Origin of the sequence: Bradyrhizobium cenepequi (assembly GCF_020329485.1) — a bacterium.
In the GTDB taxonomy this organism is placed as follows: Bacteria; Pseudomonadota; Alphaproteobacteria; order Rhizobiales; family Xanthobacteraceae; genus Bradyrhizobium; species Bradyrhizobium cenepequi.
In genome coordinates this window covers 56722-137857 of record NZ_JAGKJI010000018.1, presented here as the reverse complement: position 1 = coordinate 137857, position 81136 = coordinate 56722, and the positions used below count along the sequence as shown (strand labels likewise).

Annotated in this window: 72 protein-coding genes, 1 tRNA gene and 4 pseudogenes (1 of these 77 cut by a window edge); 38 read left to right on the top strand and 39 right to left on the bottom strand. The window is 62.8% G+C overall.

What is annotated here, in order from left to right:
• Together J6497_RS20260 and putA are read right to left on the bottom strand one after the other, a co-directional pair.
• Window positions 1-220 (bottom strand): annotated as a pseudogene (locus J6497_RS20260) (hypothetical protein); the annotation flags it as partial.
• Between the two features lie 83 nt (window positions 221-303).
• Complete coding sequence (putA, locus tag J6497_RS20255; protein ID WP_225706036.1) at window positions 304-3309, bottom strand: bifunctional proline dehydrogenase/L-glutamate gamma-semialdehyde dehydrogenase PutA; 3006 nt, start codon at window positions 3307-3309, stop codon at window positions 304-306.
• Between the two features lie 204 nt (window positions 3310-3513).
• Here putA and J6497_RS20250 point away from each other — a divergent pair, with 204 nt between their 5' ends.
• On the top strand, window positions 3514-4164 hold the full coding sequence (locus tag J6497_RS20250; RefSeq protein ID WP_376708241.1) for a hypothetical protein: 651 nt from the start codon (window positions 3514-3516) through the stop codon (window positions 4162-4164).
• Between the two features lie 117 nt (window positions 4165-4281).
• Here the strand turns inward: J6497_RS20250 and J6497_RS20245 are convergent, their stop codons facing one another.
• Window positions 4282-4482 carry a cold-shock protein gene (locus J6497_RS20245; protein WP_130583670.1) on the bottom strand — a complete coding sequence of 67 codons (201 nt, stop codon included), beginning with the start codon at window positions 4480-4482 and terminating at the stop codon, window positions 4282-4284.
• 283 nt (window positions 4483-4765) lie between these two features.
• The gene (locus J6497_RS20240; RefSeq protein WP_225706042.1) at window positions 4766-6502 is read right to left on the bottom strand and encodes an adenylate/guanylate cyclase domain-containing protein; all 1737 of its coding nucleotides are present in this window, start codon (window positions 6500-6502) and stop codon (window positions 4766-4768) included.
• Window positions 6503-7018: 516 nt separating this feature from the next.
• On the opposite strand from J6497_RS20240, the gene J6497_RS20235 reads away from it, so the two are divergent.
• Entirely contained in the window at window positions 7019-8572 is a 1554-nt protein-coding gene (locus J6497_RS20235; RefSeq protein ID WP_225706041.1) for a glycosyltransferase family 39 protein, read from the top strand.
• Between the two features lie 117 nt (window positions 8573-8689).
• Here the strand turns inward: J6497_RS20235 and J6497_RS20230 are convergent, their stop codons facing one another.
• Both J6497_RS20230 and J6497_RS20225 read right to left on the bottom strand, forming a co-directional pair.
• Window positions 8690-9721, bottom strand: coding sequence for a YcjF family protein (locus tag J6497_RS20230; RefSeq protein WP_225706035.1), 1032 nt, complete (start codon window positions 9719-9721; stop codon window positions 8690-8692).
• Window positions 9718-11181, bottom strand: coding sequence for a YcjX family GTP-binding protein (locus J6497_RS20225; RefSeq protein ID WP_225706034.1), 1464 nt, complete (start codon window positions 11179-11181; stop codon window positions 9718-9720). The genes J6497_RS20230 and J6497_RS20225 overlap by 4 nt, the downstream gene beginning before the upstream one ends.
• Window positions 11182-11392: 211 nt before the next feature.
• Between J6497_RS20225 and trhA the strand changes: the two genes are divergently transcribed.
• The 13 genes and pseudogenes from trhA to J6497_RS20160 all read left to right on the top strand — a co-directional run bounded on the left by trhA (window position 11393) and on the right by J6497_RS20160 (window position 22559).
• Window positions 11393-12088, top strand: a complete 696-nt coding sequence (trhA, locus tag J6497_RS20220) for a PAQR family membrane homeostasis protein TrhA (RefSeq protein WP_225706033.1) — start codon at window positions 11393-11395, stop codon at window positions 12086-12088.
• A gap of 31 nt (window positions 12089-12119) precedes the next feature.
• Complete coding sequence (locus J6497_RS20215; protein ID WP_225706032.1) at window positions 12120-12914, top strand: SDR family oxidoreductase; 795 nt, start codon at window positions 12120-12122, stop codon at window positions 12912-12914.
• Between the two features lie 385 nt (window positions 12915-13299).
• Window positions 13300-14253 carry an alpha/beta fold hydrolase gene (locus J6497_RS20210; RefSeq protein ID WP_225706031.1) on the top strand — a complete coding sequence of 318 codons (954 nt, stop codon included), beginning with the start codon at window positions 13300-13302 and terminating at the stop codon, window positions 14251-14253.
• Window positions 14254-14271: 18 nt separating this feature from the next.
• Window positions 14272-14355, top strand: a pseudogene (locus J6497_RS20205) (winged helix-turn-helix transcriptional regulator); the annotation flags it as partial.
• 84 nt (window positions 14356-14439) lie between these two features.
• Window positions 14440-15390: an oxygenase MpaB family protein gene (locus tag J6497_RS20200; RefSeq protein WP_225706030.1), complete on the top strand. Its 951-nt coding sequence runs from the start codon at window positions 14440-14442 to the stop codon at window positions 15388-15390.
• Between the two features lie 116 nt (window positions 15391-15506).
• Window positions 15507-16376 carry a GNAT family N-acetyltransferase gene (locus J6497_RS20195; protein WP_225706029.1) on the top strand — a complete coding sequence of 290 codons (870 nt, stop codon included), beginning with the start codon at window positions 15507-15509 and terminating at the stop codon, window positions 16374-16376.
• A gap of 141 nt (window positions 16377-16517) precedes the next feature.
• Window positions 16518-17819, top strand: coding sequence for an ABC transporter substrate-binding protein (locus J6497_RS20190; protein WP_225706028.1), 1302 nt, complete (start codon window positions 16518-16520; stop codon window positions 17817-17819).
• Between the two features lie 54 nt (window positions 17820-17873).
• Window positions 17874-18773, top strand: coding sequence for a branched-chain amino acid ABC transporter permease (locus J6497_RS20185; protein ID WP_225706027.1), 900 nt, complete (start codon window positions 17874-17876; stop codon window positions 18771-18773).
• Complete coding sequence (locus J6497_RS20180; protein WP_225706026.1) at window positions 18773-19729, top strand: branched-chain amino acid ABC transporter permease; 957 nt, start codon at window positions 18773-18775, stop codon at window positions 19727-19729. The genes J6497_RS20185 and J6497_RS20180 overlap by 1 nt, the downstream gene beginning before the upstream one ends.
• A complete protein-coding gene (locus J6497_RS20175; RefSeq protein ID WP_225706025.1) occupies window positions 19729-20472 on the top strand; it encodes an ABC transporter ATP-binding protein in 744 nt (247 codons plus the stop codon). The genes J6497_RS20180 and J6497_RS20175 overlap by 1 nt, the downstream gene beginning before the upstream one ends.
• On the top strand, window positions 20469-21140 hold the full coding sequence (locus J6497_RS20170; RefSeq protein ID WP_225706024.1) for an ABC transporter ATP-binding protein: 672 nt from the start codon (window positions 20469-20471) through the stop codon (window positions 21138-21140). Before J6497_RS20175 ends, J6497_RS20170 begins: the two co-directional genes overlap by 4 nt.
• An 87-nt stretch (window positions 21141-21227) precedes the next feature.
• A complete protein-coding gene (locus tag J6497_RS20165) occupies window positions 21228-22190 on the top strand; it encodes a dihydrodipicolinate synthase family protein (protein ID WP_225706023.1) in 963 nt (320 codons plus the stop codon).
• Window positions 22191-22223: 33 nt separating this feature from the next.
• Entirely contained in the window at window positions 22224-22559 is a 336-nt protein-coding gene (locus tag J6497_RS20160; RefSeq protein WP_225706022.1) for a hypothetical protein, read from the top strand.
• 85 nt (window positions 22560-22644) lie between these two features.
• On the opposite strand, the gene J6497_RS20155 is transcribed toward J6497_RS20160, so the two are convergent.
• From J6497_RS20155 to J6497_RS20110, 10 genes are all read right to left on the bottom strand, one after another.
• Window positions 22645-22821, bottom strand: coding sequence for a hypothetical protein (locus J6497_RS20155; RefSeq protein WP_225706021.1), 177 nt, complete (start codon window positions 22819-22821; stop codon window positions 22645-22647).
• A gap of 183 nt (window positions 22822-23004) precedes the next feature.
• Window positions 23005-23556, bottom strand: a complete 552-nt coding sequence (locus J6497_RS20150) for a GrpB family protein (protein WP_225706020.1) — start codon at window positions 23554-23556, stop codon at window positions 23005-23007.
• A 233-nt stretch (window positions 23557-23789) separates the two neighbouring features.
• A complete protein-coding gene (locus J6497_RS20145) occupies window positions 23790-24824 on the bottom strand; it encodes a D-alanine--D-alanine ligase family protein (RefSeq protein WP_225706019.1) in 1035 nt (344 codons plus the stop codon).
• A complete protein-coding gene (locus J6497_RS20140) occupies window positions 24821-25804 on the bottom strand; it encodes a putative zinc-binding metallopeptidase (RefSeq protein ID WP_225706018.1) in 984 nt (327 codons plus the stop codon). Before J6497_RS20140 ends, J6497_RS20145 begins: the two co-directional genes overlap by 4 nt.
• Window positions 25805-26174: 370 nt before the next feature.
• The gene (gene mdlC / locus J6497_RS20135; protein ID WP_225706017.1) at window positions 26175-27800 is read right to left on the bottom strand and encodes a benzoylformate decarboxylase; all 1626 of its coding nucleotides are present in this window, start codon (window positions 27798-27800) and stop codon (window positions 26175-26177) included.
• Between the two features lie 149 nt (window positions 27801-27949).
• Window positions 27950-28804 (bottom strand): HTD2 family dehydratase, encoded by an 855-nt coding sequence (locus J6497_RS20130; RefSeq protein ID WP_225706016.1) that lies wholly within the window; start codon window positions 28802-28804, stop codon window positions 27950-27952.
• Window positions 28801-29928: a CaiB/BaiF CoA transferase family protein gene (locus J6497_RS20125; protein ID WP_225706015.1), complete on the bottom strand. Its 1128-nt coding sequence runs from the start codon at window positions 29926-29928 to the stop codon at window positions 28801-28803. Before J6497_RS20125 ends, J6497_RS20130 begins: the two co-directional genes overlap by 4 nt.
• A gap of 10 nt (window positions 29929-29938) precedes the next feature.
• Window positions 29939-31105, bottom strand: coding sequence for an acyl-CoA dehydrogenase family protein (locus J6497_RS20120; RefSeq protein ID WP_225706014.1), 1167 nt, complete (start codon window positions 31103-31105; stop codon window positions 29939-29941).
• A gap of 416 nt (window positions 31106-31521) precedes the next feature.
• Window positions 31522-32796 carry a cytochrome P450 gene (locus tag J6497_RS20115; RefSeq protein ID WP_225706013.1) on the bottom strand — a complete coding sequence of 425 codons (1275 nt, stop codon included), beginning with the start codon at window positions 32794-32796 and terminating at the stop codon, window positions 31522-31524.
• A gap of 20 nt (window positions 32797-32816) precedes the next feature.
• Window positions 32817-34088 (bottom strand): cytochrome P450, encoded by a 1272-nt coding sequence (locus J6497_RS20110; RefSeq protein WP_225706012.1) that lies wholly within the window; start codon window positions 34086-34088, stop codon window positions 32817-32819.
• A 483-nt stretch (window positions 34089-34571) separates the two neighbouring features.
• On the opposite strand from J6497_RS20110, the gene J6497_RS20105 reads away from it, so the two are divergent.
• The 5 genes from J6497_RS20105 (at window position 34572) to cysN (ending at window position 40268) form a co-directional block, all read left to right on the top strand.
• Entirely contained in the window at window positions 34572-35744 is a 1173-nt protein-coding gene (locus tag J6497_RS20105) for an isovaleryl-CoA dehydrogenase (RefSeq protein ID WP_225706011.1), read from the top strand.
• Between the two features lie 93 nt (window positions 35745-35837).
• Window positions 35838-36344 carry a hypothetical protein gene (locus J6497_RS20100; protein WP_225706010.1) on the top strand — a complete coding sequence of 169 codons (507 nt, stop codon included), beginning with the start codon at window positions 35838-35840 and terminating at the stop codon, window positions 36342-36344.
• 5 nt (window positions 36345-36349) lie between these two features.
• The gene (locus J6497_RS20095) at window positions 36350-37273 is read left to right on the top strand and encodes a hypothetical protein (protein WP_225706009.1); all 924 of its coding nucleotides are present in this window, start codon (window positions 36350-36352) and stop codon (window positions 37271-37273) included.
• Window positions 37274-37449: 176 nt separating this feature from the next.
• Window positions 37450-38376, top strand: a complete 927-nt coding sequence (gene cysD / locus J6497_RS20090) for a sulfate adenylyltransferase subunit CysD (RefSeq protein WP_225706040.1) — start codon at window positions 37450-37452, stop codon at window positions 38374-38376.
• Window positions 38376-40268 carry a sulfate adenylyltransferase subunit CysN gene (cysN, locus tag J6497_RS20085; protein WP_376708240.1) on the top strand — a complete coding sequence of 631 codons (1893 nt, stop codon included), beginning with the start codon at window positions 38376-38378 and terminating at the stop codon, window positions 40266-40268. Before cysD ends, cysN begins: the two co-directional genes overlap by 1 nt.
• A 141-nt stretch (window positions 40269-40409) precedes the next feature.
• Here the strand turns inward: cysN and J6497_RS20080 are convergent, their stop codons facing one another.
• Complete coding sequence (locus tag J6497_RS20080; RefSeq protein WP_225706008.1) at window positions 40410-41219, bottom strand: DUF2927 domain-containing protein; 810 nt, start codon at window positions 41217-41219, stop codon at window positions 40410-40412.
• Window positions 41220-41298: 79 nt separating this feature from the next.
• Entirely contained in the window at window positions 41299-41871 is a 573-nt protein-coding gene (locus J6497_RS20075; protein WP_225706007.1) for a L,D-transpeptidase, read from the bottom strand.
• A gap of 243 nt (window positions 41872-42114) precedes the next feature.
• On the opposite strand from J6497_RS20075, the gene J6497_RS20070 reads away from it, so the two are divergent.
• A complete protein-coding gene (locus J6497_RS20070; RefSeq protein WP_225706006.1) occupies window positions 42115-43662 on the top strand; it encodes an acetolactate synthase large subunit in 1548 nt (515 codons plus the stop codon).
• 22 nt (window positions 43663-43684) lie between these two features.
• Here J6497_RS20070 and J6497_RS20065 read toward each other — a convergent pair whose 3' ends face one another.
• Together J6497_RS20065 and J6497_RS20060 are read right to left on the bottom strand one after the other, a co-directional pair.
• On the bottom strand, window positions 43685-44731 hold the full coding sequence (locus tag J6497_RS20065) for an HWE histidine kinase domain-containing protein (protein WP_225706005.1): 1047 nt from the start codon (window positions 44729-44731) through the stop codon (window positions 43685-43687).
• Window positions 44732-44915: 184 nt separating this feature from the next.
• Complete coding sequence (locus J6497_RS20060) at window positions 44916-45257, bottom strand: hypothetical protein (protein ID WP_225706004.1); 342 nt, start codon at window positions 45255-45257, stop codon at window positions 44916-44918.
• A gap of 207 nt (window positions 45258-45464) precedes the next feature.
• Here J6497_RS20060 and J6497_RS20055 point away from each other — a divergent pair, with 207 nt between their 5' ends.
• A complete protein-coding gene (locus J6497_RS20055) occupies window positions 45465-45605 on the top strand; it encodes a hypothetical protein (protein ID WP_225706003.1) in 141 nt (46 codons plus the stop codon).
• A 216-nt stretch (window positions 45606-45821) separates the two neighbouring features.
• Here the strand turns inward: J6497_RS20055 and J6497_RS20050 are convergent, their stop codons facing one another.
• The 3 genes from J6497_RS20050 to J6497_RS20040 all read right to left on the bottom strand — a co-directional run bounded on the left by J6497_RS20050 (window position 45822) and on the right by J6497_RS20040 (window position 49229).
• Window positions 45822-46979: a tyrosine-type recombinase/integrase gene (locus J6497_RS20050; protein ID WP_225706002.1), complete on the bottom strand. Its 1158-nt coding sequence runs from the start codon at window positions 46977-46979 to the stop codon at window positions 45822-45824.
• A 304-nt stretch (window positions 46980-47283) separates the two neighbouring features.
• Window positions 47284-48111 carry a hypothetical protein gene (locus J6497_RS20045; RefSeq protein ID WP_225706001.1) on the bottom strand — a complete coding sequence of 276 codons (828 nt, stop codon included), beginning with the start codon at window positions 48109-48111 and terminating at the stop codon, window positions 47284-47286.
• Window positions 48112-48686: 575 nt separating this feature from the next.
• A complete protein-coding gene (locus J6497_RS20040; RefSeq protein ID WP_225706000.1) occupies window positions 48687-49229 on the bottom strand; it encodes a recombinase family protein in 543 nt (180 codons plus the stop codon).
• A gap of 200 nt (window positions 49230-49429) precedes the next feature.
• Between J6497_RS20040 and J6497_RS20035 the strand changes: the two genes are divergently transcribed.
• The 3 genes from J6497_RS20035 to J6497_RS20025 are packed head-to-tail and all read left to right on the top strand — an operon-like array spanning window position 49430 to window position 51696.
• The gene (locus tag J6497_RS20035) at window positions 49430-50218 is read left to right on the top strand and encodes a TIGR04255 family protein (protein ID WP_225705999.1); all 789 of its coding nucleotides are present in this window, start codon (window positions 49430-49432) and stop codon (window positions 50216-50218) included.
• Window positions 50215-50859: a hypothetical protein gene (locus J6497_RS20030; RefSeq protein WP_225705998.1), complete on the top strand. Its 645-nt coding sequence runs from the start codon at window positions 50215-50217 to the stop codon at window positions 50857-50859. Before J6497_RS20035 ends, J6497_RS20030 begins: the two co-directional genes overlap by 4 nt.
• A gap of 6 nt (window positions 50860-50865) precedes the next feature.
• Entirely contained in the window at window positions 50866-51696 is an 831-nt protein-coding gene (locus tag J6497_RS20025; protein WP_225705997.1) for a hypothetical protein, read from the top strand.
• Window positions 51697-51880: 184 nt separating this feature from the next.
• Here the strand turns inward: J6497_RS20025 and J6497_RS20020 are convergent, their stop codons facing one another.
• From J6497_RS20020 to J6497_RS20005, 4 genes and pseudogenes are all read right to left on the bottom strand, one after another.
• Window positions 51881-52336, bottom strand: coding sequence for a MaoC family dehydratase (locus J6497_RS20020; RefSeq protein ID WP_225706038.1), 456 nt, complete (start codon window positions 52334-52336; stop codon window positions 51881-51883).
• A pseudogene (locus tag J6497_RS20015) lies at window positions 52327-52641 on the bottom strand (EamA family transporter); the annotation flags it as partial. The pseudogene J6497_RS20015 and the gene J6497_RS20020, both read right to left, overlap by 10 nt.
• Window positions 52642-52677: 36 nt before the next feature.
• On the bottom strand, window positions 52678-52989 hold the full coding sequence (locus tag J6497_RS20010) for an EthD domain-containing protein (protein ID WP_225705995.1): 312 nt from the start codon (window positions 52987-52989) through the stop codon (window positions 52678-52680).
• A gap of 340 nt (window positions 52990-53329) precedes the next feature.
• Complete coding sequence (locus tag J6497_RS20005; RefSeq protein WP_225705994.1) at window positions 53330-53608, bottom strand: pyridoxal-phosphate dependent enzyme; 279 nt, start codon at window positions 53606-53608, stop codon at window positions 53330-53332.
• A gap of 214 nt (window positions 53609-53822) precedes the next feature.
• Between J6497_RS20005 and J6497_RS20000 the strand changes: the two genes are divergently transcribed.
• Window positions 53823-54518 (top strand): winged helix-turn-helix transcriptional regulator, encoded by a 696-nt coding sequence (locus tag J6497_RS20000; protein ID WP_225705993.1) that lies wholly within the window; start codon window positions 53823-53825, stop codon window positions 54516-54518.
• Window positions 54519-55249: 731 nt separating this feature from the next.
• Here the strand turns inward: J6497_RS20000 and J6497_RS19995 are convergent.
• The 3 genes from J6497_RS19995 to J6497_RS19985 all read right to left on the bottom strand — a co-directional run bounded on the left by J6497_RS19995 (window position 55250) and on the right by J6497_RS19985 (window position 57461).
• Window positions 55250-55324: transfer RNA gene (locus tag J6497_RS19995), tRNA-Val, on the bottom strand.
• Between the two features lie 117 nt (window positions 55325-55441).
• Window positions 55442-56737, bottom strand: coding sequence for a coiled-coil domain-containing protein (locus tag J6497_RS19990; protein WP_225705992.1), 1296 nt, complete (start codon window positions 56735-56737; stop codon window positions 55442-55444).
• A gap of 118 nt (window positions 56738-56855) precedes the next feature.
• Window positions 56856-57461, bottom strand: coding sequence for a DUF1134 domain-containing protein (locus J6497_RS19985; protein WP_225705991.1), 606 nt, complete (start codon window positions 57459-57461; stop codon window positions 56856-56858).
• A gap of 93 nt (window positions 57462-57554) precedes the next feature.
• Here J6497_RS19985 and J6497_RS19980 point away from each other — a divergent pair, with 93 nt between their 5' ends.
• Complete coding sequence (locus J6497_RS19980; RefSeq protein WP_225705990.1) at window positions 57555-58079, top strand: YHS domain-containing (seleno)protein; 525 nt, start codon at window positions 57555-57557, stop codon at window positions 58077-58079.
• A gap of 75 nt (window positions 58080-58154) precedes the next feature.
• On the opposite strand, the gene cysQ is transcribed toward J6497_RS19980, so the two are convergent.
• Window positions 58155-58979, bottom strand: a complete 825-nt coding sequence (cysQ, locus tag J6497_RS19975) for a 3'(2'),5'-bisphosphate nucleotidase CysQ (protein ID WP_225705989.1) — start codon at window positions 58977-58979, stop codon at window positions 58155-58157.
• 238 nt (window positions 58980-59217) lie between these two features.
• On the opposite strand from cysQ, the gene chpT reads away from it, so the two are divergent.
• The 7 genes from chpT to J6497_RS40975 all read left to right on the top strand — a co-directional run bounded on the left by chpT (window position 59218) and on the right by J6497_RS40975 (window position 66793).
• Window positions 59218-59862: a histidine phosphotransferase ChpT gene (gene chpT, locus J6497_RS19970; protein WP_225705988.1), complete on the top strand. Its 645-nt coding sequence runs from the start codon at window positions 59218-59220 to the stop codon at window positions 59860-59862.
• A gap of 287 nt (window positions 59863-60149) precedes the next feature.
• Complete coding sequence (locus tag J6497_RS19965) at window positions 60150-62894, top strand: hybrid sensor histidine kinase/response regulator (RefSeq protein WP_225705987.1); 2745 nt, start codon at window positions 60150-60152, stop codon at window positions 62892-62894.
• Window positions 62895-62926: 32 nt separating this feature from the next.
• Window positions 62927-63397: a chemotaxis protein CheW gene (locus J6497_RS19960; RefSeq protein ID WP_027578765.1), complete on the top strand. Its 471-nt coding sequence runs from the start codon at window positions 62927-62929 to the stop codon at window positions 63395-63397.
• Window positions 63398-63475: 78 nt separating this feature from the next.
• Complete coding sequence (locus J6497_RS19955) at window positions 63476-63841, top strand: response regulator (protein WP_027578766.1); 366 nt, start codon at window positions 63476-63478, stop codon at window positions 63839-63841.
• An 85-nt stretch (window positions 63842-63926) separates the two neighbouring features.
• Complete coding sequence (locus tag J6497_RS19950) at window positions 63927-65090, top strand: protein-glutamate methylesterase/protein-glutamine glutaminase (RefSeq protein WP_225705986.1); 1164 nt, start codon at window positions 63927-63929, stop codon at window positions 65088-65090.
• A complete protein-coding gene (locus tag J6497_RS19945; RefSeq protein ID WP_225705985.1) occupies window positions 65087-65959 on the top strand; it encodes a CheR family methyltransferase in 873 nt (290 codons plus the stop codon). Before J6497_RS19950 ends, J6497_RS19945 begins: the two co-directional genes overlap by 4 nt.
• 24 nt (window positions 65960-65983) lie before the next feature.
• Window positions 65984-66793 (top strand): dioxygenase family protein, encoded by an 810-nt coding sequence (locus J6497_RS40975; protein ID WP_225705984.1) that lies wholly within the window; start codon window positions 65984-65986, stop codon window positions 66791-66793.
• Window positions 66794-66824: 31 nt separating this feature from the next.
• On the opposite strand, the gene J6497_RS19935 is transcribed toward J6497_RS40975, so the two are convergent.
• The 3 genes from J6497_RS19935 to ctrA all read right to left on the bottom strand — a co-directional run bounded on the left by J6497_RS19935 (window position 66825) and on the right by ctrA (window position 68782).
• Complete coding sequence (locus tag J6497_RS19935; protein ID WP_225705983.1) at window positions 66825-67409, bottom strand: DUF4126 domain-containing protein; 585 nt, start codon at window positions 67407-67409, stop codon at window positions 66825-66827.
• 130 nt (window positions 67410-67539) lie between these two features.
• Entirely contained in the window at window positions 67540-67797 is a 258-nt protein-coding gene (locus J6497_RS19930) for a GlsB/YeaQ/YmgE family stress response membrane protein (RefSeq protein WP_225705982.1), read from the bottom strand.
• Window positions 67798-68080: 283 nt separating this feature from the next.
• Window positions 68081-68782: a response regulator transcription factor CtrA gene (gene ctrA, locus J6497_RS19925; protein ID WP_016848562.1), complete on the bottom strand. Its 702-nt coding sequence runs from the start codon at window positions 68780-68782 to the stop codon at window positions 68081-68083.
• 369 nt (window positions 68783-69151) lie between these two features.
• Between ctrA and fliI the strand changes: the two genes are divergently transcribed.
• The 4 genes from fliI to J6497_RS19905 all read left to right on the top strand — a co-directional run bounded on the left by fliI (window position 69152) and on the right by J6497_RS19905 (window position 72650).
• Window positions 69152-70477 (top strand): flagellar protein export ATPase FliI, encoded by a 1326-nt coding sequence (gene fliI / locus J6497_RS19920; protein WP_225705981.1) that lies wholly within the window; start codon window positions 69152-69154, stop codon window positions 70475-70477.
• A 108-nt stretch (window positions 70478-70585) separates the two neighbouring features.
• Entirely contained in the window at window positions 70586-71002 is a 417-nt protein-coding gene (gene fliJ, locus J6497_RS19915) for a flagellar export protein FliJ (RefSeq protein ID WP_225705980.1), read from the top strand.
• A gap of 180 nt (window positions 71003-71182) precedes the next feature.
• Window positions 71183-71728: a sigma-70 family RNA polymerase sigma factor gene (locus J6497_RS19910; RefSeq protein WP_225705979.1), complete on the top strand. Its 546-nt coding sequence runs from the start codon at window positions 71183-71185 to the stop codon at window positions 71726-71728.
• A 37-nt stretch (window positions 71729-71765) separates the two neighbouring features.
• Window positions 71766-72650: an anti-sigma factor gene (locus tag J6497_RS19905; protein ID WP_225705978.1), complete on the top strand. Its 885-nt coding sequence runs from the start codon at window positions 71766-71768 to the stop codon at window positions 72648-72650.
• Between the two features lie 133 nt (window positions 72651-72783).
• On the opposite strand, the gene J6497_RS19900 is transcribed toward J6497_RS19905, so the two are convergent.
• The 5 genes and pseudogenes from J6497_RS19900 to J6497_RS19880 all read right to left on the bottom strand — a co-directional run.
• Complete coding sequence (locus J6497_RS19900; RefSeq protein WP_225705977.1) at window positions 72784-72978, bottom strand: hypothetical protein; 195 nt, start codon at window positions 72976-72978, stop codon at window positions 72784-72786.
• 309 nt (window positions 72979-73287) lie between these two features.
• On the bottom strand, window positions 73288-75414 hold the full coding sequence (flhA, locus tag J6497_RS19895) for a flagellar biosynthesis protein FlhA (protein WP_225705976.1): 2127 nt from the start codon (window positions 75412-75414) through the stop codon (window positions 73288-73290).
• Between the two features lie 1289 nt (window positions 75415-76703).
• A pseudogene (locus J6497_RS19890) lies at window positions 76704-77009 on the bottom strand (MFS transporter); the annotation flags it as partial.
• A 6-nt stretch (window positions 77010-77015) separates the two neighbouring features.
• A complete protein-coding gene (locus J6497_RS19885; protein ID WP_225705975.1) occupies window positions 77016-80252 on the bottom strand; it encodes an efflux RND transporter permease subunit in 3237 nt (1078 codons plus the stop codon).
• 3 nt (window positions 80253-80255) lie between these two features.
• Window positions 80256-81136 carry the 3' portion of an efflux RND transporter periplasmic adaptor subunit gene (locus J6497_RS19880; protein ID WP_225705974.1) on the bottom strand. 304 nt of this gene lie beyond the right edge of the window, so 881 of the gene's 1185 nt are visible here — the last part of the coding sequence; its start codon lies beyond the right edge, outside the window — the gene reads right to left on this strand; it ends in the stop codon at window positions 80256-80258.

Here is an 81136-nt window from a genome sequence, read left to right as displayed (position 1 = left end):
CACGCGGCACCGATCCGAGCTTCTCCCCCGCCCGGCTGCGGACCTTCTCAATTAACCCCAGCAGCCCCGCATGATCGCCGCCCTCCAGCTTGTGACGCGACATCCGATCCCGATCCGGGCTGTGCAGCGTCACCAGCCACGTCTTCTGACTGAGTTCGATCGCAACGAAAATTGTGCCATTATGGCCGGTGGTGGGCGTGTCTACGGTCGATGCTTGCATCTGACTCTCCGAGGGTTCGAGTGTGGAAACCCAAACCTATCGGAAAGGCCACGCTCACCGCCCCATGGAATCTACAAGACTGGTTACTCCCCGCCCGCGAGCAGTGCCGCATTGCCGCCGGCGGCCGCCGTGTTCACCGTCACCGTCTGCTCGGTGGCAAACCGCGTCAGATAGTGCGGGCCGCCGGCCTTGGGGCCGGTCCCGGAGAGGCCGCAGCCGCCGAACGGCTGCACGCCGACGACGGCGCCGATCATGTTGCGGTTGACATAGATGTTGCCGACCGCGAGGCGCGCGATGATGTCATCGACGGCGTCGTCAATGCGCGAGTGGATGCCGAGCGTCAGCCCGTAGCCTGTCGCCTCGATCGCGCGCAGCACGTCGCCGAGATTTTCCGCACGGCAGCGCACCACGTGCAGGATCGGGCCGAACACCTCCTCGGTGAGCTGGCTCGCGCTCGCAAGTTCGAAGATATGCGGCGCGACGAAATTGCCTTCTGGCGCAGCGCCGGCGAAATGCACCCGCGCCTCCCGCTTCATCCGCGCGATGTGCGCGTCGAGCCGCTGCTTGGCCTCGGCATCGATCACTGGCCCGACATGGGTTGAGGGATCGCTGGGATCGCCGAGTTTCAATTCACGCGCGGCGCCCGCAATCATTTCGATCGTGCGGTCCGCGACGTCGTCCTGGACGAACAGCAGTCGCAGCGCCGAGCAGCGCTGTCCGGCGGAGCGGAATGCCGAGGTCACGACGTCGTCGGCGACTTGCTCGGGGAGCGCGGTGGCATCGACGATCATCGCATTGATGCCGCCGGTCTCGGCGATCAGCGGCACGATCGGACCGTCCTTGGCGGCGAGCGTCCGGTTGATCGATCGCGCCACCTCGGTCGAGCCGGTGAAGACGACGCCGGCAATGTCGGGATGCGCCACCAGCGCCGCACCGATCCGGCCATCGCCTTGCACGAGTTGCAGGGCGGAAGCAGGCACGCCCGCCTCGTGCAGCAGTGCGACTGCTTTGGCTGCGATCAACGGCGTCTGCTCGGCCGGTTTTGCCGCCACCGAATTGCCGGCCATCAGCGCAGCCGTCACCTGGCCGAGGAAGATCGCCAACGGAAAATTCCACGGCGAGATCGCGACGAAGACGCCGCGGCCGCGCAAGACGAGCGTGTTGCTCTCGCCGGTCGGTCCCGGCATCGCCTCGCCCTCGCCGAACAGCTTACGGCCCTGCGCGGCGTAATACCGACAGAAATCGGTGGCTTCGCGCACCTCGGAGAGCGCGTCATCCAGCGTCTTGCCGCCTTCACGCTGCAACAGCGCGATGAAGTGCGCGGCGCGCTGCTGCAACAGCTCCGCGGCGCGTTCGAGGATTTTCGCGCGTGTCTCTGCCGGCGTGCGGCTCCAGCGGCCAAAACCGTTGCGCGCCGTAGCGACCGCGGCATTGGCTTGTTCCGGCGTGGCCTCGCGGCTCGCCGCCGTTGGCACTGTTTCGGCAGTAATTGCCGCCAAAAGCGCGTTCAGTGCGGTGCGGTCGCCGAATTCGATGCCGCGCGAATTCTGCCGCTCCGGCCGATAAAGATCCGGTGGCAGCGGGATGTTCGGATGCCGCGCGTGCTCGGCCGTGCCGATGATGTCGGCCGGCCGGCGCAGCAACGTCTCCGCGGGTACGGCTTCGTCGGCTGCGAGCGCGACGAAGGATGAATTGGCGCCGTTCTCGAGCAGGCGCCGCACCAGATAGGCGAGCAAATCGCGGTGGCTGCCGACCGGCGCATAGGTGCGATGGGCGATGTCGGGACGGTCCTTGGCAAGCTGCGCATAGAGCGCCTCGCCCATACCATGCAGGCGCTGGAATTCGAACGTGCTGCCGTCGCCCGCCAGCTCCAGAATGGTGGCGACGGTGAGCGCGTTGTGGGTCGCGAACTGCGGAAACAGGCGCGGCCGCAGCGCCAACAGCTTTTGCGCGCAAGCAATGTAGTTCAAATCCGTCATCGCCTTGCGGGTGAAGACGGGATAGTCGTCGAGCCCGCGCTCCTGCGCGCGCTTGATCTCGGTGTCCCAATAGGCGCCCTTGACCAGCCGCACCATCATCCGGCGGTTCAGGCGTTGCGCAAGCTGGTCGACATAGTCGATCACCTCGCCGGCGCGCTTCTGATAGGCCTGGATGGCGAGGCCGAAACCGTCCCAGCCGGCAAGCGCATCGTCGGCAAAGGCGGCGGCGATCACGTCGAGCGACAATTCCAGCCGGTCGGCTTCCTCGGCATCGACCGTGAAGTTCAGGTTGAACGCCTTGGCCTGCCGCGCGAGTTCGAACAGCCGCGGCACCAGCTCGCGCATCACGCGGCCGTGGCTCACCGCTTCGAAGCGCGGATGCAGCGCGGAGAGCTTGACGGAGATACCGGGTCGGTCGGGCAGGGGACGGTTACCCGCCGTGCGCCCGATCGCCTCGATCGCACGCGCATAGGAATTGAAGTAGCGCTCGGCATCGCCGGCGGTGCGCGCGCCTTCGCCGAGCATGTCGAAGGAATAGCGCGGCCGCGAGGCCGACTGCGACTGCGCCCGCGACAGCGCCGCCTCGATGGTTTCGCCGAGCACGAAGTGGCTTCCCATCAGCCGCATCGCCTGCCGCGTGGCGGCGCGCACCGCCGGCGCGCCGAGCCGCTTGGTCAATCGCCCGATCGTGCCCTGCGGCGTCTCGCCGGGCTGGATCACCCGCGCGGACATGCCGAGCGCCCAGGCCGAGGCGTTGACCAGGAATGCGGCCGATTTGGTCTCGTGATGGACGAAATCGCCCTGCGCCAGCTTGTCCTCGATGAACTGATCGGCCGTGCGTGCATCCGGTACGCGCAGCAGCGCCTCCGCCAGCACCATCAGCGCCAGGCCCTCCTTGGTCGAGAGCGCGAATTCCCGCAGCATGTCCTCGATGCCGCCGAGCGGATCGTCATTGGTGCGGATCGCCTCGATCAGCCGCGTTGCGGCGGCGTCGATCCGCGCGTCCTGCTCCGCGCCAAGCCACGCATCCGACCGCAGCCGCGACGCGATCGCGACATCATCAGGCGCATAGGCCGCGCCGAAAGGTGGAATCGTGTGTTGGACCGCCATGGCGTTTCCTCAAACCCAAGCCAAACCTATTCCTCCAACAAGCCGATTCGATAAGAAACGGCGAATTAATCTCACAAAATCAGAAAGATAATTCGAAAATCATCAAAGTCATCATGAGTGATGTGATCCACAGGTTCCCCTGCGGCACCTTGGCATGGTCAGGCCCGCACGTTAATTCTGCCGTCTCGTCGGGGTGCAGGGTTCATGGGCGATAACGATCGATCGGTGCAAAACGGCCGCAGGCGCGCAATGTTTGCCGGCATCTGTGCTGGCCTGACAATGCTCGGAAGCTCGGCCCCCGCTGCCGAGATGAGCGCGGCGGTCGAGGCGCTCTACACATCGGTGTCGATCTATCCGCCGTCGGCGAACGCGATGACGGTCTGCTACGGCTTCGTTTGCCGCCGCCGCGAGATCCTGGATTTCGGCGCCGCAGACCGCGCCGCGCTGACGCAGATCATGAATGCGGGCCGCGCCTCCGCCGCCGCCGAGCGTGCTGCCGTGCAGAAGGCCGTGATGTGGTTTGACCGCCGCATGGGCCCGATCATCGGTACCGACAAGCGGGTGGCGAAGGCCGATTTCCGCTATTTCGACGACAAGCACAATTATGATTGCTGGGACACGACCCGCAACACCACGAGCCTGCTCCTGGTGCTGCAGCAATGGAATCTGCTGAAGCATCACACGGTCGGCGATCCGCACTATCGCGGCAACACGCTGGTGCTGCAGACGCCGCACAATACCGCGGTGCTGGTCGAACGTGCCACCAAGGTGGAATGGGCCGTCGATCTCTGGCCGCGCGGCTATCTGCAGCCGCCAGACGTCATGCCCGTCGCCAAATGGGTGACGGAAGACTGAAAGTGGCCGACGCGCGGATGCGCGCGCTCAGCTCCTTGTGAACGCTCCCCTCTCGCGTAATCTGTCTGGACGTCACTCCCGGACGCATCCCCGAGAGTGCGACCTTTGCCGAATATGCTAGACCTTCAAATTCTCCGCCGATGTCCGGCCGCGGTTGGCGATCTCGTCGTACTCGACCGACTGTCCCTCATTGAGCGTTGTCAGGCCAGCCTTCTGGACCGCTGAGATATGAACAAATATATCCTTGCCGCCCGATGCGGGCTGGATAAACCCATAGCCCTTGGTCGGGTTGAACCACTTCACAGTACCTTTAGCCATTCACGTCGTCTCCGGCGGAAATCAAATAATTAAACGAACCCGCCGGTCCCCGCACACCCCGGCACGTTCGCAAGGCGCAGGATAACGCAGATCGCGGCGCGCTTGGTAGCGCAAAGCTCACGCGCGATTTTGTCGGAAACACGCCGTTTCGCGGCGGTTTTGCGCCCCTTTTTCCTATTTGCCGCTCATTTCCGTGGAAAAGACCGGCCAATCGTGGCAAGTCCCGGGCATCTGTGCGGCCGGGGCTTTGCTGTGGGTGTTCGCGATCGGCGCGATTAACTGATCAGGCCGCAACCACCCGATCGCCGTTGACCAGCGCAGCCAGCGTGCGCGTGTCGTCGACCGTGCGCACGGTCATCGGCTCGTTGCGGCCGCGGATCGCGACTTCCTGTTCGGGAAGCGCATCGGCTGCGATCCCCGCGGTGATGCGCACCTCCTCGGAGAAGATGGCCTCGCAGCCGAGCAGCTTGGTCATGTCCTGCAATCGTGCCGCGACATTGACGGCGTCGCCGAGTGCGGTGAACACCATGTGGCCGCGATAGCCGATGTCGCCGACGATCACCTCGCCGCCGTGGATGCCGATGCCGAAGCGGATCGGCTCGGGCAGGTCATGACTCAGGAATTGGTTCAGTTCCTCGATGTTGTTTCGGATCTGCGCCGCCGCGCGCAGCGCCTGCCGACAGGCCTGCTGCCGGCTGCTCGCGAGGCCAAACAGCGCCAGCATGCCGTCGCCGACGAACTGGTTGGGTTGGCCGCCGTTTTCGATCACCGCCTGCGACACTGCGCCGAGGAAACGGTTAACGATGAAGACGGTGTCGAACGGCAGCCGAGTCTCCGCAAGCTGCGTCGAGCCGCGCATGTCGACGAACAGGCTGACGAGATAGCGCTCCTGCCCGATCCGCGTCGGGTTCGATGCATGCACATTGGCCGACATCGTATGCGGGCTGAACAGCGGGAAGAAGGAGAGGTCGGCGGTTGGCTTGAGCTGGCAGGCGAGCCGGATCGAGGGATCGGTCGATCCGACCCGGCCGAGCACGAAGGCCTCGCGCGGCGACGGCTCGGGCAGCACGCTGCAGTCGCCGATGATGCGGATGCGGCAGGTCGAGCAGCGCGCGCGGCCGCCGCAGACCGAGGCATGCGGCACGTTGTGGCGCAGGCTAGCCTCCAGCACGCTCAATCCCCTGGGCACGCGAATGGTGCGGCCATTGCCATAGGACAGGCTGATCATGCCGCCGCGCCGCTCGAGAATGGCGCGTGCGCCGCGTGCGAGCAGCACCAGGCCAAGCAGGCCGACGTAGCCGAGCGTCATGCCGCCGGTGATGCGGTCGAGCATGTCAGCCTGCTGCAGCGTGCCGACGTGTTGCGCGGACAGGTTGTCGTGTCGCCATGCCGGATCCTCGCTGTCGGCGATCACGGTGCGTCCGCCCTGGTAGAGGCCGAGCAGCGCCAGCGTCGGGATCAGCACGGCGGCCGCGAGCAGGAACGGCGCCGCGCGCTTGAAGAAGCTGCGCAGCCTGAGCCAGAAATAAAGCCCGATGCAGCCGTGCACCCACGCGATGATGAGCACCGCGAGCATCGGCCACAGCCTTTGTTTCGCGCTGATGAAGAACAGATAGAGTTCCTGCGGATAGAGCTTCTCGTGCCCGTACAGCGTCTGGCCGAGCCGTACGCCGACGATATGGGCGATGATCAGGAACGGGATGCTCAAGCCCAGCACCAGTTGCAGCGGCTCGATCGCCTTCCAGCCGAACTGGCGGCGCTGGTACAGCGCCCATATGCCGAGCCCGGAATGTATCAGGCACGCGCCGTAGAAGATGAAAGCGATGGGTGGAAATTGCCAGAAGGCGATGTGCCAGTCGACGCCCCAGGCCAGCGCCTCCAGCGAGATGTTGCCGAGCGCGTGATTGAGGAAATGGCTGACCAGATAGGCGAACAGGATGGTGCCGCAGGCGAGCCGAACCTGCCGCAAGCCGATGCCGCGGAAAAATTCTCTTAATTGCTCGCGAGCGGAGGAGGCCATGTGATCGGTAGATACTATCGTCAAATCTGGTGCCTTATTCCCTGCTGACTACCGTCGCCGTCCTGGCCTCGGACGCCATTTTAGACATCACCATTATAGACATAACGTATAATGCTTCCGCACTCTCAAGTCCGCCTCTCCCCTTGTGGGAGAGGCCGGATTGCATCGACAGATGCAATCCGGGTGAGGGGTTCCGGTCTATCGAGGAAGGTCCGCTCGCAGATAGACCTGAACCCCTCACCCGGATTCCACGCGTGCCGCGTGAAATCCGACCTCTCCCTTGGGAGAGGTGGGAGTTCGCGGCTCCAGCCTCGTCCACACCACACACCACTGTCATCGGTCCGGCTTTCACCGGAACAACATCTATCATTCTTTTCCCGCGACACGTTGACACTCCGTTGGGAGTCTAGGAAAAGCGCGGCCGTGACGAAGATCCCGCTTAAAACCCGCCGCGCAACCGCGGACGACTATCCTGCCGCGCCGCCATGGCCCGTCGTGATCGCCCTGATCGCGGCGATGACGGTTCTGCGCCTGGTCTATGCGGCCGTGCTCGACCTGCGCACGGACGAGGCCTATTACTGGACCTGGTCGAAGGAGAACGCGCTGTCCTTCCTCGATCATCCCCCCATGATCGCCTGGTTCATCCGCTTCGGCACCGCGATCTTCGGTGATACCAATCTCGGCGCGCGCTTTGCCGGCATCTTGGCGATGCTGGCAACTCAGTTGCTGCTCGCAGACATCGTCCGGCGCGTCACCCATGATTTCAGGGCGATCGTGCTGGCGCTGCTGCTGCCCGAGGCCGCGCTCTATTACGGCTTGTTGATGGCGAAGATCGCACCCGACACCGCGATGACTCCATTTGCAGTCGCGATGCTGTGGTCGCTGGTGCGGCTGACCGAAAGCCGCAACGGGCGCTGGTGGCTCGCCGCCGGGCTGTTCGGTGGGCTTGCGCTATTGTCGAAATTCACCGTGATCATGCTGCTGCCGGCGGTGGTGGCGTTCATGCTGGTGCCGGCCTGGCGGTGGCGCTGGCTCTCCAGCCCCTATCCCTATCTTGCCGTCGTGATCGCGATCCTCGTGTTCTCGCCGGTCTTGATCTGGAATTATCAGCACGACTGGGCCTCGTTCCGTTTCCAGGCGGTGCGCGCCACCGCCGACCATCCGTTCTCGCTCCGCACTTTGGGTGAGTTTTTCGCCCTGCAACTCGGCCTGGTCGGATTCGTGGTGCTGCCGGTGGTGCTGTCGGGCGTGACGCTCACCGCATGGCGCGGCTACCGTACCCGCGAGCCGGTCGCGATCCTGCTCTCGACCGCGGTGATCGTGCCGTTCTGCTATTTCCTGTGGAAGTCGCTGACGCTTCGGGTCGGCGACACCTGGCCGATGTTCCTGTGGCCGGCTGGCTTTGCCGCCACCGCCATCAACATCGCCCTGCTGCCGCGAGAAGGTTTTCCGAAATGGATGATCCGCTCCACCATCTCCTGGGCGCGGATCGCGGTGATCTCCGGCATGGCCTTCGTCGTCTGCGTGTTCGTTTATTACGTCGCGACACCCTTCAATTTCATCGGTCGCACCGATCCGATCGGCGGCGAAGCCGGCTACCGCGAGCTCGTCGCGCGGGTCGAGGATCAATTGCAGAAGCAGGGCGCGAGCTGGATCGCGACCACTGACTATCGCACCTATGCGATGCTGCGCTGGTTCTTCAACGGCCGCGTGCCCGTGGTCCAGCTCAACGAGCGCGGGCGCTTCCAGGGCTTCCGCGATCCCGGCATGGACCGCATCAGGGATCACACCGGCATCTACGTCGTACGCGAGCTCGACAACCAGATGCCATTCCTGGACGCCGCAGGTGTTGTGCGCCAGCCGCTCGAACGCGTCGAGCGCGTCTGGCGCGGCATGGTGATGGACAGCTTTTCGCTGGAAAAGCTGACCGGCTGGACCCCCGAACTCTCGCCGCCACCGGATTCGCCGCTATTTCGCTGGCGCGTGCTGGCGATGTTGATCGTGCCGGACGCGACGACCTGCACCTTCTCCCCTTGTGGGAGAAGGTGGCAGCCGAAGGCTGCCGGATGAGGGGTTCTCTCCGCGAGCGCAGATGCGTGTGGAGAGAACCCCTCACCCAAGCGAGTTCGTTGCCGGCAGCGGAGCAGCCCTCTCCCTCAAGGGGAGAGGGCGAATCAACGAGCTGCCTCACTCCTCCTTGTCGCGCTTGCGTAGCAAGTCCTTTGCCAAGTCGGCCAGCGCCGGCCTTGGCAATGCAGTGAACGGGAGCGGCCGGGTCACCTCGATGGCGGCCAGGCCGAGGCGGGCGGTGAGGAGGCCGTTGAGGACGCCTTCGCCGAGGCGCTGCGAGAGCTTGGCGGCGATGCCGTGGCCGAGCACCTGCTGGATCAGGCTGTCGCTGGCGGCCATGCCGCCGGTGATCGCGAGATGCGCGACCACTTGGCGCATCAGGCTGAACATGCCGAGCGCGCCGGGCCGGCCGCCATAGAGATATGCCAATTGCCGGATCATGCGCAGCACTGCCACGAACACGAACAGCACGTCGATCGCCGCGCGCGGGCTCACTGCGGTGACGACCGAGACCCGCTGCGCCGCTGACGACACCAGGCGGCGCGCCTCTTCGTCAAGCGGCGACATCAATTCGCGCTCGGCGAGCTTGATCATGTCAGCGCCGTCGATGATGTCGTCGGCATGGCCTTGCAGCGTGGCGCGGGCGCGCGCGAGCTGCGGGTTCTCGTGCGCGAGCTTGAGCAGGTCGTCCAGGATCGCGCGGCTCGCCGCGCGGTCGTCGCTGAGCAGCACTTCGGCGGCGCGCAAATGCAGTTTCTCGATCGTCGCCAGCCGCGCCAATCCGAAGGCCTCGCGGCCGATGACAACGAGCAGCGCGACCGTTGCAACCGCGGCCAATGCGAGGCCGACGAAACCGAGCCCTTCGTTGCGCGCAAACAGATCCTCGATCAGGTTGATGACGCCGAGGCCTGCGCCGAGCAGCATCAATCCGCCGGCGGCGGCCCAGAACAGCGTGCCCCAGCGGAAGCCGCGGCGCGCCGCAACCTGCGGGACATCGACCGGTACCGGCAATAGCGCCGGATCGGGCTCCGGCGTGATCTGGATGGTGCCGCGCGCGGGGCGGCCCTTCTCGTCCGCGTCGATCACGATCACGGAGGGGTCGTCGAGCTTGAAGGTCGCCGGCCGCCGGTGGGGCGTTTTCTCGCTCATTGCAGTCGGTCTCCGATCAGGAACTGGAGCGCGCGGTCAAGGCGGATATGGGGCAGGGCGGGTTCCGCGCCACCCTCCCGCACCAGCTTCGGCGGCCGAAACCGCAGGAAGCGGTAATCGGCCTTGTCGGCCGTCGCACTGGACAGGCCACGGAAGGTGCCCCTGAACAGCTCCTCGGGGTCAACAGGCAGGTCGCCCGGAAAGGTCGCCACCTCAGTCTCGCCGTCGAAGGTCTCACCATCAGCGGTTTCGCCGGGCGCCGGCGTGCCGAGGATCGACGGCAGCTTTTCGCGGCCGCGCGCCACCTGCGCTTCGCGGGTGGCGCGCACCGCGGCGAGCGCCACCACGTCGATCGCGGCGCCGGCATATTCAGCGCGCTCGGCGGCCTTCGCCACCGTGCGCCGCAGGATCGCTTCCAGCCGGTCATGGCTCTGGTGATGCAGATGGTCCGCCTTCGTCGCCGCGAACAGGATGCGGTCGATCCGCGGCCGGAACAGCGCACTCAGGATCGTGCTGCGGCCGATACGGAAGCAATCCAGGATGCCGGCGAGCGCGGCTTCGAGATCGTGCAGCGCCTCGGGCCCGGCATTGAAGGCAGCGAGCGCATCGACCAGCACGATCTGGCGGTCGAGCCGCGCAAAATGATCGCGGAAGAACGGGCGGACCACGACGTCCTTGTAGGCCTCATAGCGCCGCCGCATCATCGCCCACAGCGAGCCGTCCGGTGCGGTGCCGTCGATGGGAATTTCGAGCGGCGCAAAGGTCAGCGCCGGCGAGCCGGCGAGGTTGCCCGGCATCAGGAAGCGGCCGGGCGGCAACAGGCTCATGGCAAAGCGTTCGTCACGGCAGGCACGCAAATATTCGGTGAAGAGCCTTGCTGCCTTCAGCGCGGCCTGCTCATCCTCGCGATCTTCGGGATCTAGCGTCTTCAGGTGCTCATGCCACGGTGCCGCAAGTTCGGTCCGAAGCGGCTCGCGCGAAAGTGCAAGGCTCTCAGCCGACCATTGCTCGAAACTCCTGCCCAGCAGCGGCAGGTCGAGCAGCCACTCGCCGGGATAGTCGACAATGTCGAGGGTGAGCGTGCGGTCCGCGCCATTTTGCCGCTGGTAGTCGATGACGAGGCGAAGCTCGCTGATGTCGGTGGTCGAGTTCGGCCAGCGCCGTTCCTCGACGAGGGTGCGGACATGGTTCTCGTAGTCGAACCGCGGCACCGCATCGTCCGGTTGCGGCTCCAGATGCGCCCGGGCGATCCGGCCCGAGGCATAGGCCTCGAACACCGGAAAGCGGCCACCGCGGGTCAGTCCATGGATCAGCGCGGTGATGAAGACCGTCTTGCCGGCGCGCGATAGCCCGGTGACGCCGAGCCGCACGGTCGGGTTGAAGAAACCGTCGCCATAATCCCAGAGCGCCCGCGCCGACAGGCGCGCTTCCTCGACGATATCGGTGAGACTGAGGGCCATGCAGGCGGTAACGCAACCCGGCGGGAGGGCAATTCACGGAACAACTTATCGGCAAAATGGCAATTGATGGATCAAAATCAAGCACTTCGTCCGCCGCCCGCGGCGGCTCCGTTCATCGCCGGTTCAAAAAACAGCCACGAGGATAGGGTAGTGGATTGGTATTCTCTCCACGCCGACACCCTCGCCCCTGACGGATCTGCGCCGACTGGCCATGACGGTATTTCGACTGAAGCAGCTCGCCTCCAATTCGATCCACGCGGCCGGCGCCGTGATTTGGAACTACGACCGCGCCGAACTGATCGCCGACGGCATCGTCCATGTCGTCGGCATCTGCTTCGGCCTGATCGCCGCCACCGTGCTGATCGTACTGACCGCTGTCTACGCGACGCCGCGCGATGTCGCGGTGGTCTCGGTCTATGTCGCGGGTCTGCTCGCCATGCTGGTGCTGTCGGCGACGTATAATCTTTGGCCGGTATCGCGCGCCAAATGGGTGCTGCGTCGCTTCGACCATTCGGCGATCTATGTGCTGATCGCGGCGACCTATACGCCCTTCATCATGGAATTGAGGGAGAGCTATTTTGCCATCGCGCTCCTGGTCGGAGTCTGGTGTGTGGCGATCGTCGGCGTCGTGCTGAAACTGACGCTGCCCGGCCGCTTCGACCGCCTGTCGGTCGGGCTCTATCTCGCCATGGGCTGGAGCGGCCTGATGCTCTATGATGCCGTGGTGAAAGCGCTGCCGGCGATGGCGCTGTGGTTCGTGGCCGCGGGAGGCGTATTGTACACCCTCGGCGTGGTATTCCACGCTTGGCAGCGACTGCGCTTCCAGAACGCCATCTGGCACTGTTTTGTCTTGCTTGGCGCGGCCTGCCATTATACGGCGATCCTCGACCTCGTGCTCGCGAGCTGAGGACGCTGACAAATACAAATCGGGAGGGGCCATGCAGGTGGCAGAAAAGGTCGTGGTCGTCACCGGTGGCGGCAATGGCATCGGCAAGGCGTTGTGCGAAGTGTTCCATCGCGCGGGCGCCGCAAAAGTGGTGGTCGTCGACCTCGACCATGCGGCCGCCGAGAAGGTCGCGGCCTCCGTGGGCGGCGCGGCGTTCAAATGCGATGTCGGGCAGGAGAAGAACGTCCTGCATGTGATCGAGGCCACCGAGCGGCTGTTCGGCCCGATCGCGCTGTTCTGCTCCAATGCCGGCATCGGCGGCGGCTTCGATCCGCTCTCCGTGAATGCCGGCGGCACCTCCGATGAGCCCTGGGCGCGCAGCTGGGCGATCCATGTGATGGCCCACGTCTATGCCGCGCGGCATCTGGTGCCGCGCATGAAGGCGCGCGGCGGCGGCTATTTCCTCAACACCATTTCCGCGGCCGGGCTGTTGTCACAGGTCGGCAGCCCCGCTTATTCCACCACCAAGCATGCCGCGGTCGGCTTTGCCGAGAACCTCGCGATCTCCCATCGCGCCGACGGCATCAAGGTCTCGATCCTCTGTCCGCAGGGCGTCGACACCAACATGCTGCGCTCGATCCCGAAGGGCCCGCAATCCGGCGACGGCGATCTCACGCCCGAGCAGGTCGCCGAGGATGCATTGCGCGGCATCGAGCAGGAAGCCTTCCTGATCCTGCCGCACCCGCAGGTGCTCGGCTACATGCGCAAGAAGACCGAGAACTATGACCGCTGGATCGGCGGCATGGCCAAGATCCAGGCCAAGATGCGCGAAGAATACGGGAAATAGGCGCCGGTGGCGCAACTCATACTCTCGCGCAGCGTTTGCTCCTCGAATGAGGGGGAACAATCGACAGGGCGATAAGCTGCGCTCTCGCCACAAACAACACGCGTCGTCCCCGGCGAAAGCGGGGACCCATAACCACAGGGAGTTGTTGTGGCGCGAGCAAGCAGTTGCAGCGGAGCTCACTACTAACGCCTGTGGTTATGGGTCCCGGGTCAAGCCCGGGACGACAGCGAGAGAGCCGCACGCTGCACACTATCCCCTCACGCAAGAGGACCGTCCGCGTGGCGCCTCGTTACAGATGTAGCCGTGTTCGGTCATCCGCGCCTTTCCATCCGCACGAGCTTGAGCAAAAGTAACAACTGGAAACGGAAAACCCTGCGAGGACGCCATGGATCTCACCACAGTGCGGAACGGATCGATCAACCTGACCGTCGCCGTCGCCGGGCGCGGTCCGCTGATCGTCTGCGTTCACGGCTTTCCCGAGCTTTGGTACTCGTGGCGTCACCAGATCGGTCATTTCTCGAAGCGCGGTTACGCGGTGGCGGCGCTTGATGTCCGTGGCTATGGGCAGAGCTCAAAGCCGCAGGAGATTGCCGCCTACACCATCCGCAATCTGGCATCCGACGTCGCCGCCGTGATCGATCAATTGGGCGACGGCAAGGCGATCCTGTTCGGTCACGATTGGGGCGCCCCGATCGTTTGGAACACGGCGCTGCTCTACCCGAACAAGGTGACGGCTGTCGCCGGTTTGAGTGTCCCGTACATCCCCAGACGACCTGTCGCTTTTCTTGATGCCATCAAAGCCGCCTACAAGGATCGCTTCTTCTATCAAATCTATTTCCAGGACGAAGGCGTAGCGGAGAAAGAGCTTGAGGCCGACATCCCCGTCGCTTTGCGAAAGCTCTATTTCGCCATCTCAGGCGGCGCGCCGCTCAACAAGTGGCTCGAACACAAGCCTGTCGATGCGAAATTGCTCGATGGGATGATCGATCCGCAGCCGTTTCCGGACTGGATGAGCGAGAACGACTTGCAGGTCTATGTCGACGCATTTCGCACCGGCGGCTTCCGCGGGCCGCTCAATCGCTACCGCGCGCAGAATATCGATTTTCAGGAGCTGGAGGAGTTTGCCGGAAAGCCGGTGACGCAACCCTCGTATTTTGTGGCCGGCGAGCGCGACGCGGTTCGCGCCTTCGTGCCCGGCATGGATCTCTATGCGAACCCCGCCATCGGCTGCACCGACTTTCGCGGGTCGGTCATCCTTCCAGGCATCGGGCACTGGGTGCAGCAGGAAGCGCCAGCCGAGACCAACGCGGCGCTGGAGCGCTTCCTGGCGGAGCTTTGAAGATGCCCTGAGGACGGACCGCCGCGCTTCAACGACATCAAGCGCCACGTCGCCGGCATCTCGCAGCAGATGCTGACCCGGACGCTCAAGACGCTTGGACGCATTAAGTTGGCTTCGGCCTGCTGACTTGCGATAGACTATGCAGTGCGCTGCAATAGCTGTCATTCCCACTTGGAAAGGTACGCATTGGTCTCCGCAAGCGAATTGGAGGCTGCTCTGGATTTCGTGCGGGTTCAGGCTGCCGGATCTGCCGAGGGAATTTTTGGTCCAGCCTCGATGACCTGGAGGATCGACAGGGAAGCCGTCATCTTTTTGGGCGCCGGTCGCGCCTTGCTCCTTCAGTTGGCGCATCCGTGGGTCGCCGCCGCCGTGGCCGAGCATTCCCGGACTTTTGCAGACCCAATCGGTCGTTTTCATCGAACCTTTGACGTCGTGTTCACAATGGTGTTCGGCTCGCTGGACAACGCTCTTGCTGCTGCCCGACATCTGCACCGTCGCCATGCCACGATCGTCGGCCACTTGCCCGAAGCCATCGGTCCGTTCGCGAGTGGCTCGCCCTATTGCGCCAATGAGGTCGCAGCGTTGCGCTGGGTTCACGCGACTCTCGTCGAGACCGCTCTCATGGTGCATGACATGATCCTGCCTCCGCTCTCGGCCGAGGAGCGCGAGCGGTATTGGGCCGAAAGCCAGCTGTTTGGGGCGTTGTTCGGGCTCAAGCCGACTGACTTGTCGGCCGATTGGGAGTCATTTGTGGCCTACAACGAGGCCATGATGCAATCGGGCACATTGTCGGTCACGGACACCGCACGCGAGGTGGCGGGACAGATCTTCGCCGGCGGACGACCATGGTTGCGCATACCGCGATGGTATCAAGCCCTGAGCACCGAGCTGCTGCCCGACCGCCTTCGCACGTGCTTCGGACTTGCATTCGACGAACGGGACAGGAACGCCGCAGAACGTGCGCTTGCACGTATACGACGCCTGTACTCCGCAATGCCCGCCCGGCTTCGCTACGTCGGTCCCTACCACGAAGCTCAGGCTCGACTACAGGGAAGACCGCGGCCCGGCTGGGCAACCCGCTGTCTTAACAGGGCCTGGATCGGACGGCCCCAGCTGGGTGACCGCTGGAACATTTGAAACTCCCACGCTTATCCTGCTCAGCAGAATCCTACGCAAGCTGGCGGATCCTGGGCGCCACCGCCGCGGCGTTTCTTCATTTGCCGGGGACCACTCGCTCGTGGTGATATCGGTTCATGAGTCCATCGGCACGATCGCCCTCCACAGAGAACCTGCGCATCCGCACGATGCGGCCGGACGAAATCTCGATAGCCGTGAACTGGGCGGCGGCCGAAGGCTGGAATCCGGGTCTCGCCGACGCCGCCTGCTTTGCCGCGCCCGACCCGGAAGGCTTCTTCATCGGCGAGCTCGACGGCGCTCCGGTCGCAACCGTCTCCTGCGTCAATTACGATGAGAGCTTCGCCTTCCTCGGCTTCTACATCGTCCGGAAAGACTTGCGCGGTCGTGGCTATGGTCTGCGCATGTGGAATACGGCCATCGCGCATGCTGGCCGACGTGTGATCGGGCTCGACGGGGTGGTGGCGCAGCAGGAAAACTACAGGAAGTCCGGGTTCGAGCTCGCTTATGCCAACATCCGTTATGGCGGCACCGCCGCGGCACCGGACGCGCCGCAGGCCAATGTCGTCGCGCTCACCGACGTCCCGTTGGCGACGGTGGAGGCGTATGACGCGACGGTGTTTCCGGCCAGGCGCACCGCGTTCCTGCGCGCCTGGATCGACTCGCCCGGGCATGTCGGTTGCGCGCTCGTGCGCGACGGCGGGCTTGCCGGCTGGGGCGTGATCCGTCCGTGCCGGAGGGGCCGCAAGATCGGCCCGCTGGTCGCCGACGACCGCGCCAGCGTCGAGATGGTTCTCTCGGCTTTGCTGGCCCGCGTGGGCGGCGGCGAGATCTTCCTTGATGTTCCAAGCGTCAACTGCGACGCCGTGGCGTTGGCGCAAGACTTGGGGCTTGCGTCAGTGTTCGAGACCGCGCGCATGTATACCGGCACTGTTCCGCCATTGCGGCTGGAGCGGGTATTCGGCGTCACCACTTTTGAGTTGGGGTAGCGCCCTCGCGAACGAACGTGACGTCGCGCTCTCAGGCGATCAGTAAATGCTGGCAAAGGACGCAAATTATAGTAGCGTTACGGCAAGAAAAAACGGCCACCAGGCCAGATACAAATAGTGAAAAAACAGGGAGGGCCTCCAATGCAATATTTCAAGACCGCACTTGCGGCGGCCGCAGCAACTGCAATTTTTGCAGGCGCCGCTCTTGCGCAGAGTAAACCTCAGGAGATCAAGATCGGTATTGCGACATTCCTGTCGGGACCGGCTTCCGTTTTCGGCGTGCCGGCAAGGGCCGCGGCGGAGATGATCGCGGAGGATCTCAACAAGAAGGGCGGTATCGGTGGCGTTCCGGTCAAGCTCTCCTTCATCGACGAAGGTGCCGGCGGCGAGGCCCTGGTTTCAAACTACCGCCGCATGGTCCAGGACGAGAAGGTTGACGCGACGTTCGCTGCAATCTCTTCCGGTAGCTGCAATCAGCTTGTTCCGGTTGCCGAAGACCTCAAGGTCATGAACTTCATGTGGGATTGCGGCGCCGCTTCCATTCTCGAGACGAAGAAGTACCGCTACAATTTCCGCACTCAGGCCAACGGCACGCCGGAGATGCTGGCGGTGCTCATCTATCTCCTCAAGACGAAGCCCGACTTCAAGACGATTGCGGTCGTCAATCAGGACTACGCGTGGGGTCGCGAAAGCTGGGAGATATTCTCCACTGCGTTGAAGGCGATGAAACCTGACGTCCAGGTCGTTGCAGAGCTGTTTCCGAAGTTCGGTGCCCCTGACTATTCCACCGAGGTGTCTCGTTTGCTGGCACTCCGACCTGACGTCGTGCTCACGACCGCCTGGGGCGGCGACCTCGACACTCTGGTGCGCCAGGCGGGTCAACGTGGCTTGCTGCAGCAATCGACATTCGTGCTGGGTATCGGAGAATCGTCAATCCAGCGATTGGGCAAGGATCTGCCGGAGGGCCTGATCGTCGGTGCGCGGGGAGACCACTGGTTCCTGCATCCGGAAAAGAAGAATGATCGGGCCTTCAAAGCCTTCAACGAAGAGTTCAAGGCGAAGACGGGCGCATGGCCGATCTATCCGGTCTATCATATGGCGCAAGCATTCAAGGCGCTGCAAACGGCTTATGACAAAGCCATCAAGGCGAATGGCGGCAATTGGCCCACGCGGGAGCAAGTCGTGGATGCGACGGCCGGCACAGAGTTCGCAACCGGCTTCGGCCGGCCGGTCAAGCTGAGGCCCGAGGACAATCAGGGTCTGGAAGCCCAGCTTGTCGGCGTCACTAAATCCTTTCCGGGCTACGACTTCAAACTCCTCGACAACATGATGATCTTCGACCCGAAGGTGATCACCAACCCGGCGGGCGTGCGGTCGGTCGAGTGGCTCAAGACGCTCAAGCCGGAGTTCGCCAAAATGGACGTGCCGACCTTCAAACAATAGCGCTCCGTTACCGCCCTCCGGCTGTCCGGGGGACGGGCTTCCCTGAAGGTCGCCATGAACTCGACTCTCGCGATACTGGCCGTCCTCGACGGGATCAGCTACGCCGCCCTGGTGTTTTTGGTTTCCGTCGGGCTCAGCCTGATCTTCGGCGTGCTTCGCGTCGTGAACGTGGCGCACGGCTCCCTGTATGCCTTTGGCGCCTATCTTGCCGCGACATTCAGCATCAAGGTTGCGCCGGTGTCGCCGTGGCTCACCTATCCCGCGCTGCTGGCCGCGTCGATCGTGATCGGCGTAGTTTGCGGCGGCTTCATTGAACGCTTTCTGCTGCGGCCGCTGTACGGACGGGACGATGTCCTTCAGCTCTTGATCACGTTTGCAGCCTTCATGATCATGGACAATCTGCAGCGTCTGATCTGGGGCGTGCAGCCGATCTTCGCAGCCGAGCCTTTGAAGCTGCTGCCGAACGTGACCGTGTTCGGCGTGAACTACACGTCCTACCAGGTCATCCTGCTGCCGGTCGTGGCGCTCGCGACGCTGTTCGGCCTCCGCTACTTCCTGCGTCGCACCCTTGCCGGGGCTGTGATCCTGGCCGTTACGGAGGATCGTGAGGCCTCCACGTCCATCGGTATCGACGCTAGGCGCGTCTATTTCGCCACGTTCATCATCGGAGCGAGTTTGGCGGCACTCGGCGGCGCGCTTGCCTCGCCGACGACGTCACTCGTACCCGGGATGGGCGCCGACATGATCGTGCTCTCCTTCGCCGTGGCGGCAACTGCCGGCCTGGGGCAGATTGAAGGCGCCGCACTCACCGCCCTTATGATCGGTCTGACGCGCGCCTTTATCATCTACCTCCAGCCGGAGTTCGAAGTTCTCGTACCCTATCTGCTGATGGTGCTGGTGCTTCTGGTGCGTCCGTTCGGACTGTTCGGCGCTGTCCATGTGAGAAAAATCTGATGACGACCCGCATCAAGCCGATCACGGCGGTCGCCGTCATCTTCTTTCTGGTCAGCGCGATCGCGCCGCTGTTCGTGTCGAGCTGGGCTACGCTGTTCGCGCTGATCCTGGCCAAGGGCGTCGTCGTGCTCGGCATCGTCCTGCTGCTGCAGGCGGGGCAGGTATCGTTCGGACATGCGATGTTCTTCGCCGCCGGCGCCTACACGGCGGCCTTCTGGGGCAAATACATCGGTAGTGGCGACATCCTGCTCTATGTCGTGCTCGCAGGCGCCTCGTCCACCGTTTTCGGCCTGATCGTCGGCCTGTTCGTGGTCCGCTACCGCCAGATCTTCTTCGGAATGCTCAACCTGGCCTTCTCGATGGTGTTGTGGTCGCTTCTTGAAAAGATGTTCCATTACACCAATGGCGCAGACGGCATCCGGGTGGCGCGTCCCGACTTGCTGGGGTTTTCCTTCACGCCGGAAGTCTTCCAGTATGTCATCCTTTACGTGAGCCTATTGATCGCAGTTGCTGCATTCTGCGGCATGCAACGCTATCTCGAGAGCCCGCTCGGGCACATGTTGCGGGCGATCAAATCGAACGAGACTCGGCTCGAATATCTGGGAATGTCGGCTCGCCGCGTGCTGCTCATAGCTTACGTGATCTCCGCATTTCTCGGCGGTGTCGGCGGCGCGCTAGTGGCTATGATTCAGCAGATCGCTACACCGGAGTTCGGCTTCTGGACCAAGTCGGGCGAGTTCGTGTTCATCGCGATCCTTGGTGGCGGCGCCCACGCTTTCGGCGCGTTTGCGGGGGCTGCGATGTTCGAGTGCGTCCGGTTCTATGCGGCCGCTCACCTCGCGGACTCCTGGCAGCTCATTCTCGGCGTCGTCCTGATCGCGATCATCCTTTACGCGCCAAACGGGCTGATCGGCCTCAGGCAACGGTATAGTCACTCCAGGAAGGGGGAGCACTGATGGCCAACGTCCTGCTCTCCGCCAAGGACATCAAGATCCGGTTCGGCGGGATTATCGCCGCGGACGGGATCGACCTTGACATCCATGAGGGAGAGAATCTCGCCATCATTGGACCGAACGGCGCCGGCAAGACGACCTTCCTCAACATATCGACGGGCTATCTCCGGCCGCAGGCCGGTACGGTGACTTTTCTTGGCCACGACATTACTGCGCATCTTCCACGGAGCATCACCAAGCTTGGCATTGCTCGCGCCTTTCAAATTCCGCAGCTTTTCCTCGATCAGACAGTCATGGAGAACATGCTGATCGCGGCGGCCTCGCGGCAGCGATACCCGTCAGGCTTCAAGGCTCTCTCGCGATTGCCGGAGGCGCCGGAAATGGAGCGGCTGCTGGAGCTCGTCGGCGTCAGGTCTTATGCCGACCGAACGGCGCGAGAGTTGCCTGAAGGGCAACGCAAGCTGGTTGATATCGCGCTTGCGCTTGCGCTGAAGCCCAAGCTGTTGCTTATGGACGAACCGACCTCGGGCGTGGCCTCTTCTGAGAAGCTCGAAATCATGGATATTCTCACCGCCGCGCTCGCGAAGGAGAAGGTTACGTCGGTCTTTGTCGAGCACGACATGGACATGGTCGAGCGTTACGCCCATCGTGTCGCCGTATGGAACGTGGGGAAGATCCAGAAGCTCGGCACGCCGGCGGAGGTTCTGATGGACCCAAAGGTCCGAGAGCAGGTGATCGGCATATGACACCGATGTTGAGTTTCGAGAATGTCAATGTCGCGATCGCCGATGCGCCGGTGTTGCGCAATGTCAATTTCTCGTTGAGGCCCAGCGTAAGTGCCGCGCTCATTGGCCGCAACGGTGCCGGCAAGACCACGACCGTGCGCACCATCATGGGCTTCACGAAAGCGGTCGGCGCCGTGCGGCTGGATGGCGAGGACCTCGGGCCGATTGCGCCGCACCGCCGGCCGTTGCTGGGTGTGGGCTACGCGCCTGAAGATCGCCGCCTGTTTTCGGCTTTTACCGTGGAAGAAAACATCCTTCTGCCTGGTCGCGTGGCGAAGCTCGCTGCGGAAGAGACACGACGAAGGTTGGAGCGGGCCTACTCCGTGTTGCCGGAGCTGAAAGAGCTTGCCAGGCGTCCGGCGGGATCGGTCTCGGGCGGACAAGGCAAGATGGTCGCGCTCGGTCGCGCGCTCATGCTGGGTACCCGCCTCCTCATTCTCGACGAGCCCTTTCAGGGACTTGCCCCTGTCCTCGCGCAGCGATACGCCGAAGCGCTTCGTCGGCTTCGTTCGCAGGACAAGGACATTACGATGCTGATTACGGAGTCGAACCCGAAGCTGCTCGAGACGTTTGCCGACGTGACCCTCACCATCGAAAGAGGCGAGATAGAAGGCGGTTCAAGCCAATAAACCAGGATTGGGTGACTCGGCTGACCGGCGGGAAAGCGCTAGGCTTACGGGTAGAACCCTGTAGGAGACCGCAGAAGGAGACGACACATGGGCCGGTATCAAGATTTCGTGCCCCACGGTGTGATCCCGGCAGTGCTGCTGCCGTTCCTCGAGGATCTGTCGATCGACGAGCATAGCTTCCGAGCTCACTTGCGCGATGTCGCGGCGGTGCAGGGATTGTCGGCGGTCACGATCAACGCGCACTCCACAGAGGTTGCATCCTGCACGAGGGACGAGCAGCGTCGCCTCATGGAGATCACGGGCGAGGAAGTCGGCAGCACTTTGCCGATCATCCACGGTGTCTGGGCAGACGGCAGCCTGGAGGCGGCGCGGATTGCGCGGCAGGCGCAGGCCGGCGGAGCTTCGGCGCTGCTTGTGTTCCCGCCGGCTCCGTTCACGCTTGGCCAATCGGCTGAGATGGTGCTGGCCCATTTCAAGACCATCCGCGACGCGTCTGATCTGCCAATGATCGTGTTTCAATATCCCTTGGCTACGGGGCAGGGCTATCCGGCGGCGACGCTGGAGCGACTGCTCGATGAGGTGCCGACGATCCGCGCGATCAAGGACTGGACGCCACTGGTGCCGCAGCACGAGAGCCAGATTCGTGTGTTGCAGGGGCGCAAGCCCTCCGTCAACGTGCTATCGACCAACAGTGCATGGCTGTTGAGTTCCCTGGTGCTCGGCTGTAATGGCTTGCTTTCCGGCAGCGGCAGCGTGATCGCCGATCTTCAAGCCAGGCTCTATCGCGCCGTACAGACCAACGATCTTGCAGAAGCCCGTCGGCTCAACGATCGGATTTATCCATTGGCGCGCGTGTTCTACGCTGATCCCTTCGTCGATATGCATAACCGCATGAAGGAAGCTTTGGTTTTGCTTGGAAAGCTGCCTCGTGCCGTGGTGCGGCCGCCTTTGGTCAAGATAACGGATGCGGAAATCGCGCGAATCCGGGCGTCGCTCGTGGAAGCAGGGCTGTTCGACCAGGGAGCGGCGCCAGGACGCAACGCCGCGTAGATACGTGATCTCCGGATTCGGATCTTGAGTTCGATGACTGAAGACGAGCCCCTCGACGAGATTTCAATGATCGAAGCTCGGCTCGAGCAGCTTGCCGAAGTCGCCGAGCGATGCAGAAAGATCATTTTGGTTTCCAAGGTGGCAATCGCATGCGGTATCGCATTGCTGATCGTTATGATGCTCGGCCTGTTCGGGCCTAACCAAGTCGCTGCTATTGGGTCGGTGACCCTGGTGCTGGGCGGAATCGTATCGCTCGGATCGAATGTCAGCACGTTGCAACAGACGTCGGCCGATATAAGCGCCGCGGAGTTGCTCCGTTCTGATCTGATCGACAGGATCAACCCCAAACTGGTTGGTGAGAGCGCCTAGAGCATGATCCGGAAAAGTGTGAAGCGGTTTTCCGAAAAGATCATGCCTAAAGCGCGATGATGATTCATCCTCATCTCATCGCGCTTTAGTCCTCATCCGGCTCGCGCACGACCGGCGGTTCGTCGGTTCGGTTCTCTTCGTCGTCCTGCTCCTCGTCCTCTTCGTCGTCATCAGGATCTCGGGGCGGCATCGGGTTGCCTATGATCGCGAAGGCGCGCCAGTCGATCCTGGTGGGAACGACCTCGGGGATTTGTCGGGTCATGTTGTTGCTCCTCGGATGTAACCCCCGGTCATTTTACCCGTTTTTCGGAGCTAGGTCAGATACGGAATTGGCGGCCGAGGCGGACGATGTCCCACTGTTCCTGGCAGACGACCTTGAGACGAGTGTCCGAGTTCGCCAGATTCGGGCCAAGAGCATATATTGAGGCTCTGAAATCTCGCGCAGCTATTGATCTCCTGCATTGGCGCGCCATGCACGAGCCTTAGCTGTTGTCTCTTCGACAAAGACATTTTTGCCGGTTCGATAGGCCTCTATGTTGTCTTTTGACGAAGCAGCGAGGGCCCGCTTAATGTCGGCATAGGCGCGGGCCGCCTCAGGGTGTGCGCGAAGATAGTCGCGAAACACCAGTAATGCTTCCCAACGAGGATGGGACGGCTCCATCAAATGCACATGGTGGGTCCATGGTCCTGGAGGCCCCTTTCGGAAGAACAACTCACTGGGGAGCCATGACGCGTACTCCGGTATGTAAATATAACCAAGTTCCTCAATGGGCCCGACGCATCGCTCCTTTGCCTCTTCAAGGCTACGTACGCCAACTAACAAGTCGATGATAGGCTTCGAGGGGAGACCAGGAACCGCCGTGCTGCCTATATGCTCAATGGCCAATGCGAATGAGCCGAGAGCGCTCTTAACTATCGCGCTCTCTTGCTCGAACAACGTCGGCCAACCGGGGTCATAGTCGGACACAACAATCGAACCAGCACCATATTTCTCCATGCTCACCTCCTGATTGTCGCCAACCGTATCATGCAATTTGCGCCGAACTTCGCGACAGGGTCACTATCCTACCGTGTCAAGTTCGCTTCGGGTTGAGCAGCCGACGTTGCGTCCGACGCCAACCTCCGTCCTCTTTGCATCTGAAAGCGGATGCGATGGCTTCATCGGCCGCAGGTCGCCTGTGGGCCAACAGGCGGGGAACCTGTCTCCTGCATGCTCGTCTCGCGTTGCCTTCAGCCTGCGGATACGCCCGCCTTTGCCCGGCTTATTCCGAGAGCCAAAATGCGATGCAGCAGGTCCGGGTAATCGAGTCCATCATGCCGAGCCGCTGTAGCGAACTCTTGGCTTTTCGCGATTTCGGGATTGGGGTTCGCTTCAATGAAATACGGAGTGCCGTCGCTAGAAAGGCGAAAGTCGATGCGCGCGTATCCATCGAGCCCCAGCGTTCGGTAGATGCGTTTTGCTATTCGCTGAATACGGGCGTAAACCTCCGGCGCAAGGTTCTTGGCCGGCCCATCTACAATTCCGACGCGCTCTTGATAATTGGGATCGTGTTTGACTTTTTCGGTGGCTATGTGCCGCGCCCCGTGACCGCCCATGCTGCCAAATTTCAATTCCCAAACCGGCAGAACTCGCAGCCGATTGTTGCCGAGCACGCCGACATAGAGCTCACGCCCCTCGATATACTGCTCGGCGATTGCGGCTGTTCCGACCCGCTCGTGGATGAAGGCGACTCGCTCTGCGAGCTTCTCGTCCGTATCGACGATGGATGCCTGCGAGATACCAAACGATCCATCGAGGTTCAGGCTCTTGACGATGAGCGGCAGCGCAAGACGCGCTGGTCGTTTGGCCTTGCGGCGCATCGGGAACACGGCGAAGGCCGGCACCGCGATCCGGCGATGGTGCACCAGCGTCTTGGACAGATCCTTGCCGCGCGCCAGGATCAGGCCACGCGGGTTGCACCCGGTATACGCGATCTGCATCAGCTCGAGATAGCTTGCGATGTGATGGTCGTACATCACCTCGTTATGAAACTCCTCCAGCAACGTGAATACCACATGCGGTTTGAAACCTTCGATCTCGTCGCGCACCGGCTTGATTTCCTCCTGCACGCCGAGTGGGCGAACCTCGTGGCCGGCCGCACGCAAGGTACTCACGACATCGTATTCTGTTTTCCATGCATTGATTTGCTGCCCAGTATATCCGTCGGTAGAGTCCGGAGGCACGAAGTCCGGATGCATGAGCACCAGGATGCGCAGGCGTCTCATAGCGCGATCCATTTGCGGCGCGACGGGCCGAACAGCGCGTGCATGGTCTTGGCGGTCAACAGGACGGTGAAGTTCATCACAAGCTTCCGTTCAGGGCCGACGGCACGCAGATCGAGCTCGCGGCAGCGGGATATCATGTCGTCAAGCACAGCATCGAGCGTAAGTTGGTTCTCGCCCGTCCACCGTGCGACAAGCTGCCTGATTTGGGCACGGTGCCGTCTGATGAAGACCGCAGCCGGTTGCTCCCGGCGATGCCGTGGATCGGCGGAAAAGAGCCGGGAGAGGTCGCGGTCGTAAGTCTTCGGTGGCTTGAAGGCGTAGAACGCCTGTTTTCTTTGATAGTGGTCGCCAAGCGTCTGGCTGAGCTCATGCAGCGGATCGACACGTTCCCGCGTCGTGACTAGCGGCCGCTTCCCGGCGATTTCGTTCATCAGTTCGTCAACATATTCGAGCTTCTTCAGCGCTGGCCAACCTGCATAACGCGTCCGCCAGTTTGAACGTGGCCGCAGCCAGACCGCGAAGGTTTCGGCGAAATCCTCGTCCGGATGGCTCTGCGCGTACCAGAGCCGGAGATGCTGGACATAGCTCCGGCTGGCCGGATTGGGCCGGTAGTAACGTGGATAGTGTTTCGAGGATGGGCCGAACAGCCGCTGCCAACGCCGACGGCGGTGCAGTCGGTAGGCGTGCTGCACGGCATGGCCTGCCTCATGCCGGAGAATGGCCATGCACTCGGACCAATTGCCGCCCTCGACGTCGAGCATCATTTTCTTCTCGATCTTCATCAGGCGGGGATGGGTGAGATAAAATGGGATGGCGATGCCGGGCACATCTGCCGGACTAAACCATTCGCTCGATATCCATGCGTGTGGCCGCAACCGGATGCCCCGCCCTTCGAGCTCTTCATAGAGAGCGCTGAGACAATCCTCGAGCCAAGTGTCTTCGACCGCAACCCTCAGACTACTGAGGCGTTGCTCAAGCAACTGTTCATCCGACAGCTTTTCCCAAGCATATTTCCGGCGTGGCATAGGCATCCAAAAGTCAAAACACCTTGGATGGTGTCATAGGTTGCTGTCGGCTACAACCGCCGAGCCTCCGTCGAACGGGCCTCAGCTATCGTCGCGCGGGTACCGCACTGGCCCATCGCAACGGCTATCCTCTACGCTGCATCGGCGAGCCAAGCCGGAGGATCTGATTTCAAGGCAGGCCGGCGGAAAGTCCGCTTAGTGACGGTGAGGCGGGCGCGCATCGATGTCCGGCCTACCGCAGCTATCCGACGTGACAGCCGCTTCGTCGCTGTTCGGCTCGGGCCAACAGGCGACATTCAGATGAGGTCAAAGGCTATTTCGCCCGCTATCCCTTCTGCGCGTAGAGCAGCGGCACCGCCGAATCCACGATCACCTCAACCAGGCTCGTGCCGTCATGCGCGAGCCCGCGCTTCAGCGCGGTGGAAAGCTCAGCGGCCTTCGTCACCCGCACCGCGTGGCAGCCCATGCCTTCGGCGATCTTGACGAAATCGATATCAGGCAATTCAAGCCCCGGCACGTTGCGTACCTGCATGACCTGGCTGAACGAGCGCATCGCGCCGTAACCCGCGTTGTTGATCACCACCACGGTCACGGGCAGCTTGCGCTGCGCCGCGGTCCATAGCGCCTGGATCGAATACATCGCCGAGCCGTCGCCGATCAGGCAGACGATGTGACAGGCTGAGCGGCCGAGTGCCATGCCGACCGCCGCCGGCAGGCTGTAGCCGAGGCCGCCGCTCGCCATGGTATAGAAGCTGTCCTGCCCGCGCATCGGCATGAACTTTTGCATCGCCGGGCGATGCGACGGCACCTCTTCCACCAGCACGTCGTCCGGCCCCATCGCGGCGGAGAGTGAATGCATCAGGAATTCGGCGGCGATTGGATCGCCGGCCGCCGGCACAGGCGGCAATGTGCGGCCAGTCGGCACGGCGCGTTTGGTCTCGGGCAACGCCTTCAGCAGCATCGCAAGCGACGGCTTCACCGTGCCGATGATGCTGTTGCCGACCGGCGTGAACGATGCCGCGCTTGCATCGTCGGTGATCTGGAACAGCGTCGTTGCGCCGTCGAAGATCGCTGCGTGGCCCTCGACATGGAAGGTGAACACCGGCGCGCCGATCACCACGACCAAGTCATGGTCGCGCAGCGCTTCCGACAACTGCCCGGGGGACGCGTGCAGGAAGCCGGCGAATTGCGGATGCCGCTCGGGGAATGAGCAGCGCGCCGAGAACGGGCTCGCCCACACCAAGGCTTTGGCCTTCTCCGCGACCTTGACCATGAGATCGACGGCCTGCGCGCGGTCGACGGCGGGACCGACGATGAGGGCAGGGTGCTTGCTCTCGGCAAGCGCCGCGACCAGCGCTTTCATCGCCGTCGGATCGGGCCCGATCTCACGGCTGATCTCGCGCGCTTCAAGGGGCTGCGTCGGCCGGTTCCAGTCGTCGACCGGCACCGAGACGAAGGTCGGCCCGCAGGGCGGCTGCATCGCGATGTAATAGGCGCGTGCGATCGCGCCCGGCACGTCCTCGGGCCGTGCCGGCTCGACGGCCCATTTCACGTAAGGCTGCGGAAAGTCGGTGGCGCGTTCGGCATAGAGGAATGGCTGCAGCGGCAGGATCGAGCGCGCCTGCTGGCCCGCGGTGATCACGAGCGGCGTCTGGTTGCGGTAGGCGTTGAAGACATTGCCGAGCGCGTGCCCGACGCCGGCGGCCGAATGCAGATTGACGAAGCCGGCGTTCCGCGTCGCCTGCGCATAGCCGTCGGCCATCCCGACGACGGAGGCTTCCTGCAGCCCCAGCACATAGTCGATGTCATCGGGCCAGTCGCTCAGGAACGGCAACTCCGTGGAGCCGGGATTGCCGAACACCTTTTTGATGCCCAAGGCACGGAGCAGGCCGAACGTTGCGTCCTTGACGGTAACGGCTTTGCTGTTCGTGGCGGGCTTGCGCGACGACATCAGGCGATTCTCCCATCAGTAGATGCTCCGTCTGCGCGGAGCTGTGTCCGATACTCCGTCATTCCGGGATGGTGCGTTAGCACCAGACCCGGAATCTCGAGATTCCGGGTTCGCGTCTTTGACGCGCCCCGGAATGACGCGCTAGCGCGTCACCACGTCGCCGTGCCCTTCATCGTCGGCTGTCCTTCAGAATTCGCGGTCCACAGTTCCAGGGCGGCGCCATTCTCATTGGCGTTGACCGAGAACTCGCTGCCCTCGAACAGCGGCTGCACGCCGCGATAGACGAACGTCTTCGGCGGCTTTCCGCCGTGAAGCTTGGCCGCCAGTTCGATGATGAGCGCGGCCTGCAGCGGCCCGTGGAAGATCAGCCCCGGATATCCCTCGACCTTGGTGACGTAGTCGCGATCGTAATGGATGCGGTGGCCGTTGAAGGTCAGCGCCGAATAGCGGAACAACAGCACCGGATCGGCCATGTGGCTCTCGCGGTGCTTTGCAACCGGCGGCAGGGGCGGAGCCTTCGCAGGCGCGGCCGACGGCGTGCTCGTCATCTCGCGATAGACGATATCCTGCCGCTCGCGGATCGCGAGCCCGCGCGGCGTCGTCACTTCGTGATGCACGGAGACGAAGCACAGCGTGCCGGTCGAACCGCTCTTTAGACTCACGTCGGAAATGCGCGACATACGTTTCGGCTCGTCGCCGACCCGCAACGTGTCGAGGAATTCGACCTCGCCGCCGGCCCACATCCGGCGCGGCAGCGGCACCGGCGGCAGGAAACCGCCCCGGGTCGGGTGGCCGTCGGGGCCCAGTTCCGACATCGGAAACACCGGCTGCGCCAGGCACCAGTGCACCGTGAACGGCGCGGCATCGCCTACCTTGGGCTCGCCGATCTCCTGGAACAGTGTCGCGCGCAGCCCCTTCACGAGCTGCGCAGTGACGATGTCGGTGGCTTCGCTGGTGCGGCCGACCCATTGCCTGAGATGGTCGAGGTCGAGTGGTTCATTCATGACTGTGCTCGCGCAGGAAAGGTCTTGTTGGCGCTGGTCTGCTCGCCGATCGCCGGCACAGCGCCATAGTGGCGCGGCTCGCCGACGAAGATCGCGGCCGGCGCCGGATAGGCGACGCGGCCGTTCGGCGTGTCGACCTCGATCCGGCGCAGATGCGGATGGTGTGCGAGATCGGCCATGGTGTTGACCTCGGCGAAAGCGATGTCGGCATCGCCGAGTTTCTGCAACAGCTCGTCGCGTGTCAGCTTCGCGAAGGCATCGCCGACGGTCTGATCGGTCAGCGCACGGTTGCGCACGCGCTCGACCATGTTGGCGAAGCGCGGGTCGCCGGGCAGCTCCGGTTGTCCCAGCACCTCGGCGCACAGTTTCTTCCATTCCCGCTCGCTCTGGATCGAGATCAGGATCTCCTTGCCGTCCCTGGAGCGGAACACGCCGTAGGGAGCGATCGAGGGATGGGCGAGGCCCATGCGCTTCGGCGGCTTGCCGTCCTCGGCATTGAGCAGTGGTACGGTCAGCCAGTCCGCCATCACGTCGAACATGGAGATGCGGATGTCGGCTCCCACTCCGGTGCGGCCGCGCGCGATCAAGGCTTCTAGGATCGCGGCATGCGCGGTCGCGCCGGTCGCGACGTCAACGATCGACATGCCGACGCGCGAGGCGCTCTCCGGCCCGCCGGTGATCGAGGCCAATCCACTCTCGGCCTGGATCAGGAGATCATAGGCCTTGCGATTGGCGTACGGACCTTCGTCGCCATAGCCCGTGATGGTGCAGCAGATCAGCTTCGGATAATCCTTGCGCAGCCGCGCGAGCGAGAAGCCCAGCTTGTCCATCGAACCGGGCTTGAGGTTCTGCAAGAGCACATCGGCGCCCGCGATCAATTCCTCCAGGCTCGCACGACCTTCCTTGGTCGCGAGATCGACCACGACCGAATCCTTGCCGCGGTTGAGCCAGACGAAATAGCTGCTCTGGCCCTTGGCGGCGGCGTCATAGCCGCGGGCGAAATCGCCCTCGGGGCGTTCGATCTTGATCACATGGGCGCCGGCATCGGCCAGGCGCGACGAGCAGAATGGGGCTGCAACCGCCTGCTCCACGGCGATGACGGTCAGTCCCTCGAGCGGCAGCATGCGTCTTTCCTCAGTAGGAGCGGGGCATACCGAGCACATGCTCGGCAACGAAGGAGAGGATCAGATTGGTCGAGATCGGCGCCACCTGGTAGAGCCGCGTTTCGCGGAATTTGCGCTCGACGTCATATTCCTCCGCGAAGCCGAACCCGCCATGGGTCTGCACGCAGGCATTCGCCGCTTCCCAGGACGCATCCGCCGCCAGCATCTTGGCCATATTGGCTTCCGCGCCGCAGTCGAGCCCGGCCTCATATTTGCGCGTGGCTTCCTTCACCATCAGTTCGGCCGCGCGCATCGAGGCGTAGGATTTCGCGATCGGAAACTGGATGCCTTGGTTCTGGCCGATCGGGTGGCCGAACACGACGCGTTCCTTGGCGTAGTCGGTCGCTTTCGCGATGAACCACTTGGCGTCGCCGATGCATTCGGCCGCGATCAGGATGCGCTCGGCATTCATGCCGGAGAGGATGTAGCGGAAGCCCTTGCCTTCGTCGCCGATCAGGTTTTCCGCCGGCACCCGCATGTCCGTGAAGAACACTTCGGTCGTCGCGTGATTCATCATGGTTCTGATGGGGCGGATCTCCAGCCCCTTGCCCTTGACGTCGCGCATGTCGACGATGAACACCGATAGACCATCGGTGCGCTTCTTCGCCTGCTCCTTCGGCGTGGTGCGCGCGAGCAGGATCATCAGGTCGGAATGCTCGGCGCGGCTGGTCCAGATCTTCTGGCCGTTGACGACGTAGTGGTCGCCATCGCGCTTTGCAAAAGTCTTCAATGAGGAGGTGTCGGTGCCGCTGGTCGGCTCGGTGACGCCAAAGGCCTGCAGCCGCAATTCGCCGCTCGCGACCTTCGGCAGATACTTCGCCTTCTGCTCCGCGCTGCCGTGCCGCAGCAGCGTGCCCATGGTATACATCTGCGCATGGCAGCCGCCGCCATTGCACCCCGCACGCTGGATCTCTTCCAGGATCGCCGCCGCCGCAGAAAGCGTCAGCCCCGCGCCGCCATATTCCTCGGGGATCAGGACCGAGAGATAGCCGGCCTGCGTCAGGGCGTCGACGAATTCCTTCGGATACGCCATCTGCCGATCGAGCTTGCGCCAGTATTCGCCGGGAAACTGCGCGCAGAGCTTTGCCACCGCATCGCGGATGTCGGAATGGTCGTCATGTTGTTCTGGTGCGGTCATCGGAAATCACCGGCGCTGGCGGGATAGCAGATCGGCGGGCCTTGGCGGCTCCGGCGTAATCTCCCTGTGCTCTTTGCCATAGCGTATGAAACACCATGCCAGGCTTGGCAAGCATGGATTACGGTGCCGCAGCCCGGAAGAAGCGCAGCGCCATCGGAGGATCATTCCCGCCCGCGGAAAAATCCGTCCCTCGATCCTCACCCTGAGGAGCGCGCTTGCGCGCGTCTCGAAGGATGAGGCCCGGCCGGTGGCCTCGCCCTTCGAGACGCGCGCTCCGCGGTCTCCTCAGGGTGAGGAGACAGAGTGGAGCACGTACTCTCCACGTCATTGCGAGCGCAGCGCAGCAATCCATTTCACCGCTTGCGGACGCATGGATTGCTTCGTCGCTGCGCTCCTCGCAATGACGACGCTGGCCGTCACCCCGGGATGCGCACGGGGAGGGTCTCGTAGCCCTTGATGAAGCTCGAATAGATTCGCCGGGGCTCGCCGACCACCTCGATGCGGTCGAACCGCTTCAGCATCTCCTCCCAGACGATCTTCAATTGCAATTCAGCGAGCCGCATGCCGACGCAGCGGTGGATGCCGAAGCCGAACGACAGATGCGTGCGCGGTCGCGGGCGGTCGATGATGAACTCGTTGGGCCGGTCGATCATCTCTTCGTCGCGGTTGCCGGAGACGTACCACATCACGACGCGATCGCCCTTCCTGATTGTCTTGCCGCCGAGCTCGGTGTCTTCAAGCGCGGTGCGTCGCATATGGGCGAGCGGCGTCTGCCAGCGGATCACTTCCGGCACCATCGAGTCGATCAGTTCAGGGTTTTCCCGGAGCTTCTTGTACTGCTCCGGGTTCTCGTTCAGCGCCAGCACCGAGCCGGTCATGGTGTTGCGCGTGGTGTCGTTGCCGCCGACGATCAGCAGGATGATGTTGCCCATGAGATTGTCGGGGTCCATGTGCCGCGTCGCATCGCTATGCGCCATCATCGACAACAGGTCGTTCTGCGGCGGCGCCTTGATGCGCTCGTTCCACAGATTGGCGAAATAGGCGCGGCACTCGTCCATCTCCTGCCGCCGCTGCTCCGGCGATTCCACGATGCCGCTCTTGGGCAGCGCGGTCGAGACGTCGGACCAGCGGGTCAATTTCCGCCGTTCTTCCCAGGGGAAGTCGAACAGCGTCGCCAGCATCTGCGTCGTCAGTTCGATCGAGACCCTGTCGACGAAATTGAAGGTCTCATTGCGCGGCAGGCTGTCCAGCACGCGCGCCGAACGCTCGCGGATCAGTTTCGCAAGCTCGTCCAGATGCGTCGGCGTGAACATCGGCGACACCGTCTTGCGCTGCGCCGAATGCTTCGGCTGGTCCATCGCGATGAAGCTCGGCCAGTCAAAACCCTCCGGCAGGTCGCGAATCCCGATGCCGCCCAGGCGCGCATCGGAGGAGAAGATGCCCTGGTTGGTGTCGACATGCATGATGTCGTTGTACTTGGTGACCGACCAATAGGGCTCGATCGGCGCGTTGGTGCAATAATGCACCGGCTCTTCCTTGCGCAGCCGCTCGAACCACGGCTGCCAGGTGTCGTTCTGGAACAGCCGCGGCGCGCCCGGATGGAAGTCCTTCAGTGGCGTCGAATAGGCCTCCTCGCGCGCCAGCCGCATCAGCTCGGTTCTGTCGGCCCTCAGCGAAGTCTGCACGTTCATCGCTATCAGCTCCTTGCGGCTCAGCCCGCGATGCGGACCGGCAGCGTCTCATATCCCTTGATGAAGCTCGAATACACGCGCTTCGGCTCCTCCACCACCTCGATCGTGTCGAAGCGCTTCAGGATCTCTTCCCAGATGATCTTCAACTGCAATTCGGCCAACCTAAGGCCGACGCAGCGGTGAATGCCGAAGCCAAAGGAAATGTGAGTACGGGGACGGGCGCGGTCAATGATGAATTCATAAGGCCGGTCGATCACATCTTCGTCGCGGTTGCCCGAGACGTACCACATCACGACCTTGTCACCCTTCTTGATCTGCTTGCCCCGGAACTCGATGTCGGCAAGCGCGGTGCGGCGCATATGGGCGAGCGGCGTCTGCCAGCGGATCACCTCCGGCACGAAACTGTCGATCAGGTCGGGATTCTGCTTCAGCTTTTGATACTGGTCCGGATGCCGGTTCAGCGCATAGATGCTGCCGGAAAGCGTGTTGCGCGTGGTGTCGTTGCCGCCGACGATCAGAAGGATCAGATTGCCAAGGAAGTTCTTCGGGTCCATGTCGCGCGTCGCGGGACTGTGCGCCATCATCGAGAGCAGGTCGCTCTTCGGCGGCTGGTTGATCCGCTCCTGCCAGAGCCGCGAGAAATAGCTGGCGCATTCCATGAGCTCGGCCTGCCGCTCGTCCTCGGTCGCGACCAGCCCGCCCGCGCCCGGAAGCGTGGTGGCGACGTCGGACCAGCGCGTCAGCTTGCGCCGTTCGTCCCAGGGGAAATCGAACAGCACGGCCAACATCTGCGTGGTCAGTTCGATCGAGACCTTGTCGACCCAGTCGAACACGTCGCCGCGTGGCAGATTGTCGAGGCATTCGGTCGAGCGCTTGCGGATGTTGATCGCGAGCTGGTCGAGATGGGTCGGGGTGAACATTGGCGCCACGGTCTTGCGCTGGGCGCCATGGCGCGGGTGGTCCATCGCGATGAAACTTTCGCGCCGCAGGTCGGGGGCGACGTCGCGGATGGTGATGCCGCCGAGTGAGGCGGCCGAGGAGAACACCGAATGGTTGTTTTCGATCTCCATGATGTCGTTATATTTGGTCACCGACCAATAGGGCCCGAACAGGCTGTCCCGGCAGTAGTGCACCGGCTCTTCCTGGCGCAGCCGGTCGAAATAGGGCCAGAACGTATCGGTGCGGAACAGTTCGGGGTCACCGGGGTCGAATTGATCCAGCGGGACCGAATAGGCCCGCCCCCGCGCTGCCTCCTGGGCTTCGTTCTGAAGGCGATCGATCGTCCCGTGCATGGCGTATCTCCCTGGATCGTCCCGGCCCGGTTGTTCCGGCGAGCGCATTTCCAGCGAATTACAACCCGCCGTGCCCCACGGGGCAAGGGCGAGTTTGGCACATTTGGCCGCATGGGAGCTTGCAGTAATCGGCGCAAAAGCGAGCCCAGATTCCACCTCGCCCCGTCCTTGCGGGGAGAGGTCGGAATTCAAACGGAGTTTGAATTCCGGGTGAGGGGAGCCTCCGCGAATCCATCTCTACCAGCCTCGTCATTCCGGGGCGTCCGAAGGACGAGCCCGGAATCCATTTCGCCGCTTGTGCAGGCGGAAAAATGGATTCCGGGCTCGACGCTTCGCGTCGTCCCGGAATAACGGCGGTGGTTGCTGGCGACGGTCACATCGCCCCACGTGGGGGCGAGGGAGAAAATATGCCCCCCGTGACAAGCCGCTCGCCAGCGAATAAGCCTAGGGGCAACAAGCCATTCTGCCGGAGGCCGCCCGACCATGATTCCCAACGCGCAACGGATGTTCAATTTCGATCTGGGCGAAACCGCGGACGCAATCCGCGAGACCGTTTTTGATTTCGCGAGCAACGAGGTCGCCCCGCGCGCGGCCGAGATCGACCGCACCAACCAGTTTCCGCGCGACCTCTGGCCGAAGATCGGCGCGCTTGGGCTGCACGGCATCACGGTCGAGGAGGAGTATGGCGGTTCCGGCCTTGGCTATCTCGAGCACTGCATCGCACTGGAGGAGATCTCGCGCGCGTCCGCCTCGGTCGGCCTGTCCTATGGCGCCCATTCCAATCTCTGCGTCAACCAGATCCGCCGCAACGGCAACAAGGCGCAGAAGCGGAAATATCTGCCCAGGCTGATCTCCGGCGAGCACGTTGGTTCTCTTGCAATGTCCGAGCCGAACGCCGGAAGCGACGTGGTCTCGATGAACACCCGCGCGGAGAAGAAGGGTGACCGCTTCGTGCTCAACGGCAACAAGATGTGGATCACCAACGGCCCCGTCGCCGACACGCTGGTGGTCTATGCCAAGACCGATCCGAACGGTGGGCCGCGTGGCATCACCGCCTTCATCATCGAAAAGGGCATGAAGGGCTTCTCCACCGCGCAAAAGCTCGACAAGCTCGGCATGCGCGGCTCCGACACCTGCGAACTGGTGTTCGAGGATTGCGAGGTGCCGGAGGAGAACGTGCTCGCCGAGGTCGGCCGCGGCGTCAACGTGCTGATGAGCGGCCTCGACTATGAGCGCGCGGTGCTCGCGGCGGGCCCGATCGGCATCATGCAGGCCTGCATGGATGTGGTGATGCCCTACGTCCACGAGCGCAAGCAGTTCGGCCAGCCGATCGGCACCTTCCAACTCGTGCAGGGCAAGGTTGCCGACATGTACACCACGATGAATGCCTCGCGCGCCTATGTCTATGCGGTGGCGAAAGCCTGCGACCGCGGCGAGACCACGCGCGAAGACGCCGCCGGCGCGATCCTTTACGCCGCCGAGAAGGCGACGCAATGCGCCCTCGACGCCATTCAGCTCTTGGGCGGCAACGGCTACATCAATGATTATCCGACCGGCCGCCTGCTCCGCGACGCCAAGCTCTACGAGATCGGCGCCGGCACCAGCGAAATCCGCCGCATGCTGATCGGCCGCGAACTGTTCGACAAGACCGCGTAGCGCGTCCTTGTCTTCCCTTGTCATTCCGGATCGCGATGAAGACTTCGAATTAAATAGACCACGTCTTGAGATCAGCAGGGTCAGGGCATTGTCATGCGATACGCGCTAGTTGCAACAGCTTCTTACCTCCTGCTCGTCGATCTGGTGGACCGTGTCACCACACCGATCGAGGAACACCGCAGAGAATATTACGGTATATCCTGGTTCGCCGATGGAACGGACCTGGTTCTGTCGCACAGCGGCCTCGACAATCAGACGCTTGTCGACATGGTGACCTACGCCCAATCGGAAGTCGGTTGGATTTCGGCCGGCGCCCTGGAATCAGGCAGGTTCCTGTCACAGCCCCACCAGATTCTATGTCTCACCGACGGTAAGGTGGCCTGTACGAATACCGGCCGCAATGCGGTGACGATCATCGATCTGCACAAGCCAGGTCTGTTTCAGGAGGCCCGGATTAGCTCCTCACGCTGGCACTGGGCGACTCGTCCGGCGACCATCTCAATTCCGTCTTCGCGCGCCATGATCGGCTCTATGTCGTTGCCCACCGCTTCAACAAGGGATCGCAGCTCGCAATATTCTCGCTTTCGGACCTGCGGCTGATTGAAGTGCAGTCCTACAGTCACGTCAGCGGCCTGCACAACATATTCGTCACCGACGACGGCAGCAAGATCGCCTGCCACTCCTCAGGAGGCAGCCTGATCGACCTGGCTAACAACCGTATCCTGTGGGAATCCGGCTCCGCGATCTACACGCGCGGCCTTGCAGCCACCTCCGACCATATCCTCGTCGGCGCATCCAGCAAATCCAGCCGCGCGTCACGAGCCCATTCCTTGAGTGGCCTTTGGATTCTCAACCGACGAACGTGGCAGGCGAGCGACTATCTCGCTCTCGGTCCTTACGGCGCCGTTCATGAGGTCAGGCTTGCCGATGTACCCGACGACGCTCATCACGGGCACTCGTTCGCAGGTCTCGATCGACTGCTCGCGGCTGATCTGTGGCGCGAGATCGAAAGCCGACAACTGTCGCGTGCGCGAAATGCCGCGAGCGGGCGGCAGTTCTGGCAGGATTTCGATATGCTCTTGGGAGCACCCGAGCGACTGGACGACGGCGTTCGGGTGGCGGCTTCCGACGATCTTTGCCTCGCCATTGGACGTGGCAAAATGCGCAGCCCGCTCGGTTTTCGGTACAGGCTCGATCCGTCCAGCGCGGGAAGCCATGTGTCGCTCGTGGTCGGTTACCGTGGAAACGGTGACGATTCGGATATGGCCGCATTGCTGCTACAGAACTCAGGACGCGCGGCAGTCCTTTCGATCTGGCGGCAGGACGGCGCGACATGGCATCTGGCACAGCAAGGGATTGCGCACGATCTGCCCCTTGCCGGGCAGCTCGTGGCCAACTTGTCCGCTGGCGACCTGGTGGTCGAGATCGACGGCAGCGAGGTGCTCCGCACTACCGCGGATGCGCTCGGAATTGCGCGCTGTGACGAGGGGCTGGGGATACGTTGGCTAGGGTGTGAGGTGCGCCCCTAAGCTGGAGGCCTCCTTGACCGCGGAATGGCTCGGCAGCCGGTGACTGCCGCCCAACCTATGCCGCAAATTCCTCACCATGATCGCGACAGGCGCTACGCTCACAAGGTTCCGCGCCTGGCCCGTTGCTCCAACTGTGCAATATGGCGATCGTCGGACTCCTGGTTCCGGACTGCGATATGACCTGCTGCGATATGACTTGGCACCATCATCATCTCCGCTTGCGTCGTCTCGAAGCGGAAGCAATTTATATTATCCGTGAGGCGGTCGCCGAGTTTAGCAAACCGGTCATGTTGTATTCGATCGGCAAGGACTCGAGCGTTATGCTTCACTTGGCGTTGAAGGCATTTGCGCCGGCAATGCTGCCGTTCCCGTTGCTCCACGTCGATACCACTTGGAAGTTTCGCGAGATGATCGCGTTCCGCGACGAATTGGTTGCACGCTCCGGGCTGGAATTGCTGGTTCACGTCAACGCGGAGGGGCTCGCTCGCGGCATCTCCCCGATCGCGTCCGGCCCCGCCCTGCACACTCATGTGATGAAGACGGAAGGTCTGCGCCAAGCGCTCGAGAAATGGCATTTCGATGCCGCCTTCGGTGGCGCGCGCCGCGACGAGGAAAAGAGCCGCGCCAAGGAGCGCATCTTCTCGCTGCGAACGGCCGCTCAAGGATGGGACCCACGCAACCAGCGTCCCGAATTCAGAGGTCTGTTCAACACGCGCATGAAAAAGGGGGAGACGATGCGTGTGTTTCCGCTTTCCAACTGGACCGAACTGGACGTGTGGCACTACATTCGTGCTGAGCAAATTCCTGTCGTGCCCCTCTATTTCGCGAGATCGCGCCCGGTCGTCGAGCGTGATGGCGCGCTGATCATGGTTGACGATGAACGGCTGGCGCTTTTGCCGGGCGAGGTGCCACGTATGATGCAGGTGCGTTTTCGGACGCTCGGCTGTTACCCGCTCACAGGGGCCATTCCGTCCAACGCTGCGACCATAGACGACATTATCGCCGAAATGATGGCGTCGACCATATCGGAACGTCAGGGCCGCGTGATCGATCGCGATGACAACGGCTCGATGGAGCAGAAGAAGCGCGAAGGCTATTTCTGATGCAGGAACGCACTTCCGCGCCGCCCGGCAGCGAGGCGATGCCGTTGAACGCCTACACACGGCTGCCTTTGCGTTTCCTCACCTGCGGTTCCGTGGACAACGGAAAATCCACGCTGATCGGCCGGCTGCTCTACGAGAAGAAGCTGGTTCACCATGACCATCTGGCCGCGCTCGAACGTGACTCGCAGAAACATGGCACCACTGGCGCGGTGGATTTTGCATTGTTATTGGACGGGCTGGAGGTCGAGCGAGAGCAGGGCATCACCGTCGATGTTGCCTATCGCTATTTCGCGACCGAGCGGCGCGCCTTTATCGTCGCCGACGCCCCTGGCCACGAGCAATATACGCGTAATATGGCCACCGGCGCATCGACCGCTGATCTCGCGGTTTTGCTGGTGGATGCGCGCATGGGCCTTCTGACACAGACCCGACGCCATGCGATTATTGCCAGTATGCTGGGCCTTCGCCATGTGGTGCTGACCGTCAACAAGATGGACCTCGTGGCCTTTGACCAGGAGGTCTTCACACGGATCGCGGCAGACTTTGTCAGCTTCGCCGGCGATCTCGGGTTTCGGACCATCCAGGCGATTCCCGTCTCGGCGCGTGATGGCGACAACGTTTCAGCACCAAGTCCGCGAATGGCCTGGTATTGCGGGCCGACCTTGCTGTCGTACCTTGAAGAGATCGACGTCGAGGACGAGTGCAGCCTGGGACCGTTCCGCATGCCGGTGCAACTCGTCTTGCGTCCCGATCCGGATTCTCGTGGCTTCGCCGGAACAGTGGCAAGCGGCCGTGCGCGCGTCGGCGATGAACTCGCGGTCCTGCCGTCGGGGCAGGTTAGCAGACTGAAGCAGATTTTTGTCGCCGGCGGCGAATGCGATACTGCTGCGGCGGGCGATGCGGTCATGCTGACCCTGACCGACGAGATCGACATTGGCCGCGGCGACATGCTCGTCGCCTCGCAGCACCGTCCGCTTGTGGCCGATCAGTTTGCCGCGCATCTGGTATGGATGTCCAGCGAGGGGCTGCTGCCCGGAAGATCCTATCTGATGAAGATCAATCACGGGACCGTTGCCGCGACGGTAACCACCCTCAAGCATCGGATCGACGTCAACACGCTCGGGAGGAGCGTAGCGAAGACGTTGTCGTTGAATGACGTCGGCGTCTGCAACTTGTCGCTCGCGCGGCCTGTCGCTTTCGATGCCTATAGCGACAATCGCGAAACCGGCTCCTTCATCCTGATCGATCGCTATACCAACGAGACGCTGGCCGCGGGCATGATCGACTTCGCGCTCCGCCGGGCCGCCAACATTCGCCCTCAGGATATCGCCGTGACAACAGCGGACCGGTCGCGCCTGATGCATCACAGGCCGCTGGTACTATGGTTCACTGGCTTATCGGGGGCGGGTAAATCCACAGTCGCCAATCTTGTCGAGGCGGGGCTGCATTCACGTGGCATTCACACGACCCTGCTCGACGGTGACAACGTTCGCCTGGGTCTCAACAAGGATCTCGGCTTCACTCAAGCCGATCGGGTCGAGAATATCCGGCGGGTCGGCGAGGTAGCGAAGCTGATGGCTGACGCCGGGCTGGTCGTGATGTGTTCGTTCATCTCGCCTTTCCGCGCCGAGCGGCAGACGCTGCGCGAACTGATCGGCGCGGAAGCGTTTATCGAGATATTCGTTGATGCGCCGCTGGAAGCGTGTATCGCACGTGACCCCAAGGGACTCTATCGCCGCGCACTGGCGGGCGAGATCAGAAACTTCACCGGCGTCGATCAGCCGTATGAAGCGCCGGACGCTCCGGAGCTTCGACTGCAGGCCGGCGACACTCGACCGCAGGTGCTAGCAGATCAGGTGATTTCATATGTAATGCGTCGGGTACTCATCTGAATGCTCTCAGATCGAGCAGCCGCGCAAGCGGCGTCTCGGGGATGGGCACAGGTAGAGCGAAGCGAAACCCATCGCGATGAAGCGTGCGGCGCGAATGATGGGTTTCGCTTCGCTCTACCCATCCTACGTGTTCAGCACCCTTCACTCCGGCAGATTGTTCACCTTCTTGACCCAGGCGCGAACGCCGGCGAGGACCGCGGGCAGCACGGCCTTGACTTCCTGTACGGTCATGCCGGCCTTGATGCGGGGATCGTAGAGCAGGTTGAGGATGTATTGGTCATAGATGTCGAAATAGCCCATCGAGACGTTGTCGTTGAACATGGTCCAGGGCACGCTCGAAGTGTCGTTGATCGGGCCGAGCGACTGCAACAGTTCCTCGTAGGCGCAATCGAAGAAGACGAAATCGCCATTGTCGACCGTGAGGATCACGTCGGAATGCTCGATCTCGAAATTGTCGTTCTTGCGAAAGCCGCTCAGGCATTGCGGGTCGAGCGAGGAACGAATCTCTTTCGCCCGCTCGCTGCCGTAGAAGGTCGTGATGGTGCGATAGAGATCACGATCGCGCACCAGCCTTACCTTGATGTTGGCGGTCTCGCTGCTATCGGTCATGGCGATGTCGAGATGTTGGACCTTGGCGGCAATGTCGCCGACGATCCTTGCGAGCTGCGCCTTGCGGTCGGCGCGGGTGCCGTCAGCGAATACCCTGATCGGGACCTCGTATTTGCGGATGCGGTCGACGCGACCTGCGAGGTGGTACTCGGCGCCGAACGCCGTCTTCATGAAGCCTTCGGTGATCTCGCTGTCGGTGAAGGCTCTCTTTTCGTTGCGCTGGCGGGAGGTAACTGATGGGTTCTCACCCGCCCACGCCGTTGGCGCGACAAGGTCCGGGGCGGTCGCGGCCAGCGTGGCCACGACGGCGACGAAACCGAAGATACGAAGAAGCGTGCACATCGCGATGACGCTGCCGCAATCACCCTGCGCGTGCAAGCTTGGATGGGACGCGCCTGCGTATAGCAGCGCCGGTTCCGTCCTAATTCTTGACGACGACCGTTGTGCCCACCGAGACGCGGCTATAGAGATCGGTCACATCCTCGTTGGTCATGCGGAAGCAGCCCGACGATACCGCTTGTCCGATCGTCTCCGGCTCGTTCGAGCCGTGGATGCGGTAAAGGGTCGAGCCGAGATACATCGCGCGGGCACCGAGCGGATTTTCGATTCCGCCGGCCATGTGGCGCGGCAGGTCGGGGCGGCGCCGCAGCATCTGTGCCGGTGGCGTCCAGCTCGGCCATTCCTTCTTGGCGGTGATGCGATGGGTTCCGCCCCAGCGGAAGCCGTCGCGGCCAACGCCGATGCCGTAGCGCAGCGCCTGGCCGCCGGGCAGCACCAGATAGAGCCGCCGCTCGGCGGTATTGATGACGATGGTGCCGGGCGCATAATGGGTCGGGTACATCACGGTCGCACGTGGGATCGCGCTCGCACCGGAGCCGAAGAAGTTCGGGCCACCGCCCATGATATCGCGGCTGTCGAAGAATTGGGCCTGCGCCTGGCCGGCGCCTCCCAGCATCAAGAGCGCCGCCGACAGCAAAACCCAGCCCCGTGTCATTGCCTTCCTCGCGTCATTCCCAACCTCACGAAAGTGAGGCCATAAGTGATTCGAATTCGCAACCCACGCCGCCGTGAGCAACAGATTTTCGGACAGGGCGGTTAAAAAAGGCAACACATCGGAAACGATGGCAGCAATGTTCCCCTAACCCTTTGACGAAACGGGTGAACAATGGTTGATCTGGGCCGGGCTTGGAGGCTGTGCCTGGGCCAACACAACACCACGAGAGTGCGGGAGCGAGACATGAATGGTGCGGAAAGTCTGGTGCGGACATTGGTCGCGGGCGGCGTCGACGTCTGTTTCACCAATCCTGGCACCTCGGAGATGCATTTTGTCGCCGCGCTGGACAGGGTCGAGGGCATGCGCTGCGTGCTCGGCCTGTTCGAGGGCGTGGTGACAGGCGCGGCCGACGGTTATTTCCGTATCAAGGAAACACCGGCCTCGACGCTGTTGCATCTCGGCCCCGGTCTCGCCAATGGCCTTGCCAACCTGCACAACGCCAAGAAGGCGAATTCCGGCGTCGTCAACATCGTCGGCCAGCACGCGACCTACCACATCGGCTACAACGCACCGCTGACCTCGGACATCGAGGGCCTGGCGCGGCCAATGTCGGCCTGGGTCAGGACCTCGCCGGACGCCAAGTCGGTCGCCGCCGACGGTGCTGCCGCGATCGCCGCCGCCAAGAGCACGCCGCCGCAGATCGCGACCCTGATCCTGCCGGCCGATACGGCCTGGAATGAGGCCGACGGCATCGCGCAGGTGCCATTGGAAAGCCAGCGGCCGAACTATTCGGCGCAGGCAGTGGAAGCGGCGGCCAAAGTCCTGCGCGAAGGCGGTTCGCAGAACCTGTTGCTGCTGACCGGCAGCGCGCTGACCGAGCACGGGCTGGCGCTGGCGCAGCAGATCGCGGGCAAGACCGGCTGCAAGGTGATGGGCCAGACCTACAACCCGAAGATGGCGCGCGGCAGGAGCCGCTTCTCGATCGACCGTATCCCCTATGTGATCGAGCAGGCGCTGCCGATTCTCAAGGATTTCAAGAATATCGTGCTGGTCGAGACCAACGACCCCGTTGCCTTCTTCGCCTATCCGAACAAGCCGAGCCTTCTGAAGCCGGCCGGCTGCGAGGTGCATCGCATGACCTCGGGCGGGGAGAATTCAGTGGCGGCGCTGGAGGCGCTCGCCGGCGCACTCGGGGCCAAGCCGCAGGACGTCAAGCCGCAGAAGCTTGTCGAGCTTGCGAAGCCGACCGGCGCGCTGACCCACGCTTCGATTGCGCAGGCGATTGCGTGCGCGATTCCCGAGAACGCTATCGTGGTCGATGAATCCATCACCACCGGCCGCGGCTTCTTCCCGCCGACGGCGGCCGCCGCGCCGCACGACTGGCTGCAGAACATGGGCGGCTCGATCGGCTTCTCGCCGCCGGTCGCGACCGGCGCCGCAGTGGCCGCGCCCGATCGCAAGGTGATCTGCATGGTCGGCGACGGCTCTTCGATGTACACGATCCAGGCGCTGTGGACGCAGGCGCGCGAGAACCTGAACGTCGTCACCATCGTGTTCGCCAATCGCATCTATCAGATCCTGCGCGGCGAGTTCGACGGCGTCGGCGCCGGCGAGCCGGGCAAGCGGGCGCAGGACATGCTCAAGATCGACCGGCCGACTATCGACTTCGTCGCGCTCGCCAAGGGCATGGGCGTGCCGGGCCGCGCGGTCACCACCGCCGACGAGTTCAACAAGGCGCTGGCGGAAGCGATTGCCGAGCCGGGACCGCGGCTGATCGAAGTGCAGATGTAGGGGGCTGGCAGACGAGGCAGGCTTACGCGGCAATATCCGGGAAACAGAAATCGCAAATCAGCCCTTCCGGCTTCCACTGCCGGGTGATGGTGCCGCTCAAGGTGCGGACCACGCCATCGACGGCGCCGACGCCGAACCCTGTCCGCGCCGGCTCGGCCACCCTGGGACCGCCGGTCTCCTTCCAGTGCAGGGCAAGCCGGGCGTTGTCGGTCCGCCAGCTCACCTCGATCCTGCCTGATGGGCTGGAGAGCGAGCCATATTTGGCGGCGTTGGTGGCGAGCTCATGCACGGAGACCGCGACCGCCTGCGCCAGCGCAGCGGTCAGCCTCAAATCGCGGCCGCTGATCGCGACCTGCTTCGAGTCGCGCTCCGCATAGGGCTTGAGCTCCTGTTCGATGATCGCCCGGATGTTGGCGCCGGTCCAGCGCGAGACCGAGAACAGCCGCTGCACATTGGCAAGCGCGCCGAGCCGCCCCTGGAAGGCCGCCTGGAACTCCTCTGCGGTATCGGCCGTGGTCAGGCGCAGGATCGCCTGGATCACCGCGAGCAGATTGTTCGCGCGATGATCGACCTCCCAGGCGAGCCGCATCATGCGCTCCTCGGCCTGCTTGCGCATGGTGATATCGATCAGCATGTTGACGGCGCCGATCAGCCGGCCGGCAGGGTCGCGCAACGGTGTGGGGTAAGGCATGAAGCAGATGCGCGAGCCGTCGGGCCGTTCGGCGATCGCTTCCATGTTGCGCACCGGGCGGTTTTCTCGAAGCGCAATCGCCATCGGGCTATCCTCTTGCGGGAGCGGCGTGCCGTCCGGGCGGAACAGCTTCCAGCTCACGCACCACATGTCGCCGATCTTCGGCGCATGCCCGGCAAAATCGACGCAGGCCTCATTGAAGAAGGTGATGCGACCGTCTGCATCCGTTGTGTAGATCGCGGCGGGCAACGCCTGCAGCACATCGCGAAACTGCTTCTCGTGGGAGCCGGTCCCGTTCGAGGCGGCGCTGATGGCGGCGTGATGGGCCAGGATCTTTTCGATCTCTGCTTCGTCTGAATCGTCAAAGAGGTTCAACATCACACGTCCATGCCCGCAGGTCCTCAGCCGGTAATTCGACACCAAGGGAAATGTTCCTCCCGGTGAATGCAGTGGCCTGCAAATCCAGTGGAAATCCTGGACAGGAAGGACGGTGAGCCACGGTACCCGGGACATGTGAAAGGCCGCCCTAAGGGCGGCCTTTGTTGTCCCCACAAATCCTGTCTTATTGATGCGTCGTGGTCTCGCCGGACTTCTTGGACGACTTCTTGGCTACCTTCTTCGAGCTCTTCTTCGGCGCCATTTTCGACGCGTTGTCTTGGTTCGCGGTGTCGCTCTGCGCGGCCGCGCCCGTGGTGCCGCCGGCCTTGTCGGTGGTCTGCGCGAAAGCGGGCGACGAAATGAAGGCCAGTGCGGTGGCGGCGATAATCAGTTTGCGCATCGGATGGTTCTCCCAAATTCGCCCCGCCTGCAACGGAACCGCGATGCTTCTAGTTCCGTTGCCGAGATCAGCTATCCGTGAGCGGCGCGTGAACTCCTGCGCCGTGTCCGCGACCGCCGCGACCACTTTCATGAATCTCTTCGTACGCGAGAGTCGAATCCCGCGGCCCCGCCTCATGGTTCACGGGCGCAGGCTGACGCGGAAGCTGACCATCGACGAGCCGCTCACCGCATGTCTTGGCCGATGTGCAGGGGACTATCACTGTACGCGTGAGACTGGAACCCACGACGCGTGCCGGGCGTTCTGGCTTCGGGCAGGCTTGAGGAGATGGCCATGCGCTGGCGATCGACCACCGATCAGGCGGACGCGATGCTCGGCACCGGACACAACAACACCCTATACGCCGCTGGCTGGACCATCAGCGCCCTGGCGACGATTGCAGCGATCGTTGCGATCTGGATGCTCGGGATTTGAGAAGGGCCACGTTAGTACGATCGGCTGGGTGTGAAGGCCCCACATCGGAGAGAGCTTCTCTGCGACAGTTGCGGGCTTAGGGTGATGGTGGACGCACAAGGGATCGAACCTTGGACCTCTCCCGTGTGAAGGCGGGGGGCCGTAGCTGCTGCGCCTATCAAACAAGGCGTTTTCTGATCTTCGCGACATTGCTGCACACATTTTGCACACTTCACTCTAGGCCAATTTGAGCAGTTTGGCCTTCTTCTCGGCGATCAGTGGCAGCACTCGCTTGTGCTCCCAGCCGAGCGGGTCGGTCATCCAGGGCATGGCGGCCCACTCTGGGAAAGTCGGTAGGGTGTTGATGGACTCGATCAGCTTGGCCTTCGGGATGTCGACGTAGTCGTGGCTGGTGTCGTCGACGACGTGCCCCAGAATCTGGTCCTTGATGTACTCGTGAACGCCGTTGACCACCAGCTGGGTCGAGACCGTGTGCCGGGCGGTGTAGGGCGCGATATCGCGGATGCCGGTGCGGCTGCGGGCGTTGGCGATGCCCTTCTTCATCTGGCCGCCATTGCCCTCCACGACCGTCCAGGGCTCTCCCTCCCACGTCCTGACGAGCCTGGGGCCATCCTTGCGCTTGACCAGCGCAGAGAGCAGCGGGACCAGGAAATCGTGCATGGGGACGCCGCGGGGGTCGCCGGTTTTGGACGACGGCAGGACTATCCAGCGCTTCGGGACCTGGACCTGGACGCTATCCATCAGGAACAACTCAATCGGCCGCATGCCCGTGTAGAAGAGGATGGTCATGACGATGGCGTTCGCCGGCGACATGGCTGTCACGAACTTCGCGGCCCGGTCATAGGTGGTTGGGAAGCTGCCGACCCGCTTCTTCCTGGTCTCGAACGTTCGGGTGCCCTTCGGCTTCTTCGGCCGGCGCCACTTCCGGAAGTCCGCCCATTCGTTGCCGACCGCGTGATTCCATACCGCCACGAAGGGGGTGTAGACCTGACGGTTGCGGGTCTCCGGCTGGACGTTCGGCAGCAGCTCGGCCGCGACCTCGTCGAGCTTGGATTGCGTAATCGTCCGCAGCTTCATCCCGGAGAGCTTCCCGGTGAGACCGTCGAATGTGCCGGTCTCCTCGTCGAACTTACCGAGGAAGCGGGGATCACCGCCATTCTTGAGGTAGGACGCCGCAGCCTGGTCGAACGTCACCACCGCCTTCTTGCCGTGGACCGACTCCTGCAGCAGCTCCTGCTCGCGTGTTATGCGCTTCGCTTCCGCGGTCGGCCGGTGAACAGTTTTTGTAGATTCGAAGATCTTGTTACTTTCGGCGTCCGTGCCGCGGATGTAGAAGTTCGAACCCGGAGTTCGCTGGTAGAGGTAGAGGCGCATCTCATAGATTCCCAGATGGCGAGAATGTCAGAGTCGGAGAACAGGTACACCCGGCCATTCTTCGCGTAGTGCGGAAACTTTCGTATGATGCCGTGGAGCGCTCTGGGACTTACCCTGAGCTTCGCTGCGGCCTCGGCGAACGTGTAGACTTCACCGAGCTTCTGGTTATCGTTGGCCGCCATCCGTTTTTTCGGCAGCTGTTGCTTCGGCTGGCGGCCGTCATGGTCGTCCGGCCATTCGGTCACGATGCGGGCGAGATCGTTGCCCTGAACGATCGGCAGTAGTTCCAGCGACGCGGGGAGGCTCATGCGGCTTCACTCTTGCTCGAGTTATTCGAATTTGCCGCGATTTTTTCTGAGGCCAGTTCGCGCGTAACGACCGGCCTTTCTGAGACGATTGCATCGAAAATCGAAAATCCCCTTTTATGGGATGGGTAAGTTGTCCCTGGACGCACGGTCTCCAGGCCCAGATCACGCCTGAGACCACCGCGAACTTCCGCCACGGCGCGGGCTTTGCTGGCGATGTTTGAGGTCGTGCCGAACCTTTTCCCCAAAATTGGACCACCGCTGCGGAAGTACCGCTTCCGCTTGTAGGCGGCCTGGGGGCTGTTCTTGGTCATGTAGTTGAACACGTTCTTGTACCGGCCGGTGTCCGTCACCTTCGTTCCATAGTCGGCCGGCTCGTTCAGGATCTGCTCCGTTCCGCCGGCCCACGCCGTCATCAACTCGTCGAATTGCGCCAGCCGTTTCCGGGGGACGTGCATGAGCAGATGCAGATGTTCTTTCCGGCCGGTGTCAGGCTCCGACTCTCTTGTCCAGACGCTGGTGAACGGAAACCGGTTGTCCCTCGCAAATTGGGCCAGTCGGTTCCTCCAGTGCTGCCAAATCTCGATCCGCTCGACCGGTGTGTGGTCGTCGATGTCGGATGGCCTGATCGTGACGAACCGGTTCATCGGCTGCCCGATGCTCTTGGCAAAACGCCAAGCAGCTTCAAGCTCGCGGACACCCCTTCCCGGGATGCTACGGGACACCTTCCGCTTGCCGATGCGGCGCTTCGTGGTCCAGTTCTCGAACGCCTCCTCTCTGGTCTGCACAGAGTCCGTGAACAACGCCGAGGATTCTTCCACCGGCATCACTGCGTCTCCACGACTGTATATGACAGGCCATCAGCCCGGAGTTGGCGCTGAATGTCCTGGAGTTCGCGAAAACTGCGCTGGAACAGGGCGCGGAACGTTGTTCCTTCTTGGGAACCTGCTCGTTTGCGGTCTTGAACTTTGAGGTTAGTGTTTGGCGTCAGAACTCGACCGGGTGCGTTGGGTCGAAATTCGTCTTTTACGAAATCGTACTGTGGGGTCGTCTCTCGCACGGCGGGGCCTGTTCAATAAAAAAATGGTCCCGCGAATGGTGAGGCCTTGGAGTCTCGGAGTCCACGCCGGGCCCGAACATCGGCTGCGCGGTCCCGCTTTTCCCCACGGCGCCCAGCGTCGGTTGCTCGTGTTGCGAACAACCAGGTGTTCTCAGCTCGTTTCCAACTTACTGAGTGACTGTGGCTATTGCTTCAGACCGCCGCGGAGCCTGCGAAGCGCGGGGCGGCTTGGTCGAACGGAGGAGGAACGTCGCTCGCTCTTTGTTCTCAGCTTCTTCCACGAAAATCTTCACCATGGCGAGCCATCCCGACGAACAGCAGCTTCATCGCTCCACAAGGTTGTCAGTCCTCCAGTGCGCGATAGACCGAAGCTCGTCCGATCTTGAGTGTCTTGGCGATGGTGGTTGGTCCCATGCCGCTGGCCTTCAGCTCCTTGATCTTCGCAACGTCCATCGACGCCTTTCGCCCCTTGTACACGCCGCGAGCCTTGGCATCGGCAATTCCCTCAAGCTGCCGCTCCTTCCGCAGGTTGGTCTCGAACTCCGCGAAGACGCCGAGCATGTCGAGGAAAGCTTTGCCTGCCGCGGTGCTGGTGTCGATCGGCTGCTCTGTAGCTTTCAGCGACGCACCGCGCGCCTTCACCGTGCGAACGATGTCCTGGAGATCGCCGATACTCCTCGCGAGCCGGTCGATCCGAGTGACCATCAGGACGTCACCGGCTCGCAGGAAATCGAGGATCGTCCGCAGTTCGTCCCGGCCTGTTGTCGACGTGCCGCTGCGCTTCTCCGATCGAATCAGGTCGCATCCTGCAGCCCGAAGTGCGGCCTCTTGCACTTCCAGGTTCTGGTCCGTCGTGCTCACCCTGGCGTAGCCAATCACAGTCACCGTTCAGCTCCCCTTTTGTCTCAATAGGCTCTAGACTCTTGAGATTGTCGTCTCGGAACTCAAAAATCAATCCTATTGAGACATAACTTTCGTCTCATTCCAATGTCTCTCGTGGGTATACCCAAGTGAAACCATGCGGCGTCATGCGGCTTGCGATTTGTAAACCGAAGTGTAAACTGCAGGCTTACTAGGAGCTGGCTATGGGAACACCGCTGAAGAGCCCGCCTGTCTACTTCACCGTAGTACAGGCGCGCTTCAACACGCTGCTGAAGCTTGGGGACTATCTCCCCTCGATCCAAGAGGCGATGCGCAAGGGTGGCTTTCCGGATTTTGCGTCGCGCAAGATGGTTACGCTTAAGCTCACCGCCCAGGAAGGCGACGCAACGCCACCGAGCGTCACCAACCTGGAGCAGTTCTTGTTCGGAAATGCGGACAAGACGCACATCTTCGTGTTGAACCCCGACGCCCTCACGCTTCAGTCGACGCGGTACGGGAGGTTTGAGGACTTCTCAGCTCAATTTCTCAAGGGGCTGGCGATCGTGCACGAGGTGGTGCAACTCGATTACACCGAGCGGGTAGGCTTACGGTACCTTGACCATGTGGCGCCCCGGCCGAACGATCATCTGGATCTGTATGTCGTGCCAGAAGTGCGCGGGCTGGGCGCGCGTCTGGGGGGCAAGGCTGTGCATTCCTTCTCGGAGACGTTCAGTCGAGTCGGCGATGTGCAACTGCGTTCACGAGTCGTTATTCAGGATGGCGGACTTGCATTTCCTCCTGACCTCACGCCGGACGGCATGCAAATCGACGACCGATTCCTGGAATACTCTGGCCATCACGCTACAGTGGATACGGATGGATTCGTTGAAAGACGCATGGCGTTTTCAGCCCCAGCTGTTGGCGAGCAGCTTGGCACCATCCATGGTGTCATCAGTGCTGCCTTCAAGGCGGTTGTGACTGAGCATGCCTTTCAAGTGTGGGATGAAGAATGACCGCTCTCGCTGACTTAGCTATGCCCGATCTGGCGACTGGCACGGGATATCGTCCTGTTCCGGCGATCCATTCGCATACCCGTCCTGCGTCGCAGGTTCTGCCCACCATCGGCGCCGCTGGCACGGGCGGGATCGAAAGCGGCGATTACTATCGCCGCATGTATGTTTTGCAGATCGGGTATCAGGCGTTCCTGGTGGTGGTTCCGCCGGCTCAGGCGCCCGATGCAGCGCCGTATGCCGAGCTGATGCAAGTGATCAAGACCGGCTTTGGGCGCACCCTCACGCGCCTGCCAGAAGTGTTTGGGGTCTCGCGGCAGACACTCTACAACTGGATCAACGGTGAGACACCGAAGCCCGCGCATCAGGAGAAGCTGCGACAGCTTGCCGAGGCCGCGCGAATTTTCTCGGCGCTTGGCTTCAAGCCAACGTCACTCGCTCTCGACCGCACCATCACGCAGGGCAAGTCGTTGCTCCAGTTGCTCAGCGAGGGCGCCGACGGACGCGAGGCCGCCAGGAAACTCGTTCGCGTCGTCCAGCGCGGCGTTGAAGCCAGGACCAAGTTGGATGATATTCTCGGAGGCCGCAAAGCGCGCCCTGAGGCGTCGGACATCGGCACGCCCTCCCTGGATGAGGACGCCTGATCGATCATGGAGCAGGGGCAGCCGCAGTGGTCCCGTGAGACGCCATGGCGTCAAGGGCATGTTCTGTGCGCCATTGCCCGTGCCGTCCTTGAGCTTCACCACGCGGATACGGATGCCACCTGCGTGGTCGTCATTAGCCACGACTGCGATCTGGCCAACGACGATTTGCATGCCGAGCCCCACGTCGAGGTTATCGTCGGCCGTGTCGTGTCAGCGCCCAATGGCAACTTCTCCTGGGGCAAGGCGCCGCGGACGCTTCATCTGTCGATGCAGCGGGACGGCGCCCCGGTAATCGTGGAGCTTGTCACTACCAGCAAACGCCTCGTGCCCAAGAGCGCGCTCGCGAGTTTCGAGCCGGATGGCGCGTTCGTGGTTGACGGCAAAGGGCTTAAGGTTCTGCGCAGTTGGTTGAGTGCACGCTATGACCGCGCGGCCTTTCCAGATGCCTTCGTTCGCAGGATGCAGAAGACCAAGGTCGATGAGAGGCTGGCCAAGAAGCTCGAACCACATGGCGCGCTCATCTCCTTCGTCTATTTCGATCTGGATGGCGGTCTGGCGCTGGAGCGGCCTGATGGCGAGCCCTACGACTTGAGCATCGTTCTGGTCTATCATCCCGGGGATAATGCCGAGGCGTCTGCCGATACTGCGGATGAACTGGCCGAGGCCGTGCAAGAGGCTTGCGAGGCTCGGCTAATGGACAAGAAGCAGATCGTCATCAAGCGTTGCATCGCCATTTCCGAGGACGATCTGCCCGTCAGCAAGGCCCGGGTACTCACGCATTGGCGTCTTGAGCACATGACGCTCAGGGCTGACGACGACCAGCCTGGGCCAATTTGAACGTAGGCATCTCCCACGCGGTCAAGGGCGTTTAGCCGCCGGGCGCAGCCTCGCTGGCCCCTTGCGTCAGACGGCCGGTCTCCGCCGTGTCGAATCCGACAAGGCGATAGGTGACGCCCACAAGGGCTACGGTGTTCCCGTCATCCCGCGGACCCTTGGGCGCCTCGATCGCCTCACCGCGCGCCTAGATCGATTTCGGCCGACACGGCACAAAACCAATCGGAGTGAAAGTGTAAACCGCGTCGCCGTTCTGATTGTAAGCAATCCACTTGATCAAAACGGTGCCTTGAGGCTTGGACTTGGAAGGCGTGAGGCCAACAACTTCGCCTTCGACGAACAGGATATCGCCGGGTCTCACCGGCGTCATCCAGCGAAGACCGTCAACTCCGAGACCAATGAGGGGATGAGGACCAAACGGACGAGTCTGAACCACAAGGCTCATTGCTATGGCAGCGGTGTGCCATCCCGATGCTGCGAGGCCTTTGAAAATCGTTTTTTGCGCAGCGTCATCGTCTAGATGAAACGGCTGCGGATCGAACTTGGCCGCGAACTGCTTGATATCGTGCTCGGAGACTTGGACAGTTCCGCTTTTGAAGCGCATTCCCAAAGACAAATCCTCGAACCACTCGATCATCGCCAGTCCCTCAAATCACTGTGGGGCGTGGCCGATTGGTCCCGGCCATCGACCTCGCTTGATGGTATTGTCGCGTATCGCTGCCCGCCGATCCTGGCTCCCAGATTTGCCCCCATAAGGAGGACCAATCCGGCCACGCCGAGGCACAGGGGGATCACACTTCGCAGCCTGGCGCGCTCCCCAAGGATCGGCCAAGCGAGCAGCGTCGCCCAGATCGGCATGGTGAAAGTCAACAACGCCGCTTGTGCCACCGTGAGCCACAGCAGCGCCAGGGCTGTGAAGCCCATCGGGGCGAACACATTAGTCGCTGCCCCGAGGGCGAGCCTTGGATTGTGTCGCGACGAGTATTAAGTCTCGTCGGTGACGACGATGATCGTCGGCGCGCCGCCGGAACTGATCGACGCGGCGTGCTCCAGGGCTTCCTTGCCGCCCTTGGACGCTGCACAGCTTTTCAGTGCATCGATCGTCGGAAAGCTTACATCGGACATCAAATGGTAGGGCGGTGGCGCAAACGCCGGCCCGACCACGCGCTTGGTGGCGACACCTGTCGCGCCGATGAGTCTCGGGCCGGCGTAGGAAAGATGCTCGTCATTATAGGCGCGGTCAAACGCCACGGCGTCTTTGGGGATAGGATAGAGAATGAGGAGATGAGCCGACACGGTGCGTTCCTCCATAACCATGAGTGAAGTTGCGAGAGAGAGTATGGATTGACCGGCGTTGTCTGTGGGGTATGGAATTCTGACCTTGCTCGTTGAACGCCGCCCGGGTGTGGCGTCGCCACGCGAGACCGAGCCGCTCGGTCGTCTCGGAAGCCACTATCGCGACGAACAGGTGTGATCGCGGCAAACGATGCGGCGACGCCTGTCGCCCGAGTCCACCGTCGTTCCGCTCCGTCGCTTCGTGCGGGAGAACAGGATGCTACGACGCGTCTTCCGCGTTGCTGCGGCCAGCGTGGGAATGCCTATCGCTTCGGCTTCCTCAGTCTCAGCGTGGCGGCGGTCAATGGTACGGTTGCACCCTCACCGCGCATACCAACGCGAGGGAGACTCCCGTGCTGCCGCCGGTATATTCGACGACCGCGCCGCCAGGCTGCAATCGTCCATCGGCCTCGGGCGCCTCGATCATCGCCAGCGCCATGCGATCCTTAATGCTGCCGGTCGGATTCTCGCTTTCGAGCTTCAGCAGGATGCGAGCTCCGTTGGCGGGGACGACATGGCGCAGCGGCAACAGAGACGTGTTGCCGATGGTGTCTAGGATAGTGGCCTGGGCCGCGGTCATTGACGGTCCTATCGCTTTAGGTCGTTTCGTTCGAGTCTCATAAGAACCGGCCATGGACTGTGCCATTAGCCGGATTCAATCGGAGGGTGGGCACCTGGGCCATGCTTGCACCCTTCTGAACTTGCCACGCTCTCGCATCTTACAGGTGCGATTGCGGCGCGGGGGTCCGGATTCCGGACCTGTGCAACTCGGCCATACCTGGTAGTCTGCCGCGATGGCCGGTTATGGACAGTTTTGCTCGATCGCGCGCGCCCATGAAGTCTTGGGTGGACGCTGGACGCTGCTTGTGGTGCGGGAACTGCTCTGCGGGAGCCGACGCTTCAACGACATTCGCCGAGGCATTCCTCGCATCTCCAAAACCATGTTGTCGGAGAGGCTCCAGGAACTGATCGCTATCGGCGCAGTCGAGCGCTACGATGGAAACTCGGGGCCGGAATATGAACTCACGGCGTCCGGGAAGGAGATCAGCTCCGTCGTCATGGCCTTGGGCACATGGGGTCAGCGCTTCCTGCCGCGTCAGTCCGAGAAGGAAAATCTCGACGCGGAGCCGCTGTTCGTCGATATGCAGCGGCGCGTGCGGCGCGATGCGCTCCCCGCTCAACCGATCGTCGTTCGGTTCGAGATCGACGGTATGAAGCCCCGCTTTCTGCTGCTCAAAGCATCCGAAATATCTTTTTGTCTGGTGAACCCCGGGTTCCCCGAGCCATTGCTCGTGCGCGCAAAGCTACCAGTTCTAGTTGCGTGGTGGCGGGGGGACGTCAGCTTCATCGAAGCGAAACGGCTGGGGCTCGAGCTTTCTGGAAAGCGCGATCTGGCCCGCGCGTTTCCGACATGGTTCGATCGGTATCTTTTCGCGGATGTATTGCCGGTCGACGCCAGTTCTCAGCCGCGACGAGCGGCAGCATTTTGAGCGAGGGCAGGTCAAGAACGGTGCCGATGAGCCAGTCGAGGAGTGGCGAATGTCCAACGTCACGACTGAGCGCCACCGCCAGATATTGGTCTAACTCGCTCATTTATCACACGCGCGTTGGAATCTCTCCTTTCCGCATGAGGAACTGAGAGAAGCCAATCGCGCAAAACCAGCACACCTTATCTAAGTTCCAATGCTTGGTCTCAAATTCCACCGAGTGATCGCCTAAAACAATCTGCATGATCCGTCTTGCGTCAGCCTCGTCCGGAATTGGCCCTGAGCCGTACAGCCGTGCGGCTTCCAGAACGTCGGGTGTCTGAGCTAAAGCGGACACGCCGCGACGTTTACGGTGTCATCATTCTTTGGATGGCCTTCAGACCGCCTCAGGAGGCTCTAGGATCGATTTCCTGGTGCAAGGGCTCCCTACCTCCTGAACAGAAAGAGAACACACGGACGGGCTTCTGGTCGCCTTCTGAGCGTGGGTCGCGCAGAGCGCGTCCGCCGTGCAGACTGTATGGGGCTCTCCATGGGAGTGCACACTCAAGGTGACACTATTTGTACGAGTACAGTGGAAATTCGCTCCAGGAAGGGTCCGTCCCCAGCACATCGTGCACACATTTTGCACGCTTCTGCACACATGTTCGCGCTCTGTCCTGCGTGCAGATGCAGTTAGAACACCATCTGGCATGCCAGGGCTTTGTGAATTTCGCCAAAGGTTTCAGTTGTTTGCGTGGTGGACGCACAAGGGATCGAACCTTGGACCTCTCCCGTGTGAAGGGAACGCTCTCCCGCTGAGCTATGCGTCCGGGATCTTGGTGTGCTCGGAAGCCGGACCGGCATCCGGAAACGGCCTTACAGCCGGAGCTCGCGATTTACGAAGGGCAGGGGCGGGGTGTCAAGCCAAAGCCGCCCCCCAAAGCGCTTTATGTCTCCTGCCCGCGGGCTCGGGAAGCGTGGGATTGCAGCGCCCGGATGCGTTCGGCCAGCGTTCCGCCGCCTTCGGGCAGGCCGTTTGCGGCGGGCACGCCGTTCGCGGCGCCATTGGCGGCTTTCGGTCCCGCCTTGGCCGGGATCGACGGCTCTGCCGCCAGCATGGCTTCGATTGCCGAATTCGGCCCTTCGAGCCGGATCGCCAGCCTCGCGACCTCGGCGGCGATGTCGTTGATGCGTTCGCGCAGCAGAGCATTCTCCGTGCGCTCGGCCGACCAGGAGCTCTCCGCCCGCTGCTGGAGCGCATCGATGTCGCGCTGCAGCTTTGACCGTTCGTCGCGAGCGATGCGCAGCTCTTCTTCCAGCGCGGTCTTCTCGCTCTTGAGCTTTTCGAGGGCGGGCGATTTGCGGCCTTTCATCGCCCCGATCTCCTCGCGCAATTCCTTCACCGTGCGCTCGGCTGCCTCATTGGCCTGCCGGAGCTGGTTGTTCTCGGATTCCCGTTCGGTCAGCAGCTTGCCCTGCGCCTCAAGCCGTCCCTGCAGTTCGTTGACCCGGTTGCCGAGCACTTCGGCTTCCTTGACCTGGACGGTCAATTGCTGGTCGAGGTCGGTCACGCGCTGGCTCAGATTCTCGACCCGGCCCCGTGCCTCCGCAAGCTCGCGGGTCGCAGTCTCGGATTCGCTGCGTTCCTGGGCGAGGCGGGCCTGGGTTGCGGCGAAATCCTTTTCGGCGTCGCGGACGCGGTCCTTCAATTCCTCGATCTGGGTGCGGACGGAGACCAGCTCGATCTGGCGGGTGTCCGCCGCCATCGAGCGGTCGTTCAGTTCGGCATTGATCTTGGCGAGCTCGCTCTGTTTGTCCGCCAGCGCCTGTTCGGCGGCGCGCAACTGCTCGGCCCTGGCGGTGAATTCCCCCTCAGTGGTGCCGAGTTGCTCCTTCATCGCCTTTTCGCGCGCCTCGAGGGCAAAGATCGCCGCGTTCTTCTCGCCGAGCTCGATCTTCATGCGGTTGATCGCGTCGGTCTTCTTGCCGAGCTCGGCCAACTGGCTTGTGGTCTTGCTCTTGAGCTGCTCGACGCTCATCTCCAGCCGCCGCGCCGACATCGCGAATTCCGCGCGCAACTGGTCCTTGTCGGCCTGGATCTCGGCCATCGACAGCGGGGTTGCGGCCTCAATGCGCCGGGTCGTCAGCCGCACTGCCCGGTTATGCACCAGCGGTACGATCATCAGCCCGCAGAGCATCGACACCAGAAAACCGATCGCCAGATACATGATCGGTTCGACCATGAACGGGTTACTCCCACGATAATGGATCGTTAATCACAATGCCACGGGCCGCCGACAAAAGGCCAGCCAAATGCCTGCCCGTGGGTTACGGATTCACGTCAAGGCGTTAACGGCGGAATCAGAATGGGTTCCAGGTCGCGCGCGGGGTATATTTCAGGTAGCCGACATTGGCGCCAAGCCTGAGCCCGATGCCGGAACGGATCGGCACCAGCACGATGTTGTTGGCGGTCAGCGCGGTCATGCCAAATCCGCCGACGATATAGGCCGACCCGTCAATACCGACGAAGCGCTGGTAGATCGCTTGCGTGGAGGGCAGGTTGTAGACCAGCGTCATGGTGCGGGCGCCATCGCCGCCCCAGTCGAAGCCGACCGAGGGCCCCTGCCAATAGACCCGCAGGTCGCCGGCATTCTTGGTGTAGAGCGTACCTTCCCCGTAGCGCAGGCCGGCAACGAAGGCGCCTGAGCCCTCTTCGCCCAGCACGTAGCCATTGGGCAGGCCCCATTGGCTGACTGCGCGCTCGATGACGGAGGCAAGCCCGCGCGAGACGTTACCGAAGAATTTGTGGCCGGCGGCAACAAGTTCGTCCGGCCCATAGGTGCTTGGAGTGGGCTCGCGCTGCGGCGGCGGGTATTGCGGCGGCGGGGCCTGCTGGGCGGCAACCGGCGCGATCCAGCACATCAGCGCGGCGAGCGTTGCCGCAGCAAGGCGTGATGCGAAACTCATAAAAGAACCCCTGCGATCGAAATTCTGGTCGCCGCCTTAACCTGACGCCAACAAGGTCGGCTCTAGGTTGCGCCCAGTGTCCCCTCGACTCGAATGTTATCGATAGCAACTATGACGGTACAACGGCAGGAAATATATCGCCGGCGCCCCGGAATAGCCTTTTTCGTTCTCGCTGCCGCCTTTTTAGCTTTGATCGGCATTGATTCGGCGGTTCAGGCCGCAACGACCGAGCGGGTGGTCGTCAATCACTATTCCGGCCTCGCCATCGAGGGATTCGATCCAGTGGCCTATTTCACCGATGCTGCGGCCCTTCCGGGTTCGCAAGACTTTGAGGCGGCGCAAACAGGCGCGGTCTGGCGCTTCCGCAATGAAGGCAATCGTGCCTCCTTTGTTGCCCATCCCGAGATCTACGGACCGCAATTCGGCGGCTACGACCCGGTCGACCTCGGGCGCGGCGTCACCTGTGCCGGCAATCCAAGGTTCTGGGCGGTGGCCGGGCAGCGGCTCTATCTGTTCGGCCGGGAAGACAACCGCGACGCCTTTGTCGCCGATCCCGGACGCTTCCTGAAAGACGCCACAGCCCGCTGGCCGGAGTTGGAGCAGACGCTGGCGCAGTAGCGCCCTCGACGAGACGAATCTTTGTTCGAGCATGATCTTTTCGGAAAACCGGTTTCCACTTTTCCGGATCATGCTCTAAGGCGCCGCGACGGGATCACCGCAGGCGATGAATTCCGGCACGATGAAATCGTCCCGGAAACCGAAGCGCAGCGCCGCTCCCCGCGAATCCGTGACCTTACCGCCGGCGGCGGTGACCACGGCATGGCCGGCTGCGACGTCCCATTCGGAGGTCGGCGCAAGGCGGGGATAGATGTCGACCTTGCCTTCGGCCACCCGCCCGAACTTCACCGCGGAGCCAAGTTCGGCGCGCACTGCGCCGCCCCGCTTGGCGATAAAGGCCTCCGTGCGCGGATCGCCATGGGAGCGGCTGACCGCCACGGTCCAGGGCTTTCCGCGCGGCGGGTGCGGACGGGTGCGAATCGGTTCGACGAGCGGCGGCGCGCCATCGCGAACGATCAGCTGCTCGGCGCCGCGGCCGACAATGCCGCGCCAGATCACACCCAGGGCTGGCGCCCCGACGATGCCGAGCAGCGGCGTTCCTTCGGTCACCAGGGCGATGTTGACCGTGAACTCGTTGCGGCCGGCGACGAACTCTTTGGTGCCGTCGAGCGGATCGACCAGGAAGAAGCTGCCCCTGTAGGGCGGCCTGGCTAGACGCGTGCGCTCCTCTGAGAGTGACGGCACGTTTGGCGCAAGCCGCGCCAAGCCTTCGACAATGATGCGGTCGGCTGCGAGATCGGCTTCGGTCACCGGCGAGCCGTCGCTTTTGCCCTCAACCTTCATGACGCTGCGGTTGACCGCGAGGATGGCCTCGCCGGCGCGGATCGCCAACTCCGTCAACGGTTCGACCAGCGCGGCCGCGGCATCGCCGTCGATCAGGGGCGGGCATGCCTCATTCATAAGCGGTTCTCACAGGCAACTAGAGCATGATTCGGAAACGTAGACACCGGTTCTCCGGAAAGATCGTGCTCGAACAATGAGATGAGATCATGATCCGGTCCGTCCAAACGGATCATGATCGAGTTCCCATAGCACTTCCGCCGCAAGCTGGCAGCATGCGCTTCCGCAGTGTATCAAGCCCAAAAGCATGCGTGATTCGCTCCCGTCCGCGCGTATCGCGGCATTCCAGGAACCCTTCATGTCTGGCACTTCGTCTTCCGGTCCCGCTCCCGATGCCCTCGAACTGGCGGCGCTGTTGTGCTCGCGCGTCTGCCACGATCTCATCAGTCCTGTCGGCGCGATCGTCAATGGCCTTGAGGTCCTCGACGATAATCCGAAACCCGAGGACCGGGATTTTGCGCTCGACCTGATCCGCAAGAGCGCCAAGACCGCCTCCGCCCGCCTGCAGTTCTGCCGGCTCGCCTTCGGTGCCGCCGGCTCGTCGGGCGCGCAGATCGATCTTGGCGACGCCCAGGCGATGGCCAAGGGGCACGTCGAGGACGGCAAGGTGACGCTGACCTGGAATCTGCCACGGCTGCTCTTGCCCAAGAACCGCGTCAAGCTGCTGCTGAACATGCTCCTGATCGCGCAGCAGACGATTCCGCGCGGCGGCACGCTGACGATCGATCCCGTTGGCGAAGGCGACACGATGAGCTTTCGCATCACCGCGGCCGGGCTGAACTCCCGCGTGCCGCAGAACATCGTCGATATGCTGGGCAGCACGGCCGCCGCGGCCGACGCTCATTCAGTGCAGCCCTATTACACGCGGCTGTTGGCGCAGGCCTGTGGATTGACGGTCAAGCTCGCCCCCGAGGGCGACACGGTAGTGGTCAGCGCATCCTGACGATTGCTGCATGATCTCGCGCGCAGGCGCTCAAGAGATCATGCTCAAGCAACAAGGGCGAGCGCAATTAAGGGCTCGGAGCGAGCGTGGCGCGCGCCGGGATGGCGGCCATGGCGTTAACCAATTGTTTGCAACTTGGCGTTGCCTTCGATCTTTTCTTCTTATCTCTTTGTTGATCCCGTTCTTTTTCACATACTCAACCAAACTTAAACGCTTTGCATGGAAGCTGGCCCAAGTTCCGTAAGGCGCGTCGATGTCGCGTGCCGCTGCGTACGAAGGCTGGGTTCATGGACGATTTGATGCGGGAGTTTTTGACCGAGACCAGTGAGAGCCTGGACACGGTCGACAATCAGTTGGTCAAGTTCGAGCAAGAGCCGAACAACGCGAAGATTCTCGACAACATTTTTCGCCTGGTGCACACCATCAAGGGGACCTGCGGCTTCCTGGGCCTCCCGCGGCTGGAAGCGCTGGCGCACGCCGGCGAGACCTTGATGGGTAAATTCCGCGACGGCATGCCCGTCACGGCGGAAGCGGTGACGCTGATCCTGTCGAGCATCGACCGCATCAAGGAGATCCTCGCAGGATTGGAAGCGACCGAAGCCGAGCCGGAAGGGTCGGACGAAGATCTCATCGTCATGCTGCACGAGATGGCCGAGCGCAGTTTCGAGGCGATGGCGGCCGAAGCCGGCGCCGAACCTGCTGCCGAGCCGGCGGCTCCGGTCGTGACCGCGCCGCCGCTGCAGCCCGCGGCAACAGAGGGCACACTGGTGGTGCAGACGCTCGAACGTCCGTTGCGTCCGGGTGAAGTCTCGCTCGATGAGCTCGAGCGCGCCTTCCGCGAAACCGCCACCGAAGTGACGCCGCCCGCACCTGTTGCCGCGCCGGCGCCGAAGCCTGCCGCTGCTTCAGAGCCGGCTGCAGAAGTTGCCAAGGAGAAGAAGGCGGCGCGGAAGACGGCCGCCGCCGAAGGCGACATGCACGAGTCCGACAAGGTCGCCAACCAGTCGATCCGCGTCAACGTGGATACGCTGGAACACCTGATGACCATGGTCTCCGAGCTGGTGCTGACCCGCAACCAGCTGCTGGAGATCTCCCGCCGCAACGAGGACACCGAGTTTAAGGTGCCCTTGCAGCGCCTCTCCAACGTCACCGCCGAACTGCAGGAAGGCGTCATGAAGACGCGCATGCAACCGATCGGCAACGCCTGGCAGAAGCTGCCACGCATCGTGCGCGATCTCTCGGGCGAACTCGGCAAGCAGATCGAACTGGAGATGCACGGCGCCGACACCGAGCTCGATCGCCAGGTGCTCGATCTGATCAAGGATCCCCTGACGCATATGGTGCGCAACTCCGCCGATCATGGTCTGGAAACCACGGCCGAGCGCGCGGCGGCCGGAAAGCCGGAGCAGGGCACCATCCGTCTCTCCGCCTATCACGAAGGCGGCCACATCATCATCTGTATCGCCGATAACGGCCGCGGTCTCAACACCGAACGGATCAAGGCGAAAGCTCTGGCCAATGGCCTCGTTACCGAGGCCGAGCTGGAGAAGATGACGGAAGCGCAGATCCACAAGTTCATCTTCGCGCCTGGCTTCTCGACCGCCGCGCAAGTCACTTCGGTTTCCGGCCGCGGCGTCGGCATGGACGTGGTGCGCACCAACATCGACCAGATCGGCGGTACCATCGACATCAAGTCTGTCGCGGGCGAGGGCTGCTCCGTCACCATCAAGATCCCGCTGACGCTTGCCATCGTATCCGCGCTGATCGTGGAAGCAGGCGGCGACCGCTTTGCGATTCCCCAGCTCTCAGTCGTTGAACTGGTTCGCGCACGGGCCAATTCCGAGCACCGAATCGAGCGCATCAAGGACACCGCCGTGCTGCGCCTGCGCAACAAGCTGCTGCCGCTGATGCATCTGAAGAAGCTGCTCATGATCGACGATGGATCTTCCAGCGATCCCGAGAACGGCTTCATCGTGGTGACGCAGGTCGGCAGCCAGACATTCGGCATCGTGGTCGACGGCGTGTTCCACACCGAGGAAATCGTGGTCAAGCCGATGTCGACCAAGCTGCGTCACATCGACATGTTCTCCGGCAACACCATTCTGGGCGATGGCGCCGTGATCATGATCATCGACCCCAACGGCATTGCGAAGGCGCTCGGCGCTGCCGGCTCGTCCGCCCATGAGATGGCGGACGATAGCGCCGCCGCCCATGTCAGCGGTGAGCAGCTTACCTCGCTGCTGGTGTTCCGCGCCGGCACGAGCCAGCCCAAGGCGGTGCCGCTCGGGCTCGTCACGCGTCTGGAGGAGATCGCCACCGACAAGATCGAGCTCTCCAACGGCCGCTACATGGTGCAGTACCGGGATCAGTTGATGCCGCTGGTGCAGATGGCTGGTGTCAACGTGCAGACCTCCGGCTCGCAGCCGATTCTCGTGTTCGCCGACGACGGCCGCTCGATGGGGCTTGTGGTGGACGAGATCATCGACATTGTCGAGGAGCGGCTGCACATCGAGGTCGCGGGTTCGCAGGAAGGCATTCTCGGCTCGGCCGTGATCAAGGGCCAGGCGACCGAAGTGATCGACGTCGGACATTTCCTGCCGATGGCCTTCGCCGACTGGTTCAGCCGCAAGGAGATGCGGCCGTCCTCCAACGCACAATCGGTGCTTCTGGTCGACGACAGCGCGTTCTTCCGCAACATGCTGGCTCCTGTCCTGAAGGCTGCCGGCTACAAGGTGCGTACCGCGCCGAACGCGCAGGAAGGGCTTGCGGTGCTGCGTTCGGGACAGGCGTTCGACGTGGTGCTGACCGACATCGAGATGCCGGACATGAACGGCTTTGAGTTCGCCGAGAGCATCCGCTCCGATCAGCATTTGAACAGCGTTCCGATCATCGCGCTGTCGGCGATGGTCTCGCCGGCCGCGATCGAGCGCGGGCGGCAAGCCGGTTTCCATGACTACGTCGCCAAATTCGACCGTCCCGGCCTGATCGCGGCGCTGAAGGAACAGACCGCCGAGATCAGGAAAGCGGCATAGGCAGGTTGAGCCGGGCACAAGGAACTGAAACGATGACCAGCAAGACCGACACTATCGAAGGCACCATGGCCGAATACGTCACCGCCGTGATCGGCGGGCAATTGTTCGGCCTGCCGATCTCTCGCGTGCAGGACGTGTTCATGCCGGAGCGGCTGACCCGCGTGCCGCTGTCCTCCAGCGAGATCGCGGGCGTGCTCAACCTGCGCGGCCGCATCGTCACCGTCGTCGATATGCGCGCGCGGCTCGGCCTGCCGAAGAATGACGATGGCAAGCCGCCGATGGCGGTCGGCGTTGATCTCCGCGGCGAATCCTATGGCCTCTTGATCGACCAGATCGGCGAGGTGCTGCGTCTGCCCGACGACAGCCGGGAGGAAAATCCGGTCAACCTCGACCCGCGGATGGCCAAGCTCGCCGGCGGCGTCCATCGCCTCGACGGCCAGCTCATGGTCGTCCTCGACGTCGACCGCGTGCTCGAACTGATGCCGGATGCGAAGGCGGCCTAGCCATCGCCTTGGCAGGCAAGCCTATTGAAGAACTGAAACGGAAACGTCCCTCGCGGGATGAGGAAGTAGAGGCCCAACATGAGAACCTGTCTTGTCGTCGATGACTCCAGCGTCATTCGCAAGGTCGCGCGTCGCATCCTGGAAGGCCTGGATTTCCAGATTGTCGAAGCCGAAGACGGCGAGAAGGCGCTAGAAGCCTGCAAGCGCGCCATGCCCACCGCTGTGCTGCTCGACTGGAACATGCCGGTGATGGATGGCTATGAATTCCTCGGCAATCTGCGGCGGATGCCCGGCGGCGATCAGCCCAAGGTGGTGTTCTGCACCACCGAGAACGACGTCGCGCATATCGCCCGTGCGCTGCATGCCGGTGCCAATGAATACATCATGAAGCCGTTCGACAGAGACATCGTCACCGCGAAGTTCCAGGAGGTCGGCCTGATCTGAGCGTCGTGTTCGATCCGGCGGCTGAAAGCCATCGGCATGAGAGCATGATCCGGAGAAGGCGTGCCGTTGAGCCGTTGGTGAAGCGATGAGTGTTGCGTTGAAAAATGCCCCGGCCCGAACTTCGACGACAGCGGAGCCGTTGCGGGTCATGGTGGTCGACGACTCCGTCGTCATCCGCGGGATGATCTCACGCTGGATCGGCGCCGAGTCCGACATGCAGGTGACGGCTTCCTTCCGCACCGGTCTCGACGCCGTCAACCAGCTCGAGCGCGTCAATCCCGATGTCGCCGTGCTCGACATCGAGATGCCGGAGCTCGATGGCATCTCGGCGCTGCCGAAGCTGCTCGCCAAGAAGCGTGATCTCGTCATCATCATGGCCTCGACGCTGACCCGCCGCAACGCGGAGATCAGCCTGAAGGCGCTGTCGCTCGGCGCGGCCGATTACATTCCGAAGCCCGAGAGCACGCGCGAGGCTGGCGCCGCCGAGACCTTTCGGCACGACCTGATCCAGAAGATTCGCCATCTCGGCGCCAGGCTACGCCGCCCCGCGGCGCCGGCCGTCGCAAGCCACGTACTGGCCCCGGTGCCGGACAAGGCACGCGAAGCCGCGATCCACCCGGCCGCGGCGCAGCAGGGGTTGGCGCGCCGCCCCTTCGGCATGCTGGCGCCGAAGGTGCTGTTGATCGGCTCATCGACCGGCGGTCCGCAGGCGCTGATGGCGCTGGTTGCCGAGATCGGACCGGTAATCGACCGCTTTCCGGTGCTGATCACCCAGCACATGCCGCCGACTTTCACCACGATCCTTGCCGAGCATCTCGCGCGTGCCAGCCGCCGGCCTGGGCATGAAGCGGTCGACGGCGAGACCGTCAAGGCCGGCCAGATCTATCTTGCGCCGGGCGGCCGCCATATGCGCGTCGCGCGCCGCGGTGGCGAGATCACGATCGCGCTCGATGACGGGCCGCCGGTGAATTTCTGCAAGCCTGCGGTTGATCCCATGTTCACCTCAGCGATCGACGTCTGGCAGGGCGGCATCATGTCGGTGATCCTGACCGGCATGGGGTCGGACGGGATGCGCGGCGGCAAGGACATCGTCGCCGCCGGCGGCAGCGTGATTGCCCAGGACGAGGCGACCAGCGTTGTGTGGGGCATGCCGGGTGCGGCGGCGAATGCGGGGATCTGCGCGGCGGTGCTGCCGCTCAAGGAGATCGGACCGAAACTTAACCGGTTCTTTGCTGGAGATCGTTCGTGACGCCGTTGGATTATGACTATCTGCGCAAGCTCCTGAAGGAGCGGTCCGGTCTCGACCTGTCATCCGACAAGCAATATCTGGTCGAGAGCCGACTGGTGCCGCTCGCGCGCAAGTCAGGGTTGGCCGGCATTCCGGAATTGGTCCAGAAGATAAAGGGCGCTGGTGCCGAGGCGGTGACATCGGAAGTGGTCGAGGCGATGACCACCAACGAGACCTTCTTTTTCCGCGACAAGATTCCATTTGATCATTTAAGGCAGGCGGTGCTGCCGGCGCTGCTGCAGGCGCGCGCCGCACGGCGTTCACTGCGGATCTGGTGCGCGGCATCGTCCACGGGGCAGGAGCCTTACTCGATCGCGATGTGCCTGAAGGAAATGGGCGCGGCGCTGTCGGGCTGGCGCACCGAGATCGTCGCGACCGACTTGTCGCAGGCGGTTCTGGAAAAATCCAAGGCTGGAATCTTCAGCCAGTTCGAGGTGCAGCGCGGCCTACCGATCCAGCTCCTGGTGAAATACTTCACGCAGATCGGCGAGTTCTGGCAGCTCAATGCCGATGTCCGCGCCATGGTGCAGCATCGTCAACTCAACCTGCTGCAGGACTTCTCCCATCTCGGCATGTTCGATGTGATCTTCTGCCGGAACGTGCTGATCTATTTCGATCAGGAGACGAAGACGGACATCTTCGCGCGGCTTGCGAAAATGCTGGAGCCCGACGGCGTGCTGGCGCTCGGGGCAGCGGAATCCGTGGTTGGCATCACCAGCATCTTCAAGCCCTATCCCGACCGCCGGGGTCTCTATTGCCTGGGCACAGCACCGTTCACGCGCGCCGGCGCGCCGATCGGGCTCAAGGCGGTCGCTTCCGCGGCGCGCTGATCCGCGTTCTCAAAGGATCGCGCGGTGCATGAAGTGATGCTCCCTCAGCCGGCCTACCGAGCAAACCCCGGTTTCGGACGACGGCTGCCTTGGCGAAGCAAATCACGGAGCTTTGACTGCCTGCTGCGTGATGTCGGCCAATGTCGGCCGTACCATCCTGGCTCGATAAGCCGTCGTGCAAAATCTCGGCGGGCGCCCATGGAGACAGGTTGGCAATCCCCGATGAAAGATCATCAGTTGACGCGACGTCAGGCCATCGGTCGCTGGCTGGCTGCAACGTCGCTCGGTATTGCTGCTTCGGAGCTATGGCAGTCCGATCCGGCACAAGCGCAACTGCTGCCCGAAACGCCATCATGTGGTGCCGACAACGCGCCCACCGTTTCGCAAACCGAAGGGCCATTCTACACGCCGCGCACACCCATGAAGCGCGACTTCCGGGGCGATGCAACGGGCGAGGCGATCACATTGACCGGCTTTGTTATCGACAGGCGCTGCCAGCCTGTCGCGAACGCGGTCGTCGACCTCTGGCACGCTGACGCGCGTGGCGCTTACGACAATGCCGCCTACAAGTTACGTGGATATCAGATCACGGATGCGCAGGGACGCTATGTTTTTGAGACCATCGTGCCGGGCATTTATCCCGGGCGCACACGGCACTTCCACGTCAAGATCGCGGCGCCGGGTCAGCGGGTTCTCACTACGCAGCTCTACTTTCCGGACGATGCGCGCGCCAACAGCCGCGACGGCATATTCGACCGCCGCTTGCTGATGCGCATCGACAACGCGCCCGACGGCAAGATCGGCCGCTATGATTTCGTCGTGAACGTCGCTTGAGTGATCACAACCTTCACAACCGGTGACCCCCTTATGGTTCATTTGGCCGATGCGATGCCCGAGTCGAGCCACGAAGCAGGCGGTATGCCAGCCAGAAAAACAGGATGAGCAGCGCGAGCGCGGCGAGCGGCGCTGCCAGCGCCAGAAGCGAGATCAGAGAGGCACTCCCGAGCTCGGCGGTCGCAACGACAGAATTCCCAAGACCACCCGTGAAGATAGTGGATTTAGCCCTGAGCATTGCGGTCAGACCTTGCGTGATGCCGGCAATGCCGCCTCCCGCGATAATGGCCGCCGTCCATTTCACCATTGGCGGCAGGTCGGTCATAACAGCGGCGGAAACAATCGTCCCCGCGACGACGGCACCGGGCGTCGCCACCGTATCGAGCAGGTTGTCTACACCCGGAATGTAGAACGCGGCGATCTCCGCTATGGCTGCCGTGCCGAGCATGACAACCGCGGCCGGTGTACCGAGCCATGCGAAGCCCTCATTCAGGTCGGCATGACCGGTGTTGGCGGCGACGCTTAGGATCAGCAGCGGCAGGAACAGCCGGAAGCCGGTTGCGGCGGCCAAGCCGATGCCAAGCCCAACTGACAGTGCCAGATCGAAGTTCGACATGCGCCGCAATCTCCATCAGCTCGCGCAGCTAGCATGACGAACGGCAAATCGTCAGCGACAGCGGGCGCTGATCGGCGTGAACAGCGGCGGTATCTCCGCAACTAGACACCGCCCGCCACGAATGAGCCTTTCAAGTCGTTCGCCGGCTCGCAAAGAGGCCGTACACGAACAAGACAATGATCGCGCCGACGACTGCACCGATAAGCCCTGCGCCTTGATCCGGGCCGTACCAGCCGAGGGCTTGTCCGAGATACGTTGCGACGAAGGCGCCGACGATTCCAAGGATCGTGGTCATGATGAAGCCTGACGGCTCGTTGTCGCCCGGCATGATGAATTTGGCGATGACCCCGGCGATAAAGCCGATGATGATGGTCCAGAGAATACCCATTTGCGTAACTCCTTGCCTTGAGGAGCGATATTCCTTCCCCGGGAAGCCATCGTAGCAGTTTTTGCGAAGTTTCGATCGGCTGAGATGAAATGTATCGATGAAGTGCGGCAGGTCGGGTGAGCGATGCCGCGAAGGCAACACTCGGTGAGACATCGACCGCGCTGGGTACTTAGCAGCGCAGGCGCAACCGAGCGGCCGGTTCGCGCTATTTATGCGAGCCGTGGTGCAAAACAAAAACCCCGCCGTTCCGGCGGGGTCTGGTCGGAGGAGCGAGATCGGGTGATCAGGCCGGGATGCGCTCGTCGGCCTCGTGCGGCTCGCGCAGCACGTAGCCACGGCCCCATACGGTCTCGATGAAGTTGCGGCCTTCGGAGGCGTTGGCGAGCTTCTTGCGCAGCTTGCAGATGAAGACGTCGATAATCTTCAATTCCGGCTCGTCCATGCCGCCATAGAGGTGGTTCAGGAACATTTCCTTGGTCAGCGTGGTGCCCTTGCGCAGCGAGAGCAGCTCCAGCATCTGGTATTCCTTGCCGGTCAGGTGCACGCGCTGGCCGCCGACTTCCACCGTCTTGGTGTCGAGATTGACCACGAGGTCGCCGGTCTGGATGACGGACTGGGCATGACCCTTGGAGCGGCGCACGATGGCGTGGATGCGCGCGACCAGCTCGTCCTTGTGGAAGGGCTTGGTCATGTAGTCGTCGGCGCCGACGCCGAGACCTTTGACCTTGTCCTCGATGCCGGCGAGGCCGGAGAGGATCAGAATGGGGGTTTTGATCTTGGAGACCCGGAGCTGCTTCAGCACGTCGTAGCCGGACATGTCAGGCAGGTTGAGGTCGAGAAGGATAATGTCGTAGTCGTAAAGTTTGCCGAGGTCGACGCCTTCTTCGCCGAGGTCCGTCGTATAGACGTTGAAACTCTCGGATTTGAGCATCAATTCGATCGACTGCGCGACGGCGCTGTCATCTTCTATCAGCAAAACGCGCATGCCAGTCCCCTTTAGTCGCCGCTCCTGGGCGTCAGGTCGGCCGCACTTGCGGCACTCACAAAACGCCTTTGCACAACTGATTCGGATCCTGACGAGACATGGTTAACAAAAACTGATTCCCATTCGCAAGGTCCGCGGTGCATTTTTTTTCGAATCGCCCTAAGATGTTGCGTGGAAGCAGCTTTTCTCATCCGTTCTCGTTCAAGCTCCATATTAAGAGGCGGCACTAACCGACTCTCGCGACTCGCCCTTCTTCTGAACAGGCAAGCGACCTCAGTCACCCAAAGACAGTGACGCAATGATTAATGATGCGGGTAAACACGAAGTTAAGCGGATGCGCAGAAATCGGCGAAACTTAAGGTTTTCGCAATGAAGGCGCTCGCGGAACAGATCGGCGACATCGACGGCGTCAATATTTATGGCCGCGTGGTCGGCGTCCGCGGGCTGATGGTTGAGATCGCCGGCCCCATCCATGCGATGTCGGTCGGCGCCCGGATCGTGATCGATGTCGGCGGCAATCGCTTCATTCCGGCCGAGGTAATCGGCTTCTCCGGCAGCAACGCGGTGGTGATGCCGTTCGGCGGCCTCGAAGGCGTCAGGCGCGGCTGCCGTGCTGTGATCGCCAATGCCGCCGGCTTCGTGCGGCCGTCGCCGGCCTGGCTCGGCCGCGTCGTCAATGCGATGGGTGAGCCGATCGACGGCAAGGGTCCGCTGCCGCAGGGTGCCTCTCCCGTTCCCTTCCGCAATTCGCCGCCGCCAGCGCATTCGCGCAAGCGGGTCGGCCGCCCGCTCGATCTCGGCATCCGCCCGCTTAACACGTTCCTGACCTGCTGCCGCGGCCAGCGGCTCGGCATCTTCGCCGGCTCAGGCGTTGGCAAGTCGGTGCTGCTGTCGATGCTGGCGCGCAACGTCGATGCCGACATCTCGGTGGTCGGGCTGATCGGCGAACGCGGCCGCGAGGTGCAGGAATTCCTCCAGGAGGACCTCGGCGAGGAGGGGCTCGCGCGGTCAGTGGTCGTGGTCGCGACTTCCGACGAGCCGGCTTTGATGCGGCGGCAGGCCGCCTATCTCACGCTCGCGATCGCGGAGTATTTTCGCGACGAGGACAAGGACGTTCTGTGCCTGATGGATTCGGTGACGCGCTTTGCCATGGCGCAGCGCGAGATCGGCCTGTCCGCCGGTGAGCCGCCCACGGCCAAGGGCTACACGCCGACGGTGTTCACCGAACTGCCGAAGCTTCTGGAGCGGGCAGGGCCGGGGACAGGGACCGGCGCCATCACCGCGATTTTCACGGTGCTGGTCGATGGCGACGACCACAATGAGCCGATCGCGGATGCCGTGCGCGGCATCCTCGATGGTCACATCGTGATGCAGCGTTCGATCGCCGAGCGTGGGCGTTATCCGGCGATCAACATCCTCAAGTCGGTCTCGCGCACGATGCCGCGTTCGGCCGATCCGGCGTTTCTCCCCGTTATCACCAGGGCGCGCCAGGTGATGGCGACGTATGCCGATATGGAGGAGTTGATCCGGCTCGGCGCCTATCGGTCGGGTTCCAGCCCGGAAGTGGACGAGGCGATCCGGCTGCACGAGCCTTTGGAGGCCTTCCTGCGCCAAGCCAAGGGCGAGTCCGTGAGCCTTGCCGACGGCTATCGGCAATTGGCGCAAATCCTCTCGAATTTGGAAACGGAACGCTAACTTTGTCGGGCCATCATCCACGGCACGTCATTAGCTGCGCCGGCGGGGCCCAGGGGGAGCCGGCCTTGTCCCGCGTTCAAAATCGGGACTTCTGGGGAGTATGAGTCGATGAAGTCACGTGACACGCTGATCCGCCTGAAGAAGTTTCAGGTCGACGAGAAGCGCCGCAGGGTCGCCCAGATTGAAGGCATGATCGCCGATTTCCAGCGCATGTCGGTGGAGCTTGAACGCGAGATTCAGGCCGAGCAGGAGCGCGCCGGGATCAACGATCCCGCCCACTTCGCCTATCCGACCTATGCCAAGGCCGCGATCCAGCGCCGCGAAAACCTGACCCGCTCCGCTGACGAACTACGCATCCAACTCGAAGAGGCCAAGGCACAGCTCGGCGAAGCCTTCGAGGAACTCAAGAAGGTTGAACTCCTGGATGAGCGCGACCAGGCCCGCGAGCGCGCTGAAGAGAGCGCCCGCGAGCAGGCTGACATGGACTCGATCGGCTTGATGCGCGCGCGCCTCGGCGTCGCCTGAATCCTGAACCTCTGCGCGTCGGACGGGAACCAAACCCGGGCTGCAAGGCCCGGGTTTTGCTTTGGAAAGGCCGCCGCATCCGATCGGCTGGTGGATCGCGGCGTGCCAAACTATGCTACGAGGCAGATAGGATTAATTCCCGGCATCAGGCGAACAGGGATCGCAATTGGGGGATGCTGAATGCTGACGCCGGCTGAGTTGGTCTGGCTGGTCGCCGCCGTTGCGAAGGGGGATGAGGCCGCTTTCGAGCGCTTGTACGCGGCCACACGGGCGAAACTCTTCGGAGTTGTCCTGCGTATCTTGCGGCGACAGGATCTTGCCGAGGAGGTCATTCAGGATACCTACGTCAAGATCTGGAACAGCGCGGGACAATTCAATCCGGCGCTGGCGTCGCCGATCACCTGGATGACATCCATTGCTCGCAACCGCGCCATCGACCTGGTCCGCAAGAAGAGCGAAATCTCGCTGGAGGAAGAGCCTGCGGCGATGGAGGTCGCGGCCGAGACGCCCGATCCGCTGGCGCGGCGCGAGATGACGGAAGAACTGCGCCGGCTGCTGGAATGCGTCGGCCGTCTGGAGCCGGACCGGCAGAAGCTCGTGCTGCTCGCCTATTACAACGGCTGGAGCCGCGAGCAACTCGCCGCCAAGTTCGAGACGCCAGTGAACACGGTGAAGACATGGCTGCGCCGCAGCCTGCTGGAGATCAGGGAGTGTCTTGGGTTTTGAAGGCTGCTTGGACCTTGAAGATCTTGATATTTGCGTGATGGCCGATAACGAGGACCATATCGCGCTCGCCGCCGAGTATGCGCTGGGCACGCTCGATGCGGAGGAGCGCGCGCAGGTCGAGACCATGATGGCGATGGACAAGGAGTTCGCCGCCCTCGTGCAGGCTTGGGAATTCAGGCTCGGCCCGCTCAACCAGATGGTGGGCCTGGTCGAGCCGCGGCCGATCGTGTGGGAGAACATCAAGAGCGCGATCAGTCAGTCCTCCGCACCGCGGGCGCCGTTGGCGCTGCCGCCGGAAGTGCCGTCCCCGCCACCGCCCGTCGAGCAGACAGTCGCGGAGGCGCCGGTCCAGCAAGCGCCGATCGTCGACGACGGCCGCGTCGTCCAACTCACAAGCCGGCTGAGGCGCTGGCGCGGCGTGGCGTCGGCGGTCAGCGCGATTGCGGCGGCGCTCCTGGTGGTGCTGGGGCTTCAAGTCTACCAGCCCGAGTCCCTGCCTGACGCCATCCGTCCGACGCCCCGCGCGCAGATTGCGGAAGTGAAGACGCCGCCATCGGGACAATATGTCGCCGTGTTGCAGCAGGACGGCAACTCGCCGGCCTTCATCCTGACCGTCGATGCCGCCACCAAGAATTTCACGGTGCGCCGGGTCGGGGCGACGCCGGAGGCCGGCAAGAGCTTTGAGCTCTGGCTGATCTCCGACCAGCTTCCGCAGCCGCGCTCGCTCGGCGTCATCGGCGCGGGTGAGTTCACCGAGCGCCCGGTGCCGTCGTCCTACGATGCCGCCACGATCAACGACGCGACCTTTGCCGTCACCGTCGAGCAGGCGGGCGGATCGCCGACGGGCAGCCCTACTTCGGCGCCGATCTTTTCCGGCAAGCTGATCGAGAGCGTGCCGCCCGCGCCGGCGGGGAACCGCTGATTCAGATAAAAAGAAAACGCCCGTGGGGAGCGGGCGTTTTCGATAGTCAACTTGGGGGTAGTTGGGGGTCTTAAATATCCACGTGGCCTTTGGGGGGCTGTAAAGAACCACGTGAATTCCGTAAAATCCTTCTCTAACGTATGAGCGAATTGTTCGATGAAGTGATGGCCACCGGCTTGCCGGCCTTCATCACCCGCGCGGTCTGGTACTCGTCCGCGCTCGTGCGCGACATGATGCCGATGCCGGCAACGATCACACCCGCCACGAGTGCGACGACCACAATCTTCAGATGGGTCGTTCGATCCGCGCTGTAGATCGAGTGGTTCATGAAGGTCTCCTGCCGCCTTCCCTGTCGCTTTACTTTTGTCGGACACCTCTTCCGACAGGTTCAACATCGTCGCGCCTTTCCAACATAGGAATCGCGAATTCCGTTCCGTAGAGGTCATCACAAGCCCGTGAATAGACGTGATCCAACGCGATCAAGATCAACGTTGGAGAGAATATTATCTAGTTATTTCAATGTTTTAGATCGAAAGTGCCATGCACTGCCGGTAAGCTGTTGAAATTAAGCCATTTTCCACAAACAAGTTGCATGTGACGAAAATGCTTCGCCGCCAAGCAACCGATTTGTGCCCGGTTACACGCTACCGACCGTCTTCAAGCGTGCCCGCGGATGGATCTCGGCCTGCGACAGAACCGTGGTCTGCGAGCGGAACCGCTCAACCAGTGAGCGAACAAAGGGCCGGATCGCCGCCGAAGTCACCAGCACCGGCGCCTCGCCTTCGCGCGCGGCCTGCTCGAAGGCATTGCGGGTGGCGGTCATGAACTCCGACAGTTTCGACGGCTGCATCGCAAGGCTCCGGTCCTCGCCGGTGCCTACGATCGATTCCGCGAACGCCTGCTCCCAGCGCGCCGATAGTGCGATCAGCGGCAGGTAGCCGTTGTAGGAGGTATTCTGCGCGCAGATCTGCCGCGCCAGGCGCGCGCGGACATGCTCGACCATGGTCGCCGGATTGCGCGAGAAGGCAAGCGCGTCCGCGATGCCTTCGAGGATGGTCGAGAGGTCGCGGATCGAGACGCGCTCGGCCAGCAGCAATTGCAGCACGCGCTGGATGCCGGAGATCGTGACCTGGCTTGGCACGATATCCTTGATCAGCTCGCCCTGCTCCTTCGGCAGCTCCTTGAGCAGCTTCTGCACCTCGCCGTAGGACAGCAAGTCCGACATGTTGTTCTTGAGCAGTTCAGTGAGGTGCGTTGACAGCACGGTCGCAGCATCGACCACGGTGTAGCCCTTCAGCGAGGCCTCTTCCTTCAGCGCGGCGTCGACCCAGGTTGCGGGCAGACCAAACGTCGGCTCGACGGTGTGGATGCCGGGGACCTGGACCTGGTTGCCGGCGGGGTCCATCACCATGAACTGGTTCGGCCAGATCCGTCCCGTGCCGGCGTCGACCTCCTTGATCTTGATGACGTAGGTGTTGGCCTCGAGCTGGACGTTGTCGAGGATGCGCACCGCCGGCATCACGAAGCCCATCTCGACCGCGAGCGAGCGGCGCAGCGCCTTGATCTGCTCGGTCAATCGGTCGGTGCCGTCAGGGCCGTTGACAAGCGGGAGCAGCGCATAGCCGAGCTCGATCTTGAGGTCGTCGATCTTGAGCGCGCTCGAGATCGGCTCCTCGGCGGCCGCTGCAGCCGCAGCAGCCGCCACAGCGGGGGCGGCCGCAGCTGCGGCTTCGGCGGCCTTGGCGGCATGCTTCTGCTTGCGTGCGTTCCAGGCCAGCGCGGCGGCGCCGGAGCCGAGCGCCAGGAACGGGATCATGGGAATGCCCGGCAGCAGCGACAGCACGATCATCACGCCGGCCGACATGCCGAGCGCCTGCGGATAGCCCGAGAGCTGCTTCATCAGCGCCTTGTCGGCGGCCCCGGACACGCCGGCCTTCGATACCAGGAGGCCCGCGGCGGTCGAGACGATCAGCGCCGGGACCTGCGTCACCAGGCCGTCGCCGACGGTCAGCACGGTGTAGGTGCGCGCGGCTTCGCCAAAGCCCAGTCCCTGCTGGGCGACACCGATGATGATGCCGCCGACGACGTTGATGAACACGACGAGCAGGCCGGCAATGGCGTCGCCACGGACGAATTTCGAGGCGCCGTCCATGGCGCCGAAGAAGCCGCTTTCGTCCTCCAGCTCCTTGCGCCGCTCCTTGGCGACCTTTTCGTCGATCAGGCCGGCGGAGAGGTCGGCGTCGATTGCCATCTGCTTGCCCGGCATCGAATCCAGGTGGAAGCGTGCCGCGACTTCGGCGATGCGGCCTGAACCCTTGGTGATGACCACGAAGTTGACGATGACCAGGATCGCGAACACGATGATCCCGATCACGAAATTGCCGCCCATCACGAAATTGCCGAAGGCCTCGATGACGTGGCCAGCCGCCGCCGTCCCCTCGTGCCCGCGCGACAGGATCAACCGGGTCGAAGCCATGTTGAGCGACAGCCGCAGCATGGTCGAGATCAGCAGAATGGTCGGGAACGAGGAGAATTCCAGCGGCGCCTGGATGAACAGCGCCGTCATCAGGATCAAGACCGACAGCGTGATCGAGATCGCCAGGAACAGGTCGAGCACGATCGCGGGCAGCGGCAGGATCAGCACCACCAGGATGGTGAGGATGCCGAACGCCAGCGCGATGTCGCCGCGCTTCAGGACGTTGGTGATGTCGGCAAAAGAGAAGCCGCCGGATGCCGTGCCCTGACCCGCCGTCACGTCGACCATGGTAGCCCGATCCCCCGCGCCTGCCGGCCGCGGCCGCCAAATGTCTGCCCGGCGGCTTGCGGGCCGCCGCTCCGAAAGTGAGGCACCGCGCTGGCGTCCACGGGGGATCTCCTCCCGTCATACGCGACCGATGACACTCGACTTCACCCGGCAATTTTTGCCCAGCGTATGGTTATTAAAGGGTTAACGGGGTTGCTTGGCCGTCATTCCGGGGCGATGCGCCGCACTGCGAGCGAACCCCAGCCCGTAGGATGGGTAGAGCGCAGCGAAACCCATAGGCTTCTGAGCAAGCGGCGCGAGTGATGGGTTTCGCTGCGAGGCTGAGCAAGTATTCGATCGGCTCTCGAAGGAGTAGAAATCCATTCTCGGTCCTGCTGCGTGGCGCAAGGAAAATTCCGCGATGGCCTCCGCGTGCGCTATACCGGCGAACGATTTTCTACGGGCGGACGGCCGTCGCGAATACTTGCTCAGCCTCTGCGCTCTACCCATCCTACGATTCCGTCATTGCGAGCGGAGCGAAGCAATCCATGCCTCCGCACGCGGCGCGATGGATTGCTTCGCTCCGCTCGCAATGACGGGGTGAGTTCTGATTTGAATTTCAAACAGCGGAGGGGACGTGCGTCCGCGTTCTCGCGGCATGATCTGCCCGAGCTTTGGGCTACTTTCCACCCTCTCATCGAAGTGAGGGCGCAGGGAAAGCCGGGTGCCGGTTGCACCCATGGACCCCATGCAACAAAAAGCACGGGGGTAGGACCACAGGTCAACCGGAGCAACACCGGCTTTCCCTGCGCAGTGGTTTACGGCTTACTTCGTGCTCTCCCCGGTGACCGGGCTTTCTTGCCACCGTCACTCTGCGGACACTTGATCCACAGAACTTAGCGCCAGCGTCGGGGCGCCAGGACCACACGACTTCGCCGTCCGCGAGTGCCGCGCTCGTCAGTCGCAACACCCGCGTCCACCGCATCTCACCGCAACGTTCGTGACGATCGCGAGCCGCCCCTCATCTGCGGTGAGACGCGCGGAGTTAAATCACTGATTTGCCCGACGACGGAAGCGGAATATTTCTTGCGCGAGGACTGGACGGGGCAAATCAGGTTGAAATGGTTGAGGAAATTAGCGCGATTGTACGGCATCCGTTCAAACGAAATGTGCATCTGTCTTGCTCTGACGAAGCTCACAAACTCATCCCATGAGCAAAGGCCATGCTCCAAGCGCGATGACCGCAAGGATCTCTAGTCCCACTGCAGCGTGACTGCGGATCACCGCCGTGCGCGACGAGCGGCAGAAGCGATGTTCCAGACCTCGGTGACGAACGGCAGCGCTACCGCGACGGATGCCCGCACCAGGTCCATGGCGACCAGGAACGGCCGCCGAGGAACATAGCCGGCCAGGCTTCCTGCAATCGGCGCGATGCCGACATAGGCAATCATCTTGATCGCCAGCGCCGTGCCCAGGACGGCGCCGGCCCTGTCGCCGGCAATCTTGAACGCCAACAAGCCGAGTGCGACCGTCATCAGGCCGGTGCCGATCAGGGCGATGACCTGGGCGGCGGCGAACAGGTGGCGATAGGTGCGGCTGGCAAGGACGGCCAGCATGGCAGGCTATTCCGCTGCCCGTCTCGGCACGAAATGCTGTGTCTCCGGCTGCGAGCGCCGCCGCGCGAAATAGGCATACAGCGCCGGCAGCACCAGCAGCGTCAGCAATGTCGCCGTCAGCAACCCGCCGATCACGACGGTGGCGAGCGGCCGCTGCACTTCCGCACCGGTGCCGGTCGCCAGCGCCATCGGCACGAAGCCAAGCGACGCAACGAGAGCGGTCATGACGACCGGCCGGAAACGGGTCAATGCGCCCTCCTGAATCGCGGTCCGCGTATCCATGCCATCGCCGATCAGCTTGCGGATTTGGCTCAGCATCACGAGGCCGTTCAGCACCGCTACGCCGGAGAGCGCGATGAAGCCGACGGCGGCCGAGATCGAGAACGGCATGCCGCGCAACCACAGCGAGACGATGCCACCGGTCAAGGCGAGAGGGACAGCACTGAAGACGAGCACCGCATCGCGAGCCGATCCCAGTGCACCGAGCAGCAACAGGAAAATCATCGCAAAGCAGCCTGGCACCACGAACAAGAGGCGTTGGCGGGCGACCGAGAAATTCTCGAACTGGCCGCCCCAGGTCAGATAGGTGCCCGGCGCGAGCTTTATCTGCTCGTCAACCTTGGCCTGCGCCTCGGCAACCAGCGAACCGATATCCCGCCCACGCACCTCGGCGGTCGCGACCACGCGCCGCTTGCCGTTTTCGCGGCTGATCTGGTTGGCGCCCTCGGTCAATTCGAACGAAGCGAGGGTACGCAAGGGGATGGAAGCTGCGGGTGCATTGGGGTTGGCATGCGGCAGCGGCACCGGCAGGTTTTCCAGCGCGGAAACATCGGAGCGCAACGCGTCGTTCAGGCGGACCACGATCTGGAAGCGACGGTCACCCTCGAACACGAGGCCAGCGACCCGGCCGCCAATGGCGGTTTCGATCAGGTCCTGGATGGTGGCGAGGTTGAGTCCGCGGCGCGCGATCTCGGCTTTGTCGATCCTGATCTCCAGGAACGGCAGGCCGGTCGTCTCCTCGACCTTGACGTTTTGAGCACCCTCGATCCGGCGGAGGGCGTTGGCAATGCTCTCGGCCGTCCGTTGCATTTCGGCAAAATCGTCGCCGAAGACTTTGACGGCCAGGTCCTCGCGCACGCCGGCGATCAATTCGTTGAAGCGCATCTCGATCGGCTGCGAGAAGCCGAGCTTGTTACCCGGCAATTTGCTCGCCTCGGCTTCGATCTCCTTGATGAGATCATCCTTGGACATCGAGGGGGTCGGCCACTCGCTCTGCGGCTTGACGATGATGTAGGTGTCGGAGGCGCTCGGTGGCATCGGATCGGCGGCAAGGTCGGGCGTGCCGGTTCGCGAGAATACGAAGGCGACCTGCGGGAACTTGCTGACCGACCGCTCGATCAGGAGCTGCATCGCCTGCGCCTGCACCAGCGAGGTGCTGGGCACGCGCTTGACCTCCATTACGATGTTCTTCTCGTCCAGCGTCGGCGTGAATTCCTGCCCGAGCCGGGTGAACAGCGCACCCGCCCCGAGGATCAGAAGTAACGCCAGCCCAATCACCGGCAGCGGCGCGCGGGCGGTACGGGAGAGCAGCGGCGCATAGGCGGATTTCAGCGCGCGGATGATGGCATTCTCCTGCTCGCGCACAGGCTTTGAGATCGCGATCGCGATCGCCGCCGGCACGAAGGTCAACGACAGCACGAACGCGGCCACGAGCGCGATCATGACGGTGAGCGCCATCGGCTCAAACGTCTTGCCTTCGACGCCGGTGAAGGTGAGGAGCGGAACGTAGACCAGGATGATGATGAGCTGGCCGTAGACCGTCGGCCGGATCATTTCGGTTGCGGACGCGGTGACCGTTTCAAGCCGCTCAGGCAACGATAGCGCGCGCCTAAGCTCGCGCTGCCGTTCGGCGAGATGCCGCAGGCTGTTCTCCGCGATGATGACGGCGCCATCGACGATCAGGCCGAAATCGAGCGCGCCGAGGCTCATCAGGTTGGCGCTGAGCCGTCCCTGCAGCATGCCGGTCGCGGTCAACAGCATCGTCAGCGGAATCACGCAGGCCGTGATCAGTGCCGCGCGGAAATTGCCAAGCATCAGGAACAACACGGCGATCACCAGCAGCGCGCCTTCTGCCAGGTTGGTCGCGACCGTCTCGATCGTGGCGTCGACCAGTTGGGTTCGGTTAAGGACTGTTCGGGCACGGATGCCGGGTGGCAGGGTCCGGCTGATCTCCTTGATCTTGCGGTCGGCAGCGGCGGCGACCGTGCGGCTGTTACCGCCAATCAGCATCAGCGCGGTGCCGAGCACCACCTCGCGGCCGTCGATGCTGGCGCTGCCGGTGCGCAGTTCCTTCCCGATTGCGAGGTCGGCGATATCGGACATGCGGACCGGCACGCCGCCTCGTGTCGTCACCACGATCCTGCCGATATCATCGAGATTTTCCACCCGCCCGCTGGCCCGGACGACGACGCCTTCGCCGTTTTGCTCGATGAAGTTGGCGCCGCGGCTGATATTGTTCGCCTCGATGGCGGCGATCACTTGGGTGAACGAGAGCCCGTAGGCTGCAAGCCGGACCGGATCGGGCTGCACCTGGAACTGTTTCACGAAACCGCCGATCGCATCCGCCCCAGCGACGCCGGGAACGGTCCGCATCTGCGGTCGGATGATCCAATCCTGGACCGTGCGGAGATAGACCGTGCGCTGAAAATCGTCCGTCAGCCGTTCGCCTTCGGGCGTGAGGTAGCTGCCGTCGCTCTGCCAGCCGGGCTTGCCGTCCTGCACCGGCGTGGTCGCCCCGGGTTTTTCGTATTCCACCGCCCACCAGTAGATTTCGCCGAGGCCGGTGGAGATCGGTCCCATCCGGACGTCGACGCGGGGCGGGAGGTTGATCTTTGCCTCGTTAATGCGTTCCGCGACCTGCTGGCGGGCAAAATAGATGTCGGTGCGGTCGGCGAACACAGCGGTGATCTGCGCGAACCCGTTGCGCGAGAAAGATCGGGTCGATTCCAGCCCGGGTGTCCCGGCGAGCGCGGTCTCCAGCGCCACTGTGACCTGCTTCTCGATCTCGACCGGCGTCAGCGCCGGCGCAACTGCGTTGACCTGGACCTGGACATTGGTCACGTCGGGAACGGCGTCAATCGGCAGCCTGGTCAGCGACCAGAAACCGGATGCGGCAGCAGCGAGCGTGACCAGCACAACGAGCCCGCGCTGGCGAACGGAGAAATCGACGATCCGGCCGATCATCGCCTAGTCCTCGTCGCGAGGTTTTGCGAGTTCCGCCTTGAGCGAGAAGGTATTCGAAACGGCAATGGTTTCGCCGGGAGCTATTCCGGAGGCGATCTCAACGGACTGGCCGTCCTGCTCGCCAAGCACGACATTGCGTTTTTCAAACCCGTCCTTGCTGCGGACGAAGATCGCCTTTCTACCGTCGACATTCTGGATCGCGGTTGCCGGCACGACGACGTCGACCCGACGCTCGTTGAGTGCAATCGCGGCGGTGACGAACGATCCCGGACGCCAGTATCCATTCGTATTGTCGAGAGCCGCCACGACGCGGGCGGTCCGAGTTTCCTTGTCGAGCAACGGGCTGACGAACACGATCTTGCCCGTTGCCGTCTCGGGCAGTCCGCGCGCGGAGAGGCGCACCGACTGGCCCTCCGTGACCATAGGCAGGTCGGCGGAAGAGACAGACAGTTCGACCCAGACGCGGCTGAGATCGACGATGACAAAGAGCTCGGTCTCGAGATTGTCGCGCCCCACCGCCGCGCCAAGCTCGACCTTGCGTTCGGCGAGCCGACCCGAGACCGGGGCGCGGACGTCCTGGCTGCGCAACGACGTGTCTGAGGATTGCGGCAGGCCGGCGATTTCGTGTGCCTCTACGCCCAGTGCGAGCAACTTCTGGCGAGCGATGTTGAGGCGCATCTCGGTCTGCGCGGCGGCATTGCGCGACTTGATGTATTGTTGCTCCGGAACCGCTCGTCCTTCCCACAGCGACTTGTCGCGTGAGGTGAGGTCCTGCTGCAACTCATTGGCAAGACGGGTGGCGAGGTACTCGCTCTTGGCGTCCGCTACTTCGCGACTTTCGAGCACAGCAAGCACGTCCCCCTTCGTGACGTCATCGCCGATAT

Coding starts and splice junctions, on each gene's coding strand:
- J6497_RS20100 (WP_225706010.1), top strand. CDS start 35,838: ATGCGATACGCGCTAGTTGCAACAGCTTCTTACCTCCTGCTCGTCGAT.
- J6497_RS20130 (WP_225706016.1), bottom strand. CDS start 28,804: ATGAATGAACCACTCGACCTCGACCATCTCAGGCAATGGGTCGGCCGC.
- J6497_RS20215 (WP_225706032.1), top strand. CDS start 12,120: ATGCAGGTGGCAGAAAAGGTCGTGGTCGTCACCGGTGGCGGCAATGGC.
- J6497_RS20230 (WP_225706035.1), bottom strand. CDS start 9,721: ATGAGCGAGAAAACGCCCCACCGGCGGCCGGCGACCTTCAAGCTCGAC.
- J6497_RS19885 (WP_225705975.1), bottom strand. CDS start 80,252: ATGATCGGCCGGATCGTCGATTTCTCCGTTCGCCAGCGCGGGCTCGTT.
- J6497_RS20120 (WP_225706014.1), bottom strand. CDS start 31,105: ATGACCGCACCAGAACAACATGACGACCATTCCGACATCCGCGATGCG.
- J6497_RS20185 (WP_225706027.1), top strand. CDS start 17,874: ATGAACTCGACTCTCGCGATACTGGCCGTCCTCGACGGGATCAGCTAC.
- J6497_RS20045 (WP_225706001.1), bottom strand. CDS start 48,111: ATGCCGGTGGAAGAATCCTCGGCGTTGTTCACGGACTCTGTGCAGACC.
- J6497_RS20150 (WP_225706020.1), bottom strand. CDS start 23,556: ATGGAGAAATATGGTGCTGGTTCGATTGTTGTGTCCGACTATGACCCC.
- J6497_RS20055 (WP_225706003.1), top strand. CDS start 45,465: ATGCGCTGGCGATCGACCACCGATCAGGCGGACGCGATGCTCGGCACC.
- J6497_RS20240 (WP_225706042.1), bottom strand. CDS start 6,502: ATGGCCTCCTCCGCTCGCGAGCAATTAAGAGAATTTTTCCGCGGCATC.
- J6497_RS19960 (WP_027578765.1), top strand. CDS start 62,927: ATGACCAGCAAGACCGACACTATCGAAGGCACCATGGCCGAATACGTC.
- J6497_RS20210 (WP_225706031.1), top strand. CDS start 13,300: ATGGATCTCACCACAGTGCGGAACGGATCGATCAACCTGACCGTCGCC.
- J6497_RS20245 (WP_130583670.1), bottom strand. CDS start 4,482: ATGGCTAAAGGTACTGTGAAGTGGTTCAACCCGACCAAGGGCTATGGG.
- J6497_RS20115 (WP_225706013.1), bottom strand. CDS start 32,796: ATGAACGTGCAGACTTCGCTGAGGGCCGACAGAACCGAGCTGATGCGG.
- J6497_RS20035 (WP_225705999.1), top strand. CDS start 49,430: ATGGGAACACCGCTGAAGAGCCCGCCTGTCTACTTCACCGTAGTACAG.
- flhA (WP_225705976.1), bottom strand. CDS start 75,414: ATGGTCGACGTGACGGCGGGTCAGGGCACGGCATCCGGCGGCTTCTCT.
- J6497_RS19980 (WP_225705990.1), top strand. CDS start 57,555: ATGTTATCGATAGCAACTATGACGGTACAACGGCAGGAAATATATCGC.
- J6497_RS20070 (WP_225706006.1), top strand. CDS start 42,115: ATGAATGGTGCGGAAAGTCTGGTGCGGACATTGGTCGCGGGCGGCGTC.
- J6497_RS19905 (WP_225705978.1), top strand. CDS start 71,766: ATGGCCGATAACGAGGACCATATCGCGCTCGCCGCCGAGTATGCGCTG.
- fliI (WP_225705981.1), top strand. CDS start 69,152: ATGAAGGCGCTCGCGGAACAGATCGGCGACATCGACGGCGTCAATATT.
- chpT (WP_225705988.1), top strand. CDS start 59,218: ATGTCTGGCACTTCGTCTTCCGGTCCCGCTCCCGATGCCCTCGAACTG.
- J6497_RS20160 (WP_225706022.1), top strand. CDS start 22,224: ATGACTGAAGACGAGCCCCTCGACGAGATTTCAATGATCGAAGCTCGG.
- putA (WP_225706036.1), bottom strand. CDS start 3,309: ATGGCGGTCCAACACACGATTCCACCTTTCGGCGCGGCCTATGCGCCT.
- J6497_RS19900 (WP_225705977.1), bottom strand. CDS start 72,978: ATGAACCACTCGATCTACAGCGCGGATCGAACGACCCATCTGAAGATT.
- J6497_RS20025 (WP_225705997.1), top strand. CDS start 50,866: ATGGAGCAGGGGCAGCCGCAGTGGTCCCGTGAGACGCCATGGCGTCAA.
- J6497_RS19930 (WP_225705982.1), bottom strand. CDS start 67,797: ATGGGTATTCTCTGGACCATCATCATCGGCTTTATCGCCGGGGTCATC.
- J6497_RS20030 (WP_225705998.1), top strand. CDS start 50,215: ATGACCGCTCTCGCTGACTTAGCTATGCCCGATCTGGCGACTGGCACG.
- cysD (WP_225706040.1), top strand. CDS start 37,450: ATGACCTGCTGCGATATGACTTGGCACCATCATCATCTCCGCTTGCGT.
- cysN (WP_376708240.1), top strand. CDS start 38,376: ATGCAGGAACGCACTTCCGCGCCGCCCGGCAGCGAGGCGATGCCGTTG.
- J6497_RS19965 (WP_225705987.1), top strand. CDS start 60,150: ATGGACGATTTGATGCGGGAGTTTTTGACCGAGACCAGTGAGAGCCTG.
- J6497_RS20065 (WP_225706005.1), bottom strand. CDS start 44,731: ATGTTGAACCTCTTTGACGATTCAGACGAAGCAGAGATCGAAAAGATC.
- J6497_RS20175 (WP_225706025.1), top strand. CDS start 19,729: ATGGCCAACGTCCTGCTCTCCGCCAAGGACATCAAGATCCGGTTCGGC.
- J6497_RS20000 (WP_225705993.1), top strand. CDS start 53,823: ATGGCCGGTTATGGACAGTTTTGCTCGATCGCGCGCGCCCATGAAGTC.
- J6497_RS19935 (WP_225705983.1), bottom strand. CDS start 67,409: ATGTCGAACTTCGATCTGGCACTGTCAGTTGGGCTTGGCATCGGCTTG.
- J6497_RS19985 (WP_225705991.1), bottom strand. CDS start 57,461: ATGAGTTTCGCATCACGCCTTGCTGCGGCAACGCTCGCCGCGCTGATG.
- J6497_RS19910 (WP_225705979.1), top strand. CDS start 71,183: ATGCTGACGCCGGCTGAGTTGGTCTGGCTGGTCGCCGCCGTTGCGAAG.
- J6497_RS20145 (WP_225706019.1), bottom strand. CDS start 24,824: ATGAGACGCCTGCGCATCCTGGTGCTCATGCATCCGGACTTCGTGCCT.
- ctrA (WP_016848562.1), bottom strand. CDS start 68,782: ATGCGCGTTTTGCTGATAGAAGATGACAGCGCCGTCGCGCAGTCGATC.
- J6497_RS20050 (WP_225706002.1), bottom strand. CDS start 46,979: ATGCGCCTCTACCTCTACCAGCGAACTCCGGGTTCGAACTTCTACATC.
- J6497_RS20225 (WP_225706034.1), bottom strand. CDS start 11,181: ATGGCCCTCAGTCTCACCGATATCGTCGAGGAAGCGCGCCTGTCGGCG.
- J6497_RS20110 (WP_225706012.1), bottom strand. CDS start 34,088: ATGCACGGGACGATCGATCGCCTTCAGAACGAAGCCCAGGAGGCAGCG.
- J6497_RS19990 (WP_225705992.1), bottom strand. CDS start 56,737: ATGGTCGAACCGATCATGTATCTGGCGATCGGTTTTCTGGTGTCGATG.
- mdlC (WP_225706017.1), bottom strand. CDS start 27,800: ATGTCGTCGCGCAAGCCCGCCACGAACAGCAAAGCCGTTACCGTCAAG.
- J6497_RS20125 (WP_225706015.1), bottom strand. CDS start 29,928: ATGCTGCCGCTCGAGGGACTGACCGTCATCGCCGTGGAGCAGGCGGTT.
- J6497_RS20080 (WP_225706008.1), bottom strand. CDS start 41,219: ATGTGCACGCTTCTTCGTATCTTCGGTTTCGTCGCCGTCGTGGCCACG.
- J6497_RS20170 (WP_225706024.1), top strand. CDS start 20,469: ATGACACCGATGTTGAGTTTCGAGAATGTCAATGTCGCGATCGCCGAT.
- J6497_RS20180 (WP_225706026.1), top strand. CDS start 18,773: ATGACGACCCGCATCAAGCCGATCACGGCGGTCGCCGTCATCTTCTTT.
- J6497_RS20165 (WP_225706023.1), top strand. CDS start 21,228: ATGGGCCGGTATCAAGATTTCGTGCCCCACGGTGTGATCCCGGCAGTG.
- J6497_RS20250 (WP_376708241.1), top strand. CDS start 3,514: ATGGGCGATAACGATCGATCGGTGCAAAACGGCCGCAGGCGCGCAATG.
- cysQ (WP_225705989.1), bottom strand. CDS start 58,979: ATGAATGAGGCATGCCCGCCCCTGATCGACGGCGATGCCGCGGCCGCG.
- trhA (WP_225706033.1), top strand. CDS start 11,393: ATGACGGTATTTCGACTGAAGCAGCTCGCCTCCAATTCGATCCACGCG.
- J6497_RS20155 (WP_225706021.1), bottom strand. CDS start 22,821: ATGACCCGACAAATCCCCGAGGTCGTTCCCACCAGGATCGACTGGCGC.
- J6497_RS19955 (WP_027578766.1), top strand. CDS start 63,476: ATGAGAACCTGTCTTGTCGTCGATGACTCCAGCGTCATTCGCAAGGTC.
- J6497_RS20195 (WP_225706029.1), top strand. CDS start 15,507: ATGAGTCCATCGGCACGATCGCCCTCCACAGAGAACCTGCGCATCCGC.
- fliJ (WP_225705980.1), top strand. CDS start 70,586: ATGAAGTCACGTGACACGCTGATCCGCCTGAAGAAGTTTCAGGTCGAC.
- J6497_RS20075 (WP_225706007.1), bottom strand. CDS start 41,871: ATGACACGGGGCTGGGTTTTGCTGTCGGCGGCGCTCTTGATGCTGGGA.
- J6497_RS20235 (WP_225706041.1), top strand. CDS start 7,019: ATGACGGTTCTGCGCCTGGTCTATGCGGCCGTGCTCGACCTGCGCACG.
- J6497_RS20190 (WP_225706028.1), top strand. CDS start 16,518: ATGCAATATTTCAAGACCGCACTTGCGGCGGCCGCAGCAACTGCAATT.
- J6497_RS20105 (WP_225706011.1), top strand. CDS start 34,572: ATGATTCCCAACGCGCAACGGATGTTCAATTTCGATCTGGGCGAAACC.
- J6497_RS19950 (WP_225705986.1), top strand. CDS start 63,927: ATGAGTGTTGCGTTGAAAAATGCCCCGGCCCGAACTTCGACGACAGCG.
- J6497_RS20005 (WP_225705994.1), bottom strand. CDS start 53,608: ATGACCGCGGCCCAGGCCACTATCCTAGACACCATCGGCAACACGTCT.